The 114,070-nt window shown below is 68.7% G+C and carries 98 protein-coding genes (2 of these 98 cut by a window edge); 54 read left to right on the top strand and 44 right to left on the bottom strand.

From position 1 onward, the window contains the following. The 6 genes from NBY65_RS01915 to NBY65_RS01890 all read right to left on the bottom strand — a co-directional run. Positions 1-449, bottom strand: partial view of an aquaporin gene (locus NBY65_RS01915; RefSeq protein WP_150039087.1) — the 5' portion only. It extends 367 nt beyond the left edge of the window; 449 of the gene's 816 nt are visible here — the first part of the coding sequence; it begins with the start codon at positions 447-449; its stop codon lies beyond the left edge, outside the window. Continuing rightward, positions 449-1,297 (bottom strand): SDR family oxidoreductase, encoded by an 849-nt coding sequence (locus NBY65_RS01910; protein WP_150039086.1) that lies wholly within the window; start codon positions 1,295-1,297, stop codon positions 449-451. Before NBY65_RS01910 ends, NBY65_RS01915 begins: the two co-directional genes overlap by 1 nt. Continuing rightward, entirely contained in the window at positions 1,284-3,998 is a 2,715-nt protein-coding gene (locus NBY65_RS01905; protein WP_150039085.1) for an MGH1-like glycoside hydrolase domain-containing protein, read from the bottom strand. The genes NBY65_RS01910 and NBY65_RS01905 overlap by 14 nt, the downstream gene beginning before the upstream one ends. Then, entirely contained in the window at positions 3,998-5,950 is a 1,953-nt protein-coding gene (locus NBY65_RS01900; RefSeq protein WP_203330365.1) for an amylo-alpha-1,6-glucosidase, read from the bottom strand. The genes NBY65_RS01905 and NBY65_RS01900 overlap by 1 nt, the downstream gene beginning before the upstream one ends. A 140-nt stretch (positions 5,951-6,090) precedes the next feature. Further along, positions 6,091-7,494, bottom strand: a complete 1,404-nt coding sequence (locus tag NBY65_RS01895) for an amino acid permease (RefSeq protein WP_150039084.1) — start codon at positions 7,492-7,494, stop codon at positions 6,091-6,093. A 51-nt stretch (positions 7,495-7,545) separates the two neighbouring features. Then, positions 7,546-8,187, bottom strand: a complete 642-nt coding sequence (locus NBY65_RS01890) for a trimeric intracellular cation channel family protein (RefSeq protein ID WP_203330364.1) — start codon at positions 8,185-8,187, stop codon at positions 7,546-7,548. 503 nt (positions 8,188-8,690) lie between these two features. On the opposite strand from NBY65_RS01890, the gene NBY65_RS01885 reads away from it, so the two are divergent. After that, on the top strand, positions 8,691-10,241 hold the full coding sequence (locus NBY65_RS01885; protein WP_150039083.1) for a Ppx/GppA phosphatase family protein: 1,551 nt from the start codon (positions 8,691-8,693) through the stop codon (positions 10,239-10,241). Between the two features lie 3 nt (positions 10,242-10,244). On the opposite strand, the gene NBY65_RS01880 is transcribed toward NBY65_RS01885, so the two are convergent. After that, a complete protein-coding gene (locus NBY65_RS01880) occupies positions 10,245-10,904 on the bottom strand; it encodes a LysE family translocator (RefSeq protein WP_150039082.1) in 660 nt (219 codons plus the stop codon). Between the two features lie 138 nt (positions 10,905-11,042). Then, entirely contained in the window at positions 11,043-12,017 is a 975-nt protein-coding gene (locus NBY65_RS01875) for an MYG1 family protein (protein WP_239002650.1), read from the bottom strand. Between the two features lie 188 nt (positions 12,018-12,205). On the opposite strand from NBY65_RS01875, the gene ccoG reads away from it, so the two are divergent. Beyond that, complete coding sequence (gene ccoG, locus NBY65_RS01870; RefSeq protein ID WP_150039081.1) at positions 12,206-13,666, top strand: cytochrome c oxidase accessory protein CcoG; 1,461 nt, start codon at positions 12,206-12,208, stop codon at positions 13,664-13,666. Positions 13,667-13,687: 21 nt separating this feature from the next. On the opposite strand, the gene NBY65_RS01865 is transcribed toward ccoG, so the two are convergent. Beyond that, positions 13,688-14,311, bottom strand: coding sequence for a class I SAM-dependent methyltransferase (locus NBY65_RS01865; protein WP_150039080.1), 624 nt, complete (start codon positions 14,309-14,311; stop codon positions 13,688-13,690). A gap of 85 nt (positions 14,312-14,396) precedes the next feature. Between NBY65_RS01865 and NBY65_RS01860 the strand changes: the two genes are divergently transcribed. Continuing rightward, positions 14,397-14,915, top strand: coding sequence for a PadR family transcriptional regulator (locus NBY65_RS01860; protein WP_150039079.1), 519 nt, complete (start codon positions 14,397-14,399; stop codon positions 14,913-14,915). Here NBY65_RS01860 and NBY65_RS01855 read toward each other — a convergent pair. Then, complete coding sequence (locus NBY65_RS01855) at positions 14,912-16,459, bottom strand: fatty acyl-CoA synthetase (RefSeq protein ID WP_150039078.1); 1,548 nt, start codon at positions 16,457-16,459, stop codon at positions 14,912-14,914. The two genes, NBY65_RS01860 and NBY65_RS01855, sit on opposite strands and share 4 nt — an antisense overlap. Positions 16,460-16,628: 169 nt before the next feature. Here NBY65_RS01855 and NBY65_RS01850 point away from each other — a divergent pair, with 169 nt between their 5' ends. Beyond that, positions 16,629-17,321 (top strand): TetR/AcrR family transcriptional regulator, encoded by a 693-nt coding sequence (locus NBY65_RS01850; protein ID WP_150039077.1) that lies wholly within the window; start codon positions 16,629-16,631, stop codon positions 17,319-17,321. Between the two features lie 21 nt (positions 17,322-17,342). Here NBY65_RS01850 and NBY65_RS01845 read toward each other — a convergent pair whose 3' ends face one another. The 3 genes from NBY65_RS01845 to NBY65_RS01835 are packed head-to-tail and all read right to left on the bottom strand — an operon-like array spanning position 17,343 to position 19,829. Then, complete coding sequence (locus tag NBY65_RS01845) at positions 17,343-18,305, bottom strand: ABC transporter substrate-binding protein (RefSeq protein ID WP_150039076.1); 963 nt, start codon at positions 18,303-18,305, stop codon at positions 17,343-17,345. Next, a complete protein-coding gene (locus NBY65_RS01840; RefSeq protein ID WP_150039075.1) occupies positions 18,302-19,036 on the bottom strand; it encodes an ABC transporter ATP-binding protein in 735 nt (244 codons plus the stop codon). Before NBY65_RS01840 ends, NBY65_RS01845 begins: the two co-directional genes overlap by 4 nt. Continuing rightward, on the bottom strand, positions 19,029-19,829 hold the full coding sequence (locus NBY65_RS01835; RefSeq protein WP_203330363.1) for an ABC transporter permease: 801 nt from the start codon (positions 19,827-19,829) through the stop codon (positions 19,029-19,031). Before NBY65_RS01835 ends, NBY65_RS01840 begins: the two co-directional genes overlap by 8 nt. A 130-nt stretch (positions 19,830-19,959) precedes the next feature. Between NBY65_RS01835 and NBY65_RS01830 the strand changes: the two genes are divergently transcribed. Further along, positions 19,960-21,021 (top strand): hypothetical protein, encoded by a 1,062-nt coding sequence (locus NBY65_RS01830; protein WP_150039074.1) that lies wholly within the window; start codon positions 19,960-19,962, stop codon positions 21,019-21,021. A 25-nt stretch (positions 21,022-21,046) separates the two neighbouring features. Here the strand turns inward: NBY65_RS01830 and NBY65_RS01825 are convergent, their stop codons facing one another. Further along, positions 21,047-22,207, bottom strand: coding sequence for an acyl-CoA dehydrogenase family protein (locus NBY65_RS01825; RefSeq protein ID WP_150039073.1), 1,161 nt, complete (start codon positions 22,205-22,207; stop codon positions 21,047-21,049). A gap of 146 nt (positions 22,208-22,353) precedes the next feature. Between NBY65_RS01825 and NBY65_RS01820 the strand changes: the two genes are divergently transcribed. Continuing rightward, on the top strand, positions 22,354-23,115 hold the full coding sequence (locus NBY65_RS01820) for an SDR family NAD(P)-dependent oxidoreductase (protein ID WP_150039072.1): 762 nt from the start codon (positions 22,354-22,356) through the stop codon (positions 23,113-23,115). Between the two features lie 28 nt (positions 23,116-23,143). Then, the gene (locus NBY65_RS01815; RefSeq protein ID WP_150039071.1) at positions 23,144-24,319 is read left to right on the top strand and encodes an acetyl-CoA C-acetyltransferase; all 1,176 of its coding nucleotides are present in this window, start codon (positions 23,144-23,146) and stop codon (positions 24,317-24,319) included. 43 nt (positions 24,320-24,362) lie between these two features. Here NBY65_RS01815 and NBY65_RS01810 read toward each other — a convergent pair whose 3' ends face one another. From NBY65_RS01810 to NBY65_RS01800, 3 genes are all read right to left on the bottom strand, one after another. Then, positions 24,363-25,022, bottom strand: coding sequence for a helix-turn-helix domain-containing protein (locus NBY65_RS01810; RefSeq protein WP_150039070.1), 660 nt, complete (start codon positions 25,020-25,022; stop codon positions 24,363-24,365). 17 nt (positions 25,023-25,039) lie between these two features. Further along, the gene (locus NBY65_RS01805; protein ID WP_150039069.1) at positions 25,040-26,389 is read right to left on the bottom strand and encodes a glutamate-1-semialdehyde 2,1-aminomutase; all 1,350 of its coding nucleotides are present in this window, start codon (positions 26,387-26,389) and stop codon (positions 25,040-25,042) included. A 255-nt stretch (positions 26,390-26,644) separates the two neighbouring features. Next, positions 26,645-27,550: a LysR family transcriptional regulator gene (locus NBY65_RS01800; protein WP_338110376.1), complete on the bottom strand. Its 906-nt coding sequence runs from the start codon at positions 27,548-27,550 to the stop codon at positions 26,645-26,647. A gap of 130 nt (positions 27,551-27,680) precedes the next feature. Here NBY65_RS01800 and NBY65_RS01795 point away from each other — a divergent pair, with 130 nt between their 5' ends. Genes NBY65_RS01795 through NBY65_RS01780 form a run of 4 tightly spaced genes read left to right on the top strand, consistent with a single transcriptional unit; the run spans position 27,681 to position 33,491 of the window. Continuing rightward, positions 27,681-28,967, top strand: coding sequence for an NAD(P)/FAD-dependent oxidoreductase (locus tag NBY65_RS01795; RefSeq protein WP_239002649.1), 1,287 nt, complete (start codon positions 27,681-27,683; stop codon positions 28,965-28,967). A 46-nt stretch (positions 28,968-29,013) separates the two neighbouring features. Then, the gene (amaB, locus tag NBY65_RS01790; protein ID WP_150039068.1) at positions 29,014-30,552 is read left to right on the top strand and encodes an L-piperidine-6-carboxylate dehydrogenase; all 1,539 of its coding nucleotides are present in this window, start codon (positions 29,014-29,016) and stop codon (positions 30,550-30,552) included. An 18-nt stretch (positions 30,553-30,570) separates the two neighbouring features. Next, positions 30,571-31,809: a pyridoxal phosphate-dependent aminotransferase gene (locus tag NBY65_RS01785; RefSeq protein WP_150039067.1), complete on the top strand. Its 1,239-nt coding sequence runs from the start codon at positions 30,571-30,573 to the stop codon at positions 31,807-31,809. Between the two features lie 14 nt (positions 31,810-31,823). After that, positions 31,824-33,491: a thiamine pyrophosphate-binding protein gene (locus NBY65_RS01780; RefSeq protein ID WP_150039066.1), complete on the top strand. Its 1,668-nt coding sequence runs from the start codon at positions 31,824-31,826 to the stop codon at positions 33,489-33,491. 33 nt (positions 33,492-33,524) lie between these two features. On the opposite strand, the gene NBY65_RS01775 is transcribed toward NBY65_RS01780, so the two are convergent. The 6 genes from NBY65_RS01775 to NBY65_RS01750 all read right to left on the bottom strand — a co-directional run bounded on the left by NBY65_RS01775 (position 33,525) and on the right by NBY65_RS01750 (position 39,089). Then, positions 33,525-34,589, bottom strand: coding sequence for a GlxA family transcriptional regulator (locus NBY65_RS01775; protein ID WP_162530381.1), 1,065 nt, complete (start codon positions 34,587-34,589; stop codon positions 33,525-33,527). Positions 34,590-34,692: 103 nt separating this feature from the next. After that, complete coding sequence (locus NBY65_RS01770; protein WP_203330362.1) at positions 34,693-35,526, bottom strand: substrate-binding periplasmic protein; 834 nt, start codon at positions 35,524-35,526, stop codon at positions 34,693-34,695. Positions 35,527-35,566: 40 nt separating this feature from the next. Further along, on the bottom strand, positions 35,567-36,226 hold the full coding sequence (locus tag NBY65_RS01765) for an amino acid ABC transporter permease (RefSeq protein WP_150039064.1): 660 nt from the start codon (positions 36,224-36,226) through the stop codon (positions 35,567-35,569). Continuing rightward, complete coding sequence (locus NBY65_RS01760) at positions 36,223-36,870, bottom strand: amino acid ABC transporter permease (RefSeq protein ID WP_150039063.1); 648 nt, start codon at positions 36,868-36,870, stop codon at positions 36,223-36,225. The genes NBY65_RS01765 and NBY65_RS01760 overlap by 4 nt, the downstream gene beginning before the upstream one ends. Continuing rightward, positions 36,867-37,724 (bottom strand): amino acid ABC transporter ATP-binding protein, encoded by an 858-nt coding sequence (locus tag NBY65_RS01755; RefSeq protein ID WP_275266208.1) that lies wholly within the window; start codon positions 37,722-37,724, stop codon positions 36,867-36,869. Before NBY65_RS01755 ends, NBY65_RS01760 begins: the two co-directional genes overlap by 4 nt. Before the next feature lie 240 nt (positions 37,725-37,964). Beyond that, a complete protein-coding gene (locus NBY65_RS01750) occupies positions 37,965-39,089 on the bottom strand; it encodes an S-(hydroxymethyl)glutathione dehydrogenase/class III alcohol dehydrogenase (RefSeq protein WP_150039062.1) in 1,125 nt (374 codons plus the stop codon). A 258-nt stretch (positions 39,090-39,347) separates the two neighbouring features. On the opposite strand from NBY65_RS01750, the gene NBY65_RS01745 reads away from it, so the two are divergent. The 10 genes from NBY65_RS01745 (at position 39,348) to NBY65_RS01700 (ending at position 53,969) form a co-directional block, all read left to right on the top strand. After that, positions 39,348-40,601, top strand: coding sequence for a sarcosine oxidase subunit beta family protein (locus NBY65_RS01745; protein WP_150039061.1), 1,254 nt, complete (start codon positions 39,348-39,350; stop codon positions 40,599-40,601). Between the two features lie 48 nt (positions 40,602-40,649). Further along, the gene (locus NBY65_RS01740; protein WP_150039060.1) at positions 40,650-40,943 is read left to right on the top strand and encodes a sarcosine oxidase subunit delta; all 294 of its coding nucleotides are present in this window, start codon (positions 40,650-40,652) and stop codon (positions 40,941-40,943) included. Beyond that, on the top strand, positions 40,940-43,936 hold the full coding sequence (locus tag NBY65_RS01735; RefSeq protein WP_150039059.1) for a sarcosine oxidase subunit alpha family protein: 2,997 nt from the start codon (positions 40,940-40,942) through the stop codon (positions 43,934-43,936). The genes NBY65_RS01740 and NBY65_RS01735 overlap by 4 nt, the downstream gene beginning before the upstream one ends. Next, on the top strand, positions 43,929-44,438 hold the full coding sequence (locus NBY65_RS01730; RefSeq protein ID WP_150039058.1) for a sarcosine oxidase subunit gamma: 510 nt from the start codon (positions 43,929-43,931) through the stop codon (positions 44,436-44,438). The genes NBY65_RS01735 and NBY65_RS01730 overlap by 8 nt, the downstream gene beginning before the upstream one ends. 39 nt (positions 44,439-44,477) lie before the next feature. Beyond that, positions 44,478-46,511 (top strand): NADH:flavin oxidoreductase, encoded by a 2,034-nt coding sequence (locus NBY65_RS01725; RefSeq protein WP_150039057.1) that lies wholly within the window; start codon positions 44,478-44,480, stop codon positions 46,509-46,511. A 188-nt stretch (positions 46,512-46,699) separates the two neighbouring features. Continuing rightward, positions 46,700-48,586, top strand: coding sequence for a DUF3483 domain-containing protein (locus tag NBY65_RS01720; protein WP_150039056.1), 1,887 nt, complete (start codon positions 46,700-46,702; stop codon positions 48,584-48,586). After that, positions 48,583-50,559, top strand: coding sequence for an FAD-binding protein (locus tag NBY65_RS01715; protein ID WP_203330361.1), 1,977 nt, complete (start codon positions 48,583-48,585; stop codon positions 50,557-50,559). Before NBY65_RS01720 ends, NBY65_RS01715 begins: the two co-directional genes overlap by 4 nt. Positions 50,560-50,680: 121 nt before the next feature. Next, complete coding sequence (gene glyA, locus NBY65_RS01710) at positions 50,681-51,994, top strand: serine hydroxymethyltransferase (protein ID WP_150039055.1); 1,314 nt, start codon at positions 50,681-50,683, stop codon at positions 51,992-51,994. 5 nt (positions 51,995-51,999) lie between these two features. Continuing rightward, positions 52,000-52,521, top strand: a complete 522-nt coding sequence (locus NBY65_RS01705) for a prolyl-tRNA synthetase associated domain-containing protein (protein ID WP_150039054.1) — start codon at positions 52,000-52,002, stop codon at positions 52,519-52,521. A 77-nt stretch (positions 52,522-52,598) separates the two neighbouring features. Further along, entirely contained in the window at positions 52,599-53,969 is a 1,371-nt protein-coding gene (locus tag NBY65_RS01700) for an L-serine ammonia-lyase (RefSeq protein WP_150039053.1), read from the top strand. Here the strand turns inward: NBY65_RS01700 and NBY65_RS01695 are convergent, their stop codons facing one another. Then, the gene (locus NBY65_RS01695; protein ID WP_162530380.1) at positions 53,970-55,148 is read right to left on the bottom strand and encodes an ROK family transcriptional regulator; all 1,179 of its coding nucleotides are present in this window, start codon (positions 55,146-55,148) and stop codon (positions 53,970-53,972) included. A 104-nt stretch (positions 55,149-55,252) separates the two neighbouring features. On the opposite strand from NBY65_RS01695, the gene NBY65_RS01690 reads away from it, so the two are divergent. Genes NBY65_RS01690 through NBY65_RS01660 form a run of 7 tightly spaced genes read left to right on the top strand, consistent with a single transcriptional unit; the run spans position 55,253 to position 62,792 of the window. Beyond that, entirely contained in the window at positions 55,253-56,518 is a 1,266-nt protein-coding gene (locus NBY65_RS01690) for an extracellular solute-binding protein (protein WP_150039050.1), read from the top strand. Between the two features lie 7 nt (positions 56,519-56,525). Continuing rightward, a complete protein-coding gene (locus tag NBY65_RS01685) occupies positions 56,526-57,410 on the top strand; it encodes a carbohydrate ABC transporter permease (RefSeq protein WP_203330360.1) in 885 nt (294 codons plus the stop codon). Further along, positions 57,407-58,246, top strand: coding sequence for a carbohydrate ABC transporter permease (locus NBY65_RS01680; protein WP_150039048.1), 840 nt, complete (start codon positions 57,407-57,409; stop codon positions 58,244-58,246). The genes NBY65_RS01685 and NBY65_RS01680 overlap by 4 nt, the downstream gene beginning before the upstream one ends. After that, complete coding sequence (gene argH / locus NBY65_RS01675; protein ID WP_150039046.1) at positions 58,243-59,751, top strand: argininosuccinate lyase; 1,509 nt, start codon at positions 58,243-58,245, stop codon at positions 59,749-59,751. The genes NBY65_RS01680 and argH overlap by 4 nt, the downstream gene beginning before the upstream one ends. Positions 59,752-59,755: 4 nt before the next feature. Beyond that, positions 59,756-60,820: an ABC transporter ATP-binding protein gene (locus tag NBY65_RS01670; protein WP_150039044.1), complete on the top strand. Its 1,065-nt coding sequence runs from the start codon at positions 59,756-59,758 to the stop codon at positions 60,818-60,820. After that, positions 60,817-61,746 carry an ROK family protein gene (locus tag NBY65_RS01665; protein WP_162530379.1) on the top strand — a complete coding sequence of 310 codons (930 nt, stop codon included), beginning with the start codon at positions 60,817-60,819 and terminating at the stop codon, positions 61,744-61,746. The genes NBY65_RS01670 and NBY65_RS01665 overlap by 4 nt, the downstream gene beginning before the upstream one ends. An 8-nt stretch (positions 61,747-61,754) precedes the next feature. Further along, positions 61,755-62,792 carry an SIS domain-containing protein gene (locus NBY65_RS01660; RefSeq protein ID WP_150039040.1) on the top strand — a complete coding sequence of 346 codons (1,038 nt, stop codon included), beginning with the start codon at positions 61,755-61,757 and terminating at the stop codon, positions 62,790-62,792. A 119-nt stretch (positions 62,793-62,911) separates the two neighbouring features. Here NBY65_RS01660 and NBY65_RS01655 read toward each other — a convergent pair whose 3' ends face one another. Further along, positions 62,912-63,610 (bottom strand): GntR family transcriptional regulator, encoded by a 699-nt coding sequence (locus tag NBY65_RS01655; RefSeq protein WP_150039038.1) that lies wholly within the window; start codon positions 63,608-63,610, stop codon positions 62,912-62,914. Positions 63,611-63,747: 137 nt separating this feature from the next. On the opposite strand from NBY65_RS01655, the gene NBY65_RS01650 reads away from it, so the two are divergent. From NBY65_RS01650 to NBY65_RS01610, 9 genes are read left to right on the top strand one after another with little or no spacing between them, the layout of a single operon-like run. After that, on the top strand, positions 63,748-64,614 hold the full coding sequence (locus tag NBY65_RS01650; RefSeq protein WP_162530378.1) for an ABC transporter permease: 867 nt from the start codon (positions 63,748-63,750) through the stop codon (positions 64,612-64,614). After that, positions 64,611-65,750, top strand: coding sequence for an ABC transporter ATP-binding protein (locus NBY65_RS01645; RefSeq protein ID WP_150039034.1), 1,140 nt, complete (start codon positions 64,611-64,613; stop codon positions 65,748-65,750). The genes NBY65_RS01650 and NBY65_RS01645 overlap by 4 nt, the downstream gene beginning before the upstream one ends. 35 nt (positions 65,751-65,785) lie before the next feature. After that, positions 65,786-66,997, top strand: a complete 1,212-nt coding sequence (locus NBY65_RS01640; protein WP_150039032.1) for a M24 family metallopeptidase — start codon at positions 65,786-65,788, stop codon at positions 66,995-66,997. 35 nt (positions 66,998-67,032) lie between these two features. Further along, a complete protein-coding gene (locus NBY65_RS01635; protein WP_150039030.1) occupies positions 67,033-68,100 on the top strand; it encodes an extracellular solute-binding protein in 1,068 nt (355 codons plus the stop codon). A gap of 8 nt (positions 68,101-68,108) precedes the next feature. Beyond that, on the top strand, positions 68,109-68,975 hold the full coding sequence (locus NBY65_RS01630) for an ABC transporter permease (RefSeq protein ID WP_239002648.1): 867 nt from the start codon (positions 68,109-68,111) through the stop codon (positions 68,973-68,975). Positions 68,976-69,015: 40 nt separating this feature from the next. Beyond that, on the top strand, positions 69,016-69,939 hold the full coding sequence (locus tag NBY65_RS01625; RefSeq protein ID WP_150039026.1) for a dihydrodipicolinate synthase family protein: 924 nt from the start codon (positions 69,016-69,018) through the stop codon (positions 69,937-69,939). Positions 69,940-69,998: 59 nt separating this feature from the next. Next, positions 69,999-71,027, top strand: coding sequence for a 4-hydroxyproline epimerase (locus tag NBY65_RS01620; RefSeq protein WP_239002647.1), 1,029 nt, complete (start codon positions 69,999-70,001; stop codon positions 71,025-71,027). A 2-nt stretch (positions 71,028-71,029) separates the two neighbouring features. Further along, positions 71,030-72,286: an NAD(P)/FAD-dependent oxidoreductase gene (locus NBY65_RS01615; RefSeq protein WP_150039024.1), complete on the top strand. Its 1,257-nt coding sequence runs from the start codon at positions 71,030-71,032 to the stop codon at positions 72,284-72,286. A 56-nt stretch (positions 72,287-72,342) separates the two neighbouring features. Continuing rightward, on the top strand, positions 72,343-73,572 hold the full coding sequence (locus NBY65_RS01610; protein ID WP_150039023.1) for a metal-dependent hydrolase family protein: 1,230 nt from the start codon (positions 72,343-72,345) through the stop codon (positions 73,570-73,572). A 46-nt stretch (positions 73,573-73,618) separates the two neighbouring features. Here NBY65_RS01610 and NBY65_RS01605 read toward each other — a convergent pair whose 3' ends face one another. Continuing rightward, positions 73,619-75,031 carry a sodium:solute symporter family protein gene (locus NBY65_RS01605; RefSeq protein ID WP_203330359.1) on the bottom strand — a complete coding sequence of 471 codons (1,413 nt, stop codon included), beginning with the start codon at positions 75,029-75,031 and terminating at the stop codon, positions 73,619-73,621. Between the two features lie 129 nt (positions 75,032-75,160). Next, the gene (panS, locus tag NBY65_RS01600) at positions 75,161-76,090 is read right to left on the bottom strand and encodes a ketopantoate/pantoate/pantothenate transporter PanS (RefSeq protein ID WP_150039021.1); all 930 of its coding nucleotides are present in this window, start codon (positions 76,088-76,090) and stop codon (positions 75,161-75,163) included. A gap of 903 nt (positions 76,091-76,993) precedes the next feature. On the opposite strand from panS, the gene NBY65_RS01595 reads away from it, so the two are divergent. Next, positions 76,994-78,265 carry a glycosyltransferase gene (locus NBY65_RS01595; RefSeq protein WP_150039019.1) on the top strand — a complete coding sequence of 424 codons (1,272 nt, stop codon included), beginning with the start codon at positions 76,994-76,996 and terminating at the stop codon, positions 78,263-78,265. Positions 78,266-78,343: 78 nt separating this feature from the next. Here NBY65_RS01595 and putA read toward each other — a convergent pair whose 3' ends face one another. Then, a complete protein-coding gene (gene putA / locus NBY65_RS01590; protein ID WP_150039018.1) occupies positions 78,344-82,063 on the bottom strand; it encodes a trifunctional transcriptional regulator/proline dehydrogenase/L-glutamate gamma-semialdehyde dehydrogenase in 3,720 nt (1,239 codons plus the stop codon). A 134-nt stretch (positions 82,064-82,197) separates the two neighbouring features. Between putA and NBY65_RS01585 the strand changes: the two genes are divergently transcribed. The 8 genes from NBY65_RS01585 to NBY65_RS01550 all read left to right on the top strand — a co-directional run bounded on the left by NBY65_RS01585 (position 82,198) and on the right by NBY65_RS01550 (position 90,657). Beyond that, positions 82,198-82,659, top strand: a complete 462-nt coding sequence (locus tag NBY65_RS01585) for an Lrp/AsnC ligand binding domain-containing protein (protein WP_150039015.1) — start codon at positions 82,198-82,200, stop codon at positions 82,657-82,659. Between the two features lie 244 nt (positions 82,660-82,903). Then, positions 82,904-84,085, top strand: a complete 1,182-nt coding sequence (gene aliB / locus NBY65_RS01580) for a cyclohexanecarboxyl-CoA dehydrogenase (RefSeq protein ID WP_150039014.1) — start codon at positions 82,904-82,906, stop codon at positions 84,083-84,085. Positions 84,086-84,119: 34 nt separating this feature from the next. Further along, the gene (locus NBY65_RS01575) at positions 84,120-85,778 is read left to right on the top strand and encodes an AMP-binding protein (RefSeq protein WP_203330358.1); all 1,659 of its coding nucleotides are present in this window, start codon (positions 84,120-84,122) and stop codon (positions 85,776-85,778) included. Then, a complete protein-coding gene (gene badI / locus NBY65_RS01570) occupies positions 85,775-86,566 on the top strand; it encodes a 2-ketocyclohexanecarboxyl-CoA hydrolase (protein WP_150039012.1) in 792 nt (263 codons plus the stop codon). The genes NBY65_RS01575 and badI overlap by 4 nt, the downstream gene beginning before the upstream one ends. Before the next feature lie 21 nt (positions 86,567-86,587). Continuing rightward, the gene (locus NBY65_RS01565) at positions 86,588-87,337 is read left to right on the top strand and encodes an electron transfer flavoprotein subunit beta/FixA family protein (protein WP_150039138.1); all 750 of its coding nucleotides are present in this window, start codon (positions 86,588-86,590) and stop codon (positions 87,335-87,337) included. Between the two features lie 14 nt (positions 87,338-87,351). Further along, positions 87,352-88,296, top strand: a complete 945-nt coding sequence (locus tag NBY65_RS01560) for an electron transfer flavoprotein subunit alpha/FixB family protein (protein WP_150039010.1) — start codon at positions 87,352-87,354, stop codon at positions 88,294-88,296. Positions 88,297-88,334: 38 nt separating this feature from the next. Then, the gene (locus NBY65_RS01555) at positions 88,335-89,516 is read left to right on the top strand and encodes an acyl-CoA dehydrogenase family protein (protein WP_150039008.1); all 1,182 of its coding nucleotides are present in this window, start codon (positions 88,335-88,337) and stop codon (positions 89,514-89,516) included. Then, a complete protein-coding gene (locus tag NBY65_RS01550; RefSeq protein WP_348539821.1) occupies positions 89,458-90,657 on the top strand; it encodes an acyl-CoA dehydrogenase family protein in 1,200 nt (399 codons plus the stop codon). Before NBY65_RS01555 ends, NBY65_RS01550 begins: the two co-directional genes overlap by 59 nt. Before the next feature lie 20 nt (positions 90,658-90,677). On the opposite strand, the gene NBY65_RS01545 is transcribed toward NBY65_RS01550, so the two are convergent. After that, a complete protein-coding gene (locus NBY65_RS01545; protein ID WP_150039004.1) occupies positions 90,678-91,151 on the bottom strand; it encodes a MarR family winged helix-turn-helix transcriptional regulator in 474 nt (157 codons plus the stop codon). Positions 91,152-91,286: 135 nt separating this feature from the next. On the opposite strand from NBY65_RS01545, the gene NBY65_RS01540 reads away from it, so the two are divergent. From NBY65_RS01540 to pcaF, 6 genes are all read left to right on the top strand, one after another. Next, positions 91,287-92,054, top strand: a complete 768-nt coding sequence (locus NBY65_RS01540) for a glucose 1-dehydrogenase (RefSeq protein WP_150039002.1) — start codon at positions 91,287-91,289, stop codon at positions 92,052-92,054. A 38-nt stretch (positions 92,055-92,092) separates the two neighbouring features. Next, positions 92,093-93,151, top strand: coding sequence for a zinc-binding dehydrogenase (locus tag NBY65_RS01535; protein WP_203330357.1), 1,059 nt, complete (start codon positions 92,093-92,095; stop codon positions 93,149-93,151). Positions 93,152-93,170: 19 nt separating this feature from the next. Next, positions 93,171-93,926 carry an enoyl-CoA hydratase/isomerase family protein gene (locus NBY65_RS01530; protein ID WP_162530377.1) on the top strand — a complete coding sequence of 252 codons (756 nt, stop codon included), beginning with the start codon at positions 93,171-93,173 and terminating at the stop codon, positions 93,924-93,926. A gap of 175 nt (positions 93,927-94,101) precedes the next feature. Continuing rightward, positions 94,102-95,325 (top strand): acyl-CoA dehydrogenase, encoded by a 1,224-nt coding sequence (locus NBY65_RS01525; RefSeq protein ID WP_150038997.1) that lies wholly within the window; start codon positions 94,102-94,104, stop codon positions 95,323-95,325. Positions 95,326-95,342: 17 nt separating this feature from the next. Then, positions 95,343-96,881, top strand: coding sequence for a 3-hydroxyacyl-CoA dehydrogenase (locus NBY65_RS01520; RefSeq protein WP_150038995.1), 1,539 nt, complete (start codon positions 95,343-95,345; stop codon positions 96,879-96,881). Next, positions 96,878-98,080, top strand: coding sequence for a 3-oxoadipyl-CoA thiolase (pcaF, locus tag NBY65_RS01515; RefSeq protein WP_150038993.1), 1,203 nt, complete (start codon positions 96,878-96,880; stop codon positions 98,078-98,080). Before NBY65_RS01520 ends, pcaF begins: the two co-directional genes overlap by 4 nt. A 3-nt stretch (positions 98,081-98,083) precedes the next feature. Here the strand turns inward: pcaF and NBY65_RS01510 are convergent, their stop codons facing one another. Genes NBY65_RS01510 through NBY65_RS01500 form a run of 3 tightly spaced genes read right to left on the bottom strand, consistent with a single transcriptional unit; the run spans position 98,084 to position 100,587 of the window. Next, positions 98,084-98,548, bottom strand: a complete 465-nt coding sequence (locus NBY65_RS01510; RefSeq protein ID WP_150038991.1) for an SRPBCC family protein — start codon at positions 98,546-98,548, stop codon at positions 98,084-98,086. A 9-nt stretch (positions 98,549-98,557) separates the two neighbouring features. Then, a complete protein-coding gene (locus NBY65_RS01505) occupies positions 98,558-99,388 on the bottom strand; it encodes a phosphoenolpyruvate hydrolase family protein (protein ID WP_150038989.1) in 831 nt (276 codons plus the stop codon). Beyond that, entirely contained in the window at positions 99,388-100,587 is a 1,200-nt protein-coding gene (locus NBY65_RS01500; protein WP_150038987.1) for a Tm-1-like ATP-binding domain-containing protein, read from the bottom strand. Before NBY65_RS01500 ends, NBY65_RS01505 begins: the two co-directional genes overlap by 1 nt. A 395-nt stretch (positions 100,588-100,982) precedes the next feature. Here NBY65_RS01500 and NBY65_RS01495 point away from each other — a divergent pair, with 395 nt between their 5' ends. Together NBY65_RS01495 and NBY65_RS01490 are read left to right on the top strand one after the other, a co-directional pair. Next, entirely contained in the window at positions 100,983-101,441 is a 459-nt protein-coding gene (locus NBY65_RS01495; protein ID WP_150038985.1) for a hypothetical protein, read from the top strand. Positions 101,442-101,602: 161 nt separating this feature from the next. After that, entirely contained in the window at positions 101,603-101,827 is a 225-nt protein-coding gene (locus NBY65_RS01490; RefSeq protein ID WP_150038983.1) for a hypothetical protein, read from the top strand. Between the two features lie 117 nt (positions 101,828-101,944). Here NBY65_RS01490 and NBY65_RS01485 read toward each other — a convergent pair whose 3' ends face one another. From NBY65_RS01485 to NBY65_RS01430, 12 genes are all read right to left on the bottom strand, one after another. After that, positions 101,945-102,976, bottom strand: a complete 1,032-nt coding sequence (locus NBY65_RS01485) for an ATP-binding cassette domain-containing protein (RefSeq protein ID WP_239002645.1) — start codon at positions 102,974-102,976, stop codon at positions 101,945-101,947. Continuing rightward, the gene (locus tag NBY65_RS01480; protein WP_150038981.1) at positions 102,973-103,668 is read right to left on the bottom strand and encodes a GTP-binding protein; all 696 of its coding nucleotides are present in this window, start codon (positions 103,666-103,668) and stop codon (positions 102,973-102,975) included. Before NBY65_RS01480 ends, NBY65_RS01485 begins: the two co-directional genes overlap by 4 nt. Beyond that, positions 103,668-104,705, bottom strand: coding sequence for an ABC transporter substrate-binding protein (locus NBY65_RS01475; RefSeq protein WP_162530376.1), 1,038 nt, complete (start codon positions 104,703-104,705; stop codon positions 103,668-103,670). Before NBY65_RS01475 ends, NBY65_RS01480 begins: the two co-directional genes overlap by 1 nt. Positions 104,706-104,875: 170 nt before the next feature. Next, complete coding sequence (locus NBY65_RS01470; protein ID WP_150038977.1) at positions 104,876-105,898, bottom strand: D-alanine--D-alanine ligase family protein; 1,023 nt, start codon at positions 105,896-105,898, stop codon at positions 104,876-104,878. A 56-nt stretch (positions 105,899-105,954) separates the two neighbouring features. Further along, positions 105,955-106,767 carry an energy transducer TonB gene (locus tag NBY65_RS01465; RefSeq protein ID WP_250265616.1) on the bottom strand — a complete coding sequence of 271 codons (813 nt, stop codon included), beginning with the start codon at positions 106,765-106,767 and terminating at the stop codon, positions 105,955-105,957. Between the two features lie 5 nt (positions 106,768-106,772). Then, on the bottom strand, positions 106,773-107,195 hold the full coding sequence (locus NBY65_RS01460) for an ExbD/TolR family protein (protein ID WP_150038973.1): 423 nt from the start codon (positions 107,193-107,195) through the stop codon (positions 106,773-106,775). After that, on the bottom strand, positions 107,192-107,830 hold the full coding sequence (locus NBY65_RS33765; RefSeq protein ID WP_150038971.1) for a MotA/TolQ/ExbB proton channel family protein: 639 nt from the start codon (positions 107,828-107,830) through the stop codon (positions 107,192-107,194). The genes NBY65_RS01460 and NBY65_RS33765 overlap by 4 nt, the downstream gene beginning before the upstream one ends. 38 nt (positions 107,831-107,868) lie before the next feature. Next, positions 107,869-108,918, bottom strand: coding sequence for an ABC transporter substrate-binding protein (locus NBY65_RS01450; protein ID WP_162530375.1), 1,050 nt, complete (start codon positions 108,916-108,918; stop codon positions 107,869-107,871). Positions 108,919-108,983: 65 nt separating this feature from the next. Further along, complete coding sequence (locus tag NBY65_RS01445) at positions 108,984-109,781, bottom strand: ABC transporter ATP-binding protein (RefSeq protein WP_150038967.1); 798 nt, start codon at positions 109,779-109,781, stop codon at positions 108,984-108,986. A gap of 1 nt (position 109,782) precedes the next feature. After that, positions 109,783-110,829, bottom strand: a complete 1,047-nt coding sequence (locus tag NBY65_RS01440) for a FecCD family ABC transporter permease (RefSeq protein WP_203330355.1) — start codon at positions 110,827-110,829, stop codon at positions 109,783-109,785. Further along, positions 110,826-113,006, bottom strand: a complete 2,181-nt coding sequence (locus NBY65_RS01435) for a TonB-dependent siderophore receptor (protein WP_150038965.1) — start codon at positions 113,004-113,006, stop codon at positions 110,826-110,828. The genes NBY65_RS01440 and NBY65_RS01435 overlap by 4 nt, the downstream gene beginning before the upstream one ends. Positions 113,007-113,542: 536 nt before the next feature. Then, positions 113,543-114,070 carry the final stretch of a Rossmann-like domain-containing protein gene (locus tag NBY65_RS01430; RefSeq protein ID WP_150038963.1) on the bottom strand. 726 nt of this gene lie beyond the right edge of the window, so 528 of the gene's 1,254 nt are visible here — the last part of the coding sequence; the start codon falls outside the window, past its right edge; it ends in the stop codon at positions 113,543-113,545.

Here is a 114,070-nt window from a genome sequence, read left to right as displayed (position 1 = left end):
AAGGCACAGAGCAGCTCGGTGACGAACGCGATGGCCGTGCCGTTGGCTCCGGGCACGGTGATGATCCAGGTCACCGGCGGCACGCTGACGATGGTCCCCAGCAGCAGGAACGCCAGCAGAAGGCCGGCAATGCCGCCGGCGATCTGGGCCATGGCGTAGAAGATGGCGTCCCAGGGCCGCACGCGGCCGAGCCACAGGAACGTCAGTGTCACCGCTGGATTGAAATGCGCACCGGACTGCCGGCCCCAGGGAGAGTAGATCAGCGCCACCACCGTCGCCGTGACGACCGATCCTTCCATGGCCCGCCGGGCCACTGCCGGCAACACGCCGAAGGCGGGCACCAGCGCCTCGACGGCGGTCACCACCGTCGCCGTGACCAGCATGATCGTACCGAGCCCGGCGGCTTCCATCAGGTATTCGGGCCAGTGCGACCGGAGTGCCGCACGCATCAGCCGTTGTCCTCGAACCCGGGATAGAGGGTCATGCCGCCATCGACGAACAAGGTCGCCCCGGTGACGTAGTCGGAGGCATCGGAGGCGAGCCATACCGCGGCCTGGGCGATGTCGTCAGGCTCGCCGATGCGGCGATAGGGCAGCAGGTGCAGCAGGCGGCCATAGGCCTCGGGCGTGTCCCAGGCGGCCCGGTTGATCGGCGTGCGGATCGCGCCCGGCGCGATCGCGTTCACCCGGATGCGCTCCGGGGCCAGTTCCTGCGCCAGCGTCTTCATCAGCAGCGACACGCCCCCTTTGCTGGCCGCGTAGTTGGCATGCCCCGCCCAGGGGATCACTTCGTGCACCGAACTCATGCAGATGATCTTGCCGGCGGCGACGGAGAGATCGGGCTGAATGCCGCGTCGGCGGAACTCGCGCACCGCCTCGCGGGCACACAGGAACTGGCCGGTCAGGTTGACGCCGATGACGGTGTTCCAGTCGGCAAGCGACATCTCCGCGATCGGGGCGTCACGCTGCAGCCCGGCGTTGCTGACCAGGACATGCACCGTGCCGAAAGTCTCCACGACGCTGCGGAACATCGCCAGCACCTCGTCCTCGCGGGAGACATCGGCGCGCACGGCGAGGGCCCGGCTTCCGACGGCTTCGATCTCGGCCACCACCTCGGCCGCGGCCTTCGCGTCGGAGCCGTAATTCACCGCCACGACGGCGCCGGCGCGCGCGAGGCCAAGCGCGGTGGCACGGCCGATCCCGGAGCTGGCGCCGGTGACGAGCGCGACCTGGCCGGTCAGCACCGGATAATAGGGGACCGTGGGCAGGCGCGCGGCGGGCATCTCAGGCGCGGACATCGGCCAGCATCCTTTCGTTCAACATGAACCCACACAGGTGTTGCTCGGTGCGCGGATGCAGCAGCAGCGCGATCAGCCCGGTCCAGCCGGTCTGGTGCGCGGCACCGACGCCGCGGCCGGTATCGCCGTGGAAGTATTCGTGGAACAGCAGATGGTCGCGGAAAGCCGGATCCTGTTGCAGCAGGGCGGCTTCGCCCAGCGCCGGCCGGCGACCGTCGGGGCCGCGCAGGAACAGGCGGGCGAGGCGCCGCGACAGCTCGTCGGCGACCTCTCGCAGGCTGAGATACTGTCCGGAGCCGACCGGACATTCGACCCGGAAATTCTCGCCGTAGTAGCGGTGGAACTCCCGCAGGCTTTCGACCAGCATGTAGTTCACCGGCATCCAGATCGGACCACGCCAGTTGGAATTGCCGCCGAACAGGCGCGAATCCGATTCGCCCGGCAGGTAGCCGACGCTGAAGCGGTTGCCGTCATGCTCGAAGGTGTAGGGGTGCTCGGCGTGGTCGCGGGAGACGGCGCGCACGCCATAGGGCGAGAGAAACTCGGTTTCGTCCAGCATGCGCCGCAGCAGCGCCTTCATGCGGTGGCCGCGCAGCAGCGACAGCAAATGGGTTTCGCCACGGCCGGGTTCCTGCCAGCGCGACACCAGCCTGGCAAGATCCGGGCGATAGTTCAGGTACCAGCGCAGGCGATGGGCGAAGTCCGGCAGGCGGTCCAGCATGGCCTGGTCGATGACCTCGACCGCGAAGAGCGGGATCAGGCCGACCATCGAGCGGATGCGCAGCGGCACATGACGGTCGCCGGGCAGGCGCAGCACGTCGTAGAAGAACTGGTCCTGCTCGTCCCACAGTCCGACGCCGTTGCCGCTCAGATTGGCCATGGCCTCGGCGATGCCGAGGAAATGCTCGAAGAACTTGGTGGCGATGTCCTCGTACACCGGATTCTGCTGCGCCAGCTCGATGGAAATGCGCAGCAGGTTCAGCGTGTACATCGCCATCCAGGCGGTGCCGTCGGACTGGGTGATGCAGCCGCCGGTCGGCAGCGGTGCCGAGCGGTCGAAGATGCCGATATTGTCGAGGCCGAGAAAGCCACCCTGGAAGACGTTGCGGCCTTCCGGGTCCTTGCGGTTGACCCACCAGGTAAAGTTCAGCAGCAATTTGTGGAAGACGCGCTCGAGGAAGGCCCGGTCGGCGGTTCCGGTCAGGGCTTGATCCATCTGGTAGACGCGCCACGCGGCCCAGGCGTGCACCGGCGGATTGACGTCGCCGAAGGCCCATTCATAGGCCGGCAGCCCGCCATTGGGATGCATGTACCACTCGCGCGTCAGCAGCACGAGTTGCGACTTGGCGAAACCCGGATCGATCGCGGCCAGCGTGACGCAGTGGAAGGCCAGGTCCCAGGCCGCGTACCAGGGATATTCCCATTTGTCCGGCATCGAGATGACATCGGCGTTGTTCAGGTGCCGCCAGTCGGCATTGCGGCCCTGCCGACGCCCGGGGGGCGGCGGTGGCTGCACCGGATCCCCGTCGAGCCATTGCGGGATGTCGATGTAATAGAACTGCTTCGACCACAACATGCCGGCGAAGGCCTGGCGCTGCACCAGCCGCGCATCGGGATCGGCGATGCGGCGCTGCAGGGCGGCGTAGAACTCATCGGTCTCGGTGATGCGGGCGCGGAGGATCGTGGCAAAATCGGCGAAGGCATCAACGGCTTTGGGCGTTGCCGGGCGAAAGCGGAGCCGGATCTGCGCCGTTGCGCCCGGGCCGAGGTCAAGCACGTACCAGGCCGCGCATTTGGTGCCCTGCGGCTGCGCGCTGACCGCTGCTTCATCGCCGCCGATCACGCAGTCGTTGATGCCATCCTTGCAGGGACCGGGGACGTCGATGCCATAAAGCCGGCGAAAATTGGTCTCGTTCTCGCAGAACAGCAGCCTGGGTGCGCCCTCGCACAGCAGATGGCGGGATGGCAGCAGCGGATGCGTTGCCGCGACCACGCCGTTGCCCTCGGCGCGCAGCAACGGTCGCGCGCAGCCGGAGGTCCACGACCAGGTATTGCGCGCCCAGAGCTGCGGCAGCACATGCAGCCGTGCTGCCTCGGGGCCGGGGTTGCGCAGGGTGATGCACATCAGGATGTCGTCCGGCGATGCTTTCGCGTATTCGACGGTGACATCGAAATAGCTCGCCTCGTTGAAGACGTCGGTGTCGATCAGCTCCAGTTCCGGTTCCTGCGGTCCACGGCGACGATTTTCCTCGACCAGGCGGGCATAGGGAAAAGCGGCCTGGGGATAAAGATAGCGCATCCGCATATAGGCATGGCTGGGTACGCCGTCGCTGTAGTAGTACAGCTCCTTGACATCCTCGCCGTGGTTGCCTTCAGCGTTGGTCAGGCCGAACATCCGCTCCTTCAGGATCGGGTCGCGTCCGTTCCATAACGCCAGTCCCAGGCACCAGAGGCTCTGGTCATCGCTCCAGCCGGCGATGCCGTCCTCGCCCCAGCGATAGGCGCGGCTGCGCGCGTGGTCGTGCGGGAAGCTGTCCCAGGCCGTGCCATCGGGGCTGTAGTCCTCGCGTACCGTTCCCCATTGCCGCTCGCTGAGATAGGGACCCCAGCGGCGCCAGGCTGGATCGGCGGCGGGGCCGTTCAGGCGCCTGCCTTCCTCCGTCTCCAGCAGGCAGGGGGGCAGAGGGTGTCTGGCCGTCATCAGGCGTCTCCCGATCGGGGGCGGAGCAGGGCACGGGTCTCCGGGGTGAGCATGCGTTCGATGCGGATCACCTCACCGAGCGACCAGGCCTGGAACGGGCAGCCACCCGGGGCATGCGGCGCCTCGGCATCGGCAAGCTCGGACACATGGCCCAGGCCGGCGGTATCGAGATGCGCGCGCAGCGGGGCCAGGAAGCGTGTCCGTGCTTCCTGCCGGGCTTCAGGCGTATCGCCCCGCACGCGCAGCCAGGCCTCGACGAAGGGGCCCATCAACCAGGGCCAGGCGGTGCCCTGGTGATAGGCCGCGTCGCGCGCGCGCAGGTCACCCTGATAGCGGGGCGCGTAGGCGGGGTGGTCCGGCGAGAGCGTGCGCAGGCCAAGCGGTGTCAGCAGGCGCGCTTCCACCAGATCGACCACGCGCCGCGCCGCCGTGCCGGTCAGCAGCGGGAAGGGCAGCCCGCCGACCGCCAGGATCTGGTTCGGCCGCAGGCTGCGGTCGCAGTGTCCCGGCACGTGATCGACATCCACCACATCGACGAGGCCACCGGTTGCCGGGTCCGGAAAACGCGCGGCAAAGCTGGTGCGTGCCCGGGCTTCCATCTCCTGCCAGCGCGGCGACCATGCACCGGCGATCCGCAGCGCGTTGATCCACAGCGCCTCGACCTCGACCGGCTTGCCGATCCGGGGCGTGACCACCCAGTCACCGAATCTGGCATCCATCCAGGTCAGTTGCTGGCCCGGCTCGCCGGCACGCAGCAATCCATCCTGGTCAACGCCAATTCCGTAGCGGGTCCCTCGCGCATAGCCGTCGAGGATCGCCTCCGCCGCGCCGATCAGGCACGCCTGCGTGGCGGAAGCCGGTTCCTCGCCAGCCGCAGCGGCGCTGTCGAGCAGGTCGTGCATGGCGATGATGAACCAGAGCGAGGCATCGACCGCGTTGTATTCCGGGGCCGTCCCGGCATCGGGGAACCGGTTGGGCAACATGCCCTGGTTCACCAGCCCGGCCCAGGTCAGCAGGATTTGCTTGGCCTCCGCCAGCCGCCCGGTGCCGAGCATCAGGCCGCGCATGGCGATGAAGGTGTCGCGTCCCCAGTCGGTGAACCAGGGATAGCCCGCGATCAGCGACAGCCCTCCGTCGCGCGCGGTCAGATACGCATCGGCGGCGAGCCACACCGTCGGGACCGCGCTGCGGCGGTCGTGCTCCGCGGCGAGGAGTGCCGCTGCAACTGCGTTGGCCGGCGCCGACAGGTCCTCGCCGGTCCGCAGCACCATGACCGCATCGGCGTGGCTGAGGTCGAAGCTGATCATGCCCGGTGACAGCAGGTCCTCGACGCAATCAAGGCCACGCGCGGCTTCGGTGTGGTAAAGGAAGTTATAAAACCATTGCGGGTCGTGCTCGTACTGGCCGTTGCTGAGCAGCGCGATGCCTGGCAGGTCACGATAGGGGCGCCAGCCGACATTCCCGCCGGCGACCCGTGCCGTGGCGTCGAACACATCATTGTGCCGGTGCAGGGCGTGATAATCGCGGCCGGACAGCAGCGGGCGCACCAGCAGCCGCGTCGGGGCCGCTGCGTCGGTGCGGCACCAGCGCAGCACCGTGCCTTCGCCCTGCCGGCCAGCCAGGATCTCCTGCGTGACCCTTGATGCGAACTGCCAGCGCGGCCAGGGCGTGGCCGAGAAGGATACGATGCCGCGATCGCCTTCGGGGTGCCGGATGTCCGGCAGGTATCGCTGGGTGCTGAGCGGGATCCGGCCGTGTGGCCCTTCGAGCCAGGCCTCGATGCCATTCACCAGCACCACCCGGCCGGTGGGCGGCGTCGTCGCGGTCAGCAGCAGCGCATGGTAGCGGCGGGTGCGCTCACCGCTGACGGTGCCCGAGGCGTAACCGCCATGGCCATCGGTCTCCAGCCACTCGGCCTGAAGATCCATCGCTCCCAGGGTCCCCGCTGTCATTGCCTGCCACCGGCAGGATGAGGCGACGTCAGCCGGCCCGGAGCATGGCAGGCCCAGGCCGGTCGACGATAGTGCGGATGCCTGGGCGGGGTTGCCGCCGGGCGGTCACAGCCTGGTGTGGTGCCGCCCGGTGCGCAGCGTTATTCCGCGGCCATGAACCGTGGCTGGCGGATCATCCGGTAGCCGATCGCGAGCAGGCCGAACCAGACCGGAGCGACGTACAACGCGATCCGCGTGCCGGCGTCGAGGCTCAGGAAGGCGGCGATCAGCACCATGAAGCCGATCACCAGCCAGTTGGCGAGCGGGGCGCCCGGCATGCGGAAGGGACTGGCCGGGACGCGGCCGGCGGCCACCGCCTGGCGGAAGCGCAGATGCGCGAACATGATCATGCCCCAGGTCCACAGCGCGCCGATCACCGAGATGCTGGTGACCCACTCGAAGACATGGCCGGGGGCGAGGTAGTTCAGGGCAACGCCCACCAGCATGACCGCCGCCGAGGCGGTGATGGCGGTGGCGGGCACGTGCCGGCGATTGACCTGGCCGAAGGCGGCCGGGGCCTGCCCGAACTGCGCCAGCGTGTAGAGCATGCGTCCGGTGCTGAAGAGTCCGCTGTTGCAGGACGAGGCGGCGGCGGTGATGACGACGAAGTTGATGATGCCGGCGGCGGCCGGGATGCCGATCTTTTCGAACACCAGCACGAAGGGGCTGACGCCGGGCTGGAACTGGTCCCAGGGCAGCACCGCCATCAGGATCGCCAGCGCACCGATGTAGAAGACGAGAATGCGCCAGACCACGCTGTTGACGGCGCGGGGCAGCACGCGCGCGGGATTGGCCGCTTCGCCCGCGGTCACGCCCACCAGCTCGACGCCCTGGTAGGCGAACATGACGATCTGCAGCGTCAGCACCACCCCGAGCAGGCCCGTCGGGAAGAAGCCGCCATGCGACCAGAGATTGCCGACACCTGCGGTCGGGCCCAGATCGCTGACCCCGAACAGGATGACGGCGAGGCCGATCCCCATCATGGCGACGATCGCTACCACCTTGATCAGCGCGAACCAGAACTCGACCTCGCCGAACAGCCGCACGGCGATCTGGTTGGCGGCGTAGAGCACGGCGAGCGTGGCCAGTGCGGGGATCCATTGCGGCAGGCCGGGGAACCAGTAGTGGAAATACACGCCGACCGCGGTGATCTCGGCCATGCCGATCGCCACCCACATGAACCAGTACGACCAGCCGGTGACGAAGCCGGCGAAGGGGCCGGCGAATTCCTCGGCGTAGCTGGCGAAGGATCCGGCGACCGGGCGGTAGGTCAGCAATTCGCCGAGCGCCCGCATGATGAAGAAGATGGCGATGCCGCCAATGGCATAGGCCGCCAGCAGGCCCGGGCCGGACCGCGAGATCGCGGTGCCGGCACCAAGGAACAGGCCGACGCCGATGGCACCGCCGATGGCGATGAGCTGGATGTGGCGCTCGCTGAGCCCGCGGACGAAGTCTTCGCGTTCGTGCGCGCTCTCGCGATCAAGTGCGGCCTGGGTGGATGGCATGGTGTTTCCCCTTGTTCTGGTTGAAGGTGGTCGGGAAGGTGGCGCGACCGTTCAGGGCCGGCCAGTTTCCTGCGGGCGGGCGGGCCGTTTCGCGTAGGTCGGCAGGGAGAGCGACGCGACCAGCCCGCCGGCGCGCGCCATGAACGCCGTCAGCAGGCCGAGGATCTCGGCGATGCGCGGGTCCGGCATGAAGGGAACGGTGGTGACGTAGACCACGGCGCCCGCGGCGGCGGCCGTGACGTAGATTTCCTTGTACAGGATCAGCGGTTTCTCGTTGCACAGCACGTCGCGGATGATGCCGCCGAAGGTCGCGGTGACGGCGCCCATCAGCACCGCGGCGATCGGGCTGGCGCCGGCGGCCAGGGCGTGCTGCGTGCCGGTGACGCAGAACACCGCGAGCCCCACGGCATCCGCCCAGAGCAGCACGCGCTCGCGCGATTCGAGGTGATGCGCCGTGAAGAACGAGACCAACGCGACGCCGAAGCACAGCAGGATCACGCCGGGCTGCATCAGCCACGAGACCGGCTGCACGCCGAGCAACACGTCGCGCAACGTGCCGCCACCGATGCCGGTCACCGCGGCGAGCAGGCAGAAGCCGATGATGTCCATGCCCTTGCGCGACGCACTCAGGGCGCCGCTGGCGGCGAACACGGCGGTGCCGACGATGTCCAGGATGTGCAGCATCGAATGCATGAGGTCCGTTCCGGGGGGTGAGGAGGGGAGGGCCGGGCGTGGATGGTGCCGCCACGGGCATGGGCGATGTCCGGCATGCATGTCCTCCCCCTCGTATTGACCGCGGGAAGGGCAAGCCCCGTGCCAGCGGGCGGCGCGGTCGTTCGGGCGGGAATCGGTTGGCAAGGCGCGGTCCGGCCATGGGGCTGTGTATGCGGTCGTTTACACCCATGCGGGCCGACTCTCTGTTGGCAGCGAAAGAGAGAGTGCTCTTAGGGGGTTATGTCGGCTGTATGCAAATGCTGACAGTGGACGCATGCGTTGACGGCGGCAGGCGCTATCGGCGGGAAGGCGCACGGGGATGACGTTCAGTTGATCGCCGGCGCGACATCACTTGCCGCCACGCCCTGCCGAGGGCTCGTGCCGGAAGGCGATGGCGAGTACCGTCGCCGCAGCAGCCCGGGCATCCCGGCCCGGGATGAAGGGAGCGGGGTGCAATCCGGCGACGGGAGGACGGTCGATCGATGGAACAACCGCCTGACGACGACGCCCTGGCCCGCCCGCTGGAGCTCGATCCCGACTGGACCAGCCGTTCCGCGCGGCCCCCCTATGCCATCATCGATATCGGCTCGAACTCGGTGCGGCTGGTCGTCTACGACCGGATCGGCCGCGCCCCGCTGCCGCGCTTCAACGAGAAGTCGCTCTGCCGCCTGGGTGCCGACCTCGACCGCACCGGCGAGATCCCGCCGGAGAGCTTCCGCCGCACGGTCGCGGCCGGGCGCCGGTTCCGCGCCGTCGCCGAAGCCATGGAAGTCGGGCGGATCGACGTTCTCGCCACCGAGGCGATTCGCCGGGCCAATAACGGCGCGGCGCTGGTCGCCGCCCTGGCCGGGGAAGCGGGCCTGCAGGTGCGTGTGCTCGCCGGCGCCGAGGAAGCGCGCTTCGCCGCCCTCGGCGTCATCGCCGGGTTCTACCGTCCGCGCGGACTGGTCGGCGACATGGGCGGCGGCAGCCTCGAACTGGCCGAGGTCCTCGACGATCGTGTCGGGGACCGGACGGCGAGCCTGCCGCTCGGCGCCTTGCCGGTGCAGGCGATGCTGGCGGAGTTCGGCGACAAGGCGAAGCAGCGGGTCGATGCCGTGCTGGCCGAGCGCCTGTCGCCCGCACTGACCGAGCCGGTCTTCCATGCGGTCGGGGGCGGGTGGCGCTCCTTTGCCCGCGTGCACATGGCATCGCGCCCGACGCCGGTGCCGGTGACGCACGGCTATTCCATCGAGGCCGGCGAGGCGCGGGATTTCGCCGGCCGGGTCTGGCGCCTGCCGGAGCCGAAGCTGACCGCGCTTCCCGGTCTTGCCCGGCGGCGCGTCGCCACCTTGCGCGCCTCGGCCCTGGTGCTGGATCGCGTGCTGAAGCGGCTGGCGCCCGAGCGCGTCGTCTTTTCGGCCCTGGGCGTGCGCGAAGGGTGGATCTATGCGCATCTCCCCATGGCGGAACGCAGCGCCGATCCGCTGGTCGAGGCGGCGCAGTCGCTCGGTCTGCCCCAGGCCCGCGTTCCGGGGTTCGCCCGCGCGCTGGCGCACTGGACCGATGGCCTGTTCCCGGCGGAGGTGGCGGCCGAGCGCCGGCTGCGCCTGGCGGCCTGCGCGCTCTCCGACATCGCCTGGCGCGACCACATCGACGTTCGCGCCACGGAAAGCTTCCGCAGGCTGGTGCAGTTCCCCTTCATCGGCATCGATCATGCCGAGCGCGTGTTTCTCGCCGCGGTGATCCATGGCCGCTACGCTGGCGCCCCTAACGATCCGGCGCTGGCCCCGGCGATCGGGCTGCTCTCGAAACACCAGCGCCGCCGCGCCCTGATCCTGGGGCGGGTGTTGCTGCTGGGCTATCGTTTCTCCGGCGGGGTGCCGGAGATCCTGGCCTCGGCCCGGCTGCGGATCGAGGCCGACATGGTGCGGCTGGAAATCGCCGAGGGCGCGCGCGTCCCGGACAGCGAGGTCGTGCGGGACCGCCTGGGGCTGGTCGCGGCCGCCCTGGGCCTGTCCCGCATCGATATTCGCGAGGTGTCGCGGGGATGAGCCTCAGGCCCGACCCGGCAACAGGCGGAATCGCTGGCCGGCGAGCCCGGGGGCGGCGTGGGCCAGGGCGTTTACCGCGAAGCCGATGAACAGCACGCCGGAGAGCCGGGTGATCAGCGTCTCGTGGCGACGATAGACGCGGCGGACCGTGCCCGCGCCCACCAGTCCCACCAGGATGGCATAGGCGAACACCCCGCCGGCCAGGCTGGCCAGGACCAGCACCGGCAGCATCCCCCAGCTCAGCTCATCAGCCCGGGCCGACAGCAGGGCGGTGAAGGTCGCGACCGCCACCGGGTAGGCCTTCGGGTTGGTCAGGCCGAACACCAGGCCATGCGCCAAGGGCCGCTGGACGCGCGCGCTTGCGTCCTCGGCCCCCCGGCGCCGGGCCGTCACCGCCCGGGCGCCGAGCCAGAGCAGGTACAACCCGCTGATCAGGCCAAGCAGGTCGAAGACCACCGGCCCGATCCCGTGCACGCCGATGATGGCGGCAAGGGCGATGCTGGCCCAGAGCACGTCGCCCACCAGATGGCCGCCGAGAAAAGCGGCCCCGGCGCGCCGGCCCTGATCGGCGCCGATGCCGAGCACGGCGAGCACCCCCGGCCCGGGCGTGATGCCATAGACGAAGCCAGAAGCGGCCGAGGCCAGCAGGATGGAGGAGATCATCGATCAGTCCGGCAATGAGCAAAGCCCAAGGGTGCCATGGTCATTGGCCCGTTCGCCAGTCCGCGGGGGGCGGAAGGGCCGGGTTCTTTGGCAGGTGAGCGTTGCGCCGGCGGAGCATCCCGCGGGGGCCGGCACGACTCAGCCGGCGGGCTGGTCCGCGAGCGCGATGGCCTTGCGCGCCAGCGCCAGGGCGCCTTCGCGCGACCGCGCGGCCCCCACGAAGCGGCGGGGATGCACGAACACGGCATCCGCCACGCCGCTCGCGGCGGCGAGATCGGCATCGCGCAATCCGGCCCAGGCCGCCGGAAGCGGCAGGCGCTGGGCGAAGGAACCCGGTTCCGGTGGCATCGCGTCCACCATCCAGTTGCCGTTCGGGACGGGATAGAGGGCGTAGAGCACCGGCAGGCCCTGCGTGAAGACCGGTCCTTCCCAGGGCAGCTTGCGGTCGAGTTCGAGCAGTCGTGGATCGGCGGAGCGCGCATGCGCCGTTGCGACCACTGCCTCCGCGGCCAGGCGTGCCCGGACCATGGCAACCCGGCGTCGCAGGAAGCCATCCACCAGTCCGGCGGCGCGCAGGAATGCGGCGTCCTCCGCGGTACGATCGCCGACGGCGGGTGAGTCCCAGGCCGGGTTGTGATCCTCGACGATCGCGGACAGGTTGAGCGCGTCCCCGGGTTCGCCAACCCCGTTGTCGATCGCGTCGATGCGCCGCACCACTTCCTGGTCGATCACCGCGGCGATCGCGGCCGCGGGGCCGCCGGTGCCGTCCTGGTCCAGCAGGGTCTGCACGGCCTGTTCACCATGGTGGCGCCAGACCAGTCCGGCCGCGCTGAACGGCGTGTGATCCTCGCGGACCGGGGCGCCGCGCTGGTGATGGTCGAAGCGGCTGGCGGCCGGGTCATAGACGGCTCCCACGTCCCAGACCACGTCCGCCCCTGCGATCGTGGCCTCGTCGCGGGTTCGCACCAGGGTGTGGTCCCGGCCCGGCTCGTGCAGTCCGCGCGCGAGGCACAGGACCACGTAGGCGAACGCATCATCGAGGTGAAAGCTGCCGCTATGGGTCGCGAGCAGTGGTCGCGGGGCGGTGGTCGTGTCATGCGCGGGGGTCATCATGACATCACTCTGCCACGCAATGCCTGGCGACGCAGCTTCGGGATGCGTGCGCGGGGACGGGCACGGCCTGCGACTTGCGGATCGCCGCCGCACACACGGTTGACGCAGATCAATGCCGTATCGCGGTCTGATGTTTGATATTTGCGGAAATTATCAATAATTTTGGCATGCCTGGAGGGATAATGGCAATGAGCAGCGTCGGGAAGGTTCGCCGCAAGGAGATCGAGGACCAGCTCAGCGATCGCAACCTCTACGCCAACCGGGTGCGGGTCTATCCAAAATCGGTGCGCGGCATTGCCCGCACGATCAAGACCGCCATCCTGGTGACCTGCCTGGCGGTCTACTATGTCCTGCCCTGGATCCGCTGGGATCGCGGACCGGGGTATCCGGACCAGGCGGTGCTGCTGGACCTGCCGAACCGGCGCTTCCATGTCTTCAATCTCGAATTCTGGCCGCAGGATATCTATTACCTCACCGGCATGCTGATCCTGGCGGCGATCTCGCTGTTCCTGGTGACGTCCCTGCTTGGACGCGTGTGGTGTGGCTATGCCTGTCCGCAGACCGTGTGGACCGACCTGTTCATGTGGGTCGAGCGCCGCATCGAAGGCGACCGCAACGAGCGGATGAAGCGCGACCAGGGGCCGCCCTCCACCGACCGGCTGTTGCGCAAGCTGGCCAAGCATGCGGCATGGGCGGCGGTGGCCTTCGCCACCGGCGGGGCCTGGATCGCCTATTTCGTCGACGCGCCGACCCTGCTGCGGGAATTCTTCACCGGCGGGGCTTCCACCGAGGTCTATTTCTTCGTCGGCCTGTTCACCTTCACCACCTACCTGCTGGCCGGCTGGGCCCGCGAGCAGGTCTGCACCTTCATGTGCCCGTGGCCGCGCTTCCAGTCGGCGATGCTCGATGAGCAAAGCCTCATCGTCACCTACCAGGCGTGGCGGGGCGAGCCGCGCGGCCATGGCCGGCGCGATGCGGCGCATGCCGGGCTGGGGGCCTGCATCGACTGCAATGCCTGCGTGAATTCCTGCCCGACCGGCGTCGATATCCGCGACGGCGTGCAGCTCGAATGCATCAATTGCGGCCTGTGCATCGATGCCTGCAACGAGATGATGGTGAAATCCGGCCAGCCCAAATGGCTGGTGACCTGGGACACGCTGGCCCGCCAGCGGGAGAAGGCGCAGGGACAGCATGGCAGGCTGCGCATCCTGCGGCCGCGCACGCTGGTCTATGCGGGCGTGCTGGCCGTGGCGATGTCGGTGATGGGCGTGGCGCTGGCGTCGCGGGCGCATGTGCATCTTTCGGTGCAGCACGACCGGGCACCGTTATTCGTGATGACCCGCGATGGCGGGCTGCGCAACGCCTACACCATCCGCATTTCCAACAAGACCCTGCAGGACGCCCCCTTCACGCTGGCGGTGGCCGGGGTGAAGGACGCGGTGATGGCCTTCGGCGAGGCCCCGGAGCAGCGCAGCCAGGTTCTGGATCTGACCGTCCCCGGCGATCAGGTGGACACGCGGCGGCTGCTGGTCTTCGGGCGGCCGGAGCGGCTGGCGGATGGATCGACGCCGCTGGAACTGACGCTGCGCAACACGCAAACCGGCGAGATGACGACCTACCGGACCGTGTTCATGGGGCCGGCGCGATAGACCGGCACCGGGCGTGCAGGCTCAGCCCATGGGCCTGCACGCCACCAGGTCGATCACCGCCGATCGCCCGGCATGGCGGGAGCCTTCCCGTAGGTCGGTTTCGTACTCGGCCAGATGCAGGATCTCCATGCCGGCGAAGGCGTCACGCAGCAGCGCCTCGGTGTAGAGATTCTCGACCTGCGACGGCCCGCCGGTGCCGTGCCGCAATTGCGCCGGCGTGTAGCCCTCGATCAGCAGCAGGCCGCCGGGCAGCAGCACCTCCTGCATCCGGCGGAAGATCACGTCCCGCAAGTCAGGGCCGGCGAACTGGAAGAAAATCCCTGCCACGACATCGAAACGCGGCGCCCCCCAGTCCCAGGTGGCGAGATCGGCCTGCACGATGTCGAGGCTGACACCCTGCTGGTCCGCCAGTCGCCGGGCCTTGGCGATCGCGGCCGGGGCGAATTCCACCGACGTGACCTCCAGCCCCTGGCGGGCCAGCCAGACGCCGTTGCGCCCTTCTCCGTCAGCGATGGTGAGCGCCCGGCCGCGGCGAGGCAGGCGCGGCGCCTGGGCGGCAAGGAAACGGTTGGGCTCGGTGCCGAAGACATAGTCTTCGCCGGCAAAGCGGCTGTTCCAGTGGTCCAGGTCAGACCGGTGGGTCATTCTCGTTCCTCCTGGGGCGGGGTTGCATCGAAGCGTGCTGCGATATATCTTATTTAAGATATATCTTATTTCCAGGAGGCATGTGATGCCGTTTCCGGATGGCCGCCATGGGCAGAGGCGCCGCGACGGCTGGCGTCATCGGCGGGGCGGTGCGCGCTGCGGCGGGGCAGGAGAGGGGCAATGGCTGGATGAGCCGGATTTGCGCCTGGCGATCCTGGCCGTGCTGGACGAACAGCCCCGCACCGGCCTGCTGACGATGCAGGCCCTGGCGGAGCGCGGGTGCGCCGGTGTCGCCGCCAGCCCCGCCGCGGTCCATGCCGGTCTGCTGCGGCTGGAACAGATGGGGTTCGTGGCCGCGACCGGGAACGGCGCGGGCCACTCCCGGCATGAACTTACCGCGGCCGGGGCGGCGGAGTTGGCCGCGCACCGTCTGCTGGCCGACGCCATCCTTGCCGACGCCGCCGATGCTGCCGCGGCGCTGCGCAGGATCACGCTGTTTCCCGCGTGGCAGCGCCATCCACGCTGCTGCCAGCGCACTCTTGCGGCCATCGCCACCGGCCAGGGACGGCCGGCAATGACGCTGTCCGCCGGATCCGGCTGCTAACCGGCGACGCCCATCACCGCCGTGCCGGTGCCGCTGAAGCGGGCACGCAGCTCGCGCTTGAGCAACTTGCCCGCGGTGTTACGCGGCAGGTCCTCGGCGAAGATCACCCGCTTGGGCAGCTTGAACGGCGCGATCAGCCCGCGCGCGTGGTCGATCAGGTCGGCCTCGGTGACGCTGTGGCCGGGGCGCAGCACGACCACGGCGGCGATCGCCTCGATCCATTTCGGATCAGGAACCGCGATCACCGCCACCTCGGAGACGGCGGGGTGGGTGAACAGCGCCTCTTCCACCTCGCGGCTGGCCACCAGCACGCCGCCGCTGTTGATCACGTCCTTGATGCGATCGACGATGGTCAGGTAGCCCTCCGCGTCCATGATGCCGACATCGCCGGAATGGAACCAGCCACCGGCGAAAGCCTGCGCGGTTTCCTCCGGCTTGTCCCAGTAGCCCAGCATGACATGCGGCGTGCGGTGGACGATTTCCCCTTTCTCGCCGGGGGGCACGTCGTTCATGTCGAGATCGACCACGCGGGTGCGCATGTTGAGCACCGGCCGTCCTACCGAGGCAGGACGGGCCTCGTGCTCGTGCGGCTTGAGCACGGTGGCCAGCGGTGCGATTTCGCTCTGGCCGTAGCAGTTGAACGGCAGCAGGCCGGGCAGGCGCGCGCGCAGTTCCTGCAACACGGGCACCGGCATGATGGCGGCACCGTAATAGGCGCGGCGCAGGCTGGTCAGGTCGCGGGTGGCGAAGTCCGGGTGGCGCAGCAGGGTGATCCACACCGTGGGCGGGGCGAAGAAGGAATTGAGCCGGTGCCGCTCGATCAGGTCCAGGCACAAGGTGGCCGCGGGCGCCTCGACCAGCATGATTTCCGCCCCGCACAGCAATTGTGGCATGCAGAAGACGTGCATCTGCGCGCTGTGGTACAGCGGCAGCGCGGCGAGGCTGCGATCCTGCCCGGTGAATTCGCAGGCGACGATGCAGCTCATGTACTCGCTGAACAGCGCGCGATGGGTCAGCATCGCCCCCTTCGGCGCGCCGGTGGTGCCGGAGGTATACAGGATCTGGACGACGTCGGTGTCGTCCGGCCCGTCATCCTCCGGCAAGGGCGGGGCGTCGCCCGCCATGACGCTGGTGATCGGCCGGACCTCGGCGAGCTGGTGTACCTCCGATCCCACCTGCAGGTCAGGCCCATGCAGCACCAGCCGGGCGCCGCATTGCCGGACGATATAGGCCAGTTCCGAGGGGGTCAGGGCGTAGTTGGCGGGAACATGGATCAGCCCCGCCTTGCAGCAGCCGATCCAGGTGAGCAGGTAGTGGTCGGAGTTGCGGCCGAACGCCACCACCCGGTCGCCACGGGCGAGCCCGCCGGCGCGCAGCCGGGCCGCGATGCGGTCGGTTTCCGCGTCCAGGGCCTGATAGGTCCAGACGCGATCGGCGAAGCGCAGCGCCACCTTCTCACGATGAGTGGCACAGGCGCGGCCGATGGCGTCGCCGATGGTGTTGCGGCCGGCGCGACGGGCCTCCGCGGCAACGGAGTCGGGCATTGCGGCATTTGCCTGCATTGGTGTTTCCTCCCGGAGCCACCGGTCTGGTGTCGGTCGCGAACGGATATCGCTGCTCGCGGGTGGCGTGCTCCATACTTGCCGGTATGATGCTTACCCTATAGTATTGAGTCAAGGCTGGTGTGCAGCCGCAGATGGATCGAAGCGTGACATGACATCCGCGAAAGCGACGCGCCGGCAGGCGCCCGAGGCGGCAGGCCGTACCGCCGCGCCGGCACGTCAGCCGGTGGCAGCATCCCCGTTCCTGAGCGCGGACGAGCGTCAGGAGGAACGTGAGCGCAAGCGCGAGGCGTTGCTGCAGGCCGCCGTGCGGATGTTCAACGCCCGCGGGTTCCACGCCACCTCGCTCGACGACGTGGCGGCCAGCCTGGGCGCGACCAAGCCGGTGATCTATCGCTATCTGGGCAACAAGGACCAGGTGCTGCTGGAATGCGTCACGCGCGGGATCACGCAGTTGCAGGAAGCGGCGGCCGCCGCCCGGCAGCGGCCGGGCTCCGGGCTCGACCGGTTGCGCGCCTTCCTCTGCCGCTACGCCGAGATTGCCGTTGATGATTTCGGCATGTGCGTGATCCGCACCGATGCCGCGGCGCTGTCACCGCAGAGCGCGAAGCAGTTCCGCGCCGCCAAGCGGCGGATCGACAGCGCCATGCGGGCCCTGATTGCCGAGGCGGTCGCCGACGGCTCGGCGCACGCCCCCGATGTGCGTGACACCGCCTTCGCCCTGGCCGGCGCGCTGAACTGGACGGCGCATTGGTACAGGCCCGGGGGCGGCATGCCCCCGGCGGAAATGGCGCGGCGCCTGGTCGATATTCTCACGCTCGGCCTGCAACCACGTCATTCGTGACGTCGGGCGATCCGGGTCGCCTCAGGCCGGAACGGACGCCAGCAGATCCTTTTCGATGTCGATGGTCTTCTGCAGCATCCCGGCCGAGACCAGGAAGTGCTGGCACGCCTCCAGGTTCCGCAGGTCGGCGGCGCTGATCGCGGGCGAGAAGTCATACCAGGGCCACATGGTCCGGGCGTCCTCCGGAGAGAGCTTCTGTTCGGCCGCCGCGATGTCGAGTGCGCGCGCCGGCTGGTCACGCAGGAACGCGAGCGCCCTGGCATGGGCCCCGAGATAGCGGCGCACCAGATCGGGGTGTTCGGCGAGGAAGGCGCCGCGCACGGCGATCACGCTCATCGGCGAGGTCACCCCTTCGGCGGTGGTGATGATGCGCCCGCCGGCCGCGGTGACGGCCATGGCGTCGGCCCCGGCCAGGGTGGCCGCATCGATCTGTCCGGCCAGCAGGGCGGCCCGCGCGGCCGCGAGGTCCATGTTAAGGTAGTTGACGTCGGCAAGCCGCATCCGGCGTGCGGCGAGGGCGGCGGCGAGGAGCTGGTTGAGCGTGGTGCCCTTGGGGCCGCCGACCGTCCTGCCGCGCAACGCTTCGATGGAGTCCGGGCCGTCCGCGCGTGTCATGATGGCGAAGGCCCGCGGCGAGCGGCTGAAGGCGCCGATGACCTTGAGGTCGACTCCATTGGCCCGGCCGATGATGGCGGAGGTGTCACCCAGCACGCTGGCGATGTCGATGGCGCCGGCGGCGATGGCCTGGAACTGCGCGGCGCCGGAGGTGATGACCGGCGTTTCCACGGCGATGTCGAGCGGCGCGAAGGCCTCCTGGAGATAGCCATTGGCGCGCATCACGATCAGCGGCACGTTGAAGGGCGCCGTCACGTAGGTGACGCGGATGCTGCGCGGCCGGGCGGGGGCGGCATGGGCGCCCGTGACGCCGGCAAGTCCGGCCATGGCGGCCATCAGCAGCGGGCGACGGGGCAGGAGATGACTCATGGTCTGGCGTCCTGGCTGTGTGGGTCCTGCAGCAGGCGGGCAAGCACCGCGCGGCGGTGATGCAGCAGGTCGGGATCGGTGGGGTCGCGCGGATAGGGAAGATCGACGCCGTGCGTGCCGACCAGCCGGCCGGCGGAGAACTGCACCACCCGCTCACCCAGGAGGACCGCTTCCTCGACGTCGTGGGTGATGAACAGCACGGTTGGACGGCGCTGCTGCCATAGTTGCACCAGTTCGGCCTGCAGGCTGCGGCGGGTGAAGGCATCGAGCGCGGCGAAGGGCTCGTCCATCAGCAGCAGGTCGGGCTGTGGGGCAAGGGCGCGGGCAATGGCAACGCGGCTGGCCATTCCCCCTGAAAGCGCCGACGGGTAGGCATCGGCGAAAGCCGTCAGTCCGACCTGCTCCAGCATTTCGCTGACACGGGCGTGGCGGGTTGTGGCTGGCAGCGATTGCGACAGGCCGAAGGCGACGTTTTCATGCACCTTCAGCCAGGGCATCAGCCGCGGTTCCTGGAAGACATAGCCGATCCGGTCCGGACGACCCCGCACCTCGCCGGCCGAGGGGCGTTGCAGCCCGGCGATCAGGCGCAGCAAGGTGGTCTTGCCGCAGCCGGACCGGCCGACCACGGTGGTCAGGCTGCCGGCCGGACAGGCAAGGTCGATCGCGTCCAGTGCGCTGACCGGGCGGCCGCCCATGTCGTAGCGCATCGAGAGACCGGCCAGCTCAAGCATCGGCGCCACCGTCTCTCGGCAGCCACGGCATGGCCCGGTGCAGGGCCATGCGCGTGAGGCGATCGACCAGCATGCCGAGCAGGCCGATCACCACCACGCCGACCAGGACGACATCGGTGCGCGCCATGTTCTGCGCATCGACGATGAGGTAGCCGAGCCCCTCGCTCGCGGCGATCAGTTCGGCCCCCACCAGCGCCCGCCAGGAAAAGCCGAGCGAGATGCGCAGTCCGGTCACGATGGAGGGCATCGCCGCCGGCAGGATGATGCGGCTCACGAGGGCAGACTGTGCCAGGCCGCAGACCCTGCCGACCTCGACCAGCTTCCTGTCAACCTGGGCGAGTCCGCCCAGCGTACCGAGGAAGACAGGGAAGAAACAGGTCAGCGCGACCACGCCGAGTTTTTGCGCCTCGCCGATCCCGAGCCAGAGCACCAGCAGGGGAATCAAAGCGAGGGGCGGAATCTGGCGGAGGAACTCCAGCAACGGTTCGAGCAGCCGCCGCGGGCGCGGCGCCAGCGAGAGCAGCACGGCCAGCGGCAGGGCGACCATGACGGCGAGAAGGAAACCGGCCATGGCGCGGGCGAGGCTGACGGCGGTGTGACGGACCAGGGTGCCGTCGGCGAGCATGTCCAGGCCGATGGCGGCGACCCGTTCCGGCGCGGGAAGCAGGAAGGGGGAAACCAGGCCGAATCGACAGGCTCCTTCCCACAGCACCACCACACCGCCAAAGGCGGCGAGATGGGTCAGCGCCGCAGCGACGCGTCGGGCATGAGGGGAGGCGGGAGACGGAAGCACGAGGGCGGGACCCTGCCTGCAGATGCGGCGTGACGAGGGCGCAGCAGATACCGCTTCCACATCGTTGTGGCAACGCTATTGCGACGCATTCTCATATGTGGCAGGGAGTCCGTGTTTCAGGAGATTTGCTGTGAACGTTCCCCTCCAGTTCGTTCGCGTGCGGGACCGCGATGGCGAGATTGCCATCGGCCGGGACGATCTGGTCCGCTACAGCGGCCCCGAGCAGGTGGTTGCGTCGGCGCTTTGCCTGCGCCTGTTTGGTCGCGCCTTTGCCGATCTCAGTCCGGAAGCTCCGCCCTTGCGCACGAGCATCCGCGTGCTGTCGGCCTTTCCCGGCGAGGGGATGCTCGACGGCATCGAGATGATCACGCGGGCCCGCTCGCGCGGCGCGCTGGTGGTCGATCCGCAGGCCGCTGCGGTGCAGGCTCCATCGGCAGGCATCGGGCGATTCTACTTCGTCGTTGCCGTGGACGATCGTGCGCGCGGCTACATGCTGGCGCCGGATCTGTTCACGGCAGACTTCATCCGGCAGGTCGCAGCGTTCCAGGACGGCGGGGGAACGGCGGCGGAGCGTGCCGCCTATCAGGCCGCCAAGCACAGCCTGATCGGACGCCTGCTTGGCACGGGCGACGATGAACTGTGGCGTTCCTGCGAGGCGCCGGTTCCTGCCCCGCCACCGGATCGGACGGTGCAGGTCCGCGATCATGGCGCGTGCCTGAAGATTGATTTCGAGGACTGCGTGAAGTTCCACGGTCGCAGCAATATCGGCGGTCTGGCGCTCGGGCTCAGGCTGATGCAACGCGCCTTCGCTGATCTCTCCCCGGGCGGCCCGCCGGATCGCTCCGAAATCTCCGTGCGCACCGCTTTCCCCGGACTCGGGCTGCGTGATGCGGTGGAGATGATCGCGCGCGCCGGCAGCCGTGGCAGCTACACGCTGGACCTCGCGATGGCTCCTCCCTCCGCCCCGGAGGCCGCCTTGGGCCGGCTATGGTTCGAGGTGACCATCGGATCGGCGCGCGCCGCCTATGTGACGCCTCCGGGGGCCATGGGCGAGGACTTCATCAGTCTCGCCAGATTGTCCCATGAACGGTCCTTGACCCCGCCCGAGGCCCTGCGCTGGCAGGAGCTGAAGGAGCAACTTGCGGCCCGGCTTCTGGCCCTCTCGCCGCACCAGGCGCTGCTGCCGGGCTGATGCGACCATCCCGGCCGGGCGCTGCTCAGAGCGTGCGGGCGATCAGCAGCTTCATGATCTCGTTGGTGCCGCCGTAGATGCGGGCGACCCGCGCGTCCTTGAACATGCGTGCGATCGGATACTCGTCCATGTAGCCGTAGCCGCCATGAAGCTGCAGGCAGGTGTCGATGATGCGTCCCTGCAGCTCGGTAACCCAGTACTTGGCCATCGACGCCGTCGCCGCATCGAGCCTGCCGGCGAGGTGCTGGCCGACGCAGTGATTGACGAACACCTTCGCCACCGTCGCCTCGGTCTTGCATTCGGCGAGGCGGAAGGCGACGACCTGGTTGTCGATGACCGGGCGGCCGAAGGCGTGGCGCTGCCGGACGTAATCGAGCGTGACGGCAAGCGCGCGCTCGATCATCGCCATGGCCTGCACGGCGATGATCAGCCGTTCCTGTGGCAATTGCTCCATCAGTTGCACGAAGCCGCGACCTTCCTCGCCGCCGAGCAGGGCGGTCGCGGGCAGGGCCACGTCGTTGAAGAACAGCTCCGAGGTGTCCGCCGCCTCCAGCCCGATCTTGTCGAGGTTGCGGCCGCGCTCGAAGCCGGTCGCGGCCTCGGTTTCCACGACGAACAGGGAGATTCCCTTGGCGCCACGCGAGGGATCGGTCTTCGCCACCACGATGACCAGCTCGGCGGTCTGGCCGTTGGTGATGAAGGTCTTCGATCCGTTCAGCACATAGCCCTCGCCGCGCCGCCGCGCGGTGGTGCGCACGCCCTGCAGGTCGGAGCCGGCGCCCGGTTCGGTCATGGCGATCGCGCCGACCCGGGCCCCGCTGGCGAGCTGCGGCAACCAGCGCGCCTTCTGCTCGGCGGTACCGTAATGGCTGATGTAGGGCATGACGATGGCGTTGTGCAGCGTCACCCCCCAGCCATCGAGGCCACGCCGCGCGACCTCTTCCATCAGCACCACCTCGTGGCGGAAATCGCCGCCGGCACCGCCATGATCGGCATCGGTGGACAGGCCGAGCAGGCTTGCTTCCCCCGCACGCGTCCATAATGCGCGCGCCACCACCTTGTCGTGCCGCCATTGCTCGATCCGGGCGGGCGGGGCGTGGCGATCGAGGAAGTGGACCACCGAATCGCGGAAGATCGTGAGGTCCCCGTCGGTCATGTGCTCGGGCGTCGGCACGTTCAGCGTCATGGCATCTGGTCTCCTGGGGGGCGGGCGGTTGACCGCGGCGATGTGGCGGCATTATACCCATGAGTAACCACGATACCAACAAGTAACATCAATGGAACCGGGAGGCCGCGTGGCGCCGGTCCCACCAACAGGAAGGAGCGGCTTGCGTGCGACTGGAAGGAATGGCTGCGATCGTGACCGGCGGGGCCTCGGGACTGGGCGCGGCGACGGCGGACCTGCTGGCCGCCCGTGGCGCGCGGGTGAGCGTCTTCGACCGGGATGTCGAACGGGGCGAGGCGCAGGCGCGCGCGACCGGCGGCCTGTTCCAGCCCCTGGACGTGACCGATCCGGTGGCGGCGGAGGCGGCGCTCGCCGCGGCGGAGGCTGCCCATGGGGTCGCGCGCATCCTGGTGAACTGCGCCGGCATCGGCACTCCGCAGCGCGCCATCGGCCGCGACGGCCAGCCGCAGCCATTGGAGACCTTCCGCCGCGTCATCGAAGTCAACCTGATCGGCAGCTTCAACATCCTCTCGAAATTCGCCGCCCGTCTCGCTGCCGCCGAGCCGGTGGGAGAAGAGCGGGGGGTCGCGATCAACACCGCCTCGATCGCGGCCTATGACGGGCAGATCGGCCAGGCCGCCTATTCGGCCTCGAAGGGTGGGGTGGTGGGCATGACGCTGCCGCTGGCGCGCGAGCTCGCACAGCACCGCATCCGCGTGGTGACGGTGGCGCCGGGCCTGTTCCTCACACCGCTGCTCTCGGTGCTGCCGCCGGCGGCACAGGAATCGCTTGGCCAGCAGGTGCCGTTTCCGCCGCGGCTCGGCGATCCGGCGGAATATGCCGATCTGGTCGCCTGCATCATCGGCAATCCCATGCTGAACGGCGAGACCATCCGGATCGACGGCGCGCTGCGCATGGCGCCCCGCTGACGCGGTCGCGGTACCAGGGAGAAAAATGATGCCCGAAGCCTATATCGTCGCGGCCCTGCGCACCGCCGGCGGCCGGCGCGGCGGCCGGCTCGCCGGCTGGCATCCCGCCGACATGGCCGGCGAGGTGCTGAGCGCGCTGGTGGCGCATGCCGGCGTCGATCCGGCGGCGATCGACGACGTGATCATGGGGTGCGTCAGCCAGGCCGGGGAGCAGGCGTCCCATATCGGCCGCAACGCCGTGCTCGCCTCGACCCTGCCCGACAGCGTGCCGGCGGTGTCCATCGACCGGCAATGCGGGTCCTCGCAACAGGCGCTGCATTTCGCCGCCCAGGCGGTGATGTCCGGCGTGCAGGACCTGGTGATCGCCGCCGGGGTGGAGAGCATGACACGGGTGCCGATGGGCTCACCCTGCAGCCTGTACGCGAAGGCCGGGCTCGGCGTCGGCCCGTTCAGTCCGCGCATCCAGCACCGCTACGGCGTGGAGACCTTCTCGCAGTTCTCCGGCGCCGAGATGGTGGCCGTGAAATACGGGCTCGACCGCGAGCAACTCGACGTCTATGCGCTGGAGAGCCACCGGCGCGCCGCCGCGGCGACCGGGGCTGGCGCCTTCCTGCGCGAGATCCTGCCATTGCCGGTGCAAGGCCCCGACGGGTCGACGACGCTGCACCGGCACGACGAGGGCATCCGCCCTGATGCGACGGCGGAGGCGATCGCGGCGGTGAAGCCGTTGCAGGAGGGGGGGCGCATCACCGCCGCCAATGCCAGCCAGGTCTGCGACGGCGCGGCGGGCCTGCTGGTGGCGAGCGAAACCGCGCTGCGCCGCCACAACCTGACCCCGCTTGCCCGCATCCATACCCTCGTCGTCACCGGGGGCGATCCGGTCATCATGCTGGAAGAGCCGATTCCCGCGACACGCCGGGCCCTGCAACGGGCGGGCCTGTCGATCGCCGATATCGATCTCTACGAGGTGAACGAGGCCTTCGCGCCGATTCCGCTGGCCTGGCTGCAGGCGACCGGTGCCGATCCGGCACGGCTCAACGTCAATGGCGGGGCGATCGCGCTCGGCCATCCCTTGGGCGCTTCGGGGGCGAAGCTGATGGCCACGCTGGTCCACGCCTTGCGTGCGCGCGGCGGCCGCTATGGCCTGCAGACCATGTGCGAGGGCGGCGGGCTGGCCAACGTCACCATCATCGAGGCGCTTTGAACGGGGGGCGGGGGCGCCGGCACGGCGCTCCCGCAGGCCTCGGCTACAGGCCGATGAATTGCAGCGAGCCGCGTCGCAGGATGTGCACCTGCTTCGGCTCGGGCAGGCTGATGATGCCGCTGGCCATGAACTGGGCGAAGTTGCGGCACACCGTTTCCGACGACAGGCAGAGATAGTCCGCGATATCGTATCGTGACATGGGCAGGGTGAAGGCGTTGTCCCCTCCCGCGAGCCGATCCGATATCTCCAGCAGGAAGCAGGCCAGCCTTTCGCGGGCGTTCTTCTGTTCCAGCGCCAGCAGCCGGCTTTGGGTGGCGACGAGCCGGGCGTTCAGCATGTCCCGCAGCGCGGCGACGCTGGCGAAGCTGAGCGGCGCGGCCTCTTCCAGGGCGGCGAGGGAGAAGCGCTCGATCCGGCTGGGCAGGATGGCCTCGATGCCGGCACTGAGCATCTGCACTTCACCGAGGCCGATCCAGTCGCCCGGGAACAGGAAGGCCGTGATCTGCCGGCGGCCATCGGCGAGGGCGCGGCAAACGCGCAGGGCACCGCTTTGGAGATGGAAGCACTGGTCCGCCTGTCCCTGCGGCAGCCGCAGGGTCTGCCGGCGGCGGAGCTGCACGGGGTGTCCCTGCCATTCCTGCGGCAGGGTGCTGACCACGACACTGCGCAGGGCAGTCTCGTTGGCGCAAATGGGGATGGTCATTGTGGTGCTGGTGTCTTCTACGCTGCCGACTGGACATCCGGTTGGTTGAAGCGCCGGTAGACGATCTGGGACGGTCGCCCGATGAGGTATTTCCCGACACCTTCGTCCAGGGCGCGGGCATAGACCGCGAGCGCGCCGGCAATGGCATCGACCGTCCGGTCGATATCCGCGTCCTGGTGGCTGTAGCTGACGACCAGCGAGGGCATCAGCACGCCGCGGCGGATCGTCTCCTGCAGGAACAGCGAGCGGAACGCCTGCGAGGGACGGCCGGCCGGGTCCAGGGTGGCATAGGCCAGGCAACTCGGGCGGCCCACGATCTTCACGTGGTCCGTGAGCCCGTGATGCGCGATGGCCTGCCGGATCTGGGTCGCCAGGCGCGTGCCCTGACGGGTGAGGTGTTCGATGACCGGTTCGCTTTCATACACCCGCATCGTGGCCAGCGCCGCCGCCAGGGCGTGGGTCTCGGCGCCATGCGTGGTCGAGAGCAGGAAGACGCGCGGCCGGTCCACGTGATCGAGCCCGCCCAGGCGCATGAATTCGCGCTTGCCCGCCAGCGCCGAGACCGAGAAGCCATTGCCCATGGCCTTGCCGAAGGTGCTCAGGTCCGGCTCGATCCCATAGAGTCCCTGGGCGCCGTTCCGGTGCCAGCGGAAGCCGGTGATCATCTCGTCGAGGATCAGCAGGGCGCCGTTGGCGTGGCAGAGTTGCTGCAGAGCATGGAGGAAATCATTGGCCGGGTCGTCCTGGCGCGCGGGTTCCAGGATCAGGGCGGCGATCTGGCCCGGATGCTGCTCGAACAAGGCGCGGGCGCTGGCGATGTCGTTGTAGCGGAAGGTCAGGGTGAGCTGCCGCACCGTCTCGGGGATGCCGGCGTGCATCGCCGTCGTGCCGATGAACCAGTCATCGGTCGAGAAGAACGGATGGTCGGCACAGCAGGCGATCAGGCTGCGTCCGGTATAGGCGCGGGCCAGTCGCACGGCGCCCGAGGTCGCGTCCGAGCCATCCTTGCAGAACTTGACCATTTCCGCGCCTTTGATCAGGCGCAGGAACTGCTCGGCGCAGGCGACCTCGATGGTGGCCGGACGGGTGAAGTTGCAGCCATCCTCGAGGGCCTCGCGCACGGCCCGGAGAACCTCCGGATAGGCGTGCCCCAGCCCGACGGCCCGGTTGCCCATGCCGTATTCGATGAACGCGTTGCCGTCGGCGTCCCAGACATGGCAGCCGTTGCCGCTTCGGATGAAGCCGGGGGCCAGGACCGGATACTGGTCGTCCCCCTTGGCATATGTATGGCACCCGCCCGGAATCAGGCGATGGGCGATCTGACGCAGGCGCGCCGACTCGTCGAAGCAGTGTTCCTTTTGGCTCACGTTGCTTTCTCACTCACGCTGCTTGCTCAGGCCAAATGAAACGGCAGCCGGTGCTGGTTCGCACCGGGTGGAAGCAGTTGGATCAGTCAGGCCAGTAGTTGCCGGATCCAGATAATTTTCTGGACCGCTTCTTGCAAAGCACAAACTCATTAGCGTGCGGGAAAGAACTACTGCGATCCGCACGCCGGCATATACGCCATCATGCCGGCATGATGGCGTATATGCCGGCCGCTGCACCGAGGCGGGACGCCGGGATCATCCCACCGGTCTGGCGGCTTCCCCGGCGATCCAGGCGCGGAAGGCGATCAGCGGCGGGAAGGTGACGCGTTCGAGCGGCACGGCCAGGTAATAGGCTTCGGCGCCGCCGCGCATCTCCGCCCCGGCCAGCACCAGATCACCCCGCTGCAGTTCCTCGGCGATCAGGAAGGTCGGCAGCAGGGCGATGCCCAGCCCGGCGACCGCCGCCTGGGTGGCGGCGGCGAACTGGTCGAACAACATGCCATGCACGGTCGCGTCCGGCACCCCGTTGGCCGCCAGCCAGCGTTCCCACCCGTCCGGCCGCGAGGTCAGGTGCAGCAGCGGCAGATTGAGGAAATCGGCGGCGCAGCGCGGGGCGTGGGCGGCCAGGAAGGCAGGGCTGCAGGCCGGGGCGATGGTCTCGGACATCAGGAAGGTCAGCTCCGCGCCCGGCCAGTGCGGATGCCCGAAGTGGATCGCCGCATCCACCGAATCCAGGCGGAAATCGAACGGCGACAGGCGGGAGACGAAGTTCACCGACACCCCCGGATGGGCGCCGAGGAAGCCCTTCAGCCGCGGCGCCAGCCAGCGCGCGCCGAAGGTGGGCAGAATGGCGAGATTGAGCGTGCCCCCGTGCGGGTTGGCGCGCAGGTTCAATGACGCGGTGGAAATGCGCCGCAACGCCTCGTGGATCTCACGGGCATAGCCCTGGCCGGCCAGGGTCAGCCGGATCGATTGCCGCTCGCGCACGAACAGCGCCACCCCCAGTTGCGCCTCCAGCGCCTTGATCTGCCGGCTCACCGCGCTTTGCGTCAGGTCCAGCTCGCGCGAAGCCGCCGTCACGCTGCCGGTCCGGGCCGCGGCCTCGAACGCCGCCAGCAACGACATGGACGGCAGGAAACGCCGCGCGGTCAGCATGGTCATTCCCTCCTGGAATGAACTCCCGATCAAACGTCGATATTCGGCATCACCGCCCGGCTGTAAACCCGCCGTGATGAGGCATGCCCGCTCGGCGGCCTCGCTGACCCGGCTTGTTCGGTTCCGAGAGAGAACGATGATGGTGACAGACTCGCGTTCCCATGGCCTCTGGGCGGAAACCGCGCCGCCGCCGCCGGACGCGCCGGCACTGAGGGGGGACGTTCGGGTTGACGTCGCCATTGTCGGCGGCGGCTATACCGGCCTCTCGGCGGCGCTGCACCTGGCCCAGGCGGGCACCCGCGCGGTGGTGCTGGAGGCCCGCAGCTTCGGCTTCGGCGGCGCCGGCCGGAATGTCGGCCTGATCAATGCCGGCATGTGGGTGATGCCCGACGACCTGCCGGGCGAGCTCGGGCCGGTACATGGCGAGCGCCTGCTGCATCTGCTCGGCGACGCGCCGCAGCAGGTGATGCAGATCATCGACGCCCACGGCATCGCCTGCGAGTTGCAGCGCGCCGGCACGCTGCATTGCGCGGTCGGCGACGCCGGCCTGCGCGAGATCGAGGCCCGCGCCACCCAGTGGGCGAAGCGCGGGGCCCCGGTCGAGGTGCTGTCGGCCGAGGCGACGGCGGCGCGCATCGGCACCCGGGCTTACAGCGGGGCGCTGCTCGACCGGCGCGCCGGCACGCTGCAGCCGCTTGCCTATGCGCATGGCCTCGCGCACGCGGCGGCCCGGGCCGGGGCGGTGTTGCATGCCGGCAGCGCCGTCACCGCCTGCGAGCGCGCCGGCGGGGAATGGCGGCTGCGCACCGCCGGCGGCACGGTGCGGGCCGACTGGGTGATCGTCGCCACCGATGCCTACAGCGAAGGCCCGTGGCGCGTGGTGCGCGGCGAGCAGGTCCACCTGCCGTATTTCAACCTGGCCACGTCGCCACTCGACCCGGCGCTGCGCCGGCAGATCCTGCCGGGCGGGGAGGGGTGCTGGGACACCAAGGAAGTGCTGTCCTCCTTCCGCATGGATGCCGCCGGACGGCTGGTGTTCGGCAGCGTCGGCGCGCTGCGCGCCGGCGGCGCCGCCGTGCACGATGCCTGGGCGCGGCGGTCGCTGCGCCGGCTGTTCCCGGCGCTCGGCGAGGTCCGCTTCGGGCATGCCTGGTACGGCTGGATCGGCATGACCGACAACGCCCTGCCGCGGCTGCACCGCTTCGCCCCGAACGTGATCGGCTTTTCCGGCTATAACGGCCGCGGCATCGCCCCGGGCACCGTGTTCGGCCAGGTGCTGGCGCGGCACGTGCTCGGCGACCTGCCCGAGCAGGAGATGCCGCTGCCCTGGACCGATCCCCGGGCACCGTCCTTCCGGCTCGCCCGCGAATTCGGCTACGAGGCCGGCGCGCAACTGGTCCATTTCACCGGCGAACGCTTCTAGTCCGCCCGCGTCACTCCTTTTCATCGTCAAGCCGCGAGAGATCCCCATGCTCCCAGCCTCCCGCAACCTCCCCGCCGAGGTCCGTGACCTGCTCGCCACCCTCGGAGTGGCGGATGCGCTGCGACCGGATGGCGCCCTGGCCCTGCGTTCGCCGATCGATGGCAGCATCCTCGGCCGGGTCGTCACCGACAGCGATGCCGACGCCGAGGCGAAGCTGGCACGGGCGCAGGCCGCGTTCCTGCAGTGGCGGCAGGTGCCGGCGCCGCAGCGCGGCGAACTGGTCCGGCTGTTCGGCCTGGAACTGCGCTCCGCCAAGGCCGCGCTCGGGCGGTTGGTGTCGATCGAGGTGGGCAAGGTCGCCTCCGAGGGCCAGGGCGAGGTCCAGGAGATGATCGACATCTGCGACTTCGCCGTCGGCCTGTCGCGGCAGCTGCACGGCCTGACCATCGCCACCGAGCGGGCCGAGCACCGGATGATGGAGACCTGGCATCCGCTCGGCGTCACCGGCATCATCTCGGCCTTCAACTTCCCGGTCGCGGTCTGGGCCTGGAACGCCGCGCTGGCGCTGGTCTGCGGCAACAGCACGGTGTGGAAGCCCTCGCCACGCACGCCGCTCTGCGCGCTGGCAACGCTGGCGCTGCTGCGCCGGGCGCAGGACCGCTTCGTCGCCGCCGGAGGCAGCGCGCCGGAGGGGCTGGCGGAATTGCTGCTGGGCGGGCAGGAGCTGGCCGAGAAGCTGGCCGAACATCCGCTGGTGCCGCTGGTCTCGGCGACCGGCTCGACCGCCATGGGCCGGGCTTTGGCGCCGCGGCTGGCGGCGCGCTTCGCCCGTGCCATCCTGGAGCTCGGCGGCAACAACGCCGCCATCGTCTGCCCGAGCGCCGATCTCGATCTGGCGGTGCGCGCCATCGCCTTCGCCGCCATGGGCACCGCCGGCCAGCGCTGCACCACGCTGCGGCGGCTGTTCGTGCAGGCGGAGGTCTACGACGTGCTGGTGCCGCGGCTGCGGGCCGCGTACCGCTCGGTGCCGGTCGGCGACCCGCTGAGCGAAGGCACGCTGGTCGGGCCGCTGATCGACGGCCAGGCCTTCGCCGCCATGCAGCGCGCCCTGGCCGAGGCCCGCGCCGCCGGCGGCGTGGTGCACGGCGGCGAGCGCGTCGATGCCGGCGCGGCGGACGCGTTCTACGTGCGCCCGGCCCTGGTGGAGATGCCCGCCCAGACCGAGCCGGTCTGCGAGGAAACCTTCGCGCCGATCCTGTACGTGATGCGCTATGACACGCTGGATGCGGCGCTGGCGCTGAACAACGCGGTGCCGCAGGGCCTGTCCTCGTCGATCTTCACCAACGACCTGCGCGAGAGCGAGGCGTTCCTGTCGGTCAACGGCTCGGATTGCGGCATCACCAACGTCAATATCGGCCCCTCCGGGGCGGAGATCGGCGGGGCGTTCGGCGGCGAGAAGGAAACCGGCGGCGGGCGGGAATCCGGCTCGGATGCCTGGAAGGGCTATATGCGCCGCGCCACCGCCACCATCAATTACGGCCGCAGCCTGCCGCTCGCCCAGGGCGTGCGGTTCGACATCACCTGAGCGGCGGGGCGCACACCCATGGACCAGCTTTCCGACGCGACGGCGTTCCGCGCCGCCGCCCGGCTCGGCGGCATCGGCGTCTCGGAGATCCTGCGCATCGGCGCCGAGGCGCTGCGGCTGCGGCAGGCGGGGGCGAACATCATCATCCTCGGCGCCGGCGAGCCGGATTTCGACACGCCTGATCCCATCAAGGAGGCCGCCGCCCAGGCCATGCGCGCCGGCGCGACCAAATACACCGCGCTCGACGGCATGCCGGCGCTGAAGGCGGCGATCGCCGCCAAGTTCCGCCGCGACAACGGCCTTGATTACACGCCCGCCGAGATCAGCGTCGGCGCCGGGGCCAAGCAGGTCATCCACAACGCGCTGATGGCGACCCTCGATCCTGGCGATGAGGTGATCATCCCGACGCCGTGCTGGGTCTCCTATCTCGACATGGTGCGCATCGCCGGCGGCGTACCGGTGACGTTGGCCTGCACCGAGGCCAACGGCTTCCGCCCGGACCCGGCCGCGCTGGAAGCGGCGATCACGCCGCGCACCCGCTGGATTATCCTCAATTCCCCGGGCAACCCGACCGGCGCGGCCTTCACGGCCGCCGAGTACCGCCCGGTGCTGGATGTGCTGCTGCGCCATCCGCAGGTCTGGGTGATCGCCGACGACATCTACGAGCACATCCTCTACGACGGGCTGGCCTTCGCCACCCCGGCCGCGGTCGAGCCGGAGCTGTGGGCGCGCACGCTGACGGTGAACGGCGTCTCCAAGGCCTATGCCATGACCGGCTGGCGGATCGGCTATGGCGGCGGCCCCGCCGCGCTGATCCGGGCCATGGCGGTGGTGCAGAGCCAGTCCACCTCCTGCCCATCCTCGGTCAGCCAGGCGGCGGCGCTCGCCGCCCTGAAAGGGCCGCAGGACGGACTGGCTGCCCGCCGCGACTCCTTCCAGGCGCGGCGGGACCTGGTAGTGGACGCGCTCAACGCCATTCCCGGCCTGAGCTGCCTGCGGCCGCAGGGCGCGTTCTACGTGTTCCCCGGTTGCGCCGGGGTGATCGGGGCCACGACGCCGGACGGCAGGACGATCGCCTCCGACCGCGATTTCTGCAGCTTCCTGCTGCACGACGCGGGGGTCGCGGTGGTGCCGGGCTCGGCCTTCGGGCTCGCCCCTTATTTCCGCATCTCCTACGCCACAGCCATCGAGGAACTGCGCGAGGCGCTGGCGCGCATCGCCCGCGCGGTGGCGACCCTGCGTCCCCCCGCCGCATGACCGGAGACCTGACGATGACTGCCCCAACCGCCGCCACGCGGCTCGTGGACGGCCTGCTCGCCAATGGCGTCGATACCATCTTCGGCGTGCCGGGCGAGAGCTTCCTGGCGGTGCTCGACGCGCTGTACCAGCAGCCGATCCAGTTCATCAACGCCCGCCAGGAAGGGGGGGCGGCGATGATGGCTGCCGCCCAGGCCCGGCTGACCGGCCGCCCCGGCATCTGCATGGTGACCCGCGGGCCGGGCGCCACCAACGCCTGTTCCGGCGTGCACGTCGCCTTCCAGGATTCGCTGCCGATGATCCTGTTCATCGGCCAGGTGGCGCGCTCGCAGATCGACCGCGAGGCGTTCCAGGAAATCGACTATCGCCGCATGTTCGGGCAGATGGCGAAATGGGTCGCGCAGATCGACGACCCGTCGCGCATGGCGGAATATGTCAGCCGGGCCTTCCATGTGGCGCTCTCCGGCCGGCCCGGGCCGGTGGTGCTGGCGCTGCCCGAGGACATGCTGCGCCAGCCCGCCGGCGCGGCGGCACTGGCCCCCGCCCGGCCGGCCGAATCCGCCCCCACCCCGGCAGCGCTCGATGAGGTGCGCGCGCTGCTGGCGGCGGCGCAGAAGCCCTTCCTGCTGCTGGGTGGTGGCGGCTGGACGGAAGCGGCCTGCGCGGACATCCGCCATTTCGCCGAGGCCAATGCGCTGCCGGTCGGCGTGTCGTTCCGCTGTCAGGACCTGCTGGATAACGAGCATCCCAATTATGCCGGCCATGTCGGCATCGGCATCGATCCCGGCCTCGCGAAAGCGATCCGCGAGTCCGACCTGCTGCTGGTGCTGGGCGCGCGCCTGGGCGAGATGACCACCAGCGGCTACACCCTGATCGAGCCGCCACGGCCGCGCCAGACGCTGGTGCACATTCATCCCGACCCGGAAGAACCGGGACGGGTCTATTTCCCCGACCTGCCGATCGCCGCCGACATGCGTTCCGCCGCCGCCGCGCTGCGGGCGCTGGGCACGGTGGCACGGGCCGATGCAGCGCGGACCGCTGCGCTGCATGCCGGCTACCTTGCCTTCAGCACGCCGGCCGAAGCGGGCGGGGCGCTCGATCTGGGTAAGGTGGTGCAGCAGGTGCGCGCCGCCCTGCCCGATGACGCCATCATCAGCAACGGCGCCGGCAACTACGCCATCTGGCTGCACCGCTTCTTCCGCTACCGGCGCTTCGGCACCGAGCTGGCGCCGACCAGCGGTTCCATGGGCTTCGGCACCCCGGCCGCCGTCGCCGCGGCACTGACCCGTCCGGGCACGCCGGTGGTCGCGTTTTCCGGCGATGGCTGCTTCATGATGACGATGCAGGAATTCGCGACCGCGGTGCAGTGCGGCGCGAAGCTGGTGCAGATCGTCGTCAACAACGGCATCTACGGCACCATCCGCATGCACCAGGAGCGCCGCTATCCCGGCCGGGTAAGCGGCACCGGGCTCGATCTGCGCACCGATTTCGCCGCGCTGGCCCGTGCCCTCGGCGGCAGCGGCGAGACGGTGACCGAGGATGCCGAATTCCCCGCCGCGTTCGCGCGCGCCCTGGCCGCGCCGGGACCGGCGCTGATCGAGTTGCGCGTCGATCCCGAGGTGCTGACCCCGTCGAGCAGCATCACCTCCACCCGCGCGGCGGCGCTTGCCGGCGCACGCTGAGACCGAGGCAGCGGGACACTGCCGGCGCGGCCGTTACGGGCCGCGTCGGGCGGGCGGTCGCGGGCGGGCAGGCAGCGGCATCTCGGCAAAGGAGATCGCCCGGTGGTTGAACCGGCTGGCGTCCGGGAACGTGGCCCCGGCGTCCTGCCGCCGGCGGCTGGGCGGATGGCCATAGGCCTTGCGGAACTGGCGTGAGAAATGGGCGCAGTCGGCGAAGCCCGCCTGCAACGCCACTTCCGTTACGCTCAGGTCGGTGTTGCTCAGCACCCAGGTCGCGTAGCGCAGGCGCAGGTCGCGATAGGCCGAGGCCGGGCTGGTCGACAGCGCTTCCTGGAACAGCCGCTCCAGGTGCCGCACGGTCAGGCCGAGGCGGCTGGCGATCTCGGGGATGGGCAGGGGAGAGGCGATGTTCTGCTCCATCAGCAGCAGGCCGCGGCGCACGCGCTCGTCGCTGACCCCGACCGACATCGGCGGATGGGGCTGCGCCGCCTCGGCACTGCGCGCCCGGTCATAGAGCAGGATGTGCAGCGTCTTCTGCGCCACCGCCTGGCTGAAATGCCGCTCGATCAGGTAGGCGGCGAGGTCGGCCACGCCGCCGCCGCCGGAACAGGTGATGCGGTCGCCATCGACCAGGAACAGCCGGTCCGCCGTGACCTGGTGGTCGGGAAATTCGTTCAGGAAATCCTGGTAGTGGTACCAGCTGACGCAGCAGCGCCGGCCGTTCATCAGCCCCTCGCGGCAGAGCAGCAGGCTACCGGTGCAGACGCCGATCAGCGGCACGCCGCTCAGGGCCGCTTCGTGCAGATAGGCGCTTGCCGCCGGGCCCAGGCTCGGGCCAGCGTGCAGGATACCGCCGACCAGCACGACATAGTCGAAGTTCCGCGGCTGCTCGTAGCCATGCGTGGGCGTGACGGAGACGCCACTGCTGCTGCGGATCGGCTGGTCGGGACGGCCGATGACGCTCCAGGAGCAGCGCAACTGGCGGGAACCGTCGCCCTCGTCGGCGGCGAGCCGCAGCATGTCCACGAACAGCGCGAAGGCCGACATGGTGAAGCCGTTGGCCAGGACGAAGCCGATCTTCAGGATACGAGGCTGCATCGCAGGCATTCGTTCTCCGCTTCGTCCGTGGCGTTCCGGGGCCATGCCGGAGTTTGGCCCCGTGGGTGGCGGCAGGGCAAGATCCGATGCCGCCCCTGGGCGGCTAGTTCATGACGCGCGGCGTGCCGGTATCGGCCCCCGACGGATCGAGGCCGAAGGACTTCAGGAAGCCCGCCAGGGCGCCGTTGCGGTGCATCTCGACGATGTTCGCATCGATCGCCGCCCCGAGCGAGGCATTGCCCTTGGTGTAGAGCACGGTGGCCTGCGCCGCGTCGGCGGTTGCCTTCACCCGCGGGTCGGGCTGGGCCACCTTGACGATGATGCCCGGATAGGCGCCCTTCTTCTGCGCGTAGGCGCCGGTGCCGTAGCTGTCCACGCCCATCTCGACGCGCCCGGCGACGAGATCTTGCATCAGCGCGACCGGGTTCGGATAGATCTTGAAGTTGCCGCCAAGCAGCTTCTGCAGGTCGGGCACCCACATGAAGCCGGCGACCGCGCCCACCTTCTTGCCAACCAGGGCGGCGACGGTGGAGGCGCCATCCTTCGAGTAGATGCCCATCTGGTCGAGATAGGTGGGATGGGACAGGCCCATGACCTTCGCCCGCTCGGCGGTGCGGTACCAGTCGCCGACGGCGACGTCGGCCTTGCCGCTGATCACGTGCTGGATCCCGGCCGCCGGATCGATCACGATCGGCACCACGGTCAGGCATTCGGCTTTGGCGATGCTCTTGACGATCTCGCCGTCGACGCCGCCGATCTCGCCCCCCGCGGTGATGGCGTAGGGGGGATATTCGTAGATTGCCACCGTGAGCTTGCCGGGGCTCACCAGCGAATCGATCTTGTGGGCGGGCTTGCAGGTCTGTGCCCCGGCCGTGCCACAACCAAGCAGGCCTGCGACGAGCAGCGCGGCGAGGAAACGCGGTCTCATGGTCATCATGCGGGTCAGCCTTCTGTTGGGGGGAGTCGCCCGGATGGGCTCAGGCGGCGTGGTGGCCGAGACGTCGCTCCAGCAGGGACACCAGGATCGTCGCCGGGATGCAGACCGCGGCGAACATCAGCCCGGCGAGAACGAAGATCGGCAGGTAGCGGAAGGTATTGGAGCCGACCATGTAGGCCTGGCTCACGATCTCCGGCAGCGCGATCGTGAAGCAGAGCGAACTCGCCTGCAGCATGATGATGGCGAAGCCGAGCAGCGCCGGTACGGAAACCCGCAGCGCCTGCGGCAGGATCACGTAGCGCAGCGCATCGAGATGGCTCAGCCCGATCACGGCGGCCGCTTCGCGCTGCCCGGGCGGAACCGCTTCCAGCCCGGCGCGGATGATCTCGCTGGTGTAGGCGCCGGTGCACCAGGCCAAGGCGAGGCTCGCCGCCACGAAGGAAGAAAGCGACAGCCCCGCCGTCGGCAGGCCGAAATAGGCGAATTGCAGCAGGATCAGCGCCGGCGTGCCGCGCCCGATTTCCACCACCGCCAGGGCGGACCAGCGCGCCAGTCGCGACCGCGCCTGCACCCCGAGCGCCAGCACCATGCCGAGCGGGATGCCAAGCAGCAGGCAGGCAGCCGTCACCTCCAGGCTGATCACGAAGCCATCGAGCAGCGAAGGGAACCACTCGATCCAGAATTCCAGGACGTCGCTCATGGTGCCACGTGCGCCTTCAGCCGCTGGTCGGCCCGCCGCGCGAGCCAGGCGATCGGCAGGCTGACGATGATGTAGACAAGGCCAGCCGCGGCGTAGACATCGAGCCCGCGGAAGGTCTGCTGCGAAAGATGGTAGGCCTGGAACGAGATGTCCTGGACACCGATCGCCGAGGCGACGGCGGTGTCCTTCAGCAGGCCGATCGCGTAGGTGGTCGCCGAGGGGAAGGCGATCCGCACCACCTGCGGCCCGATCACGTCGATCAGCTCGTGGCGCAAGGGCAGGTTCAGCGCCAGCGAGGCTTCCCATTGCCCGACATGGATGGCCGCGAGCGCGCCACGATAGATCTCGGCCATGTTGGCCGCGGTGATGAGGCCGAGCCCGATCGCCGCCGAGGTGAACGGGTCAAGCTGGACATAGCCGAAGCCGACACCGAAGAAGATGAAGAACAGCCAGACGATCGGCGGGATCGCGCGGAAGGTCAGGATCAGCGCCATGCTGGTGAAGCGCACCAGGTTGAGCTTTGAGAACCGCATGGCGCAGAGCGGCACGCCCAGCACCAGGCCGATCAGGAAGGAGAGGGCGGTGAGCGCAACCGTCGACGGCAGGCCGGCCAGGATCGCCGCCAGGTCCTCGAGGATGATCATCGGTCCTTGACCGCGTGCAGGAAGCGCTGTCCCCGTTCGGTCTGCGGATTGCGCATGACGCTCGCGCTCGGGCCTTCCTCGACCACGACGCCATCGGCCATGATCATCACGCGATTCGAGACGCTTTCGGCGAAATGCATCTCGTGCGTGACCACGATCATGGTCATCCCGCCCTCGGCCAGTTCGCGCATCACCGCCAGTACTTCGAGCCCGAGCTCGGGGTCGAGGGCCGAGGTGGGTTCGTCGAACAGCATGACCTGTGGCCCAAGCGCGAGGGCCCGGGCGATGGCGATGCGCTGCTGCTGGCCGCCCGAGCAGCGGGCCGGATACTGATGTGCCTTGTCGGCAAGTCCCACCCGTCGCAGCAACTGCATGGCAATCGCTTCCGCCTCGTCGCGGCTGCGGCCCAGGGTGCGTTCCTGCGCGAGGCAGATGTTGCGCAGCACGGTCAGGTGCGGAAACAGGTTGAAGGACTGGAACACCATGCCGACGGCGCGGCGCAACCGGGCCAGGTCCTTGCGTGGGCAGGGCTTGCCTGCCTCGTAGGTCACGCCGGCCACGGTGACCCGGCCCTCGGTCGGCGGCTCCAGCAGGTTCACGCAGCGCAGCAGCGTGCTTTTGCCGGACCCGCTCGGCCCGATGATGGCGACCACCTCTCCCGCATGCAGCCGCAGATCGACGCCCTTGATGACTTCGTGATGGCCAAAGCTTTTGTGGATGGCGTCGAGACGCACCAGATCCTGGCGAGGATGCCCGGTACAGCCGGTGGGATCCTGGCCGGCGGCGGGTGCGTCACTGTCTCCGGTCGGGGGGGACATCAACCGCGTCGCGGGCGGGCCCATCCGATGATCCATCTTGAGTTCCTCGCCGTTTTGTTCCGGTTGATTGATCGTTGATCAGCAGACCCGAAAACCCCGGCGTGTTCTTGAACGGGATGGACTCACGATTTGCAGATTCACGACATCAGATGTAAAAATCCGACGTTTCCGCACAAAACTGCGGCAAAGTGGCGTCGTGTATGCATTTTGCTGTTGATTGGCCCATTTTGTAGGCAGGCTGGCGCCGGATGGGTGCCGGCGCCGCCCCTCAATCGCTCAGTAGACGACCACCGAGCGGATCGACTCCCCGGCATGCATCAGCTCGAAGCCCTTGTTGATGTCCTCGAGCGGCATGGTGTGGGTGATCAGGTCGTCGATGTTGATCTTGCCTTCCATGTACCAGTCGACGATCCGCGGCACGTCGGTGCGCCCGCGCGCACCGCCGAAGGCCGAGCCCTTCCAGACGCGCCCGGTGACGAGCTGGAAGGGGCGGGTGGAGATCTCGGCACCGGCGGGGGCCACGCCGATGATGATGCTTTCCCCCCAGCCGCGATGGCAGCTTTCCAGCGCCTGGCGCATCACCGTGACATTGCCGGTGCAGTCGAAGGAGTAGTCGGCACCGCCGCCGGTCAGGTCCTGCACCGCCTGCACGACCTTGTCGCTGCCGATTTCGGTCGGGTTGACGAAATGGGTCATGCCGAATTTGCGGGCGATTTCCTGCCGCGCCGGGTTGATGTCCACGCCGATGATCCGGTCCGCGCCCACCATCCGCGCACCCTGGATCACGTTCAGCCCGATGCCGCCCAGGCCGAACACGGCGACAGTGGAGCCGGGCCGGACCTTGGCCGTGAAGATCACCGCGCCGATGCCGGTGGTGACGCCGCAGCCGATGTAGCAGATCTTGTCGAACGGCGCGTCCTCGCGCACCTTGGCCAGGGCGATCTCCGGCAGCACGGTGAAGTTGGAGAAGGTCGAGCAGCCCATGTAGTGGAACAGGGGCTGGCTGCCGCCGACCGGCTCGCAGGAGAAGCGCGAGGTGCCGTCCGGCATCACCCCCTTGCCCTGGGTGCCGCGGATCGAGGTGCAGAGATTGCTGCGCTGGCTGAGGCAGGTTTTGCACTGGCGGCATTCCGGCGTGTAGAGCGGAATGACGTGGTCGCCCGGCTTCACGCTGGTGACGCCGGCCCCGACCTCGCGCACGATGCCCGCCCCCTCGTGGCCGAGGATCGCGGGAAACAGGCCCTCTGAGTCCAGGCCCGAGAGCGTATAGGCGTCGGTGTGGCAGATCCCGGTGGCCATGACTTCCACCAGGACCTCGCCTGCCTTCGGGCCTTCGAGGTCCACGGTCTCGATCGTGAGCGGCTGGTTGGCGGCCCAGGCGACGGCGGCACGGGTCTTCATGGCTGGTTCCTTCGATGCACGCAGGCTGATGCGATGTGTCGGAGTGTGGCGGCGCGGTCAGGCTGATCCGGGAGACGTCCCGTGAGCCTTCAGGCGGCAGGGATGCCGCATAGACACGATCGCCCCGCCTCGCAAGGCGGCCGGGTTCGCAGGCAGACGAATGTCGCATTTGTTCAAGGGACCGGGCGCCCCCATGCTCGCCCGCCGCGAAGCGCCCATGCGATAAGCCTGGTTCCGGCAAGGTCGGACGGACAGGACATGCAGCGATTCTCGGCTCTCTCCCTCCTTCAGCAGAGCCTGCGCGGCCAGATGGGCTGGTCCCCGCAGTGGCGCTCGCCGGAGCCAAGGCCCGAGTACGACGTCATCATCGTCGGCGGCGGTGGCCACGGGCTGGGGGCGGCCTATTACCTCGCCAAGGAGCACGGCATCCGCAACGTGGCGGTGCTGGAGCGCGGCTGGATCGGCGGCGGCAATTCGGGCCGCAATACCACGATCATCCGCTCCAACTACCTCTTCGACGAGAGCGCGGCGCTGTTCGAGCACTCGGTCAAGCTGTGGGAGGGGCTGGCCCGGGAGCTGAACTACAACGTCATGTTCTCCCAGCGCGGCTGCCTGATGCTCGCGCACACCGTGCATGACGTGCAATCCTTCAAGCGCCATGTTCACGCCAACCGCCTGCAAGGCATCGATAACGAGTGGCTGACGCCGGAGCAGGCGCGGGAATTCTGCCCGCCGCTGAACATCTCGCCCACCCTGCGCTATCCGGTGCTTGGCGCGGCGCTGCAGCGCCGGGCGGGCACGGCGCGACACGATGCGGTGGTCTGGGGCTTCGCCCGCGCCGCCGACGCGCGCGGCGTCGATATCATCCAGAATTGCGAGGTCACCGGCATCCTGCGCGACGCACAGGGGGCGGTCTGTGGCGTCGATACCACGCGCGGGACGATCCGGGCGCGCCGGGTGGGGGTTTCGGCGGCGGGGCACACCTCGATGGTGATGGCGATGGCGGGGGTGCGCATGCCGCTCGATTCCACGCCGCTGCAGGCGCTGGTCTCGGAGCCGGTGAAGCCGGCCTTTCCCTGCATCGTCATGTCGAACACCGTGCACGCCTATATCAGCCAGTCCGACAAGGGCGAGATGGTGATCGGTGCCGGCACCGATTCCTACAATTCCTACAGCCAGCGCGGTGGGTTGCACATCGCCGCGCACACGCTGGACGCGATCTGCGACCTGTTCCCGATGTTCCGCCGCCTGCGCATGCTGCGCAACTGGGGTGGCATCGTCGACAACACCCGCGACCGCTCGCCGATCATCGGCAAGACACCGGTGCCCGGGCTGTTCGTCAATTGCGGCTGGGGCACCGGCGGCTTCAAGGCCACGCCGGGCTCGGCCAACATTTTCGCCTGGACGCTGGCGAAGGGCGAGCCGCATCCGCTGGCGGCGCCGTTCGCCATGGACCGGTTCCGCGACGGCATGCTGATCGACGAATCCGCCGCCGCCGCGGTGGCGCACTGAGACAGTGCCTGCGATGATTTCTTCCCTGTCCTGCCGGAAGGCCGACCCATGCTGCTGATCGAGTGTCCCTATTGCGGCAAGCGCCCGGAGTTGGAATTCAGCTACGGCGGCGAGGCACATATCGCCCGCCCGGCGAACCCGGCCGCGCTCACCGACGCGGAATGGGCCGAGTATCTCTATGTCCGCACCAACCCCAAGGGGGACTACGCCGAGCGCTGGCGCCACGTGCATGGCTGCGGGCGGTACTTCAACGTGCTGCGCAACACCATCAGCGACCGGATCCTGGCGACGTACAGGACCGGCGAGCCGCGCCCGGACCTGGGCGGCAAGGAGGTCGCATGAGCCCGTCCTTCCGCACCGCATCCGGCGGGCGCATCGACCGCGGGCGGAAGCTGCGGTTCAGCTTCGATGGCCGTTCCTATATCGGCTACCAGGGGGACACCCTGGCTTCCGCCCTGCTCGGCAACGGCGTGCATCTTCTGGCCCGGTCCTACAAGTTCCATCGCCCGCGCGGCATCCTCGCGGCGGGATCGGACGAACCGAACGCGCTGGTGGGCGTCGGGCGGGACGAGGCGCATTATTCGCCGAACCTGCGCGCGACCCAGGTGGAGCTGTACGAAGGGCTGAAGGCCGAGAGCCAGAACCGCTGGCCCTCGCTGCGCTTTGACCTCGGGGCGCTGGCCGGGCTCGCCGGGCCGTTCATGCCGCCCGGCTTCTACTACAAGACCTTCATGTGGCCGCGCGGCGCCTGGGACAAATTCTACGAGCCGCGGCTGCGGGCCCTCGCCGGGCTCGGCCGCGCCCCGGTCGCGGCGGATGCGGACCGCTATGTCAGCCGCTACGCCCATGCCGACGTGCTGGTCGTCGGCGGCGGGCCGGCCGGCCTCGCGGCGGCGCTGGCGGCGGCGGAGGCGGGCGCGCGGGTGATCCTGTGCGACGAGCAGGCGGAGTTCGGCGGTTCCCTGCTGGCCGACACCACGGCGACAATCGACGGGCGCCCGGCCGCGCTGTGGCTGGCCGATACGCTGGCCGCGTTGCACCGGCATGAGCGGGTGCGGTTGTTCAGCCGCACCACGGCCTTCGGCTATTATCCGCACAATATGGTCGGCCTTGCCGAGCGCGTGACGGATCATCTTGCCGGTCCCGATCCGGCACTGCCGCGTGAACGGTTGTGGCAGGTGCGCGCGCGGGAGATCGTGTTCGCCGCTGGCGCGCTGGAACGTCCCCTGGTGTTCCCCGGCAATGACCGGCCGGGCGTCATGCTCGCCGATGCCGCCCGCACCTACGCCACGCGGTATGGCGTGCGCTGCGGCACGCGCGCGGTGATCGTCACCGCGCATGACGAGGCGTACCGGGCCGCGCTTGACCTGAACCACGCCGGGATCGCCATCGTCGCCATTGCCGATATCCGGCCCGCCCCTGGCGGTCCGCTGGTGGAAGCGGCGCGCGCTGCCGGCCTGCCGGTGCGCACGGCGACCACGATTGCCGGCACGCGCGGTCGGCTGCGCGTCGCCGGCGCTACCCTTGCCCCGCTCGGCGGCGACGGTGCGCCGGAACCGGTGGCATGCGATCTGGTGCTGATGTCGGGCGGCTTCACCCCGAGCGTGCATCTGTTCTCGCAGACGCGCGGCACGCTCCGCTTCGATGCCGCGCGGCAGATCTACCTGCCGGGCGCCTCGGTCGAGCATGAGCGCTCGGCCGGGGCCTGTCGCGGCGTGTTCGGCCTGGCCGCGGCGCTTGCCGACGGCACTGCGGCCGGGGAAGGCGCGGCCCGTGCCGCCGGGTTCGGCGGTGCGGCCCCGCGCAGCTTCGCGGTTGCCGGCGCCGAGACGGGCACGGGCGGGCATATCGGCAGCCTGCCGCAGCGCGACAGCGCGGTGTCCGGCGAGGCCTTCGTCGATTTCCAGAGCGACGTGACCGCCCGCGACCTGGTGCTGGCGACGCGGGAAGGCTTCCATTCCATCGAGCACGTCAAGCGCTATACCGCGACCGGCATGGCGACCGACCAGGGCAAGACCTCCAACATGAACGCGCTCGGCATCGTCTCGCAGGTGCTCGGGCGGGAGGTTGAGAAAGTCGGCCTGACCACGTTCCGCCCGCCCTATACGCCGGTGACCTTCGGCGGCTTCGCCGGGCTCGCGCGTGGCGACCTGTTCGAGCCCATCCGCACCACGCCGATCCATGACTGGGCGGTCGCGCAGGGGGCGGTGTTCGAGGACGTGGGCATGTGGAAGCGTGCCCGCTACTTCCCGCGCGGCACCGAAACCATGGACGAGGCGGTGGCGCGCGAGTGCCGCGCCGTGCGCGGCGGCGTCGGTCTGTTCGACGCCTCGACGCTGGGCAAGATCGAGGTGGTCGGTCCGGACGCGGCCGAGTTCATGAACCGCATGTATGTCAACGCCTGGACGAAGCTGGCCCCGGGGCGTTGCCGCTACGGCGTGATGCTGCGTGAGGAAGGCTTCGTGCTTGATGACGGCGTGGTCGGTCGCATCGCCGCCGATCGCTTCCACGTCACCACGACCACCGGCGGCGCCGCCCGTGTGCTGGCGCTGATGGAGGACTACCTGCAGACCGAGTGGCAGGACCTGCGGGTCTGGCTGACCTCGACCACCGAGCAATGGGCGGTGATTGCCGTCCAGGGGCCGAAAGCCCGGCTGGTATTGCAGGATCTGGTGGAAGGCGTCGACCTCTCGGCGCAGACACTGCCGCACATGGCGGTGGTGGAAGGCCGGATCCACGGTGTGCCGATGCGTCTGTTCCGCGTGTCCTTCTCCGGAGAGCTCGGTTTCGAGGTCAACGTGCCCGCCGCCCATGGCCGCGCCGTGTGGGAGGCGATCCACGCGGCGGGTCAACCGCATGGCATCACCCCTTACGGCACGGAGACGATGCATGTGCTGCGCGCCGAGAAGGGCTACATCATCGTCGGCCAGGAAACCGACGGCACGGTGACGCCCGACGATGCCGGGCTGTCCTGGGCAATCGCCAAAACCAAGGTGGACTTCGTCGGCAAGCGGTCCCTCTCGCTGCCGGCCATGCGCGATCCCGCGCGCAAGCAGGTGGTGGGCCTGTTGACCGAGGATCCCGGCATCGTGCTGGAGGAGGGGGCACATCTGACCGTCGGCCCCGGCGCCGTGCCACCGGTGCGGGCGCTCGGCCATGTCACTTCGGCCTATTTCAGTGCGACGCTCGGGCGATCCATCGCGCTGGCGCTGATCAGCGGCGGTCGCGCCCTGGTCGGCCAGACGATCCATGTCTCCCTGCCCGGGCGCGACATCCCCGTGAAGGTGACAAGCCCGGTCTTCTACGATCCCGAAGGAGCGCGCCTCGATGCCTGAGCAGATCCTCACCGTGCTGCCCGCGGCGACGCGTCTTTCGTTGCGGGGCGGATCGGAGGTGGTCGATGCCGCGGACGCGGCATTTGGCCTGACGCTGCCCCGTGCCGCCTGTCGTGCCAGCACCGCCGGCGACCGGGCCGCGCTCTGGCTCGGCCCCGACGAGTGGCTGCTGGTCGTGCCGGAGGGCGAGGAAACGGCGTTGGTTGCGCGGCTTGAAGCAGCGCTGGCCAACACGCCGCATGCCGTGGTGGATATCAGTCATCGGCAGGTGGCCTTCGCGATCTCCGGCCCCGAGGCCGAGGCGGTGCTGAACACCGGCTGTCCGCTTGATCTCTCGCCGGAGGCGTTCCCGGTCGGGATGTGCACCCGCACCATCCTCGGTAAATGCCAGATCGTGCTGTGGCGCACCGCGCCGGACACGTTCCGCGTCGAGGTCTGGCGTTCCTTCGCCGCCTATGTCCGGCAGTTCCTGCACGAGGCGGCGCTTGAGTTCCATGTCTGAGCCGGGGCGTCCCTTTCCCCTGCGTCGGGAGTGTCCTGCATGAGTCCCCATGCCGAGGCGTTGCTGAAGCCGCTGCGGATCAAGTCGGTCACCATCCGCAACCGGGTGATGAGCACCAGCCACGCCCCCGGCTATGGCAGCGGCGGCAAGCCGCTGGAGCGCTACCAGCGCTACCACGAGGAAAAGGCGAAGGGCGGCATCGGGCTGACCATGTTCGGCGGATCGTCGTCCGTCGCGCCCGACAGCCCGGCGACGCCGTGGAACCAGATCTCCGTCGCCGACGATTCCATCATCCCGGTGTTCCGCGACTTCGCCGAACGCATCCACCGTCACGGCGCGCGGCTGATGATCCAGTTGACCCATATGGGCCGGCGCACGCGCTGGGACACGGATAACTGGCTGCCGGTCATCTCTCCCTCTACCCATCGCGAGCCGGCCAGCCGGTCGATCCCCAAGGAGATGGAGCGCTCCGACATCGCCCGCGTGGTGGCCGACTTCGCCGCCGCCGCGCGGCGCTGCCGCGAAGGCGGGCTGGATGGCTGCGAGATCTCCGGCGCGCACGGGCATCTGCTCGACCAGTTCTGGAGCCCATCGGTCAACAGCCGTGCCGACGAGTACGGCGGCAGCCTCGCCAACCGCATGCGCTTCGGGCTGGAAGTGCTGGAGGCAATGCGCGCCACGGTCGGGGATGACTACGTCATCGGCATGCGCATGTCCGGCGACGAGATGGTTGACGGCGGCATCCGGCCGGAGGAAGCGCTCGCCATCGCCGCCGAATATGCACGGCGCGGCCTGATCGACTTCGTCAACGTCATCGGCGGGCAGGCACGCGACCACATGTCGCATGCGGTCAGCCTGCCGAACATGGCCTTTCCGGTCGCCCCGTTCCTGCATCTGCCGAGCGCCATGAAGCGGGAACTCGACATCCCGGTGTTTCATGCCCAGCGTGTCACCGATCTTGCTACCGCGACGCGAGCGGTCGCGGAGGGGCATGTGGACATGGTGGCGATGACCCGGGCGCACATCGCCGACCCGCATCTGGTGCGCAAGCTGAGCGAGGGGCGCGAGGACGACATCCGCCAGTGCGTCGGCGCCGGCTATTGCATCGATCGCATCTATGTCGGCGGCGATGCGCTCTGCCTGCAGAACGCCGCCACCGGTCGCGAGGAAACGATGCCGCACGTGATCCCGCGCGCGGCGGAGCGGCGGCGTGTGGTGGTGGTGGGCGCCGGGCCGGCCGGGCTGGAAGCCGCGCGCGTCTGCGCCGAGCGTGGCCATTCCGTGGTGCTGTTCGAGAAGGCGCCGCAGGTCGGCGGCCAGATCACCATCGCCGCCCGCGCCACCTGGCGCGAGGCACTGTCGGGCATCCCGCGCTGGCTGGAAGGCCAGGTGCGGCGGCTCGGCGTGGACCTGCACCTTGGCACCGAGGCGACCGAAGCCCTGGTGCTGGCGCAAGCCCCCGACGTGGTCATCATCGCCACCGGCGGCACGCCGAATCTCGGCGGCATCAAGGGGGCGGATCTGGTCGCTTCGACCTGGGACGTGCTGACCGGCAGGCTGGAGCCGACCGGCTCGGTGCTGCTCTACGACGGCATGGGCCAGCACAACGCTGCTTCCACCGCCGAGCGGATGGCGCAGCGCGGTGCATTGGTGGAGCTGGTGACGCAGGACCGCATGGTCGGCGAGGAAATCGGCATGACCAACCAGCCGGTCCATCTGCGCGAGCTGTACCGGCTCGGCGTGGTGATGACGCCAAACATGGTGCTGTTCGAGGTCTATCGCGAAGGCAATCGCTTGGTCGCGGCCTTGCGCAACACCATGACCGACGCCGAGGAGGAACGCCTCGTCGACCATGTGGTGGTGGAGCAGGGCACGCTGCCGGTGGACGGGCTGTACCACGCGCTGCGCGAACAATCATGCAACCAGGGCGAGATCGATTCGCGGGCGCTGATCGCGGGTCAGCCACAGCCGCGCGGTGACGGCTTCGCGCTGTACCGCATCGGCGATGCCGTGGCCGGACGGAACATCCACGCCGCGCTCTACGACGCGCTGCGCCTGTGCAAGGACCTGTAGCCGTGGTTCGCGGGGCGTTGCCCCGCACCCGACCAGGAGGCTTTGCCTCCTGGACCTCCACCAAGGGCTTCGCCCTTGGAACCCGATACTCTGTGCCGCGCAGCGCGTCGCGGGATCCAAGGGCCTTGTGGCCCTTGGCAGGTCCAGGGCAGAGCCCTGGCCTTTCTTTGCATTCCTGAAAAGCCATCATGGCGACACATCTGCTCCCCTTCCTGCCCTGGCTGCTCGCCGTCTGGGGGCTGACCGAGGTCCTCTGTCTGGCGCGGCTGTGGCGGACCGGACGTTCCGTGCGGGTGGACTGGATCGGTGGCTTGTGGGCCTTGCCCGGCCGCTATCTGCACGATGTCCATGACGTGGTCGGTCGGCGTCCGGCGGCGGCGCGCATGCACATGGTCGCGGCGGGTGGATTACTTGGCGGCAGCGTGCTTCTGGCGTTGGGGGTTGTGCCGGGGCTGGCTATGGCGCGCCCGTACTGGGGTGTCGTGGCTCTGGCGTTCGCCTGCGCGCTGGCGGGGGCCGTGCTGGTGGCGCGGCGACGCGTGCCGGTACGTCCGGCGTCGCTGTCCGGTGGACGGTTCCTGTGGCTGCCGCTCTGGCTCGGGCTGCATGAAACGGGCGTGCTGTTGGTGGCGTTCGCCGGAGTGCTGCGGCCGGAACTGCCGTTGGGGGGTGTTGGCCTTGCCCTGGCGGCGCTGGGCGGTGGCTTTCTGGTGTGGCGCCTGCGCGATGCGCCGTTGCGGCACGCCGTGGCCGGGGCGCTCGGCCTGGCGCTGCATCCGCGTCCGGGTCGCTTTGGCGGCGGGCGGGATACGGGACTGCGGCCGCTGGATCTTGATGCACCTCTGCTCGGCGTCGGCGTGCCGGCGGATTTTCCCTGGACCACGCTGGTCAGTTTCGATGCCTGCGTGCAGTGTGGCCGCTGCGAGGAAGCCTGCCCGGCCAATGCCGCCGGGCAAAGGCTGAACCCGAAGCGGCTGATCCAGGATCTGTCCGCGGCGATGCGTCCGCCCGGCACGGCGCCCGCCTATGCCGGCAGTCCGCACCCGGGCATCGCCACGCCGGGGCATGGCGGTGCGCAGGCGCCCGTCATTGGCAGGGACGCGATGATCCATCCGGACACGCTCTGGGCCTGCACCACCTGTCGCGCCTGCGTGCATGAATGCCCGATGATGATCGAGCACGTGGACGCGGTGATCGCGCTGCGCCGGTACCAGACGCTGGAATGTGGCGCCCCGCCGGAGAAGGCGGCACCGCTGCTGACGGCGCTGCGGCAGGCGGACGATCCCGGGGCGCGGCCGCCTGCCGCGCGCACAGATTTCGCCGCCGGGCTGGACCTGCGCGTCCTCGGCGAGGGCGAGGCGACCGACCTGCTGCTCTGGCTTGGCGAAGGCGCCTATGACCTGCGCCATGGCCGGACGCTGCGGGCGCTGGTGCGGTTGCTGCAGCGTGCCGGGATTGATTTCGCCGTGCTCGGCGCAGAGGAGCGGGACTGTGGCGACCTCGCACGGCGGCTGGGCGACGAGGCGACGTTCCAGCGTCTTGCGCGCGCCAATATCGCGACGCTGGCGACGCGGCGGTTCCGGCGCATCGTCACCGCCGATCCGCATGCGTTGCAGGTGCTGAGCAACGAATATCCCGATTTCGGCGGCAACTACACGGTGCTGCACCATACGGCGCTGCTGGAAGAGCTGGTCCGGGCGGGCCGGCTGGTTCCCGTGCGTCCGGTCGCTGGCCGGGTTACCTTCCACGATCCGTGTTATCTCGCCCGCTACAACGGCGGGACCGAGGCCCCGCGTGCCGTGCTCACGCGGATCGTGCGGGAGCCGGTCGAAATGGCGCGGCACGGCGAGCGCGCGATGTGTTGCGGCGGGGGTGGCGGCAGTCCGTTCGCCGACGTGCCGGGCGCGCGACGGATTCCTGATCTGCGCATGCAGCAGGCGCGGAATGTCGGGGCGGAGCTGGTGGCCGTGGCCTGTCCCGGTTGCGCGGCGATGCTGGAAGGCGTGACCGGCGCGCGGCCGGAGGTGCGGGATATCGCCGAGCTGCTTTTGGCCGCGGTGGAGGACACGCCATGACGCGACCGCGGCGCGATCCCCGGGCGGAACGCGATGCCCGGAGGGTGGAAGGCGGGGCGCGGCCTCGGCTGGCGCTGCGCCCGGCTGGTCGGCCGCGGCGCGATCCCCGGGCCGAGGCGGCGGCTGCGGTGGTCCAGGCAGCGCGGCTCCGGCTTGATCGGACGCTGCGCGGCGCGGTGGGGGCGGCCTTGCCGGTGGCCGTGGCGGCACGTTCGTCCGATCCGCCGCCGGTGAGCGTCATCGCGCATCCGGCCTTCTTCGTGCTGGCGGTGGCGGATGGGGCTGCGGGCCAGCTTTCCGCGCATGATCGCCAGCTTCTGGGCGCGGCGCGGCTGCTCGCCGATGCCGCGGATGCGGGCGGGGCGGTGCTGCTGCTTGCACCCGCGCTGACGGCGCCGGCCGGGCCGGCGGGCGCCGATCTGGTGGCGCTGCTGGCGGAGTCGGCGGATCCAGAGGCCCGCGCCGCCGCGATCCTCGACGTGATCGCGGCGCGGCATCCCCGGCATGTGCTGTTCCCGGAAAGCGAGACCGGTGGCGACAGCGCCCGTCGGGTGGCCGCGGCACTGGGTGAGCCGTTGTTCGCCGAGGCCGGGCAGGTCGGTGCGCGGATGGTCGTGCGGCGGGCGGGCGCGGGACGGGTGGAGCAACGCGCCCTGCCGTCGCGCCTGCTGAGCCTTGCCGTGGATGCGGTCGCCCCGCATGCCGGGCCGCCGCGTGCGGGCGCGCTGCTGCCCCCGGTCCCGGAAGCAACGGCTGGCGCCGCGTCGCCGCGTCTTTGGGCCGGTCCGCGCCGTCTCGCCGATCCGGCGACGGTGCGGCTGGCCGAAGCGGATTTCGTCGTCGCCGCCGGCAACGGTGTCACCGACTTCGCCGGTTTCGTCGCGTTGGCCCAGGCGCTGCATGCCACGCCGGCCGGCAGTCGGGTGGTGTGCGATGCCGGGCACCTGCCGCGGGAGCGGCAGGTCGGGGCTTCCGGCTCGGTGCTGGAGGCCACCTGCTATCTCGCGCTTGGCATCGCCGGGGCACCGCAGCATCTGCAGGGCATCACCCGGGTGCAGCATGTGGTGGCGGTGAATACCGACCTGCACGCCGCTATGGTCGCCCGTGCCGGCCTGTCCGTCATCGCCGATGCGCAGCAGGTCATGCCGGCGCTGTGTGCCGCCCTGGCCGCCGGTGACGCGGCAGCGCCGCCCGCTGCGGCAGAGCAGGCGGCCATGGTGCTGCCTTTTCCCGGGACGGCGACGGTGCTGCTGTCGGCCGGGCGGCATCCCGTTTCCGGCCGGGCGGCCGCGGTGGCAGTGGAGGCCCAGGCGACGCGGCTGGCGCGGATGCTCGGCGCCACGGTGAGCGGGTTGCACGCGGGGGCGGAGGATGCGGCGCTGCGCGAGCATCTTGGCATGGGGCTCGACCGCATCGACGTGCCCAAGGTGGCGGCGGAGGCCGATCCGTTGCCAGTGCTCGCGTCCTGGCTGCGTGCCGAGGCGCCGGCGCTGATCCTGGCGGGGCGGCGCGGCCTGGGTGGCGCCGATGCCGGCCTGTTGCCCTATCGGCTGGCGCAGGCGTTGGGCCTGCCGCTGGTGGCGGATGTCGCGGCACTGCGCCTGTTGCCGTCCGGCGACTTGCTGGCGACCCAGGCCCTGCCGCGCGGGGCACGGCGCGACGTGCGGGTGCGGCTGCCGGCAGTGGTGACGGTGCATCCGGCCGCGCCGGCACCATGGCCCTTCGCCTATGCGCGCGCCCGCCGCGGCCGCTGCGTGCCGCTGCCGTCGCCGGGTGTCGGATTGCCCGGCGGCCTGCCGTCGTTGGCGCTGGAGGAACGACCGTACCGGCCGCGTCCGCGCCTGCTGCAGGCCGGCCCGGAGCAGTCCGGGACGGTACGGGGCCGTGTTCTGATCAACCCGGCCCCCGCGGAAGCGGCGCGGGAAATCCTCGCTCATCTGCGCGCGATCGGCGTGCTGCGGCCTGATTCCTGAACTGCGCCCACCTCGGCAGGTCGGTTCCGTTCAAGCGGCACGTCGGCTGCAGGCGCGCGGAGGCCGCGAACCATCAGCATAGTCGCCTGCCTGCTTTCCTTTCGCATTGGACCCAGCCGCCATGGATCAGATCGCGCCGCATCCCGACCGGGCCACGCTGTTCACGGAGTCCCTCGCCGAGATCGACCCGGAGGTCGCGGCCGCGATCGGCGCGGAGCTGGGCCGGCAGCAGGACAAGCTGGAGCTGATCGCTTCCGAGAACATCGCCTCCCGCGCGGTGCTGCAGGCACAGGGCAGCGTGCTCACCAACAAATACGCCGAGGGCTATCCGGGCCGCCGCTACTACGGCGGCTGCGAGCATGTCGACGTCACCGAGCAACTCGCGATCGAGCGGGCGAAGGCGCTGTTCGGCTGCGGCTTTGCCAATGTGCAGCCGCATTCCGGCGCCCAGGCCAATACCGCCGTGTTGTTCGCGCTGTTGTCGCCGGGCGACACCGTCCTGGGTATGAACCTCGCCCATGGCGGTCACCTGACCCATGGCGCGGCGCCGACGATCTCCGGGCGGTGGTTCCGCGCCGTCCAGTACGGCGTGGACCCGCTGACGCAGCGCATCGACTACGCCGAGGTGGAGCGGCTGGCGCGCGCGCACCGGCCTCGGCTGATCATCGCCGGCGGCTCGGCCTATCCGCGGGTCATCGACTTCACCCGCTTCCGCGCCATCGCCGATGAGGTGGATGCCTGGCTGATGGTGGACATGGCGCATTTCGCCGGGCTGGTGGCGGGCGGCGTGCATCCGAGCCCGTTGCCGCACGCGCATGTGGTGACCACCACGACGCACAAGACGCTGCGCGGCCCACGGGGCGGCATGATCCTGACCAATGACGGCAGCCTGGCGAAGAAGCTTGCCTCGGCCGTGTTTCCGGGCGTGCAGGGCGGCCCGCTGGAGCACGTCATCGCTGCCAAGGCGGTCGCCCTCGGCGAGGCCCTGCGTCCTGCCTTCCGCGACTACGCGCGACAGGTGGTGGAGAACGCGGCGGTGCTGGCGGCGGAACTGGCGGGGGGCGGCGCCGCGATTGTCTCCGGCGGCACCGACACGCATCTGGTCCTGGTCGACCTGCGGCCCAAGGGGCTGACGGGCAAGGCGGCCGAGCGCGGCCTGGATGAGGCCGGCATCACCTGCAACAAGAACGGCATTCCCTTCGACCCGGAGAAGCCGTCGGTGACCTCGGGCATCCGCCTCGGCACGCCCGCCTGCACCACGCGCGGCTTCGGCGCCGCGGAGTTCCGCCGCGTCGCCGGGCTGATCGACCGGGTGCTGACGGCACTCCCCGATCCCGTCGCGGCGCCGCGGGCGATCGCCGGGGTGCGCCAGGACGTGGCCGCGCTGTGCGCCGCCTTCCCGATCTACCGCAACGCCATTGCCGCAGAAGGATAGACGCCATGTCCGTCATCGAGGAGACCGTGCCCGGCCAGGACCGGCTGCGGGCCGTGCTCGCCGGCTGCACCGATCCGGTGCAGGAAGTGACGCACCCGCCGGTGCACACGGTCGAGGAAGCGATGCCCTACTGGGCGCAGCTTTCCGGCGAGCACACCAAGAACCTGCTGCTGAAGGACAATCGCGGCCAGCTCTGGCTGGTCACCATGCGCGCCGGGCTCCGCGCCGACCTGAAGGCCCTGGCGGGGCTGCTCGGGGCGAAGCGGGTCTCCTTCGCCAGTCCGGCCACCTTGCTGGCCGCGCTCGGCCTTGCCCCCGGCGCGGTCAGTCCGCTCGGGCTGGTGAACGACGCCACCGGCCAGGTGCGGCTGGCGCTGGACCGGGCGCTGCTGGAGGCTGGACGCATCACCTGCCATCCGCTGGTCAACACCGCCACCGTGTCGCTGAGCTCGCAGGATTTCGCGCGCGTGCTGGAGCGGCTCGGCGTGCGGCCTCTGGTGCTCGACCTCGATCCGGCTTCCACCTGATTGCGGTATTATTCCTGGATCATGCCGTGCCACGCTGCCTTTGACGCCGACGCGCGGGAACCGGCATCCTCCGCTCCATGATCAGCGTCTTCGACCTCTACAAGATCGGGATTGGCCCGTCGTCGTCGCACACGGTCGGGCCGATGCGCGCCGCATACGGTTTCCGCGCCGGGCTGCTGGCCTCGGAGCGGCTGAGGGATGTGGCGCGGCTGCATGTCACGTTGTTCGGCTCGCTGGCCTGGACCGGCAAGGGGCACGGCACCGCCAAGGCGGTGATCCTGGGCCTCGCCGGGGAACTGCCCGACACGGTGGATCCCGATACCGCCGACAGCCTTGCCGCCGCGGTGTCGGCACGCGGCGCCGTCGATCTGGGCGGGCACGTCGTCGGCTTCGAACCAGCGACGGACCTGGTCTTCGACACGCTCGCCCCGCCGCCCGTGCACCCGAACACGCTGGCGCTGGTGGCGCTGGACGCGGAGGGGCGGGAGGTGGTGGCCGAACGCTGGTGCTCGGTCGGCGGCGGTTTCGTGGTGCCGGAGGCACAGGTTGGGCAGACCGCGCTGGCAGGCGCGCCGGACGTGCCGTACCCGTTCCGCTCCGGCGCGGAGCTGCTGCGCATCGGCACGCGCACCCGCCTGTCCATCGCCGAGATCGTCATGGCCAACGAATCCGCCTTGCGCCCGGCGGCGGAGGTGGAGGCCCATCTCGACCGGGTCATCGGCACCATGATGGCCTGCGTCGAGCGCGGCATGCAGCGCGACGGGGAATTGCCTGGCGGGCTCGCGGTGCAGCGGCGGGCGGCGCGGCTGCGCGCGCAGATCGAGGCCGACCGCTACCGCAACATCCGCCACCGGCACGAGGTGATGGATACGATCAACCTTTATGCCATCGCCGCGACCGAGGAGAACGCGGCCGGCGGGCGGGTAGTGACGGCGCCGACCAACGGCGCGGCCGGGGTGCTGCCGGCGGTGCTGCGCTACTACCGCGAGGGCTGCGTCGGCGCGACCGCTGCCGGCATGCACCAGTTCCTGCTGACCGCCACCGCGATCGGGGCGTTGTTCAAGATGAACGCCTCGATTTCCGGCGCGGAGGTGGGCTGCCAGGGCGAGGTCGGGGTGGCGTGCTCCATGGCCGCGTCCGGGTTGGTGGCGGCACTCGGCGGCAGCAACGAGCAGGTCGAGAACGCCGCCGAGATCGGCATGGAGCACCATCTCGGCATGACCTGCGATCCGGTCGGCGGGCTGGTGCAGATCCCCTGCATCGAGCGCAATGCCTTCGGCGCGGTGAAGGCGGTCAACGCGGCGTCGCTGGCGCTGCGGGGGGATGGCCGCCATCTGATCTCGCTCGACAAGGTGATCGCGACGATGCGGCAGACCGGCCTGGATATGCAGTCGAAATACAAGGAAACCTCGCAGGGCGGGCTGGCGCTGAACCTGCCGGAGTGCTGATCAGGCGCCGGTGTGCCGGCGGCGTGAGGCGGGCTTGCGCATCGATTGCGGGTCCGGGGCCAGCCAGTCGTAGAAGGGCAGGGCCGCTGCCCCCAGCACCGGGCTGCCGGCGATGCCCGAGCCCGCGAGCACCCGTGGCACGCCGCGCCCCGTGCGGCAGGCAATGGACGGCGGCAACGGCTCCAGCGCCGCGATCAGCCGGGCGATCACCGCCTGGGGCAGGCGGCCGGCGATCACGATGGCCTCGGGGTCGAACAGCATCTCGATGGTGACGATGACGCCGCGCAGCCGCAGGGCCGCTTCGGCGATCCAGTCCTGCACCACCTCGTGCGCGGGGTCGATGGTCTGCAGCCCGGACGCGGCCAGCCGCGCCTGCAGCGCATGGATGGAGACATAGGCTTCCAGGCATCCATCCGGTCCGCCCGGATGGCGGCGCCCGCCGGGTTCCACCACCATCAGCCCGATCTCGCCGGCATTGCCGTGCGCGCCGCGCAGCGGCTGGCCGTCGGTGAAGGCGCTGCCGCCCAGGCCACGGCCGAAATGCAGGTGGAAGAAGCTGCGCAGGCCACGGGCACAGCCATAGAGGTATTCCGCCCGCGCCGCCGCCGCCGCGTCCCGCTCGACCAGCACCTTCAGGCCGAGTTCCGCACCGAGCCTGTCAGCGACTGGCAACTCTCCCCAGCCCGGCAGGGTGGTGGGGCCGGCGAAGGCTTCGCCATCGGTCGCGAACGGGCCCGGCATGGCCAGCCCCACCCCCCAGGGGGCGGCCGTCACGCCGTCGCGCAGCGCCGTGACCATGGCGATGATGCGCGGGATCAGCGCTGCGGGGCGCGGATCGGTCACGGCTTCGCATAATTCGGCCCGGCGTTCGCCGGCGAGGTTGATCCGCACGCCGGTCAGCCGGTCGTGTTCGAGCGAGAGGCCGATGGAGCTTGCCGCGTCGGCACGCAGCGCGAGATCCACCTGCGGCTGTCCCCGCCCGAGGCGGCGGCCGCTGACATGCACCAGTTCGGCCTGCAGGAACTCGGCGATGATGTTGGAGATGGTCTGCGGCGACAGCCCGGTCAGCCGGGATAGTTCCACCCGGCTGCAGGGGCCGTGGCGGTGCAGGGCTTCGACGACGACGCGGCGGTTGAACGACTTGGCGCGTTCACGGTCGGTTCCCGAGATTTCAACCATCTGGTGCATCGGGGGGCTTTACAGAAAGGGATGGTCGGGTTCAAATCCACTGACTGGATTTAATCGGGCCGGAGGCTCCGGTCCACAAGGCAGGAAATGGCGCGATGACCTTGACCCGCCGTGCGTTCGTGGCGTCCACCGGCCTGGCGGCAGCCGGCCTTGCCGCACCCGCCATCGCCCAGTCCAAGGTGGAGATCACCTACTGGCAGTATTCGTTTCCGGTGAAGGAAACGGCCATCAATGCGCTGATCCCGGTCTTCGAGAAACAGAATCCGGGAATCCGGGTCAGGCACGAGACATTTCCCTATGCCAATTTCAATACCAAGGTCGCCGTGGCCGTTCCGGCCGGTAGCGGCCCGGATGTCGTCAACCTGTTCTATGGCTGGATTCCGCAGTACCTGAAGGGCGGCTATCTGCAGCCTTTGCCCGCCGGCGTCATTTCCCCCGCCGCCATCGAAGCGGAGTTCTTCCCCCTGGTGCAGGCGGCCAAGGTCAATGGCAGCTATTACGCCCTGCCGACCGCGGTGCGGTCGCTGGCCCTGTTCACCAACCGCAAGCTGTTCCGCGAGGCCGGGCTTGATCCGGCGCAGGCGCCACGCACCCTTGCCGAGTACCGCGATCTTGCCATCCGCCTGACCCGGCGCGACGCCTCGGGCAACATCACCGTTGCCGGTTCCACGATGCAGCCCTCCGGCCAGCACGTGAACTGGATTCGCGAAGTGCTGGTGCGCCAGTTCGGCGGCACACCCTATTCCGCGGATTTCCGCAAGGTCACTTACGATTCGCCGGCCGGGGTTGCCGCCATGCGCTGGTATCTCGACCTGATCCGCCGCGACCGCGTCGGCTTCCCCGATTTCATGACCGACGACGTCACCGCCTTCCGCGCCGGCCGCGCGGCGATGACCATCGACGGGTCCTTCCGTCTGGCGGCGCTGAACGGCCAGAAGGAGCTTGATTTCGGTGTCGCCGAATTGCCGGAACATGAAGGCCGGCGGGCCAACTTTGCCTCGTTCTGGGCCAACGGCATCACCCGCAACGCCACCGGCGCCCGGGCCGAGGCGGCGGCGAGGTTCGTGGCCTTCCTGGCCAGCCCGGACGTGATGGGCGTCTGGCTGGAGAAGGTGGGCGAGTTGCCGGCGCGCAAGGCGGTCGGGCTGACCCCGGCCAATCTTGCGCATCCCCAGTACGGCCCCTTCATCCGCGGGCTGGAATACGCCTCGGCCACCGCCTTCGTCGACGAGCTCGGCCAGCGCCAGGTGCTGCTGGATGCGGTGGACGACGCGGTGGCGAGCAACCGGCCGGCCGAGGAGGTCGTGCGGCGCATGGCGCAGCGCGAGCAGGACGTCATCGACGCCTTCTACGCGCACTGAGGCGGCGATGCGCATCCGGCAGCGCCAGGCGCTCTGGGCCTATGCCTTCCTGGCGGTGCCGGCGATCTTCTACAGCCTGATCCGCTTCTACCCGGCCCTGCAGAGCTTCTGGCTGTCCTTCCATCGCTGGAGCCTGCTCGGCCAGGAGCCGCGCTACGTCGGCATCGACAACTACGCGCGGCTCGCCGGCGATCCGGTGTTCTGGCAGGCGCTGCTGAACAGCGCCTGGTACGTGCTGTACGGGCTGCCCACCGGGTTGCTGCTGAGTTTCACCATCGCTTATTTCCTCGACAAGATCACGCGCGGGCAGGGCCTCCTGCGGGCGTTGTATTTCCTGCCCTATCTGGTTTCCACCGTGGCGGTGGCGTGGATCTGGCGGTGGTTCTACCAGCCGCCACCGATCGGCCTGTTCAACGATATCCTCGGCCTGATCGGCGTGCCGCCGCAGCCCTTCCTGCGGTCCACCGCGCAGGCGCTGCCCTCGATCACCGCCGCCGCGGTGTGGACGGGGTTGGGTTTCAATGTGGTGATCTTCCTTGCCGGGCTGCGCGCCATCCCGAGCGATTACTACGAGGCCGCCCGCATCGATGGAGCCAATAAGTGGCAGGTGCTGCGGCGCATCACCCTGCCGCTGATGCGGCCCACCATCCTGTTCGTGGTCATCATCAACTCGATCCAGTTGCTGCGCACCTTCGACCAGGTGTTCAACATGACGGCGGAAGGGCAGGGCGGTCCGCTGAACGCCACCAAGCCGTTGGTCATGTTCATCTACCAGACCGCCTTCGTGCGCTTCGACATGGGCTACGCCTCGGCCGGTACGGTGGTGCTGTTCCTGATCCTGCTGGCGATCACGCTGATCCAGCTGCGCGTGCTGGGACGGAGGGGGGCATGAGCGGGCCGGTGATGATCCGCCGTCGTGGCGATCTGGGGCGGGCGGCGATCTGGCTGGGGCTGCTCGCCGGCGGGCTGGTGATGGTGGCGCCGCTCTGGCTGGCCTTCGCCACCTCGCTCAAGCAGGGCGCCGAGGTGTTCAGCCTGTCGCTGTGGCCCGAGGCGCCGACGCTGGCCAATTACGCGCGCATCCTCGGCGACGGGCGCTTCCCGCTGTGGTTCCTCAACTCGCTGGTGGTCAGCATCGCCACCACGCTCTCGGTGCTCTTCTTCGACAGCCTGGTCGGCTACACGCTGTGTAAGTACCGTTTCCGCGGGCGTGGGCTGGTGTTCGTGCTGATCCTGTCCACCATGATGGTGCCGACCGAGATGCTGGTCATCCCGTGGTACGTGATGGCGCGATCCTTCGGCTGGGTGGACAGCTACTGGGGCATCATGTTCCCCGGCATGATGACGGGCTTCGGCACCTTCCTGATGCGGCAGTTCTTCGCCACCGTCCCCGACGACCTGCTCGATGCCGCGCGCATCGACGGGCTTTCGGAATTCCGCATCTGGTGGCAGGTGGCGATGCCGCTGGTGCGGCCGGCGCAGGCGGCGCTGGCGATCTTCACCTTCCTCGGCAACTGGTCGGCCTTCCTGTGGCCGCTGATCGTCAGCAGCGACCGCAGCCGCTACACCCTGCCGGTGGGGCTGGCCTTCTTCTCCGGCGAGAACAACACCGAATGGCAGCTGGTGATGGCGGGGGCCTGCCTCGCCACCGTGCCGACGCTGCTGCTGTTCCTCTTCTTCCAGCGCCAGATCATTCGCGGCATCGCGCTCACGGGGCTCAAGGGATGACCATCGACGACACCAGCCGCTTTCCGGCTCCCGCCTATCGCGACGCCGTGCTCGCGCCGCTGTTCGACGAGACGCGCCGTCACTATGCCGGGCTGCTCGAGCGCGTGAACCGCGCCCATGCGGTGATGCTCGCCGAGCAGGGGCTGCTGACCGAGGCCGAGGCCGGAAAGCTGCTCGATGCGCTCGCCGCCCTGCGCCGCGACATCGACCTGGACCAGGTGACCTATACCGGCGCCTTCGAGGACCTGTTCTTCCTGATCGAGCACCTGCTCGGCGAGCGGGTGGGGCGCGACCTCGCCGGGCGGCTGCACACCGGGCGCAGCCGCAACGACATGGATGTCACCATCTTCAAGATGGCGCTGAAGGCGCGGCTGCGCGGTCTGATCGGCGAAGTGGCCGATCTTGCCGCGGCGCTGCTCGACATCGCCGCGCGCGAGCGGGCGACGCTGGTGGTCGCCTATACCCATGGCCAGCCGGCGCAGCCCACCACCTTCGGCCACTACCTCGCCGCCTTTGCCGAGATCCTGCTGCGTGATCTCGGGCGCCTGCTGCACGCCCATGGCGATGTCGATCTCTGCTCCATGGGGGCGGCGGCGATCACCACTACCGGCTTCCCGCTGTCGCGCCCGCGCATGGCGGAGCTGCTGGGGTTCACGACCTTCCAGGACAACAGCTATGGTTGCATCGCCGCGGCCGACTACCTCGCCGGGGCCTATGCGGCGATGAAGGTGCTGTTCCTCAATGTCGGCCGCTTCGTGCAGGATCTGAACAGCTGGACCTCCTTCGAGGTCGGCCAGCTCTACGTGCCCAATGCCTTCGTGCAGGTCAGCTCGATCATGCCGCAGAAGCGCAATCCCGTGCCGGTCGAGCACATGCGGCTGCTGGCCTCGCACGCGGTCGGCCAGTGCGACGTGGTGATGGGCACCCTGCACAACACGCCTTTCACCGACATGAACGATGCCGAGGGCCCGACCCAGTCGGCCGGGTATCAGGCCTTCGCCACCGCTGGCCGGCTGCTGCCGCTGCTGACGGCCTTCGTGCAGGCGGTGCGCGTGCGCGAGGACCGGGCGCGCGCGATCATCGATGCCGCCTGCCTGTGCATGACCGAACTCGCGGATTCGCTGGCGCGCGCGGAAGGGTTGTCGTTCCGTCAGGCCCACGAGGTGGCCAGTCGTCTGTCGCGGCAGTTGATCGAGACTGGCACCGGGCTGTCCGGCCTCGATGCGGCCAGCTTCGCTGCCCTGTTCACCGAGGTGGTCGGGCGACCGCCCCGCCTGGAGGCGGAAGCGTTGCACCGTTTCGCCAGTCCCGAGCATTTCGTCGCCGTGCGCACCCTGCCGGGCGGTCCCGGGGAAGCGGCGCTCACGGTCAGCCTGCAGGGATTGAACACCCGCCTGGGGGACGTGCGGGACCGGCTGGCCGCGCTGGCACAGGCCGAGGACGCGGCCATGTCCCGGCTCGACGCCGCCGTCGCCCGGCTGGTCGCCATCGCCGCGGAGCGCTGAGGCCATGGGAGAGGTTCAACTGCGCGCGGTCGCCAAGCGCTTCGGCGCCCAGACCGTGGTGCATCCGATGGATCTCGACGTCGCCGACGGCGAGTTCCTGGTGCTGGTCGGCCCCTCGGGCTGCGGCAAGTCCACCACCCTGCGCATGATCGCCGGACTGGAGGAAGTCTCGGGGGGCGAGATCCGCATCGCCGGGCGCACGGTGACCGATCTGGAGCCCAAGGACCGGAACATCGCCATGGTGTTCCAGAACTACGCGCTCTATCCGCACATGACGGTGCGCGAGAACATGGGCTTCGGCCTGCAGGTCGCGCGCATGCCTCGCGCCGAGATCGACCGCCGCGTCGAGGAGGCGGCGGCGATCCTCGACCTGACGCCGCTGCTCGCGCGCCGTCCCGCGCAGCTCTCCGGCGGGCAGCGCCAGCGCGTGGCGATGGGCCGCGCCATGGTGCGGCGCCCGGCGGTGTTCCTGTTCGACGAGCCGCTGTCCAACCTCGACGCCAAGCTGCGCAACCAGGTGCGCACCGAAATCAAGAAGCTGCACCAGGCGTTGCGCACCACCATCGTCTACGTGACCCATGACCAGGTGGAGGCGATGACGCTGGCCGACCGCGTCGTGGTCATGCGCGATGGGCGCATCGAGCAGGTGGGGGCGCCGATGGAGGTGTACCGCCACCCCGCCAACCTGTTCGTCGGCGGCTTCATCGGCGCGCCGGCGATGAACCAGTTGCCGGCCCGTGTCGTCGCCGGCCGTGCCTGCGTGGGAGAGGGGCTGGCCTTCACCCTGCCCGGCGATGTGCTGGAACCGAAGCTGGTGCTGGGCCTGCGCCCGGAGGACATCGTGCCCGCACGGCCGGGCGAGCCGGATACCTTCGCGGCGATGCTGCGCGTGGTCGAGCCGCTCGGCGCCGAAACCCTGCTGCTGATCGAGGCCGGCGGGCACGAGCTGACGGTGCGCCTCGCCGAGCGCGGCGAGCCGCCGCGTGCGGGGGAATGGCGGTATTTCCGCCCCTTGCCCGGATCGCTGCACCTGTTCCATCCCGACGGACGCGCGCTGGGGCAGGCATGACCAGCCTGCCGGCGGGCGGGGCGGGGGACGCCGCCATGCATATCGGCATCGATCTCGGCGGCACCAAGGTGGAGGTGGCACTCACCGGGCCGCGTTTCGACGCGCCGCTGCTGCGGGCCCGCGAGCCGACCGAGCAGTCCGGTGTCCCCGCCCTGGTGGCGCAGATTGCCCGGCTGGTGGCGCGTGCCCGCGCCGCGGCGGGGGAGGCGCCGGTGACGCTCGGCGTCGGGCTGCCGGGATCGATCGACCCGGAGCGGGACCGGGTGCGCAATTGCGGCCTGCCCTGGCTGGATGGCGCGCCCTTGCCGGCGCTGCTACGGGCGGCGACCGGGCTGGTGCCGGTGCTGATCAATGACGGGCATGCCTTTGCCCTGAGCGAGGCGTTGCTCGGCGCCGGGCGCGGTCACCGGCTGGTGCTGGGATTGACGCTGGGCACCGGGGCGGGCGGCGGGGTGGTGATCGACGGGGCGCTCTGGCCCGGCCGTCACGGCATCGGCGGCGAGTGGGGGCATATGTGCATCGAGGCCGGCGGGCGGCCCTGCTACTGTGGCCGGCGCGGCTGCGTCGAGCAGTATCTTTCCGGCACCGCGCTGGAGCGGCGCTACCGCGAACTGGGCGGTCCGGTGCTGCGCCTGCCTGCCATCGTCGCGCGCGCCGGCGAGGACACGGTCGCCGCGCAGGTGCTGGCCGAGGCGGCCGGCTGGTTCGGCCTGGCCGTGGGCAGCCTGGTCAACCTGCTTGACCCGGACGTGATCGTGCTCGGAGGTGGTCTCTCGCAACTGGATGTGCTGTTCGGGGAGGGACGCGCGGCGATGGCGCGACAGGCGATGACCGAAACGCTGCAGACGCTGCTGCTGCCGCCGCGCCTTGGCGATTCCAGCGGCGTGCTGGGCGCCGCGCTGATCGGCGCGACCGTGGGAGCATGACCGCGACGATGACCCCTTCTTCCTGCGCTTCGCTGATGGCGGCCGAGGCCGCCGAGGCTGCCGCCGCCGTGCGGCGCCAGACCGCTGCCTCGGCCGATCTGTTCGCGGCCCTTGGCCGCCGGTTGCGCGCCAGCCCGCCGCCCTTCGTGGTCACCTGCGCGCGCGGCAGCTCCGATCACGCCTGCAGCTATGGCAAATACCTGATCGAGACGGTGGCCGGCCGCGTCGTCGCCTCGGTGGGGCCTTCGGTCGCCTCGGTCTACCAGCGCCGGCTGGCGATGCGGGGGGCGTTGTTCATCGCGGTCTCGCAGTCCGGCCGCAGCCCCGACCTGCTGCGCCTGACCGAGGCCGCGCGGGCCGAAGGCGCGCTGGTCGTGGGCTTCGTCAACGATCCCGAGGCCCCGCTCGCCGCGCTGTGCGAAATGGTGATCCCGCTGGCGGCGGGACCGGAACGCAGCGTCGCCGCGACCAAGTCCTGCCTCGCGTCGATGGCGGCGTTTCTGCATCTGGTGGCCGGCTGGTCGGAGCAGCCTGGGGTGTTGGCGCAGTTGCACGCCTTGCCCGCCGCGCTCGAGGCCGCCTGCGGGCTGGACTGGTTCCCGGCGCTGCGGCCTTTGGTCGGGGCAGGCGGGCTCTATGTGGTCGGGCGCGGGCCGGCCCTGGGGGTGGCCGCCGAGATGGCGCTGAAATGCAAGGAGACCTGCCGCCTGCACGCCGAGGCCTTCAGCGCGGCGGAATTGATCCACGGCCCGCTGGAACTGGTGCGCGACGGCTTCCCCGTGCTCGCCTTGGCCCAGCCGGATGCGGCGGCGGCACAGACGCGGCAGGTGCTGGAACGTCTGGTCGCGCTCGGCGGGCAGGTGTTCACCACCGCGCCGGACATGGCCGGCACGGTGGCCTTGCCGGTGGTGGACGGCATGGCGGCGGAGGTGATGCCGCTGCTGGCCTTGCAGAGCTTCTACCTCGCCGCGTCCCGGCTTGCCCGGGCCCGCGGCCTGGATCCCGACGCGCCCTCCAGCTTGCAGAAGGTGACGCGGACGGTGTGACCAGCGGTCTGTAGGGCGGATGCAATCCGCCAACGCAAGCCGGCCACCTTACGGAGCGTTGCGACGGCGGATTGCGCTGCGCTGATCCGCCCTACGGCTTTTGCCGTCGAAGGTGTGGTTCAGCTTTCCCGGCGTCGCCAGGTGCGCAGGAAGGCCAGCAGGCTGTCCCCCGCGTCACGCACATGCGCCGCGAGCAGCTCGCCCGCCTGCACCGCGTCGCCGGCCTTGCAGGCCTGCAGCAGCGCCGCATGCTCCTGGCGGGCGCGCGACTGGCCCCGCCCGCCGGTGAACAGCAACTGCATGCGGGTATAGCGGTCCGTCTGGTCGAGCAGGCCATGCACCAGGGCGAGCGAGCGCGCCCGTCCTGACGGCTCGTACAGCGCGAGATGGAACTGGCTGTTGAGCGTACCCCAGGCCGCCACGTCGCTTCGCTCCAGCGCGGCGGCGTAGTCGGCCAGGATGTGCTCGGCCCGGGCGAGGGTGAGTTCGGTCTGGTGGGGAATCGCGCGCCGCACCAGCTCCGGTTCCAGCATCGCCCGCAGGTCGAACAGTTCGGCGATGTCGTCGAGGGACAGCACGGAGACGATCGCGCCGCGATGCGGCATGATCGTGACCAGGCCTTCGGATTCCAGGCGCCGGAACGCCTCGCGCAGCGGAATCCGGCTGACGCCCAGCTCGGCCGCCAGGGTCTCCTGCCGCAGTTGCGCGCCTTCCGGCAGCTCCGCGGAGAGAATGCGGGCGCGCAGGGCGTCGGTCACCGCTTCGACCACCGTGACGCGCTGCACGACGCCCAGGCCGTGGGAAGAAGGATCGTTCATGAATGTAACTTATATCGCTCTTGCGATTGGATACAATATCCCATACGGTCCCTCGCCATGCGCGAAGTGCTCCTCTGCCCTTGTCCACCGGCATGCGGCTGTTCGCAGCCGGCCGGCACGTCCAGGCGACATCCGACATGACCTCTCCGACCGCCACGTTTCCTGTCCCGCACAGTCCGGCCGCGTCGCGGATCGCCGACCTGCCGGATTCGGCCGCGCGCCTGCTCGGGCGCCTGCTCGCCGCAGTGGGCGCGGTCGCGATCTTCCTGCCACTGGTGTTGACGCTTTACCTCAGCGTGTTCGACGAGACGCTGATCTCCTTCCCGCCGCGCGGCTACACGCTGGCCTGGTACGGCCGCATCCTCGACGAGTTCGGCGCGGCGATCTGGACCAGCCTGCAGGTGGCCGCGATCACCGTCGTGCTGGCACTCTGCATCGGCGTGCCGGCGGGGATCGGCCTGTCACGCTACCGCTTTCCGGGACGGGAGGTGCTCAGCACGCTGCTGCTGGCGCCGCTGACGGTGCCGGGGGTGGCGCTCGGCCTCGGGCTCTATGTCTTCGCCGTCTGGGTGGAGATGGGAACCGGCCTCGCACTTAGCGGGTCCTTTGGTTTTCTTGTCAGCGCTCATGTGCTGATTACCCTGCCCTGGGTGGTGCGCCTCTGCCTCGCCGGGCTGGTGAACCACGACCGCGCCACCGAGGAGGCCGCCGCCAATCTCGGCGCCTCGCCGCTGCGCGTGATCTGGCGCGTGACGCTGCCCGCCATGCGGTCGGGCATCGCCGCGGCGGCACTGTTCGCCTTCATCGTCTCGTTCGAGAACCTGGACATGACGATCTTCCTCGTCAGCCCCGGCATGAACACGCTCTCGAACGCGACGCTTCAGTATCTGGCCTATCACATCGACCCGCTGGTGGCCGCGGTGGCCGTCGTGCAGATGCTCGTCATCAGCGCGGTGCTCATCCTGCTCGACCGGCTGGTGCGTCTTGGACAGGTGATGCGATGACGGCAGCCCTCAGCCTCAGAAGCCTTGGCAAGCGGTACGGCCTCGCGAGCGCGGTCGAGGACGTCACGCTCGACATCGAGCCGGGCGAGATGGTGGTGCTGCTCGGTCCGTCCGGATGCGGCAAGACCACCACGCTGCGCATGATCGCCGGCTTCGTCGAGGCGAGTGGCGGCGACATTCTGCTCGACGGGCACTCGATCCGTCGCCTGCCGCCGCACCGGCGGGAGATGGGCATGGTGTTCCAGAGCTACGCCCTGTTCCCGCATCTGAGTGTGGCGCGCAACGTTGCCTTCGGCCTGGAGATGCGCGGCGTGCCGCGCGCCGAGCGCGAGGCGCAGGTCGCCGGGATGCTGCGCCTGGTCAAGCTCGACGCGCTCGCGGCGCGGCTGCCGCGCGAGCTGTCGGGCGGGCAGCAGCAGCGCGTGGCGATCGCCCGCGCGCTCGCCATCCGTCCGCGCCTGCTGCTGCTCGACGAGCCGCTGTCCAACCTGGATGCCGCGCTGCGCCAGGATGTCGCGCGCGAGATGCGCCTGCTGCAGCGCGCGCGCGGGCTGACCGCGATCATGGTCACCCACGACCAGACCGAGGCGATGGCTATGGCCGACCGCCTGGTGGTGATGCGCGCCGGCCGGGTCGAGCAGATCGGCACGCAGGAGGATCTGTACGAGCGCCCCGCCACGCCCTTCGTCGCCGGCTTCATCGGCCACAGCAACCTGCTGCCCGGCACGCTGCATGAGGGCCACGTGCTGCAGGTTCCGGGCAGCAGCATCACCCTGGCGCAGTCGTATGGCCTCGTGGGCAACGCGACGCTGGCGGTGCGGCCGGAGCGCATCGTCCTCGCTCCGCCCGGAACGCATCCGGACGAGCGGGCGCTCGGCCGGGTGGAGCTTTCCACCTATCTCGGCGCGGTGGTCGAGCATGTGGTGCGGCTGGGGCCGGAGACGCAGGTAGTGGTCACCGGCGCTTCCTCCGGTGCCGGCGCCGCGCATCGCTTCCCCGCCGGGATGGCGGTCGCCCTGTGCTGGACGGCGGACAGCGAGCGTCTGTTCAACGCCGCCGGCGGCGCGGTGCATGGGCCGCGCGTGGCGGCCGGCCTGCCGGCGCAGGAAGCCGGCCAATTGGTCGGGAATGTCTGACCTGGGCTGCCGCGAGGCAGTGAAAGGATGGGGGTATGACGATTGGTGTGGGTGGCTCGACCTTCGAGCAGGAACTGGCGCGCATGTCGCCGATGCTGGACGGCGTGCAGCCGATCGGGGTGGACGAGCACCTGCAGCGTATCGCCCGCGCGCAGCATCTGATGCGGGCGCAGGGCATCCAGGCGCTCTATCTCGATACCTCGACCAACCTTGCCTATTTCACCGGCATCCAGCTCAAGCTGACCGAGCGGCTGCACGGCGCGGTCATTCCGGTGGAAGGGGAGATCGCCTATCTCAGCCCGGCCTTTGAGGAACCGAAGACCCGCGAATACATGTCCTTCGGCGACGACGTGCGCGTCTGGGAGGAGCACGAGGATCCGACCGCGCTGGTGATCGAGGTGGTGCGCAGCAAGGGCTATGACAGCGGCACCCTCGCGATCGACCCGGCGACGCCGTTCTTCACCGTCGATGGCCTGCGCCGCGCCGGCAACAGCTTCACCTTCGTCAACGGCGCCAGCATCACCGCCGCCTGCCGGCAGGTGAAGTCGCCGGCCGAGATCGCGCTGATGCAGCGTGCCATGGATATCACCATGACGGTGCACAAGGCGGCCGCGCGCTGCCTGCGCGAAGGCGTGACCACGACCGAGGTGAAGGCTTTTCTCGATCAGGCGCATCTGCGCCTCGGAGCCAGCACGCCCTCGGGGGCGGTGCAGTTCGGCGAGGCGACGGCCTACCCGCACGGCGTGCCCTATCCGCAGACGCTGCGTCCTGGCGACATGGTGCTGATCGACATGGGCGCCCTGGTGCACGGCTACCGGTCCGACATCACCCGCACCTATGTGTTCGGCGACCCGACCCCGCGTCAGGCCGAGATCTGGAACCTGGAGAAGCGGGCACAACTGGCGGCGTTCGAGGCCGCGGTGCTGGGCGCCCCCTGCGAGGCGGTGGATGCCGCGGCGCGCGGCGTGATCGAAGCGGCGGGCTTCGGTCCCGGCTACCGCGTGCCCGGGTTGCCGCACCGCACCGGCCACGGCATCGGCCTGGACGTGCACGAGGAGTCCTTCATCGTCCGCGGCAACAGGACGCCGCTTCAGGTCGGGATGTGCTTCTCCGACGAGCCGATGATCTGCATCTACGGTGAGTTCGGCGTACGCCTCGAAGACATCATCTACATGGCCGAGGACGGACCGCACTGGTTCACCCGGCCCTGCTACTCGGTCGAGGATCCGTTCGGGTACGAGGCCTGAGCCTTCTTCCTCCGTTCATCTCCAGGAGACCAGCGATGACGAAAGACGCCATGCCCGCGCAGCCGGGCTTCCTGCTTTCCCGCCGCCATGTCCTGGCGGGCGCGGCCGCGCTGGCCGCACCCGCGGTGATCGGCAGCGAGGCGCGCGCCCAGGCGAGCAAGGTGGTGATCTCCACCTGGGGCGGCGACTATGCCCGCCTGCTGCGCGAGAATGTCGAGGCGCCGCTGCTGCAGAAGCAGGGGGTCGAGGTGATCCAGGATGTCGGCGACCAGGCGCCGCGCGTCGCCAAGATCCAGGCCCAGCGCCGCCTGCCGCGCGGCAGCACCGACGTGGTCTCGGTGGAGGCGGTGGCCGCCTACCAGCTCGCCGAGATGGGGCTGCTGGAAGAGCTTACGCCCACCAAGGTGCCGAACCTGAAATACCTTCAGGACAGCCTACGCTCGCCGACCTATGCCGCGCATATCTACAGCCCGCAACTGCTGATCTACAGCCCCGAACGCGTCCAGGCCCCGCCCACGAGCTTCACCGACCTGTTCGACCCGAAATACAAAAACCGGGTCGGCGTCACCGACGTGAACTTCTTCTATGCCGTCATGGGGGCCTCGCTCTATGCGAGCGGCACCACCAACGACATGGAAAAAGCGAAGGAGCTGGTGACGCGGGTCAATGCCAACGGCATGAAGCTGTTCCCGACCACCGATGCGGGCGGCCCCGCCTTCCGCTCCGGCGAGGTCGATATCGGGCTGATGTGGATGGCCCGGATCATCATGTGGCAGAACGCGGGCATATCGGTGAAGGGGGCCTTCCCGAAAGAGGGCTGCGTCGTCTACGTCTCCGGCATGGGCGTGCCGAAGAACGCGCCCAACAAGGAAGCCGCCTACAAATACATCAATGCCATGCTTGAACCCTCGGCCCAGCGCGGCTTCGCCGAGCAGATGGGCTACCTGCCGACCATCACCAATGCCGGCCTGACCGGCAAGGTGGCCGAGCAGCTGGCCTTGCCGGATCCGGCGCCCCGCCTGGTCGTGCCCGATTACGGCTACACCACCAAGGTCCAGCCTGAGATCGCGGACTGGTGGAAGAAGACCATCCAGCGCGCGTGAGGTGGCAGGTGGCCGTCGGCGGTAGCACGCTGTTCCCGCGCCAGGGCCTCGCGGCCTCGGCGTTCCTCGGCCCGGCCACGCTTGCCGTGGTCCTGTTGCTGGTGGCGCCGCTGTCGCTGCTCGGCCGCTACAGCCTGAACCAGTACAGCCAGACCGAGCTGATGGTCGAGGCGGTGACGCCGGAGAACTACATCCGCTTCTTCACCGACCCGTTCTACCTGGATGTCATGCGCACCACCGTGACGGTGGCGCTGCTCAGCACCGCGCTCTGCGTGGTGCTGGGCGTGCCGCTGGCCTGGTTCCTGGCGCGCATGGAGGGACGCTGGAAAGCGGTGTGCATGCTGGCGATCGTGCTGCCGCTGTTCATCGGCAGCACCGTGCGCACGGTGGGCTGGATGATCCTGTTCGCCCGCGGCGGCGTGCTGGACCTTGCCTCCACCAGCCTGATCGGCGAGCGGACCGACCTGATGTCCACCGCCACCGCCGTGGTCATCGGCATCCTGTCGTTCAACCTGCCTTATCTGGTCCTGACCGTGCAGGGCGTGTTCGAAAGCATCAACCCGTATTTCGAACAGGCGGCACAGGGGCTCGGGGCGGCCCCGGCGCGGGCGTTCTGGCGCGTGGTGTGGCCGCTGGCCCTGCCCGGGATCACCATCGGCGCGGTGCTGTGCTTCGTGCTGAGCATGAACGCCTATGCCACGCCGGTGCTGCTGGGCGGGCCGCGCTTCCACATGATGGCGCCGCTGCTGTTCTGGGAATTCGGCACCAACAACAACTGGCCGTTCGCCGCGGCACTCGCCTTCATCCTGATGGCCACCACGCTCGCGCTGACGATGCTGGCCAATCTTCTGATACCGCGCCGCTATCGCGCCTGAGCGCGCAATCCGGCGTACTTGCTCCGGAGGAGAAGCATACATGGCAACAAGCTGCGACTGGCAGGGCGTGTTCCCCGCCGTCACCACGAAATTCACCGCATCCGGCGCACTGGATGCCGCCGCCTGCGAGAAGCACTTCGCCTGGTTGCTGCAGAACGGCTGCGACGGATTGATCGTCTCGGGCTCGCTCGGCGAGGGCAGCACGCTGACGCCCGACGAGAAGCTGGAGCTTGCCCGCATCGCCCGGACGGCCTCGGGCGGCAAGTCCGCGGTGGTGCTGACCATCGCCGAAGGCGCGACGGCACGCATGCTGGACCTGCTGAAGCGGGCGGAAGCGCAGGGCGTGGACGGGGTGATGCTGCTGCCGCCGATGATGTACCGCGCCTCGGCCGAGGAAACCATCGCCTGGTACACCACCGCCGCCCAGGCCACCGGCCTGCCGCTGATGGTCTATAATAACCCCGTCTCCTATGGCATCGACGTGACCGTGGAGATGCTGCGCCGGCTCGCCGAGATCCCCAACATCGTCGCGGTCAAGGAAAGCTCCGACGACGTCCGTCGGGTGATCCAGATCCGCAACGCGCTCGGCACGCGGCTGCGCATCTTCGCCGGCGTGGACAATCTGGCGCTGGAAAGCTGCCTCGTCGGTGCCGATGGCTGGATCGCCGGGCTGGTCGATGCCTTCCCCGCCGAGACGGTGGCGATCTGGCAGCTTGCCCGTGCCGGCCGGCTCGACGAGGCCCTGGCCATCTATCGCTGGTTCTCGCCACTGCTTGAACTCGATGTCAGCCCGCGCCTGGTGCAGAACATCAAGCTGGCCGAGGCGCTGGTCGGCGTCGGCACCGAGATCGTGCGGGCGCCGCGCCTGCCCCTGGCCGGCACCGAGCGCGGCCGCGTGGAAGCGGTGCTGCGCGAGGCGCTGCGCACTCGTCCCGCATTGCCTGCCCTGCCGGTCGCGGCATAAGGGGGGTTCCGGCCGGGGCGACACCGCATCGCCGTCCCGGCCGAGCGCGAAGGACACTGATGATGCAAGGCATCGAAACCCCGGTCCCGCCCGGCAATCACACCTTCAGTTGCATCGACGGTCATACCTGCGGCAATCCCGTCCGCCTGGTGACCGGCGGCGCCCCGTTCCTGCACGGCGCCACGATGAGCGAGAAGCGCCAGGACTTCCTGCAGCACCACGACTGGATCCGCCGCTCGCTGATGTTCGAGCCGCGCGGCCATGCGGTGATGTCGGGGTCCATCCTCTACCCGCCGACCCGCGCGGATTGCGACATCGCGGTGTTGTTCATTGAGGTCTCGGGTTGCCTGCCGATGTGCGGCCACGGCACCATCGGCACCGTCACCATGGCGCTGGAGAACGGCCTGGCCCGTCCGGAAGTCGAGGGCGAGCTGCGGCTCGATGTCCCGGCCGGGCGGGTGGTGGCGCAGTACGAGCGCAACGGCGAGCACATCGACAGCGTGCGCATCCGCAACGTCGCTTCGTATCTGGCGCTGACCGACGTGGCGGTGGACCTGCCTGGGATCGGCCCATTGCGCGTGGACATCGCCTATGGCGGCAATTTCTACGCGATCGTCGAGCCGCAGCCCGGCTATGGCGGGCTGGAAACGATTTCGGCCGATGACGTGCTGCGTTTCAGCCCGGAGCTGCGGCGCCGGTTGAATGCGGTGGTGGAGGTGGTGCACCCCGAGGACCCGACCATCCGCGGCGTCAGCCACGTGATGTGGACCGGCCGGCCGCGTGACCCGCGCGCGCATGGGCGTAACGCGGTGTTCTACGGCGACCGCGCGGTGGACCGGTCGCCCTGCGGTACCGGCACCTCGGCCCGCATGGCGCAACTGGTGGGGCGCGGCCGGCTCGCGGTCGGCCAGGATTTCGTGCACGAGAGCATCATCGGCACATTGTTCGACGGGCGGGTGGAGACGGCGGCCACGCTCGGCGGCCGCGACGCCATCATCCCCAGCATCGCCGGCTGGGCCCGCACCCACGGCATCAACACCATCTTCGTGCGCGAGCGCGATCCGCTGCGCGCGGGTTTCCTGGTCTGATCATGACATCCTCATCCCCCATCGCGGTGGTCGGCGCCGGCGTCGTCGGCGTCGCCTGCGCACGCGCCCTGCAACGGGCCGGCCGGCAGGTGGTCCTGTTCGATCCGGCCCCGCCCGGCTCGCTGACCTCCAGCGGCAATGCCGGCCATATCGCGCTCGATCATATCCGCCCCCTGGCGCGGCCGGACGTGCTCGCCGGCGTGCCGCGCATGCTCACCACGCCGCTTGGTCCGCTGACCCTGCGCTGGCGGGGCGTGCCGGCGCTGTCCCCCTGGTTCGCGCGCTTCGCCGCGGCGGCGTTGCCCGCGCGTGTCACCGCCGGCACCACCGCGCTCGCCGCCCTGCTCGGCACGGCGCTGCCGGACTGGAAGGCCGAGCTGCAGACAGCGGGGCTCTCCGACATGCTGCGCCGGCAGGGCACCCTGACCGTGATCGAGACGCCCGGTCGGCTGGCGGCGGCACGCGCGGAAGGGCGGCTGCTTGCGTCCCACGGCGTTGCGTTCCGTGACCTCTCCGGGGCCGAGGTGATGGCGGAAATGCCGGGGCTGGCCCGGGTGCCGGCGGGGGGACGGTTGTTTCCGACGGCGGCGCACGTGCTCGATCCGTTCGGCCTTGTGCAGGCGCTGGCGGCGCGTTTCGTGGCCGATGGCGGCACGCTGGTCGCGGCCCCGGTCACCGGGTTCCGCCGCGGCGAGGGGCGGATCACCGCGGTCGTCACCGACGCGGCCGAGCATCCGGTGGACGCCGTGGTGCTGACGGCGGGGCTCGCCAGTGCGACGCTGGGCCGTGACCTTGGCCTGGTGCTGCCGCTGACCGCGGAGCGCGGCTACCACGCCATGCTGGCGCCGGACGCCTTGCCGGTGCCTCGGCCGACCTCCTTCGCCGAACGCGGCTTCGTCATCACGCCGCTCGCCCATGGCATCCGCCTTGCCGGCACGGTGGAGTTCGGGGCGGATGGACGGCCCCCCGCCTGGGCCCGTGCGGATATCCTGGCCCAGCACGTGCACACCCTGTTCGGCCGTGAGGTCGAAGTCACCGAACGCTGGCACGGCGATCGGCCGACCTTGCCGGATTATCTGCCCGCGCTCGGCGCCGCACCTGGCCACGCCAATTTGCTGGTCGCCGCCGGACACCAGCATCTCGGTCTCACGCTGGCCGCGGCCACGGGCCGCATCGTGGCGGCGCTGCTCACCGGAACGCCGCCCGGACTCGACCTGAAGCCGTTCGATCCGGGCCGTTTCGCCCGCCGTCCTTCATAACCCGGTCGCCTGCCGCCGCGGCGGCACCGGCACGCCCTTTCCCGCAGGAGCCACGCATGACGTCCTATCTGTTCACCAATCTCCGCCTGCTCGATCCGGCACGGGGCGAGTTGCTCGGCGGCATGGAAGTGCTGGTCGAGGGCGACCGGATCAAGGAAGTTTCCGACCGGCCGATCCACAGCGATGCCGCGCAACGGGTGGATCTGGGTGGCCGGACGCTGATGCCGGGTCTGATCGATGCGCATGTCCACGTGGTCGCCTCCATGGTCAATCTGGCGGCCAATTCCGAGCTGCCGGATTCGCTCGCCACGCTGCGCGCGACCAAGGTGATGACCGGCATGCTGATGCGCGGCTTCACCACGGTGCGCGACCTGGGCGGTGCCGATCTTGGCCTTGCCCTGGCGGTGGAGGACGGGCTGTTCGACGGGCCGCGCCTCGTGCAATGCGGCAAGTCGCTGGGCCAGACCGGCGGACATTCCGACAAGCGCAGCCGCTTCGACCATCGCCTGCCGGAGGTCCGTCGCGCCGGCGCGCTCGGCCGGGTGGTGGACGGCGTCGAGGGAATCCGCCTCGCCGCGCGCGAGGAGATCAAGGCCGGGGCACAGTTCATCAAGATCATGGCCAATGGCGGCGTCGCCTCGCCGAATGACCCGATCCACGCGCTCGGCTTCTCGCGCGACGAGATCCGCACCGCGGTGGAGGAGGCAAGCAATGCCGGCACCTATGTCGCCGCGCATCTCTACACCGACGAGGCGATCCGTCGCGCGGTGGAGTGCGGCGTGCACTCGCTGGAACACTGCAACCTGATCCAGACCCCGACCGCGGAGCTGGCGGTCAAGGCGGGGGCGGTCGCCATCCCGACGCTCGCGGCCTATGAGGGGCTCGCCCGCGAAGGCGCGGCGCTCGGCCTGCGTCCGGAATCCGTGGCCAAGATCGAGACCGTGCGGCGGGGCGGGCTGGAATCGCTCGACATCATGTGGCGCGCCGGGCTGCCGATGGCATACGGCTCCGACCTGCTGGGCGGGTTGCACAAATACCAGTCGCTGGAATTCGAGATGCGGGCCCGGGTGCTGCCGGTGCGCGACATCATCGCCTCGGCGACGCTGGTGGGGGCGCGGCTGTGCGGGCTGGAAGGCCAGGTCGGCGTGGTGGCCCCGGATGCCTGGGCCGACCTGCTGGTGGTCGATGGCGACCCGTTCGCGGATATCGGGCTGCTGCAGCATGACGGCGCGCATTTCGCCGCCATCATCCGCGGCGGACGGTTCATCACGAACCGGCTGGGCTGAGAGGCGGGTGGCCGCGTCGCGACGGGCGCGGCCACCTTCTCACATGTCAGGCGGGCTTGCCGTTATCCGCCCGCGCTGCCCGCAGCCCTGTCGCCAGCAACGCCATGCCGATGGCGATCAGGCTGACGGCCATGCCGACGAACAGCGGATTGACCGGCAGGCGCAGGACGAAGCGGGCGACCACCGCCGCCACGGTGCTCGCCGCCATTGACAGCAAGGCCCAGTTGCCCGGCAGGTGGCGTGGCCAGAAGATCGCCAGCGTCAGCGGCAGGAATATGCCGGCGCCGCGCAGCGCCATCGACATGTAGTTCCAGTCGAGGACATAGGTGTCGGCATTGGCGAGCGCGATCGCCACGGCCAGGCAGGTTGCCAGCAGCACCGCGAGGCGGTTGAGCAGCAGGCTCCACCGGTCCGCGGTGATGCGCAGCACCCCGGCGCCGATGTCGCGTGCCACCATGGTGCCGATCCCGAGCGCCAGCCCCGCGATCGAGCCGACCACGGACAGCAGGATCGCCGCTAGCCCGATGCCTCCCAGCCAGGGCGGCAGGTAGAGCGTCAGGTACATCGGCAAGGCCAGGATCGGATTGATGTCGGGATGGGCCGCATGCATGAACATGCCGATGGCGACCGAGGGCAACCCCACGGGAATGGTGATCAGGGCGGCGACCATGGCGCCCATCGCCGCCACCCTGGCATTCGTCGCCGAATAGACCGCCTGGATATAGGTCTGCGTGCACAGCGTCCCGACGATCAGCGCCACCAGGTTGCCCATGCAGTCCGCCGTGCCGCGGCCGAGCAGGCTGAACCAGGGCCAGGCCGGGAAGGTGGCGTCGAAATCGGGCATGCGCGCCAGCGACAGCGCCGCGATCACGCCGGCCGCACAGAGCGTCGTCCAGATCACCGCCATCTTCAGCAGACCGGAGACCCCGGCGCCCTTCATCCCGCCGAAGCAGACGCAGATGGCGACGAGCAGGATGATGATGCCGGCCGCCTGCCAGTCCGTGAGATGGAGCAGAAGCGCGATCAGGGCGATGCCGGAAAGCCCGCTCGCGACCATGCTGAACAGGATGCCGAGCGACGATATCACGCTGGTCAGCGGCCGGGCGGTGCGGCCGTACTGCAGGCCGAGGAATTCGGGCACGGTTTCCAGGCCGCTGCGGCGCAGCGGTGCCGCGTAGCAGAGCGCCATCAGGACCAGCCCGAGCCCCATGCCCAGGGTGAACCACCAGCCGGACAGGCCGATGGCAAACCCCATCTGTGCGGTGCCGACCGTTGCCGAGCCGCCGATGCAGGTTCCGGCAATCCCCCCGGCGATCAGCAACGGCCCCGCGGAGCGACCGCACAGGCTGAATCCCTCGGCCGATGTCGTCGCCCGCGCCGACCAGGCGGTGATGGCCAGGATGACGGCCAGTGTCGCCACCAGGCTCAGCAGATGCACGTTGGTCAGGGCTGTCATCATCGCGGCGTCTCTCCGGGCGGGGGCGATCCGCCTGAAGTCCGGTCCGGCGGAATCGAGGGAAATCCAGGGCCTCCCCCTGCGCCCAAGGCGGGGGAGGCCCGGTGGTCGGCAGTGATGGCGAAGGTCAGGTCAGGCGGCGTCCTTGCCCGTGCGCGCGACCGGCCGGCCGGCCCAGTAGCCGGCGAGCAGCGATCCCGACAGGTTGTGCCATACCGAGAACAATGCCCCGGGAAGGGCGGCGAGCGGCGAGAAATAGATCCGTCCGAGCGTCGCGGCGAGGCCGGAATTCTGCATGCCGACTTCCAGTGCCAGGGTGCGGCAGATCGCCTCGTCGAAGCCGAGCAGGCGTCCGCCCCAGTATCCGCCCAGCAATCCGATCCCGTTGTGCAGGATGACCGCGATCATGACCATCGGGCCGACCGAAGCGATGCTGGGCTGGGTCGCGGCGACCACCGCGGCGATGATCGCCAGGATCGCCAGCATGGAGACCAGCGGCAATGCCGGCTCCAGCGTCCGCACCAGACGATGCAGGAAGTGGTTGACCAGCAGGCCGGCCAGCACCGGCACCGCCACGATCTGCAGGATCGACAGCAGCATGCTGACCACGTCGACCGTCACTTCGGCCGAGACATAGAACCGTGTCAGCAGCGGCGTCGCCACCACGCCGACCAGGGTGGAGAGCGCGCTGATGGTGATCGAGAGCGCAACGTCGCCGCGTGCGAGATAGATCATCACATTGGATGCGGTGCCGCTGGCGACGCTGCCGACCAGGATCATGCCGGTCGTCAGGTCCGGCGGCATGCGCAGCGCCTTCGCCAATGCCCAGGCGGCGAAGGGCATCACCAGGTAATGCAGGACCACCCCTGCGATCACCGGCGCGGGCCGCACGATGACCCGGCGGAAATCAGCGAAGGTCAGCGTCACGCCCATCGCGAACATGATGGTTGTCAGCAGCACCGTGATCCAGGGCGTGAGCCCCTTGAATTCGGCAGGCGAAACGTAGGCAGCAACGGAAACAAGCACTGCCCATAGCGGAAACAGGCGCGTAATCTTCGACAACGAACGAGACCCGTAGTGAGGTTGCGTGTTGCTATACAGGGCTCCTGAAGCAGCGACGACAGCCGTCGGTGCAACGCAGGCTCCTGTGCAATGATGCGGCCATGCTGCCGGTCTGCGCCGAAGGTCGCCTCGGCGCTGTGGCCGTAACCTTGCTGCACCCGGTTTGTTCCGGTGGGATTCGTCGGCCGGCAGGGGCGGAGAGGCGTTTTATTCCTTAAAAGGAATATCCACAAAACCGTGGATAGAATCGTGGATATGTTCGTGGATGGCCGGTGGACGCTTCGTGACAATCCGCATGCTTCCTTGATGCGGTCATGGGTTTGCCGGCGAGTTCCCGTTCGGCCCGGACAGGACGGCTCCGCTGCGCCATGGCTGAGGTTCTTTGCCCGATGGCAGGGGCGGGGGAGCATCGGTCAAGCGGTCCCTCCGCCGTGGCAGGAGGGCTGGTTGTCGGCGCGTGCTTCTATGAGTTTTTCCGCAACCGTGGGTGTGTGGCTGCACCATTCCGGGCCTGCCCAACATCAAAATCGTCAGGCTGCCGGGATTTCGACGGCATGTCGTTCGTCCCAATATATCGCCATCGTTCTTTTTGCCTGGCCTACGCGGCTCATTAGACGAATTATTGTAGAAAATAGTGCCTGTCCAGGCGCAGGGCTTCTTATGCGGTGCGCTTGTGTATATCACGACATGGTCGTGATCATGCGTGTCCGGGCTTGAGCGAATTTTTGAAGTGATGCGGATATGTGAACGTTACTTCAATAATATAGTTATTTTTATATGATTTTATAAACATGTGCGTTGGATTGCCTTGGATAACATGAAGGTTATTGCGTATTTATTTTATTTGGTAATGGGATCAGCAAAGGCAGAAAATGCTTAAAACGGTTGCGTCTAGGGGTGACTATGGACAATACGCGCTCTGATGAGATCGTGGCTGATTCTTCTGAAATCGACCTGGGTATTCCAAATTCTGTACAGATAGGCCGCTACAAACAAAAACCCATCTGGCCAGCGCCCGAGCTTTTCAGGTCAAAGCTGCCGCCGCGGCCGAATTTGCGCATCGCGCTCGTGCATGAGTGGCTTGAAACCTACGCCGGATCGGAGCGCGTCCTGGAGCAACTGCTGCAGTGCTTTCCGGAAGCTGACGTCTTTGCCGTTGTGGATTTCGTGAAAGAAAGTGAGCGGGCGTTCCTGGGGGGGCGCAAGGTCAACACGACGTTCATCCAGCACATGCCATTTGCACGTCGTAATTTCCGGAACTACATCGGCCTCATGCCGATCGCTGTTCAGCAGCTCGATGTCAGTGGCTATGATGTCATCATTTCCAATAACCACGCGGTTGCCAAGGGCGTGCTGACCGGGCCGGATCAGATACATGTTGCCTATGTGCATTCTCCCATGCGCTATGCGTGGGATTTGCAGCATCAGTACCTGGCGCAATCCGGGCTGAAGACCGGCCTGAAAGGGGCCTATGCGCGCTGGCTGCTGGGGCGCCTGCGGCAATGGGACGTGGTGAGTTCGCATCAGGTCGACCACTTCGCGGCCAACTCGAATTACATCGCCCGCCGCGTCGGCAAGGTCTATCGGAGAAATGCCAGGGTCATTTTCCCGCCTGTCAATACCGACCGGTTCCAGATCGGTCCTGTAAAGGACGATTTCTACCTGGTGGCCTGCCGGTTCGTGCCATACAAGCGTGTGGATGTGGTGGTGGAGAGCTTCGCGCGCCATCCGGACCGCAAGCTTGTCGTGGTCGGGGATGGGCCGGAACGCGAGCGTGTCAGGCGCGCCGCGCAGAATGCGCCGAACATCTTCTTCAAGGGGGTCGTCCCACAGCCCGAACTGATCGACCTGCTGCAGCGCGCGCGGGCGTATGTCTACGCGGCGGAAGAGGATTTCGGCATTGCCCTGGCGGAGGCGCAGGCCTGCGGCACGCCGGTGATCGCCTTTGGTCGGGGCGGTGCGGTCGACATCGTCGTGACCGAGGAAAATGGTCAGCCAACCGGCCTGCTGTTCGATCGCCAGGACGCCGATGCCGTTTCAGAAGCCATCGACCGCTTCGAGAGAATCGAATCGGACATCACGAAGCATGATTGCAGGCTGAACGCGCTCCGCTTTTCGGAACCCAGGTTCAGGCAGGAGTTTCACGACTTCGTTGGCAGCGTGGCAGGGTTTTAGCCTGCCTGATCCCTCGGGCCGGGTCCGGGATGGCGGCGGCCGGGGCCACCTGGGCACCCGGCCGTCACCGTCGTGGCCTCAGCTGATGGCCACCAGGCTGGCATTGCCGCCGGCCGCGGTGGTGTTGAGGCTCAGCGAGCGTTCCTCGACCAGCCAGTCGAGGCAGTAGTCACTGCGACCGCTGCTCAGCTCCTCGCCGGACAGGCCCTGGAGCAGGACCAGCGGGCCGGGCAGGGCGGCCAGGCGGCGGTCGATCGTTCCGATCCGTGCCGCATCGCCTTCGGCGAGGGCAGCAACAAGCGGTCCGGCCTTGCTCCAGTCGTTTCCGACATCAACCTGCGGCCGCAGCGCCTCGGGGATGTCGTGCAGCACGGCCGCCAGCGGTGCCGGCAGATCGATGACCGCCGCGTTCCCGGTGGCCAGCACGGCTCCGAGTTGCAACAGCAGGCCCGGCTCGGTCTGCGGCAGCAGCAGGATCCGGCCGCGGCGATGCAGGCTGTAGACATTGTGCTCGCCCACCGGCCCCGGCAGGACCATCGCCGTCCTCAACGGGGAACGCTGTCCGTACTCCCGGCAGCGGGCCGCCAGGGCTGGCCGACCCGACGCGTCCAGCCAGGCACAGTAGGCGGCGAGCGGTGCCGCCGGATCGACGGGCGCCGTGACCGGCAGGGACGCTTCCGGCCGGCGGCTGAGCAGGCGCCGCAGGTAAAGCGGTCCGCCGGCCTTCGGGCCGGTGCCGGACAGACCGTGGCCGCCGAACGGCTGCACGCCGACCACCGCGCCGACCACGTTGCGGTTGACATAGATGTTCCCGGCGGAGATGCGCCGGGTCACCGCCTCGATGGTGGCGTCGATGCGCGTGTGCAGGCCGAAGGTCAGGCCATAACCGGTGGCGTTGATGTCCTCGATGAGCTGCTCGCGCGCGTCGCGCGGGTAGCGCAGGACATGCAGCACCGGACCGAACACCTCCCCGGTCAGCTCCGCGATGTCGTCGATCTCGATGATGGTGGGCGGCACGAAGGTGCCGTGGCCGGCTTCCGGCGGCAGCGGCAGCGATTCGACCCGCCGCCCCTTGGCCCGCATCGCCGCGATATGGCGGAGAATGTTATCCCGCGCCGTGGCGGTGATCACCGGCCCCACATCGGTCGCCAGCCGGTCGGGGTTGCCGATCCGCAGTTGCCGCATCGCCCCTTTCAGCATGGCCAGGGTGCGGTCGGCCACTTCTTCCTGCAGGCACAGGATGCGCAGCGCCGAGCAGCGCTGGCCGGCACTGTCGAAGGCGGAGGTGATCGCATCGACCACCACCTGCTCGGCCAGCGCCGAGCTGTCGACGATCATGGCGTTCTGGCCGCCGGTCTCGGCGATCAGCGGAATGGGCGCACCCGCCGGCGTCAGCCGCCCGGCGAGCTGCCGGCGGATCAGCCGGGCCACCTCGGTCGAGCCGGTGAACATGACCCCCGACGTGGCCGGATGGGCGACCAGGGCGGCGCCAAGCTCTCCGTCACCGGGCAGGAGCTGCAGCGCATCGGCCGGCACGCCCGCCTCGTGCAGCAGCCGCACCGCGGCGGCGGCGATCAGCGGGGTTTCCTCCGCCGGCTTGGCGAGCACCGGGTTGCCGGCCGCCAGCGCTGCGGCGATCTGGCCGGTGAAGATCGACAGCGGGAAATTCCACGGGCTGATGCAGACGACCGGCCCGAGCGGAAGGTGGGTGGCGTTGTCGAACCGGTCACGCACCTGGGCACCGTAGTAGCGCAGGAAATCGACGGCCTCGCGCACTTCGCCGATGGCGTTCGCGGCCGATTTGCCGGCTTCGCGTCCCAGCAGGCTCATCAGCGCCGGCATGCGCGCCTGCAGCAGGTCGGCGGCGCGCAGCAGCGCGGCGGCGCGTGCCGCGGGTGCGGTGGTGGGCCAGGCCGAGCGGATGGCGTGGGCGAAGGCCGGTGCCACCAGATCCGGGGCCGCCTCGGTCACCTGGCCGACCACGTCGCGGTGGTCGGCGGGATTGCGGATCGGTCGGGGCGTGCCCGGGTGTTCGCCATCCGCCAGCAGTGGCGCCGCGGTCGCCGGATCGCGCGCGGCCTCGGCCAGCGCTTCGCCCAGCTCGGCCAGGGTCCGCTCATCCGCGAGGTCGAGCCCGGCCGAGTTCGCCCGTTCCGCGCCGAACAGCGCCGCCGGCGCCGCGATCAGCGGATGCGGTGCCCCCACCGGCATGGCGGCGCGCACCGCCGCGACCGGATCGGCGACCAGCGTGTCGATGGGCACGGACTTGTCGGCGACCTGGTTGACGAAGGAACTGTTGGCGCCGTTCTCCAGCAGGCGGCGAACCAGATAGGCCAGCAATGTCTCGTGCGTGCCGACCGGCGCGTAGATGCGGCAGGGCCGCCCGAGCGGGCCGACCACGTTGTGGTAGAGCGGCTCGCCCATGCCGTGCAGGCACTGGAACTCGAACTTGCCGACGGCGAACTCACTGCCGGCGAGGTGGTAGACGGTGGCCAGCGTGAGCGCGTTGTGGGTGGCGAATTGCGGGAAGATCGCATCCGGCGCGGCCAGCATCTTGCGGGCACAGGCGATGTACGACACGTCCGAATAAGGCTTGCGGGTATAGACCGGATAGCCTTCCAGCCCGTCCACCTGGGCGCGCTTGATCTCGGCATCCCAGTAAGCGCCCTTCACCAGGCGCAGCATCAGGCGGTGGCCGCTGCGACGGGCCAGGTCGATCAGATAGTCGATCACGAAGGGGCAGCGCTTGCCATAGGCCTGGACGACGAAGCCGATGCCGTCCCAGCCGGCCAGATCCGGGTCGAAGCAGAGCGATTCCAGCAGATCGAGCGAAAGCTCCAGCCGGTCGGCTTCCTCGGCATCGATGTTGACGCCGACATCGTAGCACCGTGCCAGCAGCAGCAGGTCCTTCACCACCGGCAGCAGCTCGGCCATCACCCGGTCCGCCTGGGCACGGGCATAGCGTGGATGCAGCGCCGAGAGCTTGATCGACAGCCCCGGCCCGTCATGGATGCCGCGCCCGGCGGAGGCCTTGCCGATCGCGTGCAGCGCCCGCTGGTAATCGTCGCGATAGCGCGCCGCGTCGTCGGCGGTCAGCGCCGCCTCGCCGAGCATGTCGTAGGAATAGCGGAAGCCCTCGGTTTCCAGTCTGGTTGCGTGCTGTAGCGCGGCCTCGATGGTCTGGCCGGCGACGAACTGCGCCCCCATGATCCGCATCGCCAGGTCGACGCCCTGCCGGATCAGCGGCGCCCCGCCCTTGGCGATCAGCCGGGTCAGGGTCGCGGCCAGTCCGGCCTCGTCCGGCGCCGTCGCCAGCCGTCCGGTGATCAGCAGCCCCCAGGTGGCGGCATTGACGAACAGCGGGCGGTCGCCGCCCAGATGCGTGCGCCAGTCCCCGCCCGCGACCTTGTCGCGGATCAGCGCGTCGCGCGTGGCTGAATCGGGAATCCGCAACAGCGCCTCGGCCAGGCACATCAGCGCGATGCCTTCCGGCGTGGACAGCGCATATTCCTGGATCAGGCCTTCCACGCCGCGCCCCGGCGCGGTGGCACGCAGCTTCTCGATCAGGCTCCGTGCGGTCGTCTGGGCGGAAGCGACCAAGGGCGGGGGCAAGGTCGCCTGCTCGATCAGCGCCGGCAGGCATTCGGGTTCCGGACGGCGGGTTGCCGCGGTGATGGCCGCGCGCAACGGCCCCTGTGGCCGGATCGGCGGGGCAAAACCCGCGAAGGGGACCTCTCCACCGGATTGCTGCATCGCGACCGGCGCATCCGCCGGCATCGTGATCGTCGTCTGTTCCATTTGTTCCGCCCGCGCCGGTGCGCGCCAACTGCACGTGATGACCAGAAGCCTAGTCGGGGCAGTTCCGCCGTTCCATGCTTGAATCCGGAAAAACGCCGCAATAAATAAGGTAATCAACCAGTTTGACCGGATAAATGACGAACTACGACCACATCGACCGACGGATCCTGTCGATCCTGCAGGTCGACGGCCGGATCGCCGCCGTGGATCTCGCCGAGCGCATCGGCCTGTCGCCGACCACCACCGGAGAGCGGTTGCGGCGGTTGCAGAAGGAAGGATTCATCACCGGCTTCGCAGCGAGGCTCGACCCGCATCTGCTCGGCCTTGGCTTGCTGGTCTTCGTCGAGGTGCTGCTCGACAAGACAACGCCGGACGTGTTCGACCGGTTCGCCATGGCGGTCCGCCGCGCGCCGGAAGTCCTGGAATGCCACATGGTGGCCGGCGGCTTCGATTACCTGCTCAAGACCCGGGTTGCCGACATGACGGCCTACCGGCGCTTCCTCGGCGAGGTGCTGCTGTCCCTGCCAGGGGTGCGGGAGACCCGGACGTACGCGGTGATGGAAGAGGTCAAGAACGACGGGCCGCTGCCACTCTGACGCCGGTTCGCGGGGAGGGCCGGGGCCGGCTTTCGTGGCGCCACGTTAATATAGCAATGCCTTGACATTTACCTGCGGCCGCGCCTACCCTCCGCCCAGATAGAGCAATGCATTTATATAAATCGAGGGAGAGGGCGTTCCGCGCGCAGCACGGGCTGTCGGGCATCCGGCATGGCGGAGATCATGCCGGACAAGCGATGGGCCTGCGGCGACGACGGTCGGCACCTCGGCCCCGGGAGGCGACATGAAGGAACGACAGGGGCCATTGGCTGCGTCCGTCGGTTTCGGGCTGACCGAGGAACAGGTCAGCATCCGCGAAGCGACTGCACGGTTCGCGGCGGATGTCCTGGCACCCAATTACCGGAACACCGAGAAGACCGGCCGCATTTCCCGGGAGATCCGGTGCCGGATGGGAGAACTCGGCCTGATCGGCGTCGAGTTTCCGGCGCAGTATGGTGGCCTCGGTCTCGATCACGTCACCTCCGGCCTGGTCCTGGAGGCGATTGCCGAGGGGGATTTCAACGTCGGCTATATTCAGCTGCTTGGCTCGTTGTGTGGCGCCATTGTTGCCCGCCATGCTCCCCCCGACATTGCCGCTGACATCCTGCCGAAAGTCGTCGCGGGAGAGCAGCTGATCGCCCTGGCGCTGACCGAGCCGCAGGGCGGATCGGATGCCGCCGCGCTGATGCTCAGGGCGGTCCGTGACGGCGAGCACTATGTGCTTGATGGCGAGAAGACCTCGATCTCGATGGCCGACCAGGCCGATTGGGCGGTGGTCTTCGCCCGCACAGGCACCGTCGCCGAGCGGGCACGCGGCATCTCCGCGTTCCTGGTGGACATGCGGGCCCCTGGCATCAGTCGCACCCGCTTCAGCGACCTGGGCCAGCACGCCGTTGGCCGCGGCTCGATCTTCTTCGACAAGGTGCGCGTGCCGGTCTCGCATCGTCTTGGCGCCGAGGGCTCGGGCTTCGTGCAGGTGATGCAGGGCTTCGACTTCTCCCGCGCCCTGATCGGGCTGCAATGCCTGGCGGTCGCGCGGGTGTCGCTTGCCGAGACCTGGGCCTATGTCGGGGAACGCCGCAGCTTCGGCAAACCGCTCGCCGACAACCAGGGCGTGACCTTCCCGCTTGCCGAGGCCGAGACCATGGTGGAAGCCGCCCGGCTGCTCTGCCTGCGCACGCTCGCGGCCAAGGATGCCGGCGCGCCGCACACCCGCGAGGCGGCGATGTGCAAGTGGTGGGCGCCCAAGCTGGCCTTCGACGTCGTGCACACCTGCCTGCTGCTGCACGGCCATGCCGGCTGGAGCGTGGACCTGCCGTTCGAGCAGCGCCTGCGCGATGTCCTGGGGCTGCAGATCGGCGATGGAACGGCGCAGATCATGAAGATGATCATCGCGCGCGAGGCTCTCCGCTCGGCAGCCGCCTGACGCCACGCCGCAAGTTTCTTCGAGGAAACGCAAAGTGCCCAGCCCGCTTGATCCGGCCTGTCGCCGGGAGACGATGCTTGCCGCCGGACTCTGGCGCGACCAGACCCTGCTCGACCATTTCCGCCGCCATGTCGCCGACCGGCCCGGCAAGACGGCCCTGGTCGCCAACCAGGCGGCCACCGGGACGCAACTGCGCCTGAGCTACGCCGATCTCGACGATCTGTCCGATCGCGCGGCAATCGGCCTCATGCGCTGTGGTATCGGCGAGGGCGATGTCGTTTCCTTCCAGTTGCCGAACTGGTGGCAGTTCACCGTCCTGCACATCGCCTGCCTGAAGGTCGGAGCGGTTTCGAATCCGCTGATGGTGATCTTCCGCGAGCGTGAGCTCACGTTCATGCTCGGCCTCGCCGCGAGCAAGGTCCTGGTCGTGCCGCGTCGCTTCCGCGATGTCGATCATCGTGCCATCGCCCAGGCGATCCGTCCGTCCCTGCCGGCGCTGACCCATGTGTTCGTGGTGGATGGCGAGGCGAGCGAGTCGTTCGAGAACCTGCTTGCCGCGGATGCAACGGCGGAGGAGTTGGCAACGCTGCGGGCACGCCGCCTGTCGCCGGATGCGGTGATCCAGTTGCTCTATACGTCCGGTACCACCGGCGAGCCGAAAGGCGTCTCCCACACTTCCAACACGATGCTCTCGAACCTGGTCCCTTTCGCGCAGCGTCTGCATCTGGGCCAGGACGACGTCATCCACATGCCATCGCCGATGGCGCACCAGCTTGGCTTCATGTATGGGCTGGTGCTGCCGGCGATGCTGGGCGCGACCGCGGTGCTGCAGGACGTGTTCGTGCCGGAGACGATGGCCCGGCAGATCGGCGAGGAGCGCGCGACCTTCACCATGGGGGCGACGCCGTTCCTCAATGACCTCGCCGATCATTGCCTGCGCACCGGCGCGGCGACGCCGACGCTGCGCATCTTTGTCTCCGCCGGTGCCCCGATCCCGCGGGCCCTGGTCACCAAGGCCCGTGAGGTGCTGGGTGCTGCGGTGCTGTCGGCCTGGGGCATGTCGGAGAACGGCGCGGTCACGACGACGCGGCCCGAGGATCCCGAGGAGAAGGTCGCCGGCACCGATGGCTGCCCGCTGCAGGGCATGGAAGTGCGGGTGGTCGATCCGCTCAACATGCCTGTTCCGGTCGGCGAGGAAGGGCAGTTGCAGGTGCGCGGCTGTTCCAATTTCGTCGGCTACCTGAAGCGTCCCGGGCTGGCACGGGTCGATGCCGAGGGATGGTTCGAGACCGGGGACCTCGCGCGCCTGGATGCGGACGGCTACATCCGCATCACCGGCCGTGCGAAGGACATCATCATCCGTGGTGGCGAGAATATTCCCGTCGTCGAGGTCGAGGAATTGCTGTTCAGGCACCCCGCGGTCGCCATCGTCGCCGTGGTCGGCTACCCGGATCCACGCCTCGGCGAACGCGCCTGTGCCTTCGTGAAGCTGCGCGAGGGCGCGTCACTGACCTTCGGGGAGATGGTCGCCTACCTCAAGGCGCAGAAGATGGCGATCCAGTACATCCCCGAGCGCCTGGAAATCGTCGACGACATGCCACGGACGCCGTCGGGCAAGCTGCAGAAATTCCGGCTGCGTGAAATCGCAAGAGCCTTGGCTGGCAACAGCATCCCCCAGGAGAGGACATCATGACAAGCTACGAGGACATTCTCTACGAGGTGCGGCCGGCCGGGGTGGCCCGCATCACCATCAACCGGCCGGACAAGTACAACGCCTTCCGCGGACAGACCCTGGAGGAACTGATCCACGCCTTCCAGCGCGCCGGCTGGGACCGCACGATCGGCGTCATCGTATTGACCGGCGCCGGCGACAAGGCCTTCTGCACCGGCGGCGACCAGAGCGCGCATGACGGCCAGTACGACGGCCGCGGCACCATCGGCCTGCCGGTCGAGGAACTGCAGAGCCTGATCCGCGACGTGCCGCAGCCGGTGATCGCGCGCGTCAACGGCTTCGCCATCGGCGGCGGCAATGTGCTGGCGACGATCTGCGATCTCACGATCGCGTCCGAGACGGCGCAGTTCGGCCAGGTCGGCCCCAAGGTGGGCTCGGTCGATCCCGGCTTCGGCACCGCCTATCTCGCCCGGATCGTCGGCGAGAAGAAGGCACGGGAAATCTGGTACCTGTGCAAGCGCTACTCCGCCGCCGAGGCGCTCGCCATGGGACTGGTCAACGCCGTCGTGCCGCACGCGGCACTGGACACCGAGGTCGATCGCTGGTGCGCCGAGCTGCTGGAACGCTCCCCCACCGCCCTGGCGCTCGCCAAGCGGTCGTTCAACGCGGATACCGAGAGCATCCGCGGCATCTCCGCGATGGGGATGCAGGCGCTCAGTCTCTATTACGACACGGCTGAATCGAAGGAAGGCGGCGTCGCGTTCCGTGAGAAGCGCAAGCCCGATTTCCGCCGGCATGTCCGCAAATAGGCAGAAACGGGACGGTTGTTCATGAAGATCCTTGTCCCCGTCAAGCGGGTGCTCGATTACAATGTCAAGGTACGCGTCCGGCTCGATGGCTCCGGGGTTGAACTGGCCGGCGCGAAAATGACGATGAATCCGTTCGACGAGATCGCCGTGGAGGAAGCGATCCGACTGAAGGAGAAGGGGATTGCTACCGAGATCGTCGCGATTTCGATCGGCCCGGCGCAGGCCGGGGAGATCCTGCGCACGGCCCTGGCGATGGGCGCGGACCGTGCCATCCTGGTGCGCACCGACGACCCCGTGGAGCCGTTGGCCGTGGCCAAGATCCTCAAGGGGGTGGTCGCGGCGGAACAGCCCGGCCTCGTCATCCTGGGCAAGCAGGCCATCGACGATGACTGCAGCCAGACCGGCCAGATGCTCGCCGCGTTGACCGGCTATCCCCAGGGAACCTTTGCCTCGAACCTGGAGGTAGAAGGGGAATGGGCGAAGGTCACGCGGGAAGTGGACGGTGGATCGCAGACCGTGGCGCTGCGCCTGCCCGCCATCGTGACCACCGACCTGCGTCTGAACGAGCCGCGCTACGCTTCCCTGCCGAACATCATGAAGGCCCGCAAGAAGCCGCTGTCGGAGCAGACGCCTGCCGATTTCGGCGTGGATATGACGCCTCGCCTGCAGGTGATCCGGACACAGGAGCCGCCGCCCCGCCAGCCTGGCGTGAAAATCGGATCGGTTGCGGAGCTGGTGCACAGGCTGCGCAACGACGCCGGCGTGATCTGAGGAGACCCGCATCCATGGCTATCCTGCTTCTTGCCGAGCACGCCAATGGCACGCTCAAGGACGTGACCGCGAAGGCGCTGACCGCCGCCCGCCAGATGGGGGAAGAGGTGCATGTGCTGGTCGCGGGGTATGGTGTGGCTGAGGTGGCGGCCGAGGCTGCCACGCTCGCAGGCGTCACACGGGTTTTCCTGGCCGACGACGCCATGCTTCAGCACGGCCTGCCCGAGCCACTGGCGGCTCTGATCGTCGAGCGTTTCGGGGATTACGACGGGATCGTGGCCCCATCCACGACCACGACCCGGAACGTGCTACCACGCGTCGCCGCCTTGCTCGACGTGATGCAGATTTCCGATGTCATCAAGGTGATTGCGCCCGATACGTTCGAGCGTCCGATCTATGCCGGCAACGCGGTGCAGGTCGTCCGCTCGACCGATGCGCGGAAGGTGGTCACGGTCCGCACTGCCGTGTTCCCCGCCGTTCCGAAGGGCAACGCGGCACCGGTCGAGCACATCGCGCCACCGCCCGCACAGGAATTGTCGCGTTTTCTTGGTGAGGAACTGTCGCGGTCGGAACGGCCGGAACTGACCTCGGCGCGTGTCGTCATATCGGGTGGCCGCGGGCTGCAGAGCCAGGAGAACTTCGCCACCTATCTCGAACCGGTGGCAGGGCTTCTGGGGGCGGCGATCGGTGCGTCACGGGCGGCGGTGGATGCCGGGTACGCCCCCAACGACCTGCAGGTCGGGCAGACCGGCAAGATCGTGGCGCCGGACCTCTACATTGCCTGCGGCATTTCCGGGGCGATCCAGCATCTTGCGGGCATGAAGGATTCCAAGGTCATTGTCGCGATCAACAAGGACGAGGAGGCGCCGATCTTCCAGGTCGCCGATTACGGCCTGGTCGCCGATCTCTACCAGGCGCTGCCCGAGCTGACGCAGGAACTCGCCCGCACGGGTGGCTGAGAACGGGGCAGGGGACCGGTCCCCGAGGAGGCGGAACGATGGAACTGCGTTTCACCGAAGCGGAACGGGCCTTCCGTCGAGAGGTTCGGGATTTCCTGCGGCAATCCCTGCCGCCGGAGATCCACCGCAAGCTGGTTGAAGGACGCCATCTCGACAAGGCGGATCTGGTCCGTTGGACGCGCATCCTGCATGGGCAGGGATGGTCGGTGCCACACTGGCCGGTCGCCTGGGGCGGCACCGGCTGGGATCCGGTACGGCAGATGATCTTCCGCGACGAGGTTCAGCAGTTTCCGGCCCCCGAGCCGCTTTCCTTCGGCGCCAGCATGGTCGGGCCGGTGATCTACACCTTCGGGTCGGAGGAACAGAAGCGTCGCTTCCTGCCCCGGATCGCCACGCTTGAGGAGTGGTGGTGCCAGGGCTTCTCCGAACCGGGGGCGGGCTCCGACCTGGCCGCCCTGAAGACCCGGGCCGTGCGCGATGGCGATCAGTGGGTGATCAACGGCCAGAAGGCGTGGACAACGTACGCGCAGCATGCCGATTGGATCTTCGTGCTGGCGCGCACCGATCCGTCCGCACGCAAACAGCAAGGCATCTCCTTCATCCTGGTGGACATGCGTTCGCCGGGCATTACGGTCCGCCCGGTGCAGACCATCGACGGCGGCGTCGAGATCAACGAGGTGTTCTTCGACGACGTGCGGGTGCCGGTTGGGAATCTCGTCGGCGAGGAGAACAAGGGGTGGGACTACGCCAAGTTCCTCCTGACCAACGAGCGCAATGGCCAGGCGCGCATCGGGCTTGCCAAGGCGCGGCTGCGCCGGATCCGTGCGCTTGCCGGGGCGCCATGTGACGGCGGTCCGCCGCGCATGGCTGATCCGGCGTTCCGCCACCGGCTGGTCGCATTGGAGGTGGCGGTGAAGGCGCTGGAGATGACGCAGTTCCGGGTGATCTCGGAGGAAGGACGGAACGAGCGCGGCAAGCCCAACCCGGCTTCCTCGATCCTGAAAGTCCAGGGGGCGGAACTGCAGCAGGCGACGACGGAATTGCTGCTCGACGTCATCGGCCCGGCCGGGCTGGTGCGGCATGGCGAAGCCGGCCCGGAGGCATATGAATGGGCTCGTGGCGGGACCACGGCCTATTTCAACCTTCGCAAGCTGTCGATCTATGGCGGCTCCAACGAGATCCAGCGGACGATCATCGCCAAGGCCATCCTGGGGTTATGACATGAACTTCGATCTTGCCGACGAACAGGTCATGCTCGGGGACAGCGTCAGCCGATGGCTGTCACGGTCATACGGCTTCGATGCGCGGGCGCGGATCCTGGTCTCTTCTGAGGGCTGGAGTCGCACGGCGTGGCAGCAGATGGCGGAGCTCGGTCTGCTGGGCCTGCCCTTTGCCGAGGCGGATGGCGGCTTTGGCGGAGGGGCCGAGGAAACCATGATCGTCATGGAGGCGTTCGGTCGCGCGCTCGTGGTCGAACCCTATCTGTCCGGCGTGGTGCTTGCCGGCGCCGTGTTGCGGCTAGGCGCGTCGGCGGCACAGCGTCAGGACCTCATCCCCAGGATTGCCGAGGGAAGTCTCGTGCTCGCCCTTGCGCACACGGAGGCGCAGGCGCGCTGGGATCTGGCGAATCTTGCCACGCGGGCGATGGCGACGGCGGAAGGCTGGCGCCTCTCTGGCCACAAATCACTGGTGCTGCATGGGGAGGCGGCCGATCGCCTCATCGTTTCCGCCCGTACCGACGCGGGGGAGGAGATCGGCTTGTTCCTGGTCGACCCGGCGGCAGCGGGTGTGCTGGTGGAGGGCTATCCAACCCAGGACGGCCAGCGTGCCGCCGACATCACGCTGCAGGATGTGCTGGTCCCGGCCACGGACATGATTGGCCTGCCGTCCCAGGGACTGGCCGTGCTGGAACAGGCAACCGACGAGGCGATCGCGGCCGTCGCTGCCGAGGCGGTGGGCGCAATGGCCGAGGCGCTGACCCTGACGGTCGAATACCTCAAAACCCGCACTCAGTTCGGAGTGGCGATCGGTTCATTCCAGGCGCTGCAGCACCGCGCCGCCGATATGTTCATCGCGTTGGAGCAGGCGCGCAGCATGACGTTCTACGCCGTCATGTCCTTGGCCGAGGAGGATGCCGGGCGGAGGCGTCGCGCCATTGCGGCGGCCAAGGTCCAGGTCGCGAAATCCGCAAAATTCATCGGCCAGCAGGCGATTCAGCTGCATGGCGGCATCGGCATGACGATGGAATGCAAGGTCGGCCACCTGTTCCGGCGCCTGACCATCATCGAGCGGCAATTCGGTGATACGGACTACCACCTCCATCGTCTGGCGGGAGAGGGAAGCCTGCTTGAGGACGTGTGAGACGGAGCTGGGGACAGGTCCTACAATTCATTGAGTCCCCCCTTCAACCGGTCGAGCAGGGCACAAAGCTGCTCCTGTTCGGCGTCGCTGAGCGGGGCAAGGGCATCACTGTAGAAGGCGGCAATGGGCTTCTGCATTTCCTCCCATGTGTGGACCCCGGCTTCGGTCAGCCGCAGCAGGCGGCTGCGGCCATCCTCGGGATCCTTGACCCGCTCGATCCAGCCACGGCCTTCGAGGCGGTCGAGCACGGCGGTCAGGTTCTGGCGGCTGAGCAGCAGGAACTCAATCAGGTCCTTGACCGACATCCCCTTGTCCCGGACCAGGGGATGCGCAAGCGCGCCGAGCACGGCCCATTGCTGGGTGGTCGATCCAAAGTCGCTGATATAGCGGCTGCCATTCTTATGCAACAGGTTCGAGCACTGGTACAGTCGGAAGAACAGTCGGTTGGCAACCTCGAACTGCCGTCGCTGGGAGGACGTATCTCGACGGGACATGAATGGCTTCCTTGCATTCGACCCATGCGTGGCCGGGTCTGAGAGGAGGAATATCACACTTATAAAGGCAATGCATTGACATATCGTCTAAATATAGCATAGTATTGATATAAATCGATGCCGGAGAAAGTGTCCATGACGGCGTTCAAGGGAAAAACAATCATCGTCACCGGTGCCGGCGGCGGCATTGGCGGCGCTACGGCCCGTCGCTTTGCGACCCAGGGGGGACGTGTCGCGGCCTTCGACCGCGACCTTGCCGCCGCCGAGCGGACCGTCGCGGCGATCGTCGCCGAGGGCGGTACGGCCTTTGCCTATGCCTGCGATATCACCGACCGCAGCGCGGTGGAAACGGCTGTCGCTGCGACAGAGCGTGAACTCGGGCCGATCGCCGTTCTCGTCAACAATGCGGGGTGGGATGTGTTTCGCCCGTTCCTGCAGACGACGCCGGAGGACTGGGAACGGCTGATCGCCATCAACCTGGTCGGCGCGCTGCACATGCATCACGTGGTCCTTCCGCTGATGGTCGGGCGCAAATCGGGGCGCATCGTCAACATCGCATCCGACGCCGCCCGCGTCGGATCGAGTGGCGAGGCGGTCTACGCCGCCTGCAAGGCGGGGCTGGTGGCACTGTCCAAGACCCTTGCCCGCGAACATGCCCGCGATGGCATCACCCTCAACGTCGTCTGCCCCGGACCCACCGAGACGGCGCTGTTCGAGGATTACAAGAAGGGTGCGGGCAATCCCGAGAAGCTTGCCGAGGCATTCCGCCGCTCGATCCCGCTTGGGCGCATCGCCCAGCCGGACGATCTGCCGGGGGCGATCCTGTTCTTTGCCTCGGACGATGCCGCCTATGTCACTGGCCAGGTCCTGTCGATTTCCGGTGGCCTGAGCATGGTTGGTTAAGGCCGTCGCTGCGAGGCTCAAGGGAAGAAGGTGGCATCATGGGATCCATGCGGGCGATCACGATCACCGGTCATGGCGGCAACGAGGTCGTGGCAATCGGCGAACGCCCCGTTCCCGTCCGACGGCGCGGAGAGGTACTCGTCAAGGTACACGGCAGCGGGCTGAACCGCGTCGATCTGTATATGCGCGACAGCGGCGCCGGCATCACCCACCGTCTGCCACAGATCATGGGGCTCGATGCCGCCGGGACAGTGGTTGACCTCGATGACGAGGAAAGGTGCCTCTCGTCCGGTCAGGCGGTGGTGATCCATCCCGGCATCGGCTGCGGACGGTGCGAGTTCTGCCTGCGGGGCGAACATGTTCTCTGCACCAGAATGCAGTTCCTCGGCGAGCACCGCGACGGCACGCTGGCCGATTATGTCTGCGTCCCTGCCGGCAACGTCTTTCCCATGCCGCAAGCGCTCGATTTCATCGAGGCTGCCGCACTCGGCGTCGCGCCGGTCACGGCCTGGCGCATGGTCTTCACCAAGGCGCAACTGCGGCCCTGGGAAACGGTGCTGATCTTCGGCATCGGCGGCGCCGTCTCGCTCTCGGCCCTGCAATTCGCCAAGGTGATCGGTGCGCGAGTCATTGTCACCTCCCGTGATCCCGCCAAGCTCGCGCGTGCGGTGGAACTGGGGGCTGATGCAACGATCGACGGGGCGAAGGAGGATATCGCCACGCGGACCCTGGAATTGTCCGGCGGACGCGGCGTGGACGTGGTGATCGAGAATGTCGGCGAGGCGGTCTGGCCATCGGCACTGAAATCGCTTGTCCGAGGGGGGCGCATCGTCACCTGTGGGGCAACCAGCGGCGACCGGCCTTCGGCCGATTTGCGCCGTCTGTTCATCCGACAACTTCAGGTCTTTGGATCTACGCATGGCACCTTCGCGGAGTTCCGCGACCTGCTGGCCCTGTGTGAACGTGGCCTGTTTCGTCCGGTGATTGACAGCCGCCTTGGCTTTGTTGACGTCCATGCCGGCCTCGATCGGCTCGAGGCGGGGCGGCAGTTCGGCAAGATCGGCATCGAGATTGCGGGAACATCACACCATGCCTGAGACAGATGTGACGCCTTCCATGCGCATTGACTTTGATGCCTCGGCGCCCGTTGCCACTCTCACCTTGTGCCGGTCGCCGATGAACGCCATCGACGATGCGATGCTGGATGCGCTGGCCGGGGCACTCGAAGCGGTCACGGCCCATGCCGCGATCACCGTGCTGCATCTTCGCAGCAACCAGCGCGTGTTCTGCGCCGGGGCAGATCTGCGGATGGTCGCCGAGCGTGTCGGCAGCGCGGCGGGGGCAGCCGCCATGGCGGAGACGGTGTGCCGCTTCCACCGGGTTTACGACACCCTGGCAGCCTTGCCGGTCGTGACGATCGCGGAGATCAACGGGGCGGCACTGGGCGGCGGTCTCGAACTGGCACTCGCCTGCGACCTGCGCATCGCCGGTCATGCATCGAAGCTCGGTCTTCCCGAAGCCAGGGTGGGGCTGTTGCCCGGGGCCGGAGGCACGCAGCGACTGACCCGGCTGTGTGGGCCGGGTGTGGCCGCACGTCTCATCCTCACCGGCGAAGCCGTCGATGGTCGCGAGGCCGAGCGTATCGGTCTGGTGCAGTGGGCGGCACCGGACGGGGAGGTGGCGGACCTTGCCGCCGGGATTGCCACGCGCGCTGCCGGGCTTTCCGCCGAGGCCGTGCGCACCGCCAAGCAATGCATCGGGATTGCCGCCCGGCTTGATCCCGCGGGTGTGCGGGCCGAGGTCGAAGGAATCACTGCGTTGATGCTTGAAGCCAGCACCAGGCAACGCGTTACTGACTTCCTGCGCAAGTGAAGGAACGGGGTTTCACCCCGCACCCGACCAGGGCTTCGCCCTGGACCGACCAAGGGCTTCGCCCTTGGAACCCGATTTTCTGTGCCGCGCAGCGCGCCTGGGGTGCAGGGGCCTTGTGGCCCCTGCTGGGTCTAGGGCGAAGCCCTGGCCTGCTCTTTTTCAAGGAACCGATCCCATGTCGTCCTCCGTTGTTTCCCCTCACCTGGCCGGCGCCGCGGCCGCGAAGCTTGCTCCCTTTGCCTGGGACGACCCGCTGCTGTTCGAGGCACAACTCACCGAAGACGAGCGGATGGTCCGCGACGCGACGCAGACCTACTGCCAGGAGCGGCTGATGCCACGCATCCTGGCGAGCAACCGGCATGAGAGCTTCGATCGCGACATCATGTCCGAAATGGGGGAACTCGGCTTCCTGGGGGCGACGTTGCCCACCGAATACGGCTGCGCCGGCATGTCCTATGTTTGCTATGGGCTGGTGGCGCGTGAAGTGGAGCGCGTCGATTCCGGGTACCGCTCGGCGCTGAGCGTGCAGTCATCGCTGGTGATGTACCCGATCTACGCCTATGGATCGGAAGCACAGCGCCGCCGCTATTTGCCCCGGTTGGCGCGTGGGGAATGGGTTGGTTGCTTTGGCCTCACGGAGCCCGACCACGGCTCGGATCCGGGTGGCATGAAGACCCGCGCGACGAAGGTTGATGGCGGCTACCGGCTGACCGGCACCAAGATGTGGATCACCAATTCCCCGATCGCCGATGTCTTCGTGGTCTGGGGGAAGCTCGACGGGCGCATCCGGGGCTTCATCCTCGAGCGCGGCTGGAAGGGGCTGTCGGCGCCAAAGATCGAAGGAAAATTCGCCCTGCGTGCTTCGGTGACCGGCGAGATCGTCATGGATGACGTCTTCGTGCCGGAGGAGAACCTGCTGCCGGACATCGCCGGTCTTGCCGGTCCGTTCGGCTGCCTCAATCGGGCTCGCTACGGCATCGCCTGGGGGACGCTCGGGGCCGCCGAGTTCTGCTGGCACGCGGCACGACAGTATACGCTCGACCGCAGGCAGTTCGGGCGTCCGTTGGCTGCCAACCAGATCATTCAGCTCAAGCTTGCCAACATGCAGACCGACATTGCCTTCGGCCTGCAGGCCTGTCTGCGTGTCGGCCGCATGATGGACGAGGGCACGGCATCGCCGGAGGCGATCTCGATGATCAAGCGTTATGCGTCCGGCAAGGCCCTGGAGATCGCCCGTATCAGCCGCGATATGCACGGTGGCAACGGCATTTCCGACGAGTTCCATGTGATCCGCCACGTGATGAATCTGGAAGCGGTCAATACCTACGAGGGAACCCATGACATTCATGCCCTCATTCTCGGGCGAGCCCAGACCGGCATTGCCGCCTTCGCCAACTGATCATCCAGGAACGGCGCATGGTCTTCGATCCTGACCGCCCGGCGCTTGCCGTCGGCATCGTCGGCACCGGGGTGATGGGGCGCGGTATCGCGCAGGTCGCCGCCGCTGCCGGCTGTACTGTCCTTCTCCTCGATGCCTGTCCGGGGGCAGCGCAGGCGGCGAAGGAACAGGTCGGCGCCATGTTGTTCCGGCTTGCGGAAAAAGGACGCGTGACCGAGGCGGTAGCCCGTGCGGCCCTGGATGCCATCCGGGTTGCCGCGACGCCTGCCGATCTGGCGAACTGCGAACTCATCATCGAAGCCATCCGCGAGGATCTGGAGGCCAAGCGCGCGCTGGTCGCCGAGCTTGACGCCGTTCTCGGCGAGGACTGCGTCATTGCCACCAACACATCGTCGCTGTCGGTCACTGCCATTGCCACCGGCAGCCGCTGGCCAGAGCGGGTGGCGGGCTTTCACTTCTTCAACCCCGTGCCGCTGATGAAGGTCGTCGAAGTGGTGCAGGGCCTGCGGACCGCCCCCGCGGTGCTGGACGCGCTGGTCGGATTCGCCGGCCGGATCGGCCATGCGCCGATCCGCACCCGCGATACGCCGGGTTTCGTGGTCAACCATGCCGGGCGTGCCTTCGGCACCGAGGCATTGCAGATCCTGCGCGAAGGTATCGCCGATGTGGCGACGATCGACCGCATCCTGTGTGATGCGGCCGGCTTCCGCATGGGCCCGTTCGAACTGTTCGACCTCACCGGACTGGATGTCTCGCAGCCGGTGATGGAGTCACTCTACGAGCAATACTACCAGGAACCGCGCTATCGGCCTTCGCCGATCGCCCGCCAGCGCCGGGTGGCCGGACTCCTCGGCCGCAAGACCGGTTGCGGCTTCTATGCGTATGATCACGACCGGCGCGTGGTGCCGGTGGAACCCCCGGTCCCGACGGCGCGCGCCGGGGGCGTATGGATCGCTCCTGGGCCGGCGCACGGGGTTCTGGTCAATCTCGTCTCCCGCCTCGGTGCGACGGTGCTGTTCGGTGCTCCGTCCGCCGATGCTGTCTGCCTGGTGGCGCCGCTGGGCGAGGACGCCACCACGGCGGCGCTGGCGCATGGCCTGGACGCCAGCCGTACGATTGCCATCGACGTGCTCCCCGGCCTCGACCGCCGGCGCACGCTGATGACCACGCCGCTTACCACCGCTGCGGTGCGGGATGCGGCGCATGGCCTGTTCGCCGCGGACGGTGTGCCGGTCAGCATCATCAGCGACAGCGCCGGTTTCGTCGTTCAGCGGGTGTTGGCAGGAATCGTCAATCTTGGCTGCGACATCGCCCAGCAGCGGATCGCCCTGCCAGCGGATATCGACCGTGCCGTCATGTTGGGACTCGGCTATCCGCTCGGGCCGCTGGCCTGGGGGGACCGGCTCGGCCCATCCCGGGTGCTGGGCATTCTTGAAGCGATGTTGGGCGCGACCGGGGATCCGCGCTACCGGCCCAGCCCGTGGCTGCGCCGCCGCGCCCGGCTCGGCGTATCCCTGCTCACGCCCGAAGCCGGGCCGGAAAGGAGCCTGCCATGAGCGAAGCCTATATCTGCGATTTTGTTCGCACCCCGATCGGCCGCTATGGTGGGGCGCTGAAGGCCGTGCGCGCCGACGACCTGGCGGCGCATCCGCTGCGCGTGTTGAAGGAACGCAACGCGGGGGTTGACTGGGACGCGCTGGATGACTGCATCCTGGGCTGCGCCAACCAGGCCGGTGAGGACAACCGCAATGTTGCCCGCATGGCCGTTCTGTTGGCCGGGCTGCCGGCGAGCGTGCCGGGCGTCACGCTCAACCGGCTCTGCGGTTCGGGCCTCGACGCCGTCGGTACTGCCGCCCGCGCCATCCGCACCGGTGAAGCCGAACTGGTGCTCGCCGGCGGGGTCGAGAGCATGACGCGCGCGCCCTTCGTCATGGCGAAGGCCAGCGAGGCTTTCGCGCGGCAGGCGGACATCCACGACACCACCATTGGCTGGCGCTTCATCAATGGGCTGATGCAGGCGCGGTACGGCACCGATTCGATGCCCGAAACCGCCGAGAACGTGGCGGAGGCATTCGGGATCGCGCGGGCGGACCAGGATGAATTCGCGCTGCGGAGTCAGCAAAGAACGGCGCGGGCGCAGGCAGGCGGGTTCTTCGCGCATGAAATCGCGGCGGTGGTCACCAGGGACCGCACGGGCGAGACGGTCATGGCACAGGACGAGCATCCGCGTCCGGACACCACGATGGCGATGCTGGCCCGGCTGAAGACGCCGTTTCGCACGCCCGGGACTGTCACCGCCGGCAATGCCTCCGGCGTGAATGACGGGGCGGCGGCACTGCTATTGGCCTCGGACGCCGCGGTGCGCCGCCATGGCCTGACGCCGCGCGCCCGCGTGGTGGCGATGGCAAGCGCCGGAGTGGAGCCGCGCCTGATGGGAATCGGTCCGGTGCCGGCCGTGCAAAAACTGCTGGCCCGGACCGGGCTGTCGCTCGCGGCGGTCGATGTCATCGAACTGAACGAGGCCTTCGCTGCCCAGGCGCTCGCCGTTCTCCGTCAGCTTGGCCTCACGGACGATGCGGAGCAGGTGAACCCGCATGGCGGAGCCATTGCCCTCGGCCATCCCCTTGGGGCTTCCGGGGCCCGTCTTGCCCTGACCGCGGTCAATGCACTGGAGACGCTTGGAGGCAGGCGCGCCATCGCCACGATGTGCATCGGCGTCGGTCAGGGCATTGCCGCCCTTATTGAACGGGTCTGAGACTTACGGTGTGGGATCATCCGTCCCGCGGCGTTCCGCCAGCAGCCGCTGCAGTCCTTCCCATCCTGTCCGGAACACGCCATTGGCGATGATGTCGGCGTATTTGTCAGCTTCCTCCGGCGTCGCGTCGAAGGTCGCTTCCCATTCGGCAAAGGTCTGCCCGGTGCTGCTCACCGGCGCCAGCCGCACCCGCGCGAGATAGTTCTGCACCGGAAAGGCCGGTGTGACGAACTCGTACGAGAAACTGGTCTGCCGGTCGTCGAGGGAGAGCAGGCGCTCGCGCACCATGCTGCCATCCTGCAGCCAGAAGCGGCGCACGCAGCCCACGGCATCGGCGGCGCGCCCGTCCTCGATCTCCGAGCGCGCGATGACGGGATGCCAGGCGGGCAGGGCATTGAAGTCACGGATCAGACCCCAGACGGTCTCGACCGGTGCGTCCAGGACGGCGGAAGCGTAGGCGCGGGTCATGGCGGAACCTCAGAAGCTGATGGATTTGAACGTACGGGTCTGGCCGGTGAGCGCCTGTTCGGTGGGCAGGCGCTCCATCGAGCTGGCGCCGTAGAAGCCGTTGCACAGCTTCGTGTTGCGCAGCACGTAGGTGGCATCCTCGGGCGTTGCGATCGGGCCGCCGTGGCAGAGCACGATGATGTCGGGTCGTACCCGCCGCGCTGCCTCGGCCCAGGAATCGATCAGTGCCGGACAATCCTCCAGCTTCAGCGCGGTTTGCGCGCCGATCGCGCCGCCGGTGGTCAGGCCCATATGCGGCACCAGGATGTCGGCGCCGGCCCGCGCCATCTCCACCGCATCCTCGGCGCTGAACACATAGGGTGTGGTCAGCATGTCCTTGGCATGGGCCAGCCGGATCATGTCGATCTCGTGCGCGAACCCCATGCCGGTTTCTTCCAGGTTGGCCCGGAAATTCCCGTCGATCAGCCCCACCGTCGGGAAGTTCTGCACCCCGGCGAAACCGAGCGCCTTCAGCTCGTCCAGCAGGTGGTCCATGATCGCGAACGGGTCGGTGCCGTTCACCCCGGCCAGCACCGGCGTGTGCCGCACCACCGGCAGCACCTCGCGGGCCATCTCCTTGACGATGTCATTGGCGTTGCCATAGGCGAGCAGCCCCGCCAGCGAACCGCGCCCCGCCATGCGGTAGCGGCCGGAATTGTAGATCACGATCAGGTCGATGCCGCCGGCCTCCTCGCATTTGGCGGACAGGCCGGTTCCGGCGCCGCCGCCGATGATCGGCTCGCGGCGGGCCACCATTGCCTGGAACTTTTCCAGCAATTCCTTGCGCGTGAAGCGGGGCATCAGACGATCTCCCGGAAGGCGGTGAGCACGGCATCGGCAAAGGCGGGGTCGTTGATGGCGGCCTCGACCTCGACCAGTCGGCGGGTGGGGGTAGGGACGAAGCCGGCCCGGATCGTGTCGAACAGCGCGGCGTCGGCATCCGGGTCATGGAAGGGCTGGCCGGGCACGTCGATCGCCGAGACGCCGCCGAGCGGCAGCAGGAAGCGTACCGGTCCTTCCATGCGGTTCAGCCGTTCGACGATGAAGTGGCCGATCGCCCGGTTTTCCTCGGGGGTGGTGCGCATCAGCGTCACCTGCGGGTTGTGGACATGCAGATGGCGGCCGGCGAAGCGCGCCGGCACCGTTTCCCGGGCCCCAAAATTCACCATGTCCACAGCGCCGACGCTGCCGATATAGGGCAGACGGGTGCGGATGGCCGCGCCGAAACGGTCCTCGGTGCAGGGGAACACGCCGCCTACCAGGTAATCCGGCACCTCGGTGGTGGTGATGTCGAGCAGCGCCGCCACCAGCCCGGATTCGGCGAGCTTCTCCATGCTCTGTCCGCCCGCGCCGGTGGCGTGGAAGACATAGCATTCGTAGCCCGGTTCCAGCATCTCCCGCAGCCGGGTGATGCAGGTGGTGGTGACGCCGAACATGGTCATGCCGAGGCCGGGCTTCTCCGCCGCATCGGCCGGCGGGGCGGCATGCAGCGCCATGCCCGCAGCGGCATGGGCCGCGTTGGCGATCACCCGCCGGGAAATGCCGTTGATGCCGGCAACATCCACCACCGAATACATCAGCGCCAGATCGACCGGGCCGACATAGGGCGCCACGTTGCCCGCGGCGACAGTGCTGACCATCAGCTTGGGCGTGCCGATGGGCAGGGCCCGCATGGCCTGGGTCACCAGGGCGGTGTTGCACGATCCGCCCAGGCCGAGCACCGCGCCGATATCGGTCTGCGCCGGCAGCCAGCGGCTCAGCGCCTCCGCCATGGCCGAGACCGCGGCGCCGCGGTCGCCCAGCCCGAGCACCGCGCCGGTTCCCTGGGGATGATGCGCGGCAATCTCGGCCGCGGTCACGTCGGCACCGGCGGCGCCGTGCGGGCGCGTGCTGACATCCACCACCACCGCTTCCGCGCCGGCGCGGCGCAGGCAGGCGGCGGCGTAGCGCAGTTCCTCGCCCTTGGTGTCCATTGTGCCGACGACATAAACCCGTGCCACCGGAGTCCTCCTCTCACGATGCCGCCGCCGCCCCGTGACGCGGGCCGGCATGGCGGCTTTTCTTCATCTTTTCGGCATGCGGCGGGCCGGGACCGACCCGGCCCGCCTTGCCTCTTTGGGCACATTCTCCGGGCGATACGCCGGCTTCGCAATAGCGCTGCAAGAGGAGGATGCGGTCATCACTCGCGCGCAGGGTGGGCGGCGCAGGGCGTGGAACGGGCGTATAAATGATTCAATATTTATGGTTGCTATGCGCTTATATTAAAGAATTAAAATAAAGTTATGGTAGCATATGATGGCATATTATGCACCAATTTTGTGGAATTGGCGCGATTTATGTTTGTGTTGTATTGGCATGTGTCGAGTGACGTGTATTCGCATCCCAGGAGTCTTCCATGGTCGACATTCCGGCCGACAGCAGTGCCGACATTCCACCCCAACAGACGCTGCTCTATCAGAGCCCGGACCTGGTTGTTCAACTGGCCTACACCGGCCCCAACGGCGCGACCTATCTCGCCGCCCCCGCCAGCCAGGAATTGCGCTTCATCGACTATGACGAGGCGACCCTGGTCGCGCCGCCAGTCGCCGCCAACGTCACCGAGACTCCCGTCGATACCGGTGATCCGCTGGGCTATGGCGCGCAATTCGTGGTCGGCTCCGACACGGCAACCTTCAGCCTCGGCAGCACGACGCAGGCCATTCCGCCCGCGACCCTGCAGGTCAGCGTTGCCCCCGGTGGCCCCCCGGTGGCCGTCACGGAACTGGGGGCGGCCGGCGGACTTTCCGTTGGATTCGATGATCCCGCCGTTGGCGGAGGATTCGTGAGCTATGGGATTCCACTTGTCATCGGGTGATCCGTTGGCGCACGGCTCGCTTCCACCGTTCAGTCCGTTCTCCTGCGGTGTCGGCGACGGGATTTTCCGTCGCGATCGGGGCACGACTGCGTGATCTGCCGACCGTGTCATGACCGGAATCGCTTGGCCCGGCGTCAGTCTCCGTGCAAAACGGGGCCGCCATGACACCCGAATCCGACACCGACCTGATCCGGCAATCCGAGAAACTGAGGGCCCGGGCGCTCGCCACCGAGTTGCTGGTGAAAGACGGGACGCTCACGCCGCAGGAAGGATTGGGGCGGTTGGCCGCCATTCTCGCCGAGGCCGCACGCGTCATGGAAGTGGCCGTGCAGCAGCAGTTGATGGAAATCAAGGGGCTGGCCGAACGAGACGCCCGGCGTGAATGAAGCCTGCGCCGTCCGGGCGCGTTGCCGGCGGGTTCAGGCCGGGCAGGACTGCCGGCGCTGCGGCCGTCCCGCCGGTTCCGCGGAGAGAACGGCTTTTCCCGTCCCGGTCGTGACCGGTCACAACCACGCAAACGATGCTTCGGCAGGATCCTCGATCCGCTCCCCCCGGCGCAGCCGGTCGCGCAGCGAGGCCAGCGTCGAATCGACCTGCTCAAGCCGGCGCAGCACCTGACGTTCGGCGTCGCTGGTGCTGATCACCTCGGCGATGCGCCCCTGACGGACCACCACGCGGCGCTGGCCCATCAGCGCCAGCAGGGGATCGTGGGTGGAAACCAGCACGATCTTGTCGCGCGCGACCAGCAGGTCCAGCGCCTGGCGACGGTTGATGCCGGCATTCTCGATCTCGTCGATCAGCACGATCGGCGAGGCGGTCAGCAGCGCGGCATCGGCGATCATCAGGGCCCGGGCCTGGCCACCGCTTAGCTGGGTCAGGGATACTCCTGGGCCGAAACGTTCTCCGGCCAGCGTGTTGGCAACGGCGATGATGCGCTCGACCACGTCGCTGCCCGCATCCACCTGCCGGCAGGCCGCATGCATGGCCAGGAAGTCACCCACGCTGAGATCGACGACGAAGTTCATGTTCTGGGAGATCTGCGCGACCAGCTTGCGGTCGGAGGCGAAGCGCAGGTCCGCGGTCGGCGCGGCGTCGTTCAGCAGCACCTGGCGCCCGCTTGGGCTATCGCCCTGGGCCAGGCATTCCACGTCGGCGAGCAGGCGGCTCTTGCCCGCGCCGGTGGGCCCGACGACGCAGACGATCTCGCCGGCCCGGATGACGAGATCCGTGGGTTCCTCCGTCCCGTCCTTGCCGTGTCCGCCGCGGATGGTCAACGTGTGGATGGCTTCCTGCATGGCATCGGGCGGCGCGGCGGCGGACTCCAGCAGAAGCCGCAGATGGCCGGCGAGTTGTTCGCGATCGAGGCCCACATCCAACAGCGTCGCCTGTGGCAGGCGCGCGATCCACAGCTCTGCCGGCAGGTCCGTCGGCAGCTCGCCAAAGCCCAGCCCGTCGAGGAAGGCAGCGATGCGCGGCGATGCCTGCAGCAGCCGTCCCAACGGTTGACCGAGGGAGGTCGGCAGGTCCGGCATCATGGGGTTTCCCCGAAGGTCATCTTGCGGACATTGCCGCGCTGGTACGTCTCCCCGATCGCGGTTTCGCCGACGCAGTAAGGGCAGATCGCGGAGGGCATGGAGAAGCGCAGATGCTGTCCTTCCAGCGTCTCGATGCGCGGGGCGGAGCGGATGCGGAAGGCCAGGTCGACCGCGCCCTGGCCAGTGATGCCGTTGCACCACACCACCGGGGCACGCGGGTTGGCAAGCCGCACATTGTAGGCGAAGACCTCGCGTTCGGCCTGGGAGACGATGTCGCCCTTGGTGATGGCCACGACATCGGCGAGGCGGAGCATCGGCCCGATCTTGCGCGGCGTGTGGATGCCGGCGAGGTTGTCCACCACGCAGACCGCCAGCACGCCACGGATATGCGGCGAGCAGCGGTTGCACAGCCCGGCCGTTTCCACCAGCAACACGTCGCAGCCCGCGCGATGGCCCCAGGCGAGGCAATCATCAATGTTGCTGACAAAGAAATGGTCCGGGCAGATTCCGCGCGAGAGCCCCGTCTGCACCGGCAGGCCGAGCGCGGCATAAGCCTCGTCATCGGTGGTGGAGAGCGCGTCGAACTTCACCACGCCGACCTGGATGCCATCGTCGCGCAGCCGGGCCGCGACCTTGAGGAACAGCGATGTCTTGCCGACCGAGGGCGGCCCGGCAACCGTGACCACGCGCATCAGCCGGCATCCCAGGCGTCGAAGAAGATCCGCATGGCGACGTTGGTTTCCTCAGTCATGTCATGCGAGCGGGTGTAGTCCCAGCCGATCCAGTGCAGCTTCGCGCCAGGCGGCAGCACCTGCGGGATTTGCCCGGAGGTGGGAGGGTAGCGATTTTGGGCCAGGAACCGTCCCAGGGCATCCCCGGAGAGATAGTCGATCAGGGGCTGCACCCAGCCCCGGTGATCGCCGGAAACCGAAGAACCGATGGGCATCGTCATGGCTCCGTCTTCTGGCCAGACCACCATGGTGCGGTCGCGATGGGGGCACATGTCGGCCTGCATCCAGGGCAGGATGGAGATCGCCCCGCCTTGTTCGCTGCCGGTACCGGCAAAACGCGCCGCCGCGGTGTTGTGCAGGATGGCACGTGTGTTGGCTGCGAAGGCACGCAGGCCGGCGACCCCGAAGCGGCGATGCAGGGTCAGCAGCAGGAAGTCGTTGCAGTCGGGATAGGTACCGTCACTGGGGCGCCGCCAGCCGCCGAACACGATCTGGCGGTGATACGCCGGATCCAGCAGGTCTTCCCACCGCCGCGGCACCGCCCGCCCGGCCAGCTTGCGCAGGTCGATCAGGAATACCCAGGGAATGACGGCGAACACCGAGAACAGACCTTCGGGATCGACGAGGCCGGCCTCGGCGACTGCCGGATGCACCGGCGCGGCGGGGCCGGCACAGTGCCCCGCCGCGCGCAGAAACTGCTGGAATGGCGGCGACAGCAGGTCACGGGTGAAGGGCGACACCACGAGATGCGGAACGCCGGAAAGCGGCCCGGCGCGTAACATGTCATCAAACGGGGCGTACCATTCATGGCCCATGAGGAAGCAGATCCGCCGCCCGCCGGCGGCCGCGGCCGCGCGTTCCAGCCCGGCGGCAAAGCCATGGCGCAACGGTACCGGCATGCGCCCGAGGAAGTCGAGCGTGGACAGGCGCGGCGCGGTGGCACGGATGGCGGCCGCGGGAATGCCGTCGTCGAGAAGTGTCAGCCGGCTGTGCAGCATGGCCCGGGATCCAGGATGTGGCGGGGTGCAAGGCTGTCTGCACCACGGACCCATCAAGAAACGTGCCAGGGCATGGGGCAGCCGGAACCGCGGCCGCACGGGATTCCGGCTGCACGAATCCGAACATTGTACAGCCGAACGTACGGCCGCGTACCTTCGCCGCGCGGCCCTCAGATCACCCAGGCATCATGGGCGTGGGCGCCACGTTGGCGGGCCAGGCTGTACTCGACGACATGCGCCAGGATCTGCGTGCGGTCATATCCCAGGGCCTTGCCGGCCAGTCCGATCGCCCCGCGGATGCCCAGGTAGCAGCAAATGTTCATCTCGATCAGGAAGCGCTGTCCTGTCGCCGGGTCCCACCGGTAATCCAGGCGGAAATAGTCGATCGGTCCGAGCGAGGACCACACCTTTCGCACATCGTCTGCGATCGCCGCTTCGGTGCCGGCACCAAGTTCGATCAGATCGTTGCCCAGCCGGTCATCGGTCTTGAGATCGGCGGTGAGGATGCTGCCGGGCTTGTCCGAGCGCGGCGCGACATGCCCAAGCACCAGATAGGGCGAATGGCCGAGCACCGGCACGGTGACGTCGATGCCCGGACAGAACCGCTCCACCAGCGCTTCCTTTCCGGCGGTATGGAAGGTCCCGACAATCCGTGCCGCACCTTCCCAACTGTCCTGCAGCGAGGCCTCGGTCACGCCTTCGGAGGCGGCGCCGAAGCGATCCTTGACGAAATAGGGGCCGGGGAAATCCGGCGGTGACAGTTCCGCCCCCGGCAGATACGCCCGCCCTGGCGCCACCGGCAGGCCGAGCGCGGAGAAGGCCAGCTTGCTGAGATACTTGTCTTCGGCCAGCGCGCGGATATTGGGCGGTGCCCCGAGACAGGGCAGGCGCAGATAGGTGCAGATCGATGGAACCAGCAACTCCGGATTGCGCAAGGGCATCCGGTTGAGCAACGAGAAAACGAAATCGACATTGCCGCCCGCCATCAGCGCCGCATAGGGCTTCGAGCTGGAGGCGACGCGATAGCCGATGTTGCGCAGGGCCTCGTAGAGGCGGAAATGGTACTCGGCATAGCCGTGGGTGATGCCCTCCGGCTTGACCGTGTAGATCGGGTCGTCCGGCGCGAAGCGTGCCAGATACAGGATGCGCGTGTCCTGTGGGGCGGCGGGCCAGAGCAGAGGCGGTGATGCCATGATGCGAAGCCTCCAGCGGAGGAAGAAAATGCAGTCAAAGCGCCCGGCCAGTGTCGTCAGCGGCTGCGTAGCGAGAATGTCACCGGCACGGCAAGGGCAAGCGGTGTGGCACGCAGCTCGTCGGGGAGCGGCGGAAACGGGGCCGCGCGCGCGATCATGGCGAGGCCTTCCGTATCCAGCGAGGTCACGCCTGAACTACGGATGACACGCGCCGACAGCACTTCGCCATCGGCGGCCAGGACGAAGCGAAGCAGTACTGTGCCTTCTTCGCCGCGGGCGCGGGCCTCGGCCGGGTAGCGCTTCACGGCCAGCAGCCGCGCCTGGATCCGGCCGATATAGTCGGCAGGGGGGTGGGGCGGCGCCGCCGGCGTGCCGGCCGCCTGCGGCTGGGAGGGGCCTGCCGGCGCGGCAATCGGCGTGGTGGCGGGCATGGCGGGCGGGCCTTCCTGTCGGCGCGGCGGTCGTGGGCGCGGCCGCTGCACGGGGGCCACGGGGGCGGCTGCGCTCGTGCTGGCGATCAGTGGCGGCGGCGTGGGCAGGGGGGGCTCATCGATGGAGGGCGGAGGTTCCGGCTCCGGCGGCGGCGTGACAGCAGGTTCCACGGAGGCTGGTGGCGGAGGCTCCGGCGATGTCACGACGGGCGGTGGTTCCGGGGGGGCAGGGGGAGGTACCGCGGATGGGAGCGGTGCCGGGTCCGGCTCCGCGGCGGGGGACGCCGGCGGGGTTGGCTCCTGCTGCGACGGGGCCAGTTCGACCAGGGTCGTACGTGCCGGCTTCGGGGCCGGCGCCGCCAGGGCCAGCCAGGTTCCGAGCAGGCCCGCATGCAGCAGCCCCGAGGCCAGCAGTGCCCAGCCCTCTCCCCGGGACATCGGCGTCAGGGCCCGGTCTCGGCGACCAGCAGCAGCTTTGTCACGCCGCCCTGGCCGATCCGGGCCAGCAATTCCATCACCTGCCCATAGGCGAGGTCGCGATCGCTGCGCACATGCACCACCAGGTCCGGCTCGGCGGCGACCCGGCCGGCCAGATGCGCGGGCAGGTCCGCCAGGTTCACCGGCTGGTCGCCGACGAACACCGCGCCGGTGCGGTCCATGCTGACGACCAGCGGCTGCGCCGGCGCCACCGCGGCCGCCTGGGTGCGCGGCAGTTGCAGCTTCACGCCGCTCAGGGCCATCAGCGGCGCCGCCACCATGAAGATCACCAGCAGCACCAGCATGACGTCGATGAACGGCGTCACGTTGATCTCGCTCTGCAGGCGCAGCGGGTCGTCGTTGCGGGCGAGGGGATCGGGCAGGATCATGCGGCCGCCTCCGCCGATTGCCGCGCCAGCGCCGCCACCGCCAGCCCCAGCCGCCTTGCCAGCATGCCGAGGCTGCCGGCCAGCATGTTGTAGGCAATCGAGGCCGGCAGCGCGGCGGCAAGGCCGATGGCGGTGGTGGAGAGCGCCTCGGCGATGCCGGGCGCGACGGCGGCAAGGCTGCTGTCGCCGGCCTGCGCCAGCCCGGCGAAGGCGTGCATGATGCCCCAGACCGTGCCGAACAGGCCAATGAACGGCGCTGCCGAACCGATCGTCGCCAGCACCGGCAGCCGTGTCTCGACCGGCAGCAGCGCCGCGGCCACGGACTCGCGCAGTGTGCGTTCGATGCGCTCGCGTCGTTCCGCCAGTGTCTCGCCGGCCGGGCGGCGCCCCGTTTCCATGGCCGCTGTCGCCAGCAGCGTGGTGGCAAGGCCGGTGGAAGGAACCGGGGCGTCCTGGCTGCGCACCAGGCGTTCGAAGCCGCGCGCCTCCCGTTGCAGCCGGATCAGCCGCGTGACTTTCTCGAAGATGATCGCCCAGCACAGCACCGAGCAGACCAGCAGCAGCACGAGCACCGCCCGCACCGGGCCGGTGGTCTGCATCAGCATTCCGCTCAGGGACAGATCAAGGGTGGGCATCGATCGGCAGGTCTCCCGGGATGGTCATCGCCGCGACATCAGTTGTTGAAAGGATTGTGCCGGCTGCCATCGGGCGCTTCGCCGCGCAGCAACCGGCCAACGGCGGCATCGTCGAGCCGGGTGCGGTAGAAGCGGGCATAGTACTCCTGCACCTCGGCGCGCATGTCGAGATCGGGGAAACGATCCGGATACAGCAAGCGGGCGATGAACTCGGTCAGCAGCAGGGCACTCTCCGGGCCACCGTCCCAGTAGAACACGCCTTCCGGCGTCGACAGCACCCGGCCTTCCCGCACCGCCGTGACATCGGCCCAGCGTGGGTCGCCCTGTACCAGCGCCAGCGGATATTGCCGGCCGACCAGCACCACCTGTGGGTCCCAACGCAGGATGTCCTCCATTGCCATGCTGCCGCGCCCGGCCAGCGGCAGGGCACCGGCAATCATCGAGGCCCCTGCGATCGTGCCGCTCCAGTAGGTGTAGGAACCGCGTCCCTGGGTGTTCACCGCCTGCGGGCCGCGCACGTAATAAAGTCGCGGGCGCTGCGCGGCGGGAATGTCCGCCGTGCGCGCCAGCACCCGGCGGATGCGAGTTTCGAAAATACGGCACCATTCCTCGGCGCGTGCTTCCGCCTCGCCGCCCAGCACCTGGCCGAACAGCCGCACCGCGCGCATGGTGTCGGCAATGAAGGCCTCGGCCGTCGCTGGCGGCGGGCCGACGGGCTGCGAGACCAGGGCCGCAATGCCGACTGTCGCCAGCTTCGGCACCACCCGGCCCGCATCGTAGAAGACGAAGGCCGTGTCGATGCCGCGGGCCAGCAGTTCCTCGACGTTGGGCTCACCCACCATGCGGGGGATAGAACGGACCTGCGGATTGGTGGCCACCATCCAGGGAGCGGCGGTGTCGTACATCAGCCCGATCCGTGCCTCCGCCCCGAGCATGAACACGCGCGGGTAGCACAGCACTTCCAGGCAGGCGACGCGGCGGACCTGGGCGGGCAGCTCGACGCTGCGGCCGGCCATGTCGATGACGCTGCGGGCGGCGGCTGTACCGCAACAGGCCAGGGCCAGCAGGGCCCCCAGGGTCGCGCCCATGCTTCGTGCGGCACGCCGGCTTCGCCCGTGCCGCGAGAAGATGGCTTTATCCTGCACCTGTGGCTTCATGGCGTCGTCATCGGAACACAAAGCCGCGCGACCGTGCCGTCGGCACGCGGCAACTCGGCCACGGAGACATCGACGTCGTAGGTGCGCCGCAGCCAGGTGCGGGTCACGATCTCCGAGGCCGAGCCAACCTGCAACCGGCCGTCCCGCCCGAGGGCGGCGACCCGATGCGCGTGCAGCAATGCCTGGTTGGGATCGTGGCTCGTCATCAGCACGCCGAGGCCGGTGCGCGCCACCAGGGTCTGCACATGCGCCAGCACGCGGATCTGGTTGCCGAAATCGAGATTGGCCGTGGGCTCGTCCATGACCAGCACCATCGGCTCCTGCGCCAGGGCCCGGGCGATCAGCACCAACTGCCGTTCACCGCCGCTGAGCGTGGTATAGGCCGCGTTGCGCAGGCCATGGATGCCGAGATCGGCCAGCACCTGCTCGGCGATGGTACGGTCGCGCGCGCCGGGCGTGGCAAAGGGACCGAGATGCGCGGCCCGTCCCATCGCGACCACCTCGTGCACGCGAAACGGAAAAGGGGGGCGGTGCGCCTGCGGCACGTAGCCGACACGGGCGGCGAAGCGGCGGGCCGGCCATGACGCGACATCCTCGCCGCCGAGGCGGATGCGCCCGCCCAGCGGGGGCAAGAGTCGCAGGATGGTCTTGAACAGCGTGGTCTTGCCTGCGCCATTCGGTCCCAGCAGGAACAGCCATTCCTCGGCCGCGACCGAGAAGGTGGCCGCCGCTGTGACCGCCTTTCCCCGGTAGCCGCAGGTCAGTCCTTCCACCGACAGCAAGGGGGCGGACATGTCAGGCTGCTCCCCCGTTGCGGGCACGGCCCAGCAACGACAGGAAGAAGGGGGCCCCGATCAGGGAGGTCAGGATGCCGAGCGGGATCTCCGCAGCGACCAGGCTGCGCGCGACGTCGTCGACCAGCAACAGGAAGGTGCCGCCCATCACCGCGGCCGCGGGCAGCAGCACCCGATGGTCCGGTCCCACCAGCAATCGCGTCACGTGTGGCACCACCAGCCCGACCAACCCGATCACGCCGCTGATGGCCACCGCCGCCGCGGTCATCAGCGTGGCGCCGACCACCACAGCGAAGCGCAGCCGTTCCACTTCCACGCCCAGCGCCCGGGCTTCCTCGTCGCCGAATGCCAGCAGGTTCAGCCGCCAGCGCAGCAGCAGGAGACATGCCAGCCCGGCGCCGACCGGCAGCCCTGCCGCCAGCAGGTCACGCCCGCTGACTGCCGCCAGGCTGCCCATCAACCAAAAGGTGATGACAGGCAGGACGTTGTTGGGATCGGCCACGAACTTCACCAGCGCTATCAGCGCCGAGAACACCGTGCCGACGATGACCCCGGCGAGGATCAGCACCAGCACCGCATCACCTTCGCCGGCGTGCCAGCGGGTGATCAACCAGGTCGTTGTCACCGCCAGCAACCCGCCGCCAAAGGCTGCCGCCTGGATCCCCACCGGCCCCGCCCCGAGCAGGATCGCCAGCGCCGCCCCGAATCCGGCCCCCGCCGCGACGCCGAGAATATCCGGGGAGACCAGCGGATTGCGGAAGATGCCCTGGAATGCCGCTCCCGCGGTTGCCAGCGCCGCCCCGACCAGCAGCGCCGCGGCGATCCGCGGCAGCCGGATGGTGACCACCACCACCTCGGCCGCATCCGGCGTGGTCTGGCCTGACCCGAACAGATGCCGGCCCAGCGCGGTCAGCACCGCATCCGGTGCAAGCGGGTAACGCCCGATCAGCAGCGACAGGAATGCCACCAGCAGAGGCAGCAGCCCAAACAGCAGCACCGCCTTCACCACGGTCCCGGTGCGTGGCGTGGTGAGGGCAGGGAGGCTCACAGCGAGGCCTTCAGCGTGAAGGTGATGGTGCGGCCCGCGCCGAGCAGCAGCCCGTCGCCACTGCGGTAATACATCCAGTAGGAGCGGTCGAAGAGGTTGAAGGCATTCAGCGTGGCGCTGACGCGATGACCGGCGATTTCGGGGCTGTAGCGCAGGCCGGCATCGAACGTGGTCGCCGCCGGCAGGTACGCGGTGTTGAGCGTATCCAGCGGCCGCTTACCGTAATAGTTCATGCCGCCGCTCAGCGTCAGGTCGGGCAGGCCCGGCACGGTGTATTCCAGGTAGAGGCGGGCCTGCTGCTCCGGTACGTTGATCGGGGTCTTGCCTTCGCTGGCCGGCACCGCCGAAGCCTTGGAGATGAAGGCATCCATCAGCGTAAAGCCGCCGACCACGGCGAGGGAATCGTTGACACGCCCGGTCGTCACCAGTTCGATGCCCTGGTGGATCTCGCGCCCGTCCTGCTTGTAGACGCTATCGGCGGGATCGATCTCGGCATTGACCTTATCGATACGGAACAACGCGAGGTTGATGCCCAGCCGCCCGATGGTTGTCTTGGCGCCGACTTCGTACTGATTGCTGACGCTCGGCGCGAGAACCTGGTTGCGGTTCACCGCGGCGCTGCTGGTGGTGCTGTCGCCGGCCTGCAGCCCCTGGATGTACGACGCGTACAGCGAGAGTTCCGGGATCGGCTTGACTGTGATGCCGACGCTCGGGGTGACCTGCTGGGCGCGATAATTGGATGTGCTGATGGCGCTGCCGCTGCCCCAGGCATTCTGCTGCAGCGTCGCGGCCGTGGCGCCGAGCAGCAGAGAGACATAGGGGCCGACCGAGACCCGGTCGGCGACCACGAAATTGTCCCACGTCACGCGCTGGAAGTTGTTGTTGGGGGCGAAGCTGACGGAGGGCTGGGCGAAGCTGACCGGATTGTCGATGTTCGACAGGCCGAGGATGCTTTGGACCTCCGGCGCGCGTTCGTAGAAGAAGCGGGTATGGGTGTAGCCGAAGGTGGCCTCGTGGCGCAGCGGGCCGGTGTCGAAGGCGGCATCCATCAGCGCATAGGCGGATTCGGTACGTTCGGTCTGCTGCGAATCGAAATTGGCCCGTTCCAGGTAGTTGCCGGTGTTGCCCTGCAGGATCGCATCGACATAGGCATATTTGCGCCACATGTAGCCGTACCGCATGGCAGCGCGCAGGGTGAAGATGTCGTTCAGCTTCGAATCAAGCCCGACGCCCGCGAGCGTCTTGCTGGATTTGTTGAAGGTCCAGTCCTGGCCGTATTGCCGGTTGGCCCGGAACGCCGAGGCCGAGGGCACCGCGGTGCCGGTGCCCGACCAGTTGCCGTTCGGCGCATCGAACGTGGTCGGCAGGCCGTTGGTCTGCATGTCCTGATGCCAGACATCGAACCACACCGTCGTGTTGGGTCGGACTTCGTAGGACAGCGACAGCGACACCAGGCTGCGGCGCTGCTGGCTGCCATCGATCACGGTGCTGCCTGCTTCCTGATAGGCATTGAAGCGGTAGCCCAGCCGTCCATCGGTGCCGGGCACCCGGCCACCGGCATCGCCGTGCACATAGGCCACGCTGCCATTGTAGACGCCGCTGGAGAGGTCGAGGAGCGTCTGTTCCGTCGGTCGCTTGCTGATGTAGTTGATCAGGCCGCCCGGGGCCGAGAACCCGTAGAGGAAGCCGGACATGCCGTTCAGCACTTCGATCCGGTCGACGATTTCCATCGGTGGCAGGGTGAAGCTGCGGTCGACCAGGCCGTCGCGCAGCTCGTTCTGGTCGGCGGCGGTGAAGCCGCGGACCATCACGCGTGACATGGTGAAGGCGCTGTTGGCGTTCAGCAGCGGTGCCACGGTCGGGTTGGTCTTCAGCGCATCGGCGAGGGTGTGCGCCGCCTGTCGTTCGATCAGTGCGCCCGGGGTGACGTTGATCGAATAGGGCGTGTCCTGCAGCGGGGCCTTGCCCAGCGGCCCCAGTGTCGCGCTCGAACTGCGGTAACCGTCGGCAGCACTGCCGTCGGCCTCGGTCCGCTGACCGGTGACGACGACCGGCGGAACGGCGACGGTTGCCTCGGCGTCATCGGCGTGGGCCGGGGCGACGGCCAGCATCGGGGCGGCAAAAATGACCCCTCCCAGCAAGGCGGAGCCGGGAAAGAGAAGGACCTTTGGAACCATCGCGGCGCTCCAGGCGGGCGTGCCGGCACGTCCTGCCGGCTCGGGATTGGACAATGACGGCAGCCCCCTCCGCACGACCCGTTTGCGAGCAACCAGCGAAATCTCGGTCAACGATCCCGGCACGTTGCACCGATCCGGTTCAACGCGGTGCCCATTTTTGCCGGAATGCAAAACAAAATTGGTTTGCACGCCTGAATTACGGGAATCATGTCGAGATTTTAATAAGCGTCAAGTGGCATTTGGAATAATTTGTTCGGCAACTTTGTTTGCACGCAATGGTACAATGCTTTTTGAGGCTCACCTCATTTCATGAGGTGAGCCTCAAGGAATTCTCACAAAATTGTACAAGCCCCAACCTCGCTGCCTGTAGCAGGGGATGCCTTCGACCCAGTCCCGATCGGGGGGCACACCCCACGATTCACATTCGTCATATACTATAAATATATGACGAAGCGGCATCTGCCAACGCCTCTCGCGCAAGGCGCGACGCCTCGGTCGCATCCTGTTCCAGCCTTGATGCGGCGCGGGGGGGCGATTCAGCCGGCGCGGGCGAGATGGACGAAGCGGCCGTACTGGGAAAATTCGCGCGCCGTGGCTCCGGCCTGCACGGCAGCCGCGAGCCCGTCCGGATCACTGACCACCAGACTGCCCAGGACCTCGAGGCCGTACTCGTAAAGCCGCGGCGTCATCGGCGTTCCCGGCCCGATCAGGGCGACCGGGCGGTTGCGCGCCAGCCGCAGGATGCGCGGCAGGGTCCGGTTCACCAGCGTCGAGGCATTGATCACCGCGGCCCCGCAGCCCGGCAGCAAGGTGTCCAGGGCGGTGACGGGAAACCGCCCCGGCCGGGGATCGGGCTCCAGCAGGGCGCAGTTCGGCAGGATGCCCTCGATCCCGGGAAAGGCCCCGAGCACGACCACGCGTCCGGTGATCCGCCGGAACGCCTTCACGCCGTTGCCGGCCTTCGCCACCAGATCGTATCGGTTGTAATGCGCATTGATGGCGGCGATCCCAAGCGCTGTTTCCAGCGGATCCCAGGATTCGGCCATGGCGGCGAGCTCGCGCAG

Origin of the sequence: Rhodovastum atsumiense (genome assembly GCF_937425535.1) — a bacterium.
GTDB lineage: Bacteria > Pseudomonadota > Alphaproteobacteria > Acetobacterales > Acetobacteraceae > Rhodovastum > Rhodovastum atsumiense.
The sequence above is the reverse complement of the archived record's forward strand: the minus strand, read 5'-3'. Positions and strand labels throughout refer to the sequence as shown.

Excerpts from the sequence above, each read along its gene's own strand:
- NBY65_RS01910 (WP_150039086.1), bottom strand. The coding sequence starts at position 1,297 with ATGTCCGCGCCTGAGATGCCCGCCGCGCGCCTGCCCACGGTCCCCTAT.
- NBY65_RS01905 (WP_150039085.1), bottom strand. The coding sequence starts at position 3,998 with ATGACGGCCAGACACCCTCTGCCCCCCTGCCTGCTGGAGACGGAGGAA.
- NBY65_RS01900 (WP_203330365.1), bottom strand. The coding sequence starts at position 5,950 with ATGACAGCGGGGACCCTGGGAGCGATGGATCTTCAGGCCGAGTGGCTG.
- NBY65_RS01895 (WP_150039084.1), bottom strand. The coding sequence starts at position 7,494 with ATGCCATCCACCCAGGCCGCACTTGATCGCGAGAGCGCGCACGAACGC.
- NBY65_RS01890 (WP_203330364.1), bottom strand. The coding sequence starts at position 8,187 with ATGCATTCGATGCTGCACATCCTGGACATCGTCGGCACCGCCGTGTTC.
- NBY65_RS01885 (WP_150039083.1), top strand. The coding sequence starts at position 8,691 with ATGGAACAACCGCCTGACGACGACGCCCTGGCCCGCCCGCTGGAGCTC.
- NBY65_RS01880 (WP_150039082.1), bottom strand. The coding sequence starts at position 10,904 with ATGATCTCCTCCATCCTGCTGGCCTCGGCCGCTTCTGGCTTCGTCTAT.
- NBY65_RS01875 (WP_239002650.1), bottom strand. The coding sequence starts at position 12,017 with ATGATGACCCCCGCGCATGACACGACCACCGCCCCGCGACCACTGCTC.
- ccoG (WP_150039081.1), top strand. The coding sequence starts at position 12,206 with ATGAGCAGCGTCGGGAAGGTTCGCCGCAAGGAGATCGAGGACCAGCTC.
- NBY65_RS01865 (WP_150039080.1), bottom strand. The coding sequence starts at position 14,311 with ATGACCCACCGGTCTGACCTGGACCACTGGAACAGCCGCTTTGCCGGC.
- NBY65_RS01860 (WP_150039079.1), top strand. The coding sequence starts at position 14,397 with ATGCCGTTTCCGGATGGCCGCCATGGGCAGAGGCGCCGCGACGGCTGG.
- NBY65_RS01855 (WP_150039078.1), bottom strand. The coding sequence starts at position 16,459 with ATGCCCGACTCCGTTGCCGCGGAGGCCCGTCGCGCCGGCCGCAACACC.
- NBY65_RS01850 (WP_150039077.1), top strand. The coding sequence starts at position 16,629 with ATGACATCCGCGAAAGCGACGCGCCGGCAGGCGCCCGAGGCGGCAGGC.
- NBY65_RS01845 (WP_150039076.1), bottom strand. The coding sequence starts at position 18,305 with ATGAGTCATCTCCTGCCCCGTCGCCCGCTGCTGATGGCCGCCATGGCC.
- NBY65_RS01840 (WP_150039075.1), bottom strand. The coding sequence starts at position 19,036 with ATGCTTGAGCTGGCCGGTCTCTCGATGCGCTACGACATGGGCGGCCGC.
- NBY65_RS01825 (WP_150039073.1), bottom strand. The coding sequence starts at position 22,207 with ATGACGCTGAACGTGCCGACGCCCGAGCACATGACCGACGGGGACCTC.
- NBY65_RS01815 (WP_150039071.1), top strand. The coding sequence starts at position 23,144 with ATGCCCGAAGCCTATATCGTCGCGGCCCTGCGCACCGCCGGCGGCCGG.
- NBY65_RS01810 (WP_150039070.1), bottom strand. The coding sequence starts at position 25,022 with ATGACCATCCCCATTTGCGCCAACGAGACTGCCCTGCGCAGTGTCGTG.
- NBY65_RS01800 (WP_338110376.1), bottom strand. The coding sequence starts at position 27,550 with ATGACCATGCTGACCGCGCGGCGTTTCCTGCCGTCCATGTCGTTGCTG.
- NBY65_RS01795 (WP_239002649.1), top strand. The coding sequence starts at position 27,681 with ATGATGGTGACAGACTCGCGTTCCCATGGCCTCTGGGCGGAAACCGCG.
- amaB (WP_150039068.1), top strand. The coding sequence starts at position 29,014 with ATGCTCCCAGCCTCCCGCAACCTCCCCGCCGAGGTCCGTGACCTGCTC.
- NBY65_RS01785 (WP_150039067.1), top strand. The coding sequence starts at position 30,571 with ATGGACCAGCTTTCCGACGCGACGGCGTTCCGCGCCGCCGCCCGGCTC.
- NBY65_RS01780 (WP_150039066.1), top strand. The coding sequence starts at position 31,824 with ATGACTGCCCCAACCGCCGCCACGCGGCTCGTGGACGGCCTGCTCGCC.
- NBY65_RS01775 (WP_162530381.1), bottom strand. The coding sequence starts at position 34,589 with ATGCAGCCTCGTATCCTGAAGATCGGCTTCGTCCTGGCCAACGGCTTC.
- NBY65_RS01770 (WP_203330362.1), bottom strand. The coding sequence starts at position 35,526 with ATGATGACCATGAGACCGCGTTTCCTCGCCGCGCTGCTCGTCGCAGGC.
- NBY65_RS01765 (WP_150039064.1), bottom strand. The coding sequence starts at position 36,226 with ATGAGCGACGTCCTGGAATTCTGGATCGAGTGGTTCCCTTCGCTGCTC.
- NBY65_RS01760 (WP_150039063.1), bottom strand. The coding sequence starts at position 36,870 with ATGATCATCCTCGAGGACCTGGCGGCGATCCTGGCCGGCCTGCCGTCG.
- NBY65_RS01755 (WP_275266208.1), bottom strand. The coding sequence starts at position 37,724 with ATGGATCATCGGATGGGCCCGCCCGCGACGCGGTTGATGTCCCCCCCG.
- NBY65_RS01750 (WP_150039062.1), bottom strand. The coding sequence starts at position 39,089 with ATGAAGACCCGTGCCGCCGTCGCCTGGGCCGCCAACCAGCCGCTCACG.
- NBY65_RS01745 (WP_150039061.1), top strand. The coding sequence starts at position 39,348 with ATGCAGCGATTCTCGGCTCTCTCCCTCCTTCAGCAGAGCCTGCGCGGC.
- NBY65_RS01740 (WP_150039060.1), top strand. The coding sequence starts at position 40,650 with ATGCTGCTGATCGAGTGTCCCTATTGCGGCAAGCGCCCGGAGTTGGAA.
- NBY65_RS01735 (WP_150039059.1), top strand. The coding sequence starts at position 40,940 with ATGAGCCCGTCCTTCCGCACCGCATCCGGCGGGCGCATCGACCGCGGG.
- NBY65_RS01730 (WP_150039058.1), top strand. The coding sequence starts at position 43,929 with ATGCCTGAGCAGATCCTCACCGTGCTGCCCGCGGCGACGCGTCTTTCG.
- NBY65_RS01725 (WP_150039057.1), top strand. The coding sequence starts at position 44,478 with ATGAGTCCCCATGCCGAGGCGTTGCTGAAGCCGCTGCGGATCAAGTCG.
- NBY65_RS01720 (WP_150039056.1), top strand. The coding sequence starts at position 46,700 with ATGGCGACACATCTGCTCCCCTTCCTGCCCTGGCTGCTCGCCGTCTGG.
- NBY65_RS01715 (WP_203330361.1), top strand. The coding sequence starts at position 48,583 with ATGACGCGACCGCGGCGCGATCCCCGGGCGGAACGCGATGCCCGGAGG.
- glyA (WP_150039055.1), top strand. The coding sequence starts at position 50,681 with ATGGATCAGATCGCGCCGCATCCCGACCGGGCCACGCTGTTCACGGAG.
- NBY65_RS01705 (WP_150039054.1), top strand. The coding sequence starts at position 52,000 with ATGTCCGTCATCGAGGAGACCGTGCCCGGCCAGGACCGGCTGCGGGCC.
- NBY65_RS01700 (WP_150039053.1), top strand. The coding sequence starts at position 52,599 with ATGATCAGCGTCTTCGACCTCTACAAGATCGGGATTGGCCCGTCGTCG.
- NBY65_RS01695 (WP_162530380.1), bottom strand. The coding sequence starts at position 55,148 with ATGGTTGAAATCTCGGGAACCGACCGTGAACGCGCCAAGTCGTTCAAC.
- NBY65_RS01690 (WP_150039050.1), top strand. The coding sequence starts at position 55,253 with ATGACCTTGACCCGCCGTGCGTTCGTGGCGTCCACCGGCCTGGCGGCA.
- NBY65_RS01685 (WP_203330360.1), top strand. The coding sequence starts at position 56,526 with ATGCGCATCCGGCAGCGCCAGGCGCTCTGGGCCTATGCCTTCCTGGCG.
- NBY65_RS01680 (WP_150039048.1), top strand. The coding sequence starts at position 57,407 with ATGAGCGGGCCGGTGATGATCCGCCGTCGTGGCGATCTGGGGCGGGCG.
- argH (WP_150039046.1), top strand. The coding sequence starts at position 58,243 with ATGACCATCGACGACACCAGCCGCTTTCCGGCTCCCGCCTATCGCGAC.
- NBY65_RS01670 (WP_150039044.1), top strand. The coding sequence starts at position 59,756 with ATGGGAGAGGTTCAACTGCGCGCGGTCGCCAAGCGCTTCGGCGCCCAG.
- NBY65_RS01665 (WP_162530379.1), top strand. The coding sequence starts at position 60,817 with ATGACCAGCCTGCCGGCGGGCGGGGCGGGGGACGCCGCCATGCATATC.
- NBY65_RS01660 (WP_150039040.1), top strand. The coding sequence starts at position 61,755 with ATGACCCCTTCTTCCTGCGCTTCGCTGATGGCGGCCGAGGCCGCCGAG.
- NBY65_RS01655 (WP_150039038.1), bottom strand. The coding sequence starts at position 63,610 with ATGAACGATCCTTCTTCCCACGGCCTGGGCGTCGTGCAGCGCGTCACG.
- NBY65_RS01650 (WP_162530378.1), top strand. The coding sequence starts at position 63,748 with ATGACCTCTCCGACCGCCACGTTTCCTGTCCCGCACAGTCCGGCCGCG.
- NBY65_RS01645 (WP_150039034.1), top strand. The coding sequence starts at position 64,611 with ATGACGGCAGCCCTCAGCCTCAGAAGCCTTGGCAAGCGGTACGGCCTC.
- NBY65_RS01640 (WP_150039032.1), top strand. The coding sequence starts at position 65,786 with ATGACGATTGGTGTGGGTGGCTCGACCTTCGAGCAGGAACTGGCGCGC.
- NBY65_RS01635 (WP_150039030.1), top strand. The coding sequence starts at position 67,033 with ATGACGAAAGACGCCATGCCCGCGCAGCCGGGCTTCCTGCTTTCCCGC.
- NBY65_RS01625 (WP_150039026.1), top strand. The coding sequence starts at position 69,016 with ATGGCAACAAGCTGCGACTGGCAGGGCGTGTTCCCCGCCGTCACCACG.
- NBY65_RS01620 (WP_239002647.1), top strand. The coding sequence starts at position 69,999 with ATGATGCAAGGCATCGAAACCCCGGTCCCGCCCGGCAATCACACCTTC.
- NBY65_RS01615 (WP_150039024.1), top strand. The coding sequence starts at position 71,030 with ATGACATCCTCATCCCCCATCGCGGTGGTCGGCGCCGGCGTCGTCGGC.
- NBY65_RS01610 (WP_150039023.1), top strand. The coding sequence starts at position 72,343 with ATGACGTCCTATCTGTTCACCAATCTCCGCCTGCTCGATCCGGCACGG.
- NBY65_RS01605 (WP_203330359.1), bottom strand. The coding sequence starts at position 75,031 with ATGATGACAGCCCTGACCAACGTGCATCTGCTGAGCCTGGTGGCGACA.
- NBY65_RS01595 (WP_150039019.1), top strand. The coding sequence starts at position 76,994 with ATGGACAATACGCGCTCTGATGAGATCGTGGCTGATTCTTCTGAAATC.
- putA (WP_150039018.1), bottom strand. The coding sequence starts at position 82,063 with ATGGAACAGACGACGATCACGATGCCGGCGGATGCGCCGGTCGCGATG.
- NBY65_RS01585 (WP_150039015.1), top strand. The coding sequence starts at position 82,198 with ATGACGAACTACGACCACATCGACCGACGGATCCTGTCGATCCTGCAG.
- aliB (WP_150039014.1), top strand. The coding sequence starts at position 82,904 with ATGAAGGAACGACAGGGGCCATTGGCTGCGTCCGTCGGTTTCGGGCTG.
- badI (WP_150039012.1), top strand. The coding sequence starts at position 85,775 with ATGACAAGCTACGAGGACATTCTCTACGAGGTGCGGCCGGCCGGGGTG.
- NBY65_RS01565 (WP_150039138.1), top strand. The coding sequence starts at position 86,588 with ATGAAGATCCTTGTCCCCGTCAAGCGGGTGCTCGATTACAATGTCAAG.
- NBY65_RS01560 (WP_150039010.1), top strand. The coding sequence starts at position 87,352 with ATGGCTATCCTGCTTCTTGCCGAGCACGCCAATGGCACGCTCAAGGAC.
- NBY65_RS01555 (WP_150039008.1), top strand. The coding sequence starts at position 88,335 with ATGGAACTGCGTTTCACCGAAGCGGAACGGGCCTTCCGTCGAGAGGTT.
- NBY65_RS01550 (WP_348539821.1), top strand. The coding sequence starts at position 89,458 with ATGGCGGCTCCAACGAGATCCAGCGGACGATCATCGCCAAGGCCATCC.
- NBY65_RS01545 (WP_150039004.1), bottom strand. The coding sequence starts at position 91,151 with ATGTCCCGTCGAGATACGTCCTCCCAGCGACGGCAGTTCGAGGTTGCC.
- NBY65_RS01540 (WP_150039002.1), top strand. The coding sequence starts at position 91,287 with ATGACGGCGTTCAAGGGAAAAACAATCATCGTCACCGGTGCCGGCGGC.
- NBY65_RS01535 (WP_203330357.1), top strand. The coding sequence starts at position 92,093 with ATGGGATCCATGCGGGCGATCACGATCACCGGTCATGGCGGCAACGAG.
- NBY65_RS01530 (WP_162530377.1), top strand. The coding sequence starts at position 93,171 with ATGCGCATTGACTTTGATGCCTCGGCGCCCGTTGCCACTCTCACCTTG.
- NBY65_RS01525 (WP_150038997.1), top strand. The coding sequence starts at position 94,102 with ATGTCGTCCTCCGTTGTTTCCCCTCACCTGGCCGGCGCCGCGGCCGCG.
- NBY65_RS01520 (WP_150038995.1), top strand. The coding sequence starts at position 95,343 with ATGGTCTTCGATCCTGACCGCCCGGCGCTTGCCGTCGGCATCGTCGGC.
- pcaF (WP_150038993.1), top strand. The coding sequence starts at position 96,878 with ATGAGCGAAGCCTATATCTGCGATTTTGTTCGCACCCCGATCGGCCGC.
- NBY65_RS01510 (WP_150038991.1), bottom strand. The coding sequence starts at position 98,548 with ATGACCCGCGCCTACGCTTCCGCCGTCCTGGACGCACCGGTCGAGACC.
- NBY65_RS01505 (WP_150038989.1), bottom strand. The coding sequence starts at position 99,388 with ATGCCCCGCTTCACGCGCAAGGAATTGCTGGAAAAGTTCCAGGCAATG.
- NBY65_RS01495 (WP_150038985.1), top strand. The coding sequence starts at position 100,983 with ATGGTCGACATTCCGGCCGACAGCAGTGCCGACATTCCACCCCAACAG.
- NBY65_RS01490 (WP_150038983.1), top strand. The coding sequence starts at position 101,603 with ATGACACCCGAATCCGACACCGACCTGATCCGGCAATCCGAGAAACTG.
- NBY65_RS01485 (WP_239002645.1), bottom strand. The coding sequence starts at position 102,976 with ATGATGCCGGACCTGCCGACCTCCCTCGGTCAACCGTTGGGACGGCTG.
- NBY65_RS01480 (WP_150038981.1), bottom strand. The coding sequence starts at position 103,668 with ATGCGCGTGGTCACGGTTGCCGGGCCGCCCTCGGTCGGCAAGACATCG.
- NBY65_RS01475 (WP_162530376.1), bottom strand. The coding sequence starts at position 104,705 with ATGCTGCACAGCCGGCTGACACTTCTCGACGACGGCATTCCCGCGGCC.
- NBY65_RS01470 (WP_150038977.1), bottom strand. The coding sequence starts at position 105,898 with ATGGCATCACCGCCTCTGCTCTGGCCCGCCGCCCCACAGGACACGCGC.
- NBY65_RS01465 (WP_250265616.1), bottom strand. The coding sequence starts at position 106,767 with ATGTCCCGGGGAGAGGGCTGGGCACTGCTGGCCTCGGGGCTGCTGCAT.
- NBY65_RS01460 (WP_150038973.1), bottom strand. The coding sequence starts at position 107,195 with ATGATCCTGCCCGATCCCCTCGCCCGCAACGACGACCCGCTGCGCCTG.
- NBY65_RS33765 (WP_150038971.1), bottom strand. The coding sequence starts at position 107,830 with ATGCCCACCCTTGATCTGTCCCTGAGCGGAATGCTGATGCAGACCACC.
- NBY65_RS01450 (WP_162530375.1), bottom strand. The coding sequence starts at position 108,918 with ATGGGCGCGACCCTGGGGGCCCTGCTGGCCCTGGCCTGTTGCGGTACA.
- NBY65_RS01445 (WP_150038967.1), bottom strand. The coding sequence starts at position 109,781 with ATGTCCGCCCCCTTGCTGTCGGTGGAAGGACTGACCTGCGGCTACCGG.
- NBY65_RS01435 (WP_150038965.1), bottom strand. The coding sequence starts at position 113,006 with ATGGTTCCAAAGGTCCTTCTCTTTCCCGGCTCCGCCTTGCTGGGAGGG.